The sequence below is a fragment of the Komagataeibacter rhaeticus genome (assembly GCF_011611525.1).
Taxonomy (GTDB): Bacteria; Pseudomonadota; Alphaproteobacteria; order Acetobacterales; family Acetobacteraceae; genus Komagataeibacter; species Komagataeibacter rhaeticus.
Genome location: NZ_CP050139.1, coordinates 3268831 through 3382654, shown reverse-complemented (window position 1 = coordinate 3382654; position 113824 = coordinate 3268831). Strand labels below are relative to the sequence as shown.

Genomic DNA, 113824 nt, shown 5'->3' with positions numbered 1-113824 from the left:
GCGATCCTGGCGGTTCCGGGACCGAGCGGCGAGCGGCGCTATCCGGTCGCGCAGTTCACTGGGGATGGGGTCGTGTCGGGCCTGAAGCCGGTGCTCGCCGCCCTGCCAAGCGAAAGCGCATGGTTCCGTCTGAATTTCCTGGTTACGCCGCTCGCACAACTCGACGGGCAGACACCGATCGAAGCGCTGGGCGCTGGCAAGACCGAAGCGGTTGTGGAAGCCGCGCAGTCCATCGGCGTCCAGGGCGGTTGACCGCGTGCCGAACCAGCCCTGGCCGCCGGGAGACCTCGCCTCCCGGCAACCCCGCTGGCGCATTCTGCCCGCGGGCCATCCCCTGCATCGTTTTCACTCCCGCGCTCATGATCCGATTTATTTCGACCGTTCGCGCTCCGGGCGTCTCAACGCGCCGGACGGCTCTCATGGCGTTCTGTACACGGCGGAACAGCAGGCCGGCGCGTTCGCGGAGACGTTCCTGCGCGCGCCAGGCCGCACGCTGCTGCCGATCAATCTCATCGCCGCCAAGGCCTGCACCATACTGAGCGCCAATCGGGAACTGCGGCTGGTGGAGCTGCATGGCCCCGGACTGGCTGTGCTCGGCGCCACGGCGGAGGTCACATCATCCGGCCTGCCGTACGATCTGCCACACGCCTGGTCGAAAGCCGTTCACGACGCATGGTCCGATGCCGACGGCATCAGCTACCGCGCCCGCCATGACAACGATCAGATCTGTTTCGCCCTTTTCGACCGGACGGAGAGCGCGATTGCGATCGCCTCCCAGAGCGACAATCTCGATGCGGACTGGTTCTATGAACTGATGGAGATCTATGGCGTGGGACTGACGAACTGACCGGCAAGGTTTCAAATCCCGAGTCCCCGCTTCCGTCCGAAAGTCCAGTCCACCGCTCCACCCGGCGACAGGGTGCCGGAAACCTGCCGTCCGAGCTTCTGCTCCAGCGCCGGGCGCCACGGCACGAGCTGGAACCCCAGCCCATCGTCGACCATCGCAAACCGACCCGAGGACAGGTTGACCCGCTGGCGATAAACCCCCGAGACAATCTCGTCTTCCTTCGCGGGCCGGTGTTGCAGACCAGTCTGCGCCGCCAATCTGGCGGCCGCCTGATCGAGATCACGCTGGCGCAGGGTGCCGAGCAGGTCGGGTGCGAACACCACGCGCTCGCCCTGCCGCCGGGCCAGCCCCTCGGAGGCGAGATGATCGATCCGCTGCGCCCTCGCCTCGCGGACCTCGGCCCCGAAGCCCGCATTGGCCAGCGCCGAATCTTTGGCGAGCAACTGGCGATCGAGCCAGGTCGCGCCGGGCGCCGTCACCTGCTCGGCCAGCGTGAAATCCGAGCGCGTGGCGAGCGACAGGCGCTGCGTGCCCTTGGCATCCTCCCAGGTGCGGGTCTCGACGATCGCGCCCGGCTTCGCATCGCCGGTCAGATCCAGATCGGGGAAGCGGAGATGATGCGTGCGCCCGTCGGTGCCGGCGATCACCGCGTAGCCCGAACCCTTCAGTTCGTCGTCTAGCCCGCGCTCGACCAGCCGGCCAACGATCGGATCGGCCAGCTTCTCACCGTGGATCGCGAAACCCGCGATGTCGGGCTCTGTCCCACCGCCGGACATGGCGCGGTGCATGGTTTTGATGATGTCGCCCCGGATGGAAAGATCGCGCAGCGTCGCCTCCAGCCCCGGCTTGAGGGTCCAGCGGGCCACCCCGACCGGTTCGGCAAGACCAAGCCCTTCCAGCTTGCTCGCCCGGCCCACCAGCAGGCGGCGCAGTTCCGGGTCTTCAGCACCCGCGCCCGGTTGCAGATCGACGATGCCGCCGCGCTCGTCGTTGATGTCCTGCAACGCGCGATCGAGACTGGTCCAGCGGTCAGCGCCGATCTCGGTTTCCAGCGCGGTGCGGATTTCCTGTTCACTGCGCGGGCCAAGTTCCAACGTCACCCGTTCGGCGGCGCGGTCGCGCAGGCCCTGGCTGATATAAGCGCGGCTGATGACCAGATCCTTGCCGTCGTCGGCCACGCCGCGCACCAGGATGTGGACATGCGGATTGTCAGTGTTCCAGTGATCCACCCCGACCCAGTCCAGCTTGGTGCCGAGGTCGCGCTCCATGTCCTGCATCAACTCCCGCGCGAAGCCCCGCAGATCCTCCATCCGTGCTGCGTCCTCGGGCGAGACGATGAAGCGAAAATGGTGACGGTCTGTTGATTTTCACTGAGAACTGACCCGGGTAGGGCGGAAATTTTCATCGAGACCCATGAATCATAATCCACTGAAATCACTCAACTCATTTTCGGTCAGACACTTAGTCAATTAAATGTCTGACATGAGGGCAAAATCCGACATTAGTGCTGGCTGACATCGACCCATTCTGCGCCAACAAGTTCCACCAGTTGCTCCGGCGTCAGACATACGGAACTGTTCCGATCACCTGCCGCGGGCCAGACTTCGTCAAACGCACGCAAGGAGATGTCGCAAAACACCCTGATCGGCCGCGGCAACCCAAAGGGGCACACGCCACCTACGGGGTGGCTTGTCAGTTGCAGCACCTCGTCCGCGGGCAGCATGCGAGGCCGGTTGCCAAACGTATCCTTCGTCTTGCGGTTGTCCAGCCGTCCCGTCCCGGCCATGACAACCAGGATCCGCTCATCCCCGACTTTCAGCGCCAGCGTCTTGGCAATCTGCCCTTCCTCCACACCCAGAGCCTGAGCGGCTTCCGCCACTGTCGCCGTACTGTCTGTCAGCACCACCGGTTCGATATCGGGTGCGTTTGCCTCGAAAAATGCCTGCACGGACTCCCGGCTCATCTCTTCCCCTCCACAATGCTGGAAAACTGCTGGTGGTCCGGATGATGACACATCCTGCATTTCAGGGACACAATCACAGACCGGTTCACAACGGCGCCACCTGAAAACTGCCGACATCAATCATGAAACTACCGTCTGCCTCGATCTCGAAATAGCGTTTTACCGCTTCCGGGGCAGTCTGCTGGAGGGAACGAATGGCCACAGTCTGCTCAATCGGGGTTTTCGTACGTGCCACCCAGCTTGCGAAGTCCATATGCAGACGATGGGTCTGAAAAGCCTTCAGAACGAAGCCCGCCTGCCCCAGACAGGCCGTCCATTCAGCAGATGAATAATCCCGTACATGCGAGATATCACGCAGCAGTTCCATCGACTGCAGCCAGCTATCCAGCAGGGCGGAAGATGGAGCCGTCACATCAATGAACAGAGCCATACCTGCAGAAGTCAGGACACGTCGTGCCTCCCGCAGACCTGCCAGAGCATCCGACCAGTGGTGGGTGGTAAAGCGACAGAACACAGCGTCAAAAGTTCCAGCGTCAAATGGCAACTCCTCTGCCGGGGCCTGTACCGTCGCAACATTATTCAAATCCTGCCGTGCCGCCTCGTGCGCCACAGCGTCCAGCATCGAAGCGGTGATGTCGCAGGGAACCACCTCTTCGACATGCGGCGCCAGACGGTAGGTCACGTGCCCTCCTCCACAGCCCAGGTCCAGAACGCGCCGCAGGCCTTTGCCCGCAACAAGACGTTCGATCCTGTCCAGATCACTGCCCTGACTGTGTACTGCGCTGGCAACATAGTCCTGTGCCCGGTCGCCATAATGCCTTGCTGTGTATGAATCCGTCATCTTTTCTCATCTGCCTCTTATGTAATCTGTGACGTCAGATTGCCGGACACAAAAAGAAGGGATAATGTCTCATTTTATACTGGTATAAAAACCACCATCATGAACCTTCCTTCTGAACAGCACCGCTCCCTTGGAGCCTTTCTGCGCGCGCGACGTGACGCCCTGTCTCCACAGGACGTTGGATTGCATGTCCTGCCCGGACGGCGTCGGGCACGGGGGTGGCGGCGGGAAGAAGCAGCCCAGCTCTGTGGTATCAGCACGACGTGGTATACGTGGCTGGAACAGGGTCGGAATGTCTCCTGTTCGGCGACGACACTTGCGCGTATTGCCACGGCTCTGCATCTGTCCCCTGCGGAAAGGCTCTATCTATTCGAACTGGCCCAGTTGAAGGATCCCGATGCCTCACGGCCAGTCACCGCATCCAGTCTTCCCGAACCCGTCCGGACTTTCCCGGCGCAGGTGACCATGCCCTGTTATGTGCTGGATCCCCTGTGGAATGCCTGCGTCGCCAACAAAGCGGCCCGGCGTCTCTTCGTTGGATGGCTGGACAGTGAAGAGCGCAACCTGCTGCGCTACGTCTTTCTCGACCCTACAGCCCGAACCTTTCTGGATGACTGGGAAGGCAGTGCCCGACGGGTTCTTGCCGAATTCCGGGCTGCCAGCATCCGTGGTGACACGCATCTGGTGGAAACACTCGTGCAGGAGCTTCGATCCCGAAGTCCGGATTTTGAACGGCTGTGGCATAATCAGAGTGTATTGCTAAGAGCCTGAATCAGAAAGCGGTTTGATTGATTTTTCGCAGAACTCTGCGGATTCCGCAGAGTTCTGCGAAAAATCAATCAAACCGCTTTCTGATTCAGGCTCTAAGGCAGTTGACCCTTACCGCGCCCTTCACCGGCATGCTGGTGGATGTTCCACCGGAAATCCATGTCGGTGATACGCTGAAACAGCATGATTATATCGGATCAATCATAACAGAAGACCATGCCGCCATTGAAGCATATGTGCATGAAACGGACATCAGCTTCATACAACCCGGGGCAAAGGCCAGTTTTGTGGCCAATAGCCCTGGTGCCAAGCGGATAACAGGGCATGTACGGTCGATTTCGGTTGCATCAGTCCCGGAAATCGATGCGCTGGAACAGGCCTCCCTGTATGGCGGGCATATCAAGGCACATCGGGACGAAACCAGCCACAGGATCGTACCGGAAGAAGCGGTCTACCAGGTTATTATCCTGCCTGATGGGCCGCTGCCACCGGTCAGACAGCGCATAGGGGGAATGGTCCGCATACACGCCACCGCCACCAGTTTTGTGCAGCGGACCTATCGCAAGATTGTCTCGGTCTTTATGGGAGAAGCTGGCCTGTAGCAGCAACACGCAGGATCTAGCAGGCTGTCGGATTGGGCGCTGCCGGAGTGATGAGTGACGGCGACGATGGCGTTTATGCGGCCGTCAGTCGCGTGATCCTGCGGCAATTGTATGCGAGGGCGACGAGCGTCCATTCTGTTGCGACGTTGGGGAGGCCACGGAGATGGAAACGGGTGAAGCCCATAGCGCCCTTGATGATACCGAAGACCGGTTCGACGGTCTGCTTGCGTAAGGCGTAAAGGGCTTTTGCCGGGTTCTGTTGCAGCCTGGCCTTCATTTCCAGGCGCCAGGGCTCGGTGAGCCGTCTTCGCCAGTTTCTTCTGCTTCACCAGCAGTTCGAGGGCGCGGAAGCGTCGTCCGCCAGCAGGGACTTCGTAAGTGCCGGTCTCGGCTCCTTCGCCATTAAGGACGGGGCGGACGTTCACGGGGACTGGCATCCCCACCCGCGATCACGAAGGGATCGAGGCGCAGCCGCTCGCTCTCCTGCCCCTGCTGGCCGCGCTGCGGCATGACGCCGGCCATTCAGAGGGTCGCCTTTTCGGCTGGAGTCAGCGGACGGGTTGGGAAGACATGGCAGGGTGTCTCATCGGTCGTGGAGCGACGGACACCGTTCTCGACCCATCCCTGAAGATCTGGGAGGGCGTAGACGATGCGACCGCCGATCTTCCGATAAGTCGGACCAGTGCCGTAGGTGCGGTGCTTTTCCAGCATGCGGATGGAAATACCGAGGAAACGCGCCGCATCGGGCGTGCGCAGGAAACGGGGCGGCACCCCCGTCTTGGGATCAAGCATGATCGGCCCTCCGGTTGGGTTCGGCTGCTGTCGGTCACGACAGCGGGCCATGGCGAACCGTGGCGGAGGATTGGTAGGATGAAGAGTGCCAGAATCAACAGGGGATGATTCCGGCACCCTATTAAGAGGCGCTTATTGGGAATAAGCTACTGAGGTCGGTGAACAGTATACCATTGTCAAACAGATTGACACAGAACCGGTAGGTCCAAAACGCTTAACTGTCTTTCAGCTTGCGCACTTTTTCGATTATATTTTTGTTAGATAAATACCCCGCCTCATGTCTCAAGCGCGAATTCGAAACAATGTTCTCAAGTAAAGAGAAAGATTATTATCGTAGTTTATTAATCGATACGATTAAAAATTCGCCCCTAAACAAAGGTCAACAGAAGAGTAAAATATATAGATTTGGCACCCGTTATAAAAAAATAACCGGCCACAAATCAATTTGTATGTTTGAGGATTGCTCCCACCAAGCCATCGGATCGCATTCTTTTCAAGAAAGTGGATGCCTGGATGCAATTTCCGAAATTGTTCCAAAAACGGGCAACAGTGTATATGAACCCATATTCAACCCCGATTTAGCAGGCTGTCGGATTGGGCGCTGCCGTAGTGATGAGTGACGACGACGACGGTGTTTATGCGGCCGTCAGTCGCGTGATCCTGCGGCAATTGTATGCGAGGGCGACGAGCGTCCATTCTGTTGCGACGTTGGAGAGGCCACGGAGATGGAAACGGGTGAAGCCCATGGCGCTCTTGATGATACCGAAGACCGGTTCGCCGCCACAAAGCGCATACCGATATCACGATACGTCGCCCGTTCGATCCGACGCGATGAGAACACGCCGTTCGCATAGGCGTAGATCAGCAGCGCCAGCATCAGGCGCGGATGATACTGCGCCTTGCCGCCAGTCCGCGCAGGAACGGAAAATGCCCTCAACGGCATCCGCTCTACCGCCGCCACGATGAAATGCGCCACATCGTCCGACGGCAGCCATGACTTCAGATCCGGCGGCAGAAGATACGGCTGCGATCGATCAAACGGAATGAAGCTGTTCATCCTGAAAGCTTATCCCAGATCACCAGAGGTAGGCACCCCAACCCGACAGTCTGCTAGACAGCGATCAGAGAAAACCAACCTTCGCACGTCGCGCGTTTATGTCCGCTTATCCGGCACAACACCACGATCGATGAGGCGGGGTTTGTCCGCGAGCGCCATGCCGACCGCTATCTCAAACCGCCACAGGAAATGGCCCGCCTGTTCAGCCGTTACCCCGAAGCCGTGGCCCGCACCATGGACATTGTGGGGCGCTGCAGGTTCTCGCTCGACGATCTGGCCTACCGGTATCCCGATGAGGTCTCCGTGCCCGGCCAGACGCCCCAGCAGGCGCTGGAGGCGCTGACCTGGGAGGGCGCCCGTTCCGTCTATCCGGATGGCGTACCGGATGACGTGGCGGAAACGCTCCGCCATGAACTCGGCCTGATCGGGCGGATGAACTACGCACCGTATTTCCTGACCGTGAACAGTATCGTCCGCTATGCACGCAGTCAGGATATTCTCTGCCAGGGCCGTGGTTCGGCGGCCAATTCTGCTGTCTGCTACGTGCTCGGCATTACTGCCATTGATCCCGCCCGCAACTCGCTGCTGTTCGAACGCTTCGTCTCCGAGGAGCGGGGCGAGCCACCGGATATCGACGTCGATTTCGAGCATGCCCGCCGCGAGCAGGTCATCCAGTGGGTCTATGAGCATTACGGCCGTGACCGGGCGGCACTGACGGCGGTGGTCATCCGCTATCGCGCCAAAGGGGCGCTGCGTGACGTTGGCAAGGTGATGGGTCTCCCCGAAGACCTGATACGCAGCCTATCGGGACATATCTGGGGCTGGGGACGCAAGCTGGACGATGAGGCTCTCAATGACACCGGCATTGACCTGTCCGACCGGCGCATCCGCCTGACACTCGACCTGGCACGTTGCCTGATCGGCATGCCCCGCCATCTGTCGCAGCATCCCGGTGGTTTTGTCCTGACGCATGACCGGCTGGATGAGCTGGTGCCTATTGAGCCTGCCTCAATGGAGCAACGCCAGATCATCGAATGGGACAAGGACGATATCGATGTTCTAAAATTCATGAAGGTCGATATTCTGGCGCTCGGCATGCTGACCTGCATGAAAAAGGGGCTGGACCTGCTGGCGGAACATAAGGGCCAGCACTTCACGCTCCAGACCCTCCCGGCCGAGGAAGCGTCTCACCGCGGCGGGGCTTGTGCTGGTGCGTCAGAGGCCCGGATCGGCAGAAGGCGTGGTGTTCATGACGCTGGAGGACGAGACGGCCAACATGAACGTCATCATCTGGCCCGATATGTTCGACACTAACCGACGCGTGGTGCTGGGCGGGCAGATGCTGGCAGTGACAGGCATGATCCAGAAGGAAGGTGACGTCGTCCATCTGGTGGCGAAGGAGATCACCGACCTTTCCGGGCTGCTCGCGGACGTCGGTAATCGCTCCTCTGCAGAGAGCACCCATGCCAGCGATTCCGCCGGTGAGCGTATCGTCTGTGAGTGCTGGTTGTAATCTCCCCAAATGTGCTGGTTGAAAATTCCCCAGTTTAATCTCGATGAAAATTTCCGCCCTACCCGGGTCAGTTCTCAGTGAAAATCAACAGCCTGATCGTTGTCCTGATCCCCGACACGGCGGATGATGCCTGCGGTCTGCATCTGCGCAAGCTGAAGGACGCCTTTGCTGACCGTGCCTATATGGCGCTCACCCTGCTACGCCGTCCCAATGACCCGATGCGGCTGTATGAGCTTGCCAACCTGGCGCATCAGGCACGGGTGCCAACCGTTGTGACCAATGACGTGCTGTTCCATACCCACGACCGGCGCATCCTTCAGGATGTCGTCACCTGCATCCGGCATAACACCACCATCGACGAGGCCGGGTTCGTCCGCGAGCGTCACGCGGACCGCTATCTCAAACCGCCACAGGAAATGGCCCGGCTGTTCAGCCGTTACCCTGAAGCCGCCGCCCGCACCATGGATATCGTGGAGCGCTGCCGCTTCTCGCTCGATGATCTGGCCTACCAGTATCCTGATGAAGTCTCCGTACCTGGCCAGACACCCCAGCAGGCGCTGGAGGCGCTGACCTGGGAGGGCGCCCGTTCCGTCTATCCGGATGGCGTACCGGATGACGTGGCGGAAACGCTCCGCCATGAACTCGGCCTGATCGGGCGCATGGCCTACGCGCCCTATTTCCTGACCGTGAACAGCATTGTCCGCTATGCCCGCTCTCAGGATATTCTCTGTCAGGGACGCGGCTCGGCGGCCAATTCTGCCGTCTGCTACGTGCTCGGCATCACAGCCATCGACCCCGCCCGTAATTCGCTGCTGTTCGAGCGCTTCGTCTCCGAAGAGCGGGGCGAGCCGCCGGACATCGACGTGGATTTCGAGCATGCACGGCGCGAGCAGGTCATCCAGTGGGTGTATGAGCATTACGGACGTGACCGCGCGGCCCTGACAGCCGTGGTGATCCGCTATCGCGCCAAAGGGGCTTTGCGGGATGTTGGCAAGGTCATGGGCCTGCCGGAAGACCTGATCCGCACGCTCTCGGGCCAGACTCATGGTTGGGGCCACAGGCTGGACGATGACGCCCTGACTGATAGTGGCATTGATCTGTCAGACCGCCGTATCCGCCTGACGCTTGATCTGGCCCGCTGCCTGATCGGCGTACCCCGTCATCTGTCACAGCATCCCGGGGGATTTGTGCTGACGCATGACCGGCTGGATGAGCTTGTGCCCATTGAGCCTGCGTCGATGGAGCAGCGCCAGATCATCGAATGGGACAAGGATGATATCGACGTCCTGAAATTCATGAAGGTCGATATTCTGGCCCTTGGCATGCTGACCTGCATGAAGAAAGGTCTGGACCTGCTGGCGGCGCACAAAGGCCAACACTTTACGCTCCAGGCCCTCCCGGCCGAGGATCCGCGCACCTACGCCATGATCCGCAAGGCCGACACGATCGGCGTGTTCCAAATTGAATCCCGCGCGCAGATGTCCATGCTGCCGCGCCTGAAGCCGCGTGTGTTCTATGATCTCGTCATTGAGGTCGCGATCGTGCGTCCCGGCCCTATACAGGAGGATATGGTCCATCCCTATCTCCGCAGGCGCGAAGGGATCGAACCGGAAAACTATCCGACACCTGAACTGGAAAAGGTTCTGAAAAAGACGCTCGGTATCCCGTTGTTTCAGGAACAGGCGATGCAGGTCGCCATGATCTGTGCAGGGTTTACCGCCGCCGAGGCCGATCAGTTGCGTCGCGCGATGGCGACTTTCAAGAATACCGGTACCGTCTCGCAGTTTCAGACACGCCTGATCGAAGGCATGCGCGCCAATGGGTATGATGAGGAATTCGCCGAGCGGATCTATCAGCAACTGGAAGGCTTCGGTTCTTACGGATTTCCCGAGAGCCACGCGGCCAGTTTCGCCATTCTGGCCTACTCGTCGTCATGGATGAAATGCACCCATCCGGATGTGTTTCTGACCTCACTCCTGAACAGCCAGCCGATGGGGTTCTATGCGCCGGCACAACTGGTCCGCGATGCGCGGGAACACGGCGTGGAGGTCAGGCCTGTCTGCGTGAATGCTTCACGCTGGGACAGCACACTGGAAGGGCCGGAAACACCGGAGGGTCGCTTCGCCGTGCGGCTGGGCATCAGTCTGGTCAAGGGCCTGGCCAATGACGATGCGGCCCGGATTGTTGCCGCACGAGCCTCCCGTCCCTTTACATCCATTGATGATCTGTGGCGTCGGGCTGGCGTGAAGTCGGCAGCCCTGACCCATCTGGCCGAAGCGGACGCGTTCCGCCCTTCGCTCGGGCTGACACGGCGCGAGGCGCTCTGGGCGATCAAAGCTCTGCGCGATGAACCCCTGCCCCTGTTTGCGGCTGCGGAAGTAACGCGTGAAGCGGAGGAGCCGGATGTGTTGCTGCAGCCCATGCGGGATGGCGCCGAGGTAGTGCGGGACTATAACCGGCTTGGCCTGACCCTGCGGGACCATCCCCTCGCATTTCTTCGCAGGGATCTGCGAGAACGGGACATCGTCACCTGTCGGCAGGCGCTGGCGGCAAAGGATGGGAAGCGTCTCACCGTGGCAGGGCTGGTGCTGGTTCGGCAGCGACCAGGGTCTGCCGAAGGCGTGGTGTTCATGACGCTGGAGGACGAGACAGCCAACATGAACGTCATCATCTGGCCGGATATGTTCGATGCAAACCGGCGCGTGGTGCTTGGTGGGCAGATGCTGGCGGTGACGGGCATGCTCCAGAAGGAAGGTGACGTCGTGCATCTGGTAGCAAAAGAGATCACCGACCTTTCCGGGTTGCTCGCAGACATCGGTAATCGCTCCTCTGCTGAGAGCACCCATGACAGCGATTCCGCCGGTGAGCGCATCGTCGTCAGATCGCGTAATTTCCACTGATCGATAAGGCTGCCGACAAAGATCACGCCATCGTGAAACGCCCCGATTTCAGTCCTATCTACGCTGGAGTTTCACTCCCATTTGCATCCTATACGCATCCTGCGCGCGGAGCAGAAACGCAAAAGGCCGCCCATGAGGCGGCCTAAGTATTTGATATTAAACGGGATTCATGGTTGCGGGGGCAGGATTTGAACCTGCGGCCTTCAGGTTATGAGCCTGACGAGCAAATGATCTCGCAGTGAAAGTGGCCATTGACGTGAAACTCCTCATGTGAGGGGCCGGGAAGGGCGCGGGACAGCGTGACCGCGCGCGCCGCCAGCCCTGCCAGCATCGTTTCATTTCCATGACAATCCTGTATGCTGCATGGCGCAACAGGACCATAAGGGCTTCCTTACCATGACGTCTGCTTCTGATACCTTTATTGAAGCGCTGCCCAAGGCCGAGCTTCACGTCCATCTGGAAGGCACGCTTGAACCGGGGCTGAAAATCGTCCTGGCCCGCCGTCATGGCCACCCGCTGCAAAACCGGACGGAAGAGGAAATCCGTTCCGGTTACAGCTTCCATGACCTGCCATCCTTCCTTGCCCTTTATTACGAAGGCATGGAACTGCTCAATACGGAGCAGGATTTCTATGACCTGTGCTATGCCTACCTGAAGAAGGTTGCCTCGCAGAACGTTCTCTATACGGAAATGTTTTTCGACCCCCAGCTTCATACCCGTCGCGGCGTTCCCTTCAGGACAGTCATCACCGGCCTGGGCCGCGCACGCAGGGATGCGGAAAAGGATTTTGGCATCCATTCGCAGCTTGTCATGTGCTTCATCCGGGAAATGAGTGCTGAATCAGCGGATGAAACCTTTACACAGGCACTGCCCTATCTGTCCGAAATTGTTGGTGTCGGGCTGGATTCCGATGAAAAGGGCAATCCGCCCGCCAAATTCGCGCATGTCTTCCAGCGTGCCCGCGATGCTGGCCTGCATGTGACGATGCACTGTGACATCGATCAGGAAAACACGCATGAACATATCCGCCAGGCGCTGGAGGATCTGGGCAGCGAGCGGCTTGACCATGGCCTGAACGTGCTTGAAAAGCCGGAACTGCTGAAGCAGGCGCGGGAACGACGCATCCCGTTTACGGTCTGTCCGTTCCCCAACATGGCGATCCGCCCCGGCAGTAACGAAAAGGACATCCGTGCCCTGCTGGATGCCGGGCTGACCATTACGATCAATTCCGATGACCCAGGATACATGCAGAGTGTCTATATAACCGAAGCCATGAAGATGGCGCGTGACGGCGCGCAGCTGACACCGGAGGAACTGCTGGCCATCAGCCGCAATGCCTTCAACGCCGCCTGGATCGGGGAGGGGGAACGCAGCACCTATCTGGACCGGCTGGATGCGTTTGCCCGGCAGCAGGGGCTTATGGTGCCTGCCGCGTAAGGCAGGACCGGCCGGCAGGGCCAGAGGACCGCATGGCCCTGTACCGGATGGCTGCCCTGACGGTCTTCGCCCTTGGCGGGTTCAACCCGCTGTCCCCGCTTTTCGTGGCGCGGTCCCATACTGCCATGCGGTTTACGGCACGACCGGCGTGGTGGGCAGGAACTCCGTCGTAAACGCCTCCTTCCATACAGCCGCGTCAGCGATCTGGCCCGTATCCGCCATCATGCGCGCGGTGGCCTGCCAGCGTGCCGCAGTCATGATGCCAAGTCCGCCCTGCACGGCATCACCGGAAAAGCAGGCATTGCTCCGGCGCAGCGCATCACGCGCACAGGCAACATGTGTTGCGTCCAGCAGGCGGTTTTCGCGCATTATGGCATTATTGCCGGGTGTCGGGTCCCCAAGCAGGTAATCACGGTATCCCTCCATGCTGACCTTCAAAAAGGCACGCAGCCGTCCGGCATCCTGTGTCAGCGTGTCATCACGCGTAACAATCGTGCCCGAATAGGGCGGATAGCCGTAATCCGCCAGGGTAAAGAAGCGGAATGGCACGTTGCGCCGCTGCAGGTCACATGGTTCGGCCGTGAGAATGGCCTGTATGGCAACGGACGGGTCAATGACGAATGGCTGCAGGTTATAGGCGTAAGGCCGCACCTGGTTGTCCGAAAAGCCGAAGCGCTGCTTCATCCACGGCCAGTAGGCCGCCATGGAGGAGGGAGCGAGCAGCAGGGTACGCGTGCGCAGTTCCTCCGGGTGGTTCACATCGGTATGGGCGATCAGTCCCTCAAGGTCCTGCTGGAAGATGGCCGCGACCGCTTTTACCGGCAGCCCCTTCGCACGCTGGAGGATAACCTGCGTATCAAAACCGATAATGGCATCCACCGCACCCGAAAGCAGCATCTGGGGCGCATTGAGCTGCGGTGTGCCGCTGCGGATCTGTACATCCAGGCCTGCACGCCGGTACAGGCCCGTCTCCCGTGCCTGGTAAAACCCGCCCTGATCGGGCTGCGCGTACCAGTTGGTCATCAGCGTGAAGGGCCGGGTGCCCGCGCGCGCCCCGATGCAGGGCATGGCCAGGGCGGCCCCTGCGCCCATGCAGCCTGTCATGACAAGGGCACGACGAGAAATTTTTTGTCCGTACACGATCTTTTTCACCTGCCATGCATGCGCTGCGTTATCGTAACGTATAAATAACAAAAAACATCTTGATAAGGTCATGAATATGCTTGCCACACAGGAACCACGACTGCGGGATTTCTGGTACTGCCTCTTCCCCATGCATGAACTGTCCGATGCACCGCGTGCCTTCCGCCTTCTGGGGCAGGATATTGTGGTCTGGCGCGATGAAGATGGCAGGCCGCATGCGGTCATTGACCGCTGCCCGCATCGCAGCGCCCGCCTGTCTGGCGGAACGGTGGAGGAGGGACGCATTGTCTGCCCCTATCATGGCTGGGCCTTCCGCGGGGATGGGCGGTGCGTCTCGGTGCCGCAGAGTGTAACCAATGCCGGCCCCCAGTTTGGCGTGAAGGCACTGCATTGCACCGAGCGCTACGGACAGGTCTGGGTCTGCCCGGGCGAGCCCGCCTTCGATCTGCCCCATGTTCCCCACTTCGAAAAACCGGGATATCGCCAGATTTTCGAATTTTCGGAAGACTGGGCCTGCTCCGCGCAGCGCATCATAGAAAATGAATTCGATACGGCGCATTTCTCATTCGTGCACAAGGGCAGCTTTGGCGACAGCGATCCCGCCCCGGCCCGCACGGATATTACCGAGACCGAAACCGGTTTTGTGGCGGAACTGCATTTTGCCGTCCGCAATCCCGAGGACATGCGCGATGCATTGCAGATGCACGATGACAATACGGTCCGTAACGTCATCTCCCGCTTCATCATGCCCTTTTACCAGATTGCCGAGATCAATTATCCCAACGGCCTGACCAATGTCCTTGTCACCTGGCTGACACCGGTTGACGATGGCACGACACGCTTCAACCAGTTCGTGATGCGCAACGACCGGGAGGAGGACGTTCCCGCATCACAGGTCCGGGCCTTTGACCGGCGTATCACTAGTGAAGACCGCCAGGTGCTGGAACTGACCGATCCGATGGTTCCGCTTGATACATCGGAAGGGGTGGAGATCCACATGGCCAGTGACAAGCCCGGCCTGATCATGCGCCGCCGCATGCGCGAATTCCTGCATGGCGGGAAAAAGGCATAAAACCCGGACTGCCGGTGGAAAAGATGGGGGCCAACCGGCTGCCGGATGAAAGGCGGGCGGATATTGATGTCCGTTGGCCCTGCCCGCAGTGGCGGCCTGCGCTTTTTTTACGCCCCTGGCGGCACGCGGGGCATGCGGTTCAGGGTATGGCGCTGTATGAGCCGGAAGGGCAGCGGACGGGCCGGTGGCAAAGGATTGCCCGCCATGACGCACAGCAACCGTCGTGCCGCCTGTTCACCCATTGTACCAAAAGGCAGGTGGATGGTTGCCAGCGGTGGATCAACGAACTGGCTCATGACCGTATCGCCGCACCCGACAATGCTGATATCCTGCGGAATGCGCAGGCCGCGCCTGCGACATTCCATGATGGTCCCGATGGCCAGGATATCGCCGGTGCAGGCAATGGCCGTCAGGCCGCGCACCCGGTCCAGCAGGGTACGTGCCGCGCGCCTGCTGGATGCGGCCTGATAATCGGCCGTTTCCATTATGTGGCCCGCTCCATGCGGCAGTCCGTGATGTTCCAGGCGCTGTATTGCCCCACGCAGGCGTTCTGCGATGGGCAGCGTATTTGCCACCGGGCCGGTCAGGATTCCGATGGTGCGATGCCCGCGCATGACAAGCGCGTCGATCACCGTGGCCATTGCCGCGGCATCCTGCATGGCAACGGATAGCGCGCCCGCACAGGCGGCCGGATCATCCTGCGTTGCCAGCACCACCCCGCGTGAGGCCAGCAGGCCAAGGGTTGCGGGCAGGTGATGCGAGCCGGTCAGGATCATGCCATCAACGCCACGTTCGATCATCATGCGCACCTGTTCCAGCTCACGTTCCGGCGCGCGCTGCGAACAGGCGACCAGCAGCCCATAACCTGCATCGCGCAATGTCGCCTCGATCGCCGCGATGGATGGCGCGAACAGGGGGTTGGACAGGGTTGGCACCACCAGCCCGACGGTACGTGTCTTCTGGCGCACCAGCGCGCGCGCCGCATTGTTGGGAATGTAGGAGAACCGCTCCAGCACCGCCTGCACCGCCGCAGCATAGGCAGGTGATACGCCACAGGTACGATTGATCACGCGCGAGGCAGTGGAAACCGATACCCCGGCCAGGCGCGCCACGTCACGCAGCGTGATTTCGGCCCCCGGCGGGGGGACGGGGCTGTCAGCCGGGTCCGTCATGGGGTAGGCTGCGGTGGGGTATCCGCCGTGGCCGGATGGTCCTCGGGGCGGAATTTCTGCACGGTCCGGAAACGGCTTACCAGATAGTCACCGGACAGGATCGGTTCATGACGTGGCGGGTTGCCGGCAGGGCGGCACGTGGGCAGGCAGGTGACAGGGGTAGTGTAATCCAGGTTGAAGAACATCGGGATCGAATACCGTTCCCGCCCGGTGCGGTTGACCACCCGATGCGGGTTGGAGACATACAGGTCATTGGTCCAGCGCTGGAACAGATCACCGATATTGACAACCAGCGTATCCTCCACAAACGGGGCCGCAATCCATTCGCCATCGCGCTTGCGCAGTTCCAGCCCCCCGATCGGGTCCTGCGCCAGCAGGGTGAACATGCCGTAATCGGTATGGGGGGCCACGCCGAAGGCATTGTCCGGCGATATGGCGGGCTGGGGCGGGTAGTGGAAAAGCCGCATCTGGACCATCGGTTTCCTGATATACGGCAGGAAGAAGCCTTCATCCAGACGGAGTGCCGTGGCGATCAGGCGCAGCATCCGCTCTCCCAGCGCGCGCGCCTGGCCAAAATAGGCATCGACCGCCGCACGCAGCCAGGGCAGGTCCTCCGGCCACTGGTTGGGCGCATGCAGCGGCAGCCGGGCTATGACATCAGGATCATCGGGGGGAAGGTCCACGCCAATCTCGTAACTTTCCTTGAGATCGGCAACAAAACCGGGATGCTGGTTGATCCCCTGCGGCATGAAGCCGCGCCGGTAGACCGGGTGCATGAGATGGGCCATGCGTTCCGCTTCCGGTAGTGCAAAGTACCGTCGCGTTGCCGCAAAGACGTCCCTGAGCACCTGCGGGTCGATGCCATGATTGGCAATGTAGAAAAAACCGGTTTCACGACAGGCTTCATCCAGCTTTGCCGCCAGGGCCTCCAGCGGCTGGCCATGGGTCAGCGGTGCAAGGTCCAGCACGGGCACTTCCTCGCGGCTGGCGGCGCGTACGGCGTTGATCATGGGAACATATCCTGATGCAGGGAAGGGAAAGGCACCATCACAGTCCGGGCAGCGGATCGGCCTGGTCCGCCGCCCAGAACAGCACACGGCGGCGGACCAGACCGACAGCCAGGTGCAGGCATATGCCGATAAGGCAGAGGACCAGCAGGATCGAGAAGACCCCCGCCATGTCGAAGGAAAAATTCATCTGCAGGATCAGGTACCCCAGCCCGGCGCGCGCGCCGACGAACTCCCCGACAATGGCACCGATAACCGACAGCACCGCCGCGACATCAAGCCCGGCGAAGATATAGGGAAGTGCCTGCGGAAACCGTGCCATGCAAAAGATCTGCCATTGTGTGGCAGTGCAGGCGCGCAGCATTTCCATCTGTTCACGCGGGGTTGCCTGCAGCCCCACGATGGTATTCGACAGGGCGGGAAAGAACGCGATCGTAGCCGTGATGACAATTTTCGACGACAGCCCGTACCCCAGCCAGATGACCAGGATCGGTGCGATGGCAACCTTCGGTACGGTCTGGGCCGCGACCAGATAGGGGTAGAACACTTGTTCGAGAAAACGCGACTGCCCGATCAGCACACCCAGCCCGATGCCCACGATGGCCCCGATGCCGAACCCGGCCAGGATTTCCTCGCAGGTTACAAGAAAGTGGGGCCACAGGATACCCGACCGGATCTCCAGCCACAGGGCCTGCACCACCGCGCTGGGTGCGGGCAGGACGATTGCGGGAACATGCAATGCGCGCACCGCGCCTTCCCAGGCGGCCAGCAAAACCAGCAATACAACGGGCGAAAGGGCGCGGGGACTGGAGAAGACAGTGGTCCGGGCACGCGGCGTGGCCATCAGTCAATTTCTCCACGGCTGTTGAAATGGCTCCGGATACGGCGGACATGGGCCCCGAACGCGGGGGTGGAGAACATGTCCAGCCGCCGCGGGCGGGGCAGGTCGATAGGGTAGTTCGCAACAATGCGCCCCGGTCGCGCGGCCATGACCACGACCTGATCAGCCAGGAACACGGCTTCGGGAATACTGTGCGTGATCAGCAGGACGGTGGCATCCTTTTCGTGCCATATGCGCAGCAGTTCGAGATTCATGGTCTCGCGTGTCATGGCGTCCAGCGCGCCGAAGGGTTCGTCCATCAGCAGCAGGGACGGATTATGGACCAGCGCGCGGCACAGCCCGACGCGCTGCTGCATGCCCCCTGACAGTTCGCCGGGATAACGGTGAGCGAAGCCGGTCAGCCCGACCATGTCCAGAAGATCACGGGCACGCGCGCGCGCATCATCGGCGGGCAGTTTCTGTACCTCGGCCGGAACCATGACATTGGACAGGATATTGCGCCACGGCAGCAGCACCGGGGACTGGAAGACAACCCCGACGTCCCGGCTGGGGCCATCAAGGCGCCTGCCGGCAATCTCGATCGTGCCTGGCCCGGCTGGCATGACCCCGGCAAGGATGCGCAGGAGCGTACTCTTGCCACAGCCGCTGGGTCCGACCACACAGGTGAACTGACCCCTGCCGATCGACAGGTCTATACCGTCCAGCGCCTGTACGGGCAGGCCATCCGCCCCCGCGTAGGTCTTGCCCAGCCCGGCAATGTGGACCAGCGGGTGGCCGGCAGCGCATGGCCCCGTCATGGAATCGTGCATCGTGCGGCCTGCTCGCGTATGGCGGCGGCATCGAAATCATTGACGCGCCGCATGTAGTCAGGAATCCGGACCATGTAATCGGTAGCCGGAATGGTGCCCGGAATCAGCCCCGCATCATGAAGCAGGGTCTGCAGTCTTTCGAAGCCCGCCGGTTGTGCCTCCCCCCAGTTCTGGCCGCCATTCAGCACGAATGCATTGTGCTGGCTGGCAAGTTCCGCAGTAAGCGAATGCAGGCCCCAGCGCAGCTGCGTTTCATCATCAAGATTGGTTCCACGCGCCTCCGGATGGTCGTGCCAGAACCACCGCAGGGCGCAGGTTGGATTGGCCTCGGCAAAGACGGTGGCCATTGCCATGCCGCGTGCGATCGCAACAACCATGTCAGGGTCGGCGGCAACCGTATCCTTCATAACGGATAGCGAGAAATCGGGATATGTCGGCCAGTCCGGTGGCGTGATGTGGCGCAGCTTCAGCCCCACGTTGTCAAACTGCGCCATGGGGGCCGCCCAGTAGAGCAGGGCATCCACCTGTCCATGCCCCAGCGCCTGGACGGGTGGCGCACCCAGTCCCAGCGGGATAAGCGATACATCCGTGGCGGGATTGAGACCATTCTGCCGCAGGTAACTGTTCAGCAGCAGGATGCCCCCCGTGGCCAGGCTGAACACGCCGATTGTCTTGCCCTTCAGGTCCATGGCCGTCCGGATCGGGGAATCCGCCGGGACGGCAATGGACCAGTCCGTCGCGGCATTTTCCATCGCCACACGCACGCCCAGGCCATGCGTGGTATCCGCCTGCACGATGACGCTGGCATTGACCTGCGCAAACTGCGCGTTGCCCGATACCATCTGCTGCAACGCCTGCTGGGATGCGCCCACGGGCTCGACCTGCACGTCGTATCCGGCGGATTTCCAGTAGCCCAGGCTCTGGGGCAGGGTCAGCATCGGGTAGTCGGCGTTCAGCACCGCCGTGCCAACCGCAATCGTGACATGACGCGGGCTGGCGGCACAGGCGGGCGCGACCGTGGCAAAGGGCAGGAACACGGCAGTCAGATAATGCAGGAGACGCGATAACGGGGGCATAAGGGACTCCGGACCGGATACCGTCGAACGGGACTGTCGGAATTTTGTCTCTTTTCGTTCCAGTAAAGTAATCATATAAGTATGAGAACGCTTTCAGCAACCCGAAAAATGACCTGCGGCACGGATCTACATAAAAACGCAACGGCGATGGAAAACCGCGCTCCATAGTTTCCGTCAGTCCCGCCGCCTGGAGAACCCATGACGATGATCGATGTCTCCCGACTGCCAAAAGCCGAGTTGCATGTGCATCTCGAGGGTTCGCTCGAACCTGAAATGTTGCTGGAACTGGCCGCGCGCAATGGCGTGGACATCCCGTTCCACTCCGAGGAGGAGGCACGCGCGGCCTGCCATTTTACCGATCTCCAGTCTTTCCTGAACCTTTATTATGCCGGGCTGCGGGTGCTGCGCACGCCGCGCGACTTTGCCGAAGTGACCCATGCCTATCTTACACGCGCGCATGCCGACCGCGTGCGGCATGCCGAAATCTATTTCAGCCCCCAGGGGCATCTGCGTCGCGGCATCGCGTTTGCCGACATGATGGAAGGCGTGATCGAAGGCATGACCGCCGCCCGCGCCGACATGGGCATCAGTTCCGGCCTCATACTCGGCCTGCAACGCCAGTATGCGGAAGACGAAGGCTTTGAAGTCCTGGACCTTGCCTGGCCATACCGGCAGCATGTGCTTGCCCTGGGGCTGGGTGGCCCCGAAGTTGGCAATCCACCCGAAAAATTCACGCGCGTCTTTGCCGAAGCCCGCCGCCGGGGGTGGCATACCGTGGCGCATGCGGGTGAAGAAGGGGATGCGGGCTACGTGCGCCAGGCCATGGACCTGCTGCATGTCGATCGCATCGACCATGGCGTACGATGTGCGGAAGACCCGGCCCTGGTCCGCACCATAGCCGAACGCGGCATTACGCTGACCGTATGCCCGCTATCCAATGTCTGCCTGCGGGTCTTTCCCGACATTGCCGCCCATAATCTGGGCACATTGCTGCGCGCGGGCGTGAAGGTGACGATAAACTCTGATGATCCGCCCTATTTTGGCGGCTACATTGACGACAATTTCAGGGCCTGCCAGACGGGAATCGGCCTGTCCGATGCGGACATCATTACGGTCGCGCGCAATGGATTCACGGGGTCGTTCCTGCCCGCGGAAGAGGTGGCCGTCCATCTCGCGAAACTGGATGGCGCCGTGCGGGAATGGCAGGCAGGGGCGATGGACGCATGACGGGCGGCCCGCTCCGGCTCTATGAACTGCCGCTATCGGGAAACTGCTGGAAAATCCGGCTCTGTCTGGCTGAACGGGGCCTGCCTTATGAACGTGTGACCATAAGGGACCCGGAACGCACCTTCGCCGATGCCGCCTTCCGTCGTCTCTCTCCCCTGGGCCGTGTTCCCGTGCTGGTCTGCCCCGATGGAACGGCCCTGTGGGAATCAGGCGCGATCCTGACATGGCTTGCCGAAAACACGCCGCTGCTGCCCCGCGATGCGACCCGGCGCGCCCAGGTCATGGCATGGCTGTTCTGGGAGCAGGCTGACCTGTCTCCCGCCCTGGCCCTGCCGCGTTTCTTCCGGCGGAATGGAACGGAAAAGGCCAATGCGGAGCGCATGCGTGCGCTACAGGAAAAAGGCCGTGCCTGCCTGGAATTTCTCGATACGTACCTGTCACGACAGGATTATCTGTGCGGCGCGGCCTACACGCTTGCTGACCTGGCATGCCACGTCTATGTCATGCTCTCGCCCGAAGGCGGGCAGGATCTGGCGCCGTTTCCAGCGGTCCGGGCGTGGCTGGAGCGCATTGCCGCGCGACAGGCATGGGAGCCGCTGCTGCCGGCGGGCTGACATGGGCGCCGCCATGGTTGCATCCAGTGTTTTCATCCACTGCGCCGTCATTGCCGCGCACGGCCCCGATGGCAGTCGGGCCCTCACGCAAGGGGCAGTCAGTATGATCGTGCCAGCCCGAAAGGTGTAAGGGCTGCGGCTTCTCCCAGCGAAAAGGACAGTTCCACGCCCCCCGACAGGCTGTACGCAACCCTCGGATCAGGCTGCGTGATGGTGTACACCTGCTGGTCTGGATGGAAGATGAAGGCGGCGAATGGCGCAAGCCTTACCCCGGCAAACAGGTGGGCGCTGTAATCAAGTTCAAGTGTTTCCTCATGCGGAACCATGTGCCCGGTCCGGCCAGATGCCATGATTTCGTCATTCAGATAACCCGTGGCGTTCCTGTTGAGCCGGTGCCCCGTGGCCTTGAACGCCAGGAAATCATATGGGCGGCCTGAAAACGGGCCGTTGCACACAAAACCCAGCAGGAAATAGTCCTTCTGCAACGAGTGACCGGACGTATCGACAACCAGGCCACCAAACACCGTCACCCGCCGCGGGCCGCCACGTTGCCAGACCGTCTGTTCGAACTGGGCGTAGATGCCGCTCTGGCCGGAGTGCATGCGGGCCGGGGCGTGGGTAAAGGCAATCCTGCCGCCATGCACATCATAGCGGTAATCGGCAACCGGGCTGGTATCTTCATAAGCGCCTATGTCATACCGTCCGGGCAGGCGGGTCTTGTGCCCCGTCTCATATCCTGCTTCCACCATGATATGCGCCCCACTCGCGGTATTGAGCGACCAGCCGGAACCCCAGGGAAAGCCACCACTGTAATACTGTTCCGGATTGGACTCTTCGGCACCAAGGCGGAAATAGCTATGACGGGATGGAATGGCCGTTACTTCACCCGCCCAGACCGATACCGGCCAGAAGGGTGCCTCGGAATTACTGGACCATGTAACCGGGTCAAGGTTGGCGCACATACCGAGCTGAAACAGGCAGTACAGGCGTGATGTTGCAAAGAATGACGCAAGCTGCATCCTTCCGGCGCTGAACCGTAACCGGTCGTGGAACAGATGCTGCTCGATTTCCAGCTGCGTCAGGCGTGTCTGGTTGTCCGGCCCGCTGCCATGAAAATAGGATGCGCCGGAACCGGCCATGTCATTGACACCCTGCGGGTTGCCGCCAAAGCGGGAATCCAGCGCAAAACGGATAACCGTTCCAGACAGGCCAGCAATCCGGTCCATGTCCAGATCCGCGCCAAAATAGGCTTCATGAAAAACGATCGTTTCCTTTTTCATTCCCCCCGCAGCATTGCCATACAGGGTATCGTCAAAAAATGCCTTTGGGTAGATCCCCGATTTTATTAGATTCTTACCGATATTGGACACGGTTTCGGGTAAGATTCCCGCATAACTCCCTTCCGCATGGCCGGCCTGGGAAAAAAGCGGTGCCACAAAAGACATTACGATCAGGGCCGGATAGGTGCGCATTATAAAATACTTCTGAAGATACACTATATTCTAACATAATGGCTGCCTATCCAGACCGACCAGTCATTAGATCCGCCTGGAAAGTAGAACCGTTCCGTAACAAAAACAATGATTTTTGCCCAGCTGCAATCCCGCATCCGGGCATATCTGCATTAATGGCCCGGTCCGCGCTGCTGCGCGCAAGGCCATGTTTTGATGCGGTCAGACCAGGGGCAGGGGTTGTGCCCCCGTCCGTGCCGCTGCACCCGGACCAGACGCGCGCATGCAACGCCGGTTCTGGCCAAAAACTTCCCTGTACTTACTGGATATGTTCCAGGCATATGTTCCAGGCATATGTTCCAGGCAGGTTTTCCAGACAGTCTCCAGATGGATTGCGATGCCCTGGTTACCATCGACTAATGCTGGGGCGATCCTGGTCGCGCATACGGATGCCAACCTAACCGCCCGCCTATTCTTTCCATGAAAAGCATGGACCTGATGCCCCGCATCGTCGCATCATACCTTGCAGAAAACCGATCAGAAATCCCAAGTCTGGGTCAGGCTGTTCCGCCGGGCCATAATATATCCAAACAGAAGGTCTTTACTTGAATGTGGGCAGGCTTCATGAAATCAGGGTTCCGTACGTTCAGATACATGGCAGTCTTGCTTGCCACGACAGTGCCGGTGCACGGGGCGCGGGCGCAGGCTGCAAAAATTCCCGTGCGTGTCGTGGTGGTCACGACATTCGAGATTGGCAATGACGAGGGCGACCAGCCGGGAGAATTCCAGCACTGGGTCGAAAAACTGCCGCTGCCGCAGGTCCTGCCATTTCCGGGGCGGTACCGTCGGCTGCGCTATAACCCGGACCTGCACGTACTGGGTGTCGTGACCGGAGAAGGCCCGACACGCATGGCGGCAACGATTACGGCACTGGGTGATGACCCGCGCTTTGATTTGACACACGCCTATTTTCTTCTTGCCGGTATTGGCGGTATCGATCCGAATACAGGATCGGTCGGATCAGCGGTGTGGGCACCCCATGTCGTAAGCGGCGATGTGGGCCATGCCATAGACCCGCGCGAGATACCCGCCGACTGGCCCAACGGTTTTACCCCGATACAGGGCACCCGCCCGGATCCCCAGCCCATGCCGCCAGCGAATTCCTACTGGGGTGACAATCTTTTCACCCTCAGACCGTCACTGGTGCAGTGGGCCTATGCACAGACCAAAAACGTGCATCTGGCCGACACGCCGCAACTGGCCGCCATGCGGGAACGCTACGGCACCTTTCCATCAGCAGGGAAGCCGCCCTCCGTTGCTCTGGGCGACACGATGGCGGCCGGTATTTTCTGGGTAGGGGGCAGGATGAATTCCTGGGCGGAAGGCTGGGTCCATTACTGGACCCAAGGCAAGGGCCGCTTTGTCACGACGGCGGAAGAAGATGCAGGCTTCATGGAAGCCCTGGGTTTTCTTGCCGATGCAGGAAAAGTCGATCTGAACCGCGTTCTCGTGCTGCGCACGGCAAGCAATTTCGACATGCCGCCAACCGGAGAGACGCCGGCCCAGCTCCTTGCGGCGGAAGCTGATGAAAAGGGATTTTCCGGCTTTGATCCCTCGGTCGAGGCCGCTTACACGGTCGGCAGCGTTGTGGTCCGCAAGCTTGCGGATCACTGGAACCTTTATGAAAATCGGGTTCCATAACCGCCAGCCATCCATATACAAGATGAACCGGACGGATGGGGATGTTTCCCATCCGCCCGGTTTTTTAAAAAACGCCTGATCAGGCCATTGTTTCCTGCCGTCAGAAACCGGTGGAAACCGTGACCATGGCGGCAAAGGTACTGGCTACATAATAGGCTGGCGAGTTCTGCGCGACTGTCTGGCCATTGGCCGCCGTTGTCTGATAGGCGTTGGTGGTAATGGCTTCCACACCTGACAGGTAATGGAAATCACCCAGATTGTAGATGTTCAGCTGGATCTGGGGATGCTTGAGGTACCATACATTGTTCATGCGGTAACCAAGTGTCAGATCAAGCTGACCATGGGCGGGCAGTGCTTCCGTGTTCATTTCGTCAGCCCACTGCCTTGCGGTCCAGTGGTAACGCATGCTGCCGAAAATATGGCCATCGTCGTAGTTCAGTGCCGCATTGACCATCCATTCGGGGGCCAGCACCGCTGTCTTGCCTTTTGTATGGATTGTCGAGATGGCGCCATTTTCGGTGACGACCGACACGTCATTGTCTTCCGACGCATGCAGGTAGGATGCGGAAACGTAGGGCGAGAAATGATGCCATGGGCGCGTACTGAATTCCATGTCCGCGCCACGCAGCGTATTGCCGCCACCATTAAGCGTGGTCTGGTAGGCTACTGTATTCGCACCGCTACCCATGTTGATGACCGAATTGAGGTTACGATTGGTAATATTGATGTTGTAGAGCGATACGGCAAAGTTCAGCAGCGAGCCATAGTGGCGGAAGCCCAGTTCTTCCGTAATGGCATATTCGTTCTTGGTATTGTACCCGCCGGGGTAACCCGTTCCATCCCACGGGTTGTTGTAGAAACCCCTGAAATAGGTGGAAGCCGATGGCATCTTGAAATTCGTGGTGCCGGAAATATAGATCTGGTCATGCGGGTTGATCTTGTAGCTGGCCGACACACGGGGTTCCGGCACGGCGGTATTCATGCCGACACGATAGGGAAAGTCGCTACTGGACCCGGCCCCCGGCAGGTTGTTGGTGCCACCACGGTTGACGATGACTTCACGGAAGCCCGCGCTCAGCTTCAGCCTGTCATTGAGATATGAGGCCGAGTCACCGAAATAGATGCCGTTCGTCTGTGTAATGAGGTGATAGTTCACGCCATACAGGATATTCCCGCCCGATGTGCGCAGCTTGCCGCTGCCCCATACGCTGTTGGGCGATCCGTCAGTACCATACTGGGAATATGTCTCGCTTTCATAATCATCATTGTAGTCATACCACCAGCCAAGGGTCAGCTTGTTGTGGCGGTCTGCCCTGAAATCCACCGATGCATTGATACCGGGATGGAATTCGATCTCGGTATAATAGGCCTGCCCGTTGAAATACCCATCGGATACCTGGTTCGCATAGGGAAGGGCGATGGACTGCCCGGGATAGGCCTGGGCCACGGTTTCCGTGCCCGAATAGAAGCTCGATGCCGTTGCGGGAAAGGACGAGCCATAACCGCCGCCGCCCGCGCCGTAATAGAAATAGGGCGAGACATGCAGTTTCCAGCGATCCGACAGCTTGAAATGCATGGGCATGACAAGGATCAGGTTGCTCCATCCCCCTTCCGCGCTTTTCCAGTAGGTGGAAGGGTCGGATTTATCCCCCGTATACTCGCTCAGACCCTTGATACCGCCCTGCTGCCAGTCCGACATGCTGGGATAGGTATATCTGGGCGTATTGTTTTCGTTATAGGCCTCGACAAAGCTGACCGAGTTGCCGTCGCCCCATTCCTTGATGAATTTGGAATCGATATGACGGCGCTGCCCCGCACCGTAGCCACGCCACACATCCCATGTCGCATTGGAATACGAGATATAGCCGCGCAGGCCCGTATTGCCGATATCGCCGGTTTCCAGCCGGATGAATTCACGATTCGTGCGGTGCGAGCCATATGAATAGTCAACCAGGCCACCATAATGATGGGAAGGGTTGATCGTCCTGACGTTCATCGTACCCGCCGTGGCATTGGCCAGCGGTGCGTTGATGTCCGACTGCCCCTGCGAGAGCTGGACTTCCTGGTAGTTTTCGGTATCGCCCCATTCCGTCGTATAGGGGGTATAGGTGTCAACGTCCGCGATGGGGGCCCCTTCATACAGGTACCCGATTTCAGACTGCTGCATGCCACGGACATTGATGGATGTGGCGTTGGACAGGCCGAACGGATCGGACGAGGCGATGTTGGCGCCGGGTGCGAACTGCAGCATCTGTGCCGCGGATGTCGCGGGGGCCAGCTTCGAGATGAAGTCGCGGCTGACCGTGGTCTGGGACTTGGCCTCCGTCTCGCGATGCATCAGGCCGCCGCCCATGGCCCGGCCGGTCACGCCATCGGCGCTTACGCCGCTGCTGGTGACATGGATGGTCTCGGCAACGGGCTTTGCCTCGACACCGTTCGTGGGGGCGGTGCCCGTCGCGGGCCTTGCCCTGGTGGCGGGGGGCGACATGTGGTTTGCGCTACCATGGGTACGCGCGTGCGGGGCTACGGCCGCGGTCTGGGCGCGGGTGGTCACGCTCTGTGCCATGCCGATGGTGGACAGGGCGGTACTGGCCGCCAGAATTTTTGTGATACGCCAGCTGATCAATGGTTTTACCCTTTACTGAGTGTCTGACCGAAAATGAGTTGAGTGATTTCAGTGGATTATGATTCATGGGTTTGCGATAACCTGATGAGATCAAGATGGCCTGGACTGAAATCACCCGCGCGCAGTATCGCCGGGACGACCTGGAGTATGCAAGCGACCTTCGCGATGCGGAGTGGGCGCTGATTGCGCCTTTGATGCCCGAGAAGAAACGACTGGGGAGACCACGACGTACGGATTTGCGCCGGGTCATGGAGGCGATCCTCTATATCGTCACTACGGGTTGCCAGTGGCGACAATTGCCTCGTAACTTTCCCGCTTTCACGACCGTGCAGGGCTATTTCTACCGTTGGATCCGCGAGGGACGATGGGAAGCGATAAACCATATTCTCGTGATCCTGTCGCGTGAGCAGGACGGGCGAGACGCCACGCCTTCGGTAGGCATTATTGACAGCCAGTCGGTTAAAACTGCTGAAAACGGCGGTCCACGCGGTTATGACGCGGGCAAGAAGATCAGGGGCCGCAAGCGGCATATCACGACCGATACGCTGGGTCATGTCGTGGCAGCCGTCGTGCATCCCGCCGACATTCAGGATCGTGATGGCGCGCCGCTGGTAGCGACCAGAATACGCTCATTGTTTCCCTGGCTTCGCCATCTGATCGGTGACGGCGGGTATGCCGGCGAGAAGTTGCGTGGTGCGCTGGCTGAACTCGGCCGATGGACGATCGAGATCGTCAAGCGTAGCGATCGGGCCGAAGGCTTCGTCGTCCTGCCCAAACGCTGGATCGTGGAGCGCAGCTTTGCATGGCTCGGACGCTGCCGTCGCCTCACGAAGGATGTCGAGGCAACAATCTCTTCATCCCACGCGTGGTTGATGATTGCCCATATCCGCAGAGTTCTGCGAAAAATCAATCAAACCGCTTTCTGATTCAGGCTCTAAGGCCGGCCCCATGAAGCAGACATTATGTATATCTCATGCTACAATATCTGAGCCGCTACCATCTGTGAATAGGTGATGTTGTTCGTATCTAGAAGTCTGATCGTATCTGTATAGAGTAGGTGAAATATTGCATCAAAAATTAGAGGGCAACGTTGCGGGATAATTTTCAACAATATAAGTATAAAAAAATGCGTAATGAATCGTTCTCTACAAATGATCTTATTAATAAAATTTATTATTTAAAAAATATTATTGGCACAGATATAACATATGTATCAGGATGTATACTTTCAGTTGATCTTGATGTCCCATTCTGTCTAACAACGTTTCCTAAAGAATGGCTAGATTATTATCATCAGCAGGAATATATCCATGTTGATCCGGTAGTTAGCTATGGCCTTGGTTCTCTGAAGCCTGCATTATTCTCTGATATATCATCACCATATGCGAAATCGAGAGAATTGCGTTTACATGCTGCAGAGCGAGGTATTTTTAGAAGCGGTTTTGTTGTCCCATTGAGAGGCCCCCTCGTAAACCGGGCGATGGTCTGTTTTTCCAGCCTTGAAAGGCCAGAGCAATGGAAATCCACCTGCGTTTCATTACAGGCCCAATTTATTCAGTTAGCGCGTGAGTTACATGAAAATGTTCTTGCCATCGGCCATTTTCCGCAAGCTGAAGTGGCATTAACGGCGCGGCAGAAGCAATGCCTGAAATGGGCATCTCTGGGAAAAACTGCTTCAGAAACAGCAATGATTATCGGTATCACAGAACGGGCTGTACGTGCGCATCTAGTTAGTGCCCGTTCAGTGCTGAATGCTAGTAATATTACTCAGGCGGTCGCTAAAGCGACAGCGTTGCACGTGATTTTTTAAGTTTCAATATGGCAGATCTTACACGTTTGGAAAAATGTGGAACTCACTACGATAACGGCGAAGGCATTTTTTTAACTATATGAGACCGTCGGATTTTCGGATCACATATAGAATCCAGATGAAAGTCGTAGCATGTCCACATCGAATTCGAGCCAGTATGCGTCCCGTTTCCATCAGGGACAAGGATTTTACAGCTTCTCTTTGGGGAATCTCACAGTCACTTCGGTAAGTGATGGCTTCCTTGTATTTGATGATCCTCAGGCTGCACTTGCGCCGAAGGCGGACAGTCAGGAATTTGACACCATTCTACGAAAGAAATTTCTGTCATCTGACACTGCATACACGCATATCAATACGTTACTTATAGAAGGGAATGGGAAGAAGGTTCTCATCGATAATGGATGCGGTGATAGTTTAGGGCCAAGTGCGGGTTTGCTCGTAAAACATCTGGCCAATGCTGGAGTAAAAGCTTCCGAAATAGATATCGTGCTCGTTTCCCATGCGCACCCGGATCATATTTTTGGAACGATAACGCGGACAGGCGAGCATGTTTTTCCTAACGCGCACTATATGATCAGAGAAGTGGTCCCCATTTTTCGGACAGGGCGATAAGCTATCATCTGGCCTGAACGAACCCATGAATCATAATCCACTGAAATCACTCAACTCATTTTCGGTCAGACACTTAGAAATTTTGGTTCGCATGATGCTACGAGGACATTGGGTTCGTCTTAGCCGGGACGATACGCGTGGAAAACGCATTCTTGACCGTGAAGACTGGACAAAAATCCGATCCATACTCGAACAATACAACTTCCTGGAAATCAAAAATTTAGGTGCTGGAGGAAAGCCATCAGAATTTGTTCATTTAAGAAAAGCCACCGAATTTCTTTCATTATCGGAAATTGATCCAGAGGTCCGCACCGTAATAGATGCAATTAATTCATATGACCTTTAGAAAATTGATAATATTTATGTATTATAATTTTTCTCTTATTATCATGTAGGGCATGCTAACTCGGTCGCATGTTGCTATGGTTCTTTTTTAGAAATGCGGGCCTTATAATTTATTTAAGGCCCATTTCGCGAAATTGAATATATAGATTATGATATATAAAATAAATACTTAGGTCATATTGCAATGCGACCTGAAGCAGCGATTTAGCATTACATTACAAGTTTTAGGAAAATCATGTAATAAATATTGCTTTTCGTAATAATTTGCGTTGCTTTTTTATGAGATTGAACATCCACTCGGTGCCGATTCGACCCCAGTAGCGCCGCCAGTTTGCTTTCTACGGAACACTGCAGCCTTTGCGTGACGGAATGAACAATTTCATTAATTCTTCGCCAACATGATGTATCTAGTTTTGGAATGTCTGAAAGAAAAGCGGTCATATCGCAGGATCAAACAGGTAAGAACGCTGGAAGGCGCAGGATCCATGGCGAAACATGAACACTGGGTCAATTGTGCCCCGCCTATGACTACGGTGCAAGGTGACCGCTCCGGCCCTCATGCGTGGGGCTGATCTGCTCCATGGAGGTCAAAACTACGTGCTGTCGAAACATGGCAATGAACCATGCTGGCCCGGCACGGGACGGGGTCAACGGGGGAGGTCACTCCCCCTTGTCAGGCAGGGAATGAGGACAGGGAGCGCAGCGAAATGTGCTCCATTCCCGATGCCTGGCTCTATCCCACTCTATCCCAATCCCATGCCTGTTTCCCGTTTTCGGAATCATGCACCGAAAGGTGGTATGATGGGCTGTCATCATGGGGAGTGATGACAATGACCGGCACCCGAAAAACATATAACGCCCATATCCGCCTGACGCGACAGGAGCATGAGCGGATTGCTGCCGCCAGCGGTGGGAACATGTCCCGCTGGTTCCGTGCTGTCGCCCTTGACGCCATGGCGAATGGTGGCCCGCATCTTCATGCCGACATGCTGGATATCCGCAACCAGTTGGCCGCGCTTGGCAACAATCTGAACCAGTTGGCCCGACGGGTGAACGCAGGGGAGGCGGTAACAGGGCTTCAGGAGGCTACGGATGAAGTCAGGGCCACGGCGCTCCGGGTAACAAAGGTGCTCCGGAAAGTCCGTTGACATGATCATCAAGTCAACGCGCATCCGGGCGACCGCACGCAGCATGACCCAAATTGTGCGTCATCTTTTGGATAAGCCCGATGAAAACGAAGTCATCCATCTGATCCGGGGATCACGGGCGGATGTAAGAATGGCGTTCGATGACGCCCGTGATTTCGGACGGAAGAACGCGGCGGCTCACTTCATCCTTGCCAGTCAGGAAAAGCTGTCTCCCCGGCAGGTCCGGGATGCCATTGCGATGATTGGCAAGGAATTCGGCTTTTCACGTGACGATGTGAAGCTGTGTGTCCGCCACCAAAAAAGCCGCCATGATGGGGAAAGCTGGAACCAGCATTTTCATCTTCTGGTGCAGATGGTGAATCCCGAGAATGGCCGCGTCATGGACATGTCGCACAGTTACGCGCGACAGGAAAAAATCGAACGCATTTTCGAGGTGAAGAATGGACTGCGCCTGCTGAAAGGACGACACAACCGGGCCGTTCTGCAAGCCATTACCGACCCGACGATCCGGGACCGTCTGGCTGGACTGGCCCAAGGTGGTCTGGATGGACATGCCTATACCGCGACGGCCAAGGAAACCGGCAAACGACTCGGTGTGGACAGGGCTGCGATCCGGCAGGAAGTCCGGACACTTTGGTCTCAGTCAGATGGCTTGAAAGCCTTTCGCACCGCCATCGAGGAGCGGGGATGGCGGATCGGACCGGGGACACGAAAATCAGACGTCATCATCCTGACGGACGGTGAAGGCCGGATGCTGGGCTCCCTGTGCAGGCTACTGGGAATGAAAAAAGCGGAACTGGCATGGCGTATGTTGCCCGATGGCATCACCCCCGAAGCGTCCGACCCATCTTTCCGGCAACAACTGCCCGAGAAGGTGACGCGATCATCAGGAAATAATCGGGCTGAAACGCCCGGCAGGCAGGGGAAAACCACCCCGGTTAGCCCACCATCAAAAGGGCATTGGCTTGACCCGGTCCGTGAGCAGATCATTTCCACCATGACTCTGAACCTGCAAGGCAAGTCAGAGGAATTCCGGCGTGCGGAAATTGCGACGGCAGAACGCGCAAAGGCCCAAGCGGAGGCGATCATCCAGCAACTGGCAGACCAGAAGAAATTTTACAGGGATTTCTGCCGTATGATTGATGATCTGCTGGTATCGAAGCAGGCGGTCCTGCCACCAGCGCCACAGATCAGGGCCATCGACGAGATTGCAGCGGAATGCCAATCTAAAATCACCAGCGCATACACGGCATACCGGAAGGCGGATGAGTGGGGCTTCCTGAACCCATGGCGGATTCTACGCCGGCGGCAGTTGGATGCAGCGCTGAAGGCGTCGGGCTTTGACGCTCATGATATGAATGCCGCTACCGTCATCCGTGAAGGCCTGCCAGCGGCGATGACGCAAGTGGCGCAAGCCATACAGAGTAAGGAACGCAAGAAGCATCGGGAATGGGAACGGCATCCCGATGTCCAGGCGTATGAGGCTTTCAGGACTGATCTTCGCCAGCTTCAAAACAGGCTTCATGACGTTCCCGACCGCCGCCTTATGGAAATGGCGCTGAAAGACCCATCCGCCGCCATACAGGAAATGAAACGGCTGGGAAACGCCGTGAAGTTGGCAGACAGGCCACAACCGGAGCATGAGCAACAGAAACCCGCTAACCCGGTACTACAATCATCATCTCGACGGAAACAGCCACAAAAGGAGGGAAGCGGAATACCGGGATTGGGAGACTGAAACGCCGAGACATATGGCCTTCTACATCAGCCACAAGATCGCCCTTGATTTCCCCAAATTCATTCTCCAAAATGCTTCTACAAACCCGGAGTAAGGGTTACGGAGAAATAGCGGTTTTCCGGTGTTTTCTTGGCGTATATACGTGGGTTCTTATGATTCGAATCCCACTCTCTCCGCCAAGATATTCCATTTAAAATTGTCAAAAAGATTTCCATTGCCTCGAGAGCATGATGTCATGCTCTTCATGATGCCATAGGGTCAGCACGCCAGCCTCTGCCAACGGCCCTTCCGACTGCCATCTCGCACCGCAGGTAGGGAAGAGCTGTAAATGCTGTTTCAAAATTCCCCACATGTGCTGTCGGAAAATTCCCCAGCACTCTCAGGACCACAGGGAGCCGTCCACACCATCAGTTCTCAGTGAAAATCAACAGTTGTTGTGTCAGAAGGATAATTCATCTTCGCAATGTTCGCTTACGCCTACACATTGGTCATGCGGAGTGCTGGACTGTGTTTCGCAAAGCGGACATCATTGCTTGAAAGTCTTATCTCCGGATCCAGCGGCAATATTCATTCAGCTTCGTTTCTTAGCTGGTCGCCTCGCCTATGATAGGCAGAGTCTTTAGATGGTTGTCGATGACCTTGACTATATGACGGGACATCGGAAGATGCGCCTTCTCGGATGACCATCGATCCATGAAGAGACCGACAGTTTCACGTGCCGTGTCGAGGACCAGCTTTCTCGGCAGCGCGGCCTTGCCGGCGAGGTGAAGAAGCTCCTCTTTCGTGAATTGATCAAACCGTCGCGTACGACTGAAATTCAAGGCCGACTGATCGCCCGGAATGTAGGGAATCGTCGATACGAAGTCATAGGCAGGAGAGAGCTTGGCGGTCCGCTGGTCGGGGTAGATGAGTGACCAATTTTTTAGATGCATATCCCCGTTGCCGATGAGGGTATTGAAAGTCAGGCGACGGATGAACTCGGCAACATCGTTATGATCGGACTCAGCCGCGATCACCGACGCGATGCTGCGGTTGCTTGCCTTTTTGTACTTATCTTCGGAATAGACCCCATAGACCTGAGCAAAGTCCTCGATATGGATGGATGTGCCATCTTCGCAACGATCAAAGCGCTCGATGATAAAAGCCTTGTCTCCAAGCTGGTCGATGCCGTCCGGCAAGTTTTTGATACCGCTAATATCTACCAAGCCGATAGGTGGGACATTGATGCCAACCATGCGAGCAAGCGTCATCATCGAAAATTCGTTTTCAGGGACGCCATGATACTCTCTTGAGGGAAGCTTGACGATCCAACCGCCCCCGATCCCACTTGCTGGAATGGTCAGGCCACCGGCAGCGTCGATGACGGCTGAAAATTTCAACTGAACCCCAGCAAGCGAAAACCGGAGCGCGTTTTCATGGGTGTTTGAGCCCTTAACCTCGACTTGATCATCGAGATCATCAAACAAAGGCCGTGCTTCATCTTCAGCGACCTCGACCGTCACAGCCCCGGGCAGGTCGCGGCCGAGGGCTTGGATCAGGAAGAACTCACGCATCTCATTGACGCCCGCCTTTTCTGCCAGATAGCTGCGGAGACGACCTTCAGGAAGCAGGTTCGAGAAGAACGGCATGAGCTTCACCTTGATCGGCCTGAAGTCGTTCCGCAACTCCCCATACTGGTCTTTGAAGGACAAACCGAGCGTTTCTCTGTCCGCGTTACCAATATAGGCGTCATTGAACGTAAATATAGATCGTTCATCGCCAAGATGCGTGAGTGTCCCGATCGGTTTGCCATGGAGTTTGACGGTCAGGAAGGAAACATCAAGCATCATCGTCCTCCTCATCAAGAGAGTAGGCCGGACGTGATAGGGTATCTCCGCTATCGGGTAGCGGATCATGTGAAGCCTTGTTGCGGATCGTTCGCATTATTTTGAGGCTTTCATTGAGTGAGACCATCTCTTTTCCTGGACGACCGATCTGCTCAATTATGTGACGCAGTTTTTTCATTTCCTCGAGGTCGAGCATCGATACTCGGAACCGGTGCAAGTCGGAGATAGACTTCTGAAGTCGCTGAAGTCCTTCGAGGTCTGGCATGCTCATTTGGATGCCGCGCATTGTCTCACTGATTCGCTGCATCTCCTTTTGGATTGCAACGACGTCTTTGCGGTTGGAGCTGATCGCATCGCGGCTTAGGGAACGCACGACGGCCACAGCCTTGCGTGGAACAAGAGCAAGCTCCAGATCAAGGGCATGAGCGAGCGCGGCCAAGCTTGAGAGGCGTAGGTCGACAGTTCCTGCTTCGATCCGGGAAATCTGCGCTTGAGGCACCCCAGCCAACTCGCTCAACTCGCGTTGGCTTAACCCCTTGGTTTTGCGCGCTGCTTGCAATCGCTCTGCTATGCCTGTTATGTCGTAGCTCATATCAATGTTCTTTTCTGCATCAATTCACATGTATGATGCAGTTTTATATATCAAAATTTTGGGTACCTTTCAAGATTGATATATATATATTTCGATATCAAATAATAATTTTATGTATATTTTGAGGTGGCCCCGTCCGTTCGGACAGTTTTGTGGGCTTGATAAGCTATACCCGATTGATGTCATGCCGGCATTTGGGGGCGAACTGGAAATCGTCGCTCGATTCCCCGATCATGCGGTGAAGATCCGCAATTTCTCCGAATTGAACGCGAAGCGGGGGCGTTTGAGACTTACGCCAGTCCCGCCGATTACCGCTATGACATACGTAAACGCCCGAACACGGGATTTGTGATGTTCCGACCGTGAGTTTTTCGATGCCTCATACCCTGTTTTTTTGCGGAAATGGGGGGTGGCGGCATGGTAAAAGATACGAAACGCAAACTCGGCGGTATCGTCCCGGCCAACGATAACGGGCCGGTCGATCCTGCCGCGAAAGCGCGGTGCGATGAACTGATGTTTGCCCTGGCGAGCGCAATGGGCCGCCAGATCGCCCGCGAAGAGTTCGCCCGTCGGAAATTGGGGCGGGCGGCCAACGACAATTGCCCTCTTCCCGGCCATCGCCCGGACGGGAAGGACAGGCCGGAAAGGGGAGAGTGAATGACCCGCGTAGCTCTTTATGCCCACCATTCGTCCGACAACCAGAGTGCGGCCTCCATCGAGGACCAGTTGCGCCTGCGCGATGAAATGGCCGTCCGTGAAGGCTGGCCCGTCGTGCAGACCTATCGGTGTTGATTTTCACTGAGAACTGATGGCGTGGACGGCTCCCTGTGGTCCTGAGAGGATGCTGAGGAGTTGAATGTCAGTGAAGGAAACCATCATGCGTTCCGTAATGCTGATCACATCAAACCGGCTGATCGTGAACATCATGAAGCAGGTCGACGAACTCCTTGATTACGCCAATGACGTTTCACAACCTGACAGACATTCAGCTGCCCCTATCGCTGTCTTTAATTATTCACCGATCAGCGACCAGAAACCCAGCTTGCGCTTATGCTGCGCTTTCAAGCGGGTCATAAAGGCTTCATGGGTTTCCATGCCGTTTGTCGCTGTCAGCATTTGTGCAAGCAGCCGACAGGAGGCGAGATCCTTCGCCGCATAGGAATAATAGCGGGAAAGCGCCTTATTCAGCACGGCCTCGACCAGCAGGCGGTAAAGAAGGGTCGCCTCATTGGGATACGATTCAGACAGACGATCCGCAGCCGGACGTAGTGTTCCGTAATCACGCCCGTCCAGTTCTGCCGTATGCTCCCGCACGAGACGGGCAGCAGCGTCGAGCGCTGGCCATTTAAGAAGAGTGGAAAGGGCTACGCCCCTGACCGGGAAATTACGGATGTGATTGAGTGCCTGTTCTTCAGCATCAATCGCATCGTAATCGCTGAGATGGCGTTGGTATGCCTGCCAGTGCGGCAGACTCAGGCGTTCCTGAAAGACTTTCCATCGCAGGGACTGGGCCTGGTCGCGGTCGCCCACGGCTTCGCACGCTTCGATCCGAAGATCGTCATTTTCCCAGCGGAACCGGGGCGTCTCCTCAGTCTCCCGGTCGAGCCATTCGAGCGCCTCATGGGCACGCTCCTTGTCCAGCAGGCGACGTGCAACATCGCCGATAGAAGAGGACTGACGTTCACTCAGGTTGACTGCTTCGATATAGGCATCGACGTCACCTATTGCATCGGCCAGATCCTTCAGATGACCGAGGGTCTGCATGCGCGCAAAGTCGGTACGATAGTCTCCCTTCGCATTTGAGGCGGGAAGGTCGTGCAGTCGTGCAAGCAGCGTGTTTCTGAGTATGGCCGCGCCCGGCTTCCCCAGTGCTTCACCGCACGAGACAAGCAGGCGGTCACAGGTGCCATACCCGTCGTTATCGAGAAGTGTGAGCATATCCCTGACAGTGACAGCCGGATCCCGACCAGCCTGTCGTCCCCAGAGGGAGCCAAGATCGGAGACCGCTTCGCGAAACACATCTGACAGGTAACCGGAACTGTCATCAGAGCGCTCATAGACGGAAGGAGCAAGTTCCACGAGAAGACGCATGGCGGAAATGGCCTGCCCGACATCCGTCGTTGCAACATCGTTGAGAATGGATTGCCGTAAGGCATCGAGCTCGGTCGTAAGGGGTTTGATCCGGTCCCAGGGCAGGAATCCACGGGAACGCTGGATCGTTCGCAGCCTCTTTTCGATCTCCTTGCCGAGTTTGTCTTTCGCATGAGTGGCTGTCAGCGCCATGCGCAGCTTCCGGGTGAGCACGGCATCCTGTTCCGACAGTTCGACCAGAAGGTCTGCAAGCCGATCCGCACCAAGGGCTTTCAGATTGTTTTTCGTGACGGTCGTGCCAACTTTCGCGGATGCGGCGGATTTGCGGGTGGCAGGTTTTGTAGAAGGAGTGCGGACCATGAATGCAGATTATGACAGCGACACAGGGGACGCAATCAAAAGCCGTTGTCAGGAAAAAGAGGAAAAAAGCTAGGGCCTGTTAGGGCTTGATCCAGTCTGCTGCGGCAGCGATGTGGATGACCGCGAGGAACGACGTTGCTGTTTTTTCGTATCTGGTTGCGACAGCACCCCACTCCTTGAGGCGAGCCCAGAGGTTCTCGACAAAATGTCGACACCGATAGGCCCATTCTGGGCAGGCGACCGACCCATCGCGTCGTTTCGCAGGAATGGCGGGCCGGGCTCCCATGTCCCATATCCGTTCACGAAAGGCGTTAGACGCGTAGCCCTTGTCCGCCACTACCCACAGGGGAATGGAGGGGAGGTTGTCGAGCATGGCTGGTGCCTGGGGCAGTTCATGAGCCTGTCCGGGGCCAGCGCAAAACCGAAGGCTTTTCCATGTCCGTCAGCGATCACGCAGACTTTCGTGCCATAGCCGTCGCGAGAGCGGCCAAGTGCTTCACGATGGTCCCGTTCTTCGAAAGAGGCCTCTTTTTTGGGCTCCCGCCGCCTTGTGGTGAGCCCTGATGTTCGTACCATCCAGAAAAGTCATTCCGAACGCCACTCCCTGTTGTTCCTGAACCAGTTCGAGCAAGCGTTCCCATACGCCGAGTTTCGACCAGCGGATGAAAAGCTGCGCCGCCCGCCACCATGGACCCAGTTCAGCGGGGATGCTCCGCCATTTCGCGCCATTCTCATGGCGCCAGAAAATTGCTGCTATCGTACGCCGCAGATCATGGGGTGGCGTCTTGCCCCTTGGGCGAACCGCCTCAACCAGAGGTTCCCAGATCGCCCATGTCTCGTCCGTAAAGGCGCCTGTTCTGTCTCCTTCTTCCATCCCTACAATATGGGAAGAAATTCAAGATCTAACAGGCCCTAACGCTTGGCGAGGCTCATGCGCTGGCTGTTTTGCCAGAATTCATGGGCGACGATGGGGCCATGTTTCCCAGCCATGAGGCGATGGCCGAGAAGTCTGGGGCCTGTCGTCGAACCGTTATCAATGCCCTGAACCGAGCGTATGCCCTGGGCATTGTGAAGCACACGCCGCGCTACGTGTATGACCAGGCCCTGGGAAAGCGCGTCAGGACATCAAACGCCTACGAGATCGTCCTTTCTGCGCTTCATCAGGTGGCACAGGCCGCGCGTTTCCTCATGCGGAGCGTCAGGAACCACCTAAGTGCAAGACCTGCACACGAACGTCCCTTGTCTTCTCATCAACCTCGAGACATGAAAACCGGGAACTCTTCATTTTGGGTGGATACAAAATGGGGAGCACGTCAACCCGCGACCATTCGGGTCGAAGGGTGAGGTGGACCCGTCCGCTCGGACAGTTTTGTGGGCTTGATAAGCTATACCCGGAACCTGTCCGGTAATATGGATTATCGGACAGATTGTTAATGCCCGTTTTCCCGACGTCAGAGCGCAGTACTCCGACGCCTCAAAGCGGATGTAGCTACAAGGTGTATGAGGATTGGTTTCGGTCAAATCCAGAGCGGTTCACGGCGCCTTGTCCTTTTACTCGCCCTGTCAGGCTTCAGTCAGTCTGAAAGGCCGATCTCACGCCCTCAACAAAGCTTTCCCATTCTTCATCTGTGACTTGTCGGATGACTTCAGGTCCTGAGAATTCTTTCCGTAGGCCTTTGCCGACGATAAAGTTGTTGGACTGCAAGCTCCGAATGATGCGGTCGGCATCCTTGTCCGGCATGTCCAGCACGGCCTTGATTAGCCCGCGTGCCCTATGGTGACGTCGGAGATAGTCAGCCTCCTCCTGCATGTGCTCGTTCATTGTGAGTTTGATAACGTGCCCAAGATAGTCGACATGCGGCGCAAGATCCGGATAGCGCCAAGCTGGCCGAGTAGCTTCATCGCCAGTAAACACGAGGTTGGACTGAATGCCGTCCGGATAGGTTTTATTTTCCGACGCGAAAGACACATGCGGGCGTGCGACCCTCATCAGGGGGATTGAGACGCGCTCAAGGATCGCATCGTAGTGACGCCTGCTCGTCTTGTCGTCCATAATGGCAACGGACACCGGAATGATGACACCATCCGGGATAGCGTTATCCCGGCAGAGAATGTCATTGATGAGGTAGCGGTGTGTCCGACCGTTCCCGTCTGCCAAGGGGTGAATGTAGACGAAGCCGAAGGAGGCGACTGCAGCACGTAGGATGGGTGACTGCCCTTGGGTTTTTTCGAGGAAGACCGCTAGTCCATCAAGCATGTTCTTCAGGTCTTCCGGTGGTGGCGCCACATAATGCACGACCTCCCCACGTATCGTGTTCTCGCCTACAAAAACTGGTGATTTTCTGGGACCGAAACTGCTGATGAACGTCTTCGAGCCGATAATATCCTTCTGTAGTTCAATGAGCGCCGGACCGAGAAGCGGGATTGCACTCTTGCCGGTTCTGGTTGCCAGCACATGGCTGAAGAGGGAAATCTTGTCGGTCTGGTCAGCCTCGCCCTCGATAGCAAAGCTTGCCTTGCTCTCACGATTGGTGAGCCAGACTGCCGCCCGCGCGAGCATGTCATCGCCGAAATCCTCCTGCAGGCGGGTATATCTGGCGGCGATGTCGAAACCTGCGGCAAGTTCCAGCGGCCGGCTTTTTCTGATGGAGGGACAAAAATACCTTGTCCCTGGCATGTTATCCCGCACATGCCACTTTTTAATATTGATGGCTTGGTTCTGGTTTGCGGTAACAACCAGCTTGTCATTCAACGCGGAGACATAGTTGCCACCGACCGCCGTTTCGGTTTCTAGTTCTAGTCCCGTCAGAAACTCATAAAGGAAGGCGGCGCGGCGCGCGTATTGCCCCGTCGGTTCCCGCTCTATCCAGACTCGCACGAAGTCAGGACCTGACGCCTCGAATACCCGCGCCAGCAGTTCGAGGTTGGTTGGCTCATAACGCAGGTGGAACTGAAGATGTCCGGCCGGGGTCTCAACGGGTCGCATGCTTTCCGGATAAACTTCGTAGCTCTCAAAGCCATGATGGCGGCTCTCCCGGCGCGAACCGACCGTGCTAGTCACGGGAAAGCCGCAGCAGGGATCGATACCAAAGTTATCGCCGAGCCATCGCCCGCCAAGCAGCGTGGACCTTTCTACGTCCGTCATTAGAAACACGCCTCATTCGAAAAAACCGATTACGATTGCGCATATTCGATTAGAAATCAGCAATATTGCAAGAAAAGACTTACGCCGTAGGCGAACGGTTCTCCAGAAAAGCCGGGCTAAGGCAGGCTGACAAGATCCGACGCTAAACGGCGCCGAGATTGGCGAAAACAGCTGCTTTTCAACACAATTCGTCGGAAAGCGGACTGGCAGTTCCCCTAAAGTTGTCGGCTCTATTGGATTGAGAGTGATAACGTCTCAAGGGGTGGCAGACCCATGACCTGTTACACTATGGGTAATAGTGTAACAGGCCGGGCCTGAATCGGGCCGGCCGGCCCCGCGATTGCAGCGGTTTTCCTGTCCGGGGCGGGTGACATGTGTTACACTTTTCGGGATATCATGCCCAGACCTGCCCCGAAGGCCCCTGTCCGGCCGCCTTGCCAGCTGTCGCTGTTCCCCGAAACGGCGGCGCTGGTGCGCGTGGATCCGGCCGCCAACTGCTGGCGCTTCTACCATCTGTCGTTGCAGCCTGACCTGTTCGGCGGTACCGCCCTGGTGCGGCAGTGGGGGCGGATCGGGACGGCTGGCCGGCAGGTCTGCGAGCTGCATGACGATGCCGGGCAGGCGCTCGACGCCCTCGTCCGCCAGCTTCGGGCCAAGCGCCGGCGGGGCTATCGCGACAGGACAGCCGGATGAGCGGCCCCCGAAAACCGGGACAGCGGGCGACCCCGGCAGGCGCCTCTGGCGGGATGCAGCTTTTCGACCGCGACGGGAGCCGCAAATACCTCACGGTCGCCGAGCGGGCGCGCTTCCTGCGCGCGGCCGAGCAGGCGCCGCGCGAGGCCCGCACGCTGTGCATGACCCTGGCCTGGTCGGGCTGCCGCCTGTCCGAGGCCATCGCCCTGACGGCGGACCGGGTGGACCTTGCCGGCGGCGTGCTGGTGTTCGCCACGCTCAAGAAGCGCCAGGACGGGATCTATCGCGCCGTGCCGGTGCCTCCCTCCCTGCTCGAGGCCCTGGACCTGGTGCATGGCATCCGCGAGGCCCAGCGTAGGCGAGGGCGTGGATCGGCCGCCCGGCTGTGGCCCTGGTCCCGCATGACCGGCTGGCGGGCGGTGCACGCGGTCATGGACGCCGCCGGCCTGTCCGGCCCGGCCGCGTCCCCCAAGGGCCTGCGCCATGCCTTCGGCGTTGCCGCCGTCTCCAGCGGCATTCCCCTCAACATGGTGCAGAAATGGCTCGGTCACGCCCAGCTCTCCACCACCGCCATCTACGCCGATGCCGTCGGCGCCGAGGAACAGGATATCGCACGGAAAATGTGGGGGTAATGCATTTTGTGAAGATGAAATCGGATTGCACAGATATATATAGGCGCTTATCATGATAAGCGTATAAGACCTTATATGGAGATATGATATGTCTACTGATATGACTCGTTGGACGGTTTCAGTCTCCCGCGAAACCGACATCACCGTACGTAGTTTCCTGGCGCAGCGCGGCATGAAGAAAGGCGACTTGTCTCGCTTCATCGAGGAGGCGGTGCGCTGGCGTGTGTTCGACAGGACAATGGCAGAAGCCCGGAGTGGGTTCGCAGATATGGAGCCGGACGCCCTAGAGGACCTGATCGGCGAGGCCGTGACCGCTACGCGGGCAATGGACAGGGCCAGCTAAGGCGTGCGTCTAGTCATCGATACCAATCTTCTCATCAGTGCCTTGCTTTCTGAAAAATCCCTGCCAGCGCATCTGCTCGGGCTATGGCGGGCAGGACAATTCGATCTGCTGACGTCTACCGAGCAGCTAGATGAATTGCGGCGCGTGACACGGTATCCCAAGATCCGTTCCCGTCTGCCGCCCACCCTCGCCGGCCGTCTGGTCAATGAAGTCCGGGATCTGGCTGTTCTCATTGTCAATCTTCCTGCTGTGGCAGTCTCTCCGGATCCGGATGACGATTATCTTTTGGCGATGGCATCTGCTGGAAAAGCCGATTTTCTGTTAACGGGCGACAAGCGCGATATTCTGGACCTGCGGGTCTATGATGGTGTGAAGATCATCACAGTAAGAGCATTTCTGGTCATGCAGGGGATCATGCCGTGAGTGTGGCTGATGGTTCTGTCCCAGCAGAAGCCGAGTGCATTAGGATGCGATATAAATTCTAAGCGAATATGAAACTAAGCGACTATGCGATTAAAGTTGTTTGCTACTAAACGAATAAGCTATATAAAAAGCATAGTCGCTTAGTAGGAGGCATCATGCAGACTTGGGCCGTGATTGCGCAGAAAGGTGGGCAGTCGAAAACGACGATTGCAACGGCTTTTGCTGTCGAAGCCGCCAGTGAAGGCGCAGCGGTTGTGATTCTTGATGCTGACGATCGGCAAGGATCAGCTCTCTATTGGTCTGAGAGACGAGAGGCTGATGACGTAATGGTGAAAGATAGCAGTGTCGCAGGATTGCCTTTGCATGTTTCGCGAGGACGTAAGAGTGGAAAGCTGGATCTCATCATCATTGATACGCCAGCAAACTCAAAAGACATTGCTATGTTGGCGGCAGAACAAGCTGACTTTGTAGTGATCCCAGTCGCTCCGCGTGGGTTGGATGTTCATTCTGTGCTGCAAACCATAAAGCAGGTTCAGCAAGCAGGAACACCTTTTGCTGTGATCCTCACCCAGGTTCCTTACCAAGGTTCAGAAGGGAAAGATGCTCGAGCGGGCTTCATCGCTAAAGGCGTCACTATGTTCGATACAGAACTTCATTTTCGTAAGGATTTTTATAGAGCAACACCGATTGGGAAAACCGCTGCCGAATTGGATCCAGATGGTAAGGCCGCAGCTGAACTACGCTCTGCTTATGCTGAGGCTAAGCGACTAAGCGGTTATGCGAATAAACCATTAAGCGAGATAGTATGATGGTGAAACCCAAGAAAGCATCGGCATTAGCCGGCATTTTTGAGGAAGAAAGTGCCCCTATATCTCCGACGGTTGTAGCGGAAAATGTGCCTAAAGAGGCTACTATCCGATCACCTCTTGATGGGAACGCACCTTCGCCACGCAAGAAAAATAGTCATCCTGGCAAAAAACCGGTTTTGATCCATATCCCAGAGGATATGCACCGTACACTCCGTCAACTGAGTGTAGAGGAAGGTGGAGAACCTTTGACGGTCATTACCGAGCGTTTATTGCGCCAATATCTGGTGCAGCGAGGGCATACTAGGTTTGCACCATGAGTAAACGGCGTGATCCGAACCCCGAGTTCGACTTTTTTATTCCGTTAATGAATGATCTTCCGTTGAAAGATCAGCGGGAAGTGATGGAGCGGCCATTTTTCTCACTTCAGAAACGTAAACGTCTTAAGCCAATTGAATATCGCAGTCCAAATGGCGAAGCATGGGTGAAAGTTGAAGCCATGCCAGCTTATGGCATGGCGACAATATGGGATGCCGACATTCTTGTGTGGGCTGCTTCCGTATTAAATCGGATGAAAGAGCAGGGGATCAATGATCTTCCGCGAACGCTTACAACAACAACCTATGATTTGTTGCGCGGCATTCGACGGGGAACAGGGGGACGTGCTTATCAGGAATTGCAAGCTGCTCTTTCGCGTCTAGAAACAACATCCATCCGTACATCATTACGGGCACCTAAGCGCCGTAATGAGGCTCAGTTTGGATGGCTGGATGGATGGACGCTGGAAGTAGATCCAGACACAGATCAGCCGCGTGGAATGACGATCACTCTATCAAACTGGGTTTATGAAGGCATTGTAAGTGAGCGATCCTTGCTGACAATGCATCAGGATTATTTTCTTTTATCTGGTGGATTAGAGCGGGCCCTCTATCGGATCGCACGTAAACATGCTGGTCAGCAGAGAGGTGGGTGGATATGCCGTGTCGAGGTGCTGCATGAAAAAACAGGTAGCGATGCGCAGCCTAAAGAATTTAATCGTATGCTACGGAAGATCATCGAAGCAGACCAACTTCCTGATTACACCATGTCGTTGACTCAGACTGTTGAAGGCACACCGGCAGTGATGTTTCAGTTGCGAGGTATTGAGGCAGCGACTGAGCTGCATAGGAAGCTCGAAAAAGAAAGAGAGCGCGTAGAAGCAGATCGTCGGCGTGCTGAAGAGGTGGATGGGTTGATGGATCGTTTGTCACGAGGGCGGCCTCGTTAAACTATCGTGGTTTCACCCACCCAATGAGCTCTCTCTGTAGTCAAAATGAGAGTTACTACGACTCGAAACCACTCAAGCTATAGGGAATGCTGCGTTTTCCTGTGGATAAGTATGGTCAACTGTCGTGGTTTCACCCACCCAAGCATCGTGGTTTCACCCACCCAAGCATCGTGGTTTCACCCACCCAAACACGTGGTTTCACCCACCGCCCATAACCGTAACAGACTGTTATCAATCGTGTTTTCATAGGCTTTTTAGTGCTTAACTCTTTTAACTATATATTTTAACAAAATTCTTAACAAAAAAGCACCGCCTCTTGGGGGCTACGCCCCCGCCGGCTCGCGGCCTACGGCCGCCCCGATCGCGCTATGCGCGATCTCCCACCCGGCATCCCCCTGCTCGCCCTTTCAGGGCTGCGCTAAACGGACACGCCTACGGCGCGAAATCATAATCTGACGATGCATTCCCGCATCGTCTCTCCACCAAGACCTTCCTCCCCCGCGTCGGCGCCTTTGGCGCCCTACGGGGCTCCCGCTCCGCGCTCGCCCGACGCCTGCAACACCAAAAGAACCGGGCAAGACCACAATCTGCTCAAGACGCGCCGGCGTTCAGGCGATCATTCAGCGGCTCACGTGTCACACCATGCCCGCCAGACGCCACAGGATGGCCTTACCGGCGTTATTGTGCGGTGTGGTGGCGATAAGGGAATTGCGCGCTGTGCGGCCTCCCAGGGCGCTCTGCGGGCCTTGTCGAGGATTGATGGGCTGGCCATTCCCTGTTCGTCCGTTCAGGACTCCTTTTCCCGACTTTCTGGCAGGGAATACGGGTTTCCTGTATATTCCAGATAATCCGTCATATCTGGATCATGCTCCATGAAAGCGTTTCCAGCGAGCGCCGTGACCCGCAATGAATGCCAGCGATCTTTTCAAAGCGGTCGCCGTTGCACCTGTAGTCATCACCAGGCATCACAAGCCACGTTTCGTCATCATGTCCGTGGAGCATTATGAGGCCCTGCTCAGAAAGCAGCAGGGCATCGAAGATGTTCCGGAGAAAGGGTCATCGTCATGAAGGACAGTCCCGGAACACTGCCACAAAAGCGGCCCTGGCAGCTGCTCGTGGTCGGGGACGGGGGAACCCTGCTGACACAGCAGGATATCGAAGCCCTGACCCGCATCCTCGATCTCCTGCCGCATGTCGCCGGCCTCGACATCACCACCTCGGCCGGCTCCGCGCGCGTATCCCGGGATGTCCCAGGCAATTACATCCAGCAGGCAGACCAGATCCTGGCCGGGATGTTTACGCGCAATCCCGATGTGACGGGCATAACCTTTCCGGCCCCGCATGGCAGGGCCGCTCATACGGCGACACCCGATGATCCGCATGTGCTCCCTTATGACAGGGCGCTCACCGCAATCATGGATGCACGCCAGCGCGGAGAGATCACAGCCGATGAAATGATCGCCCAGACCCGCCAGGCAGGTGCCTGAGCATCCGCACCAGTGGTGCAATGGTGTATGAAGAACCTATGTCAGGTCGGGTCCAATGCAGTCCCGAATGCGGTGTCAGTCAGGTATCAGAACGGGGCCGAGACAGTGCCAAGAGAGGGTATGCAGTGACTAGACAGAAGGAGATCGACCACCATGAGCAGCAAAAACAGGTCCATGCCCTCGCTGCACAGTGACGAAGCGGTCGAGGATTTCGTCGCAACAGCCGATCTGGCCCGGTATGACCTGTCCGGTTTTAAGCCTATGCGCTTTGAGATCGAACAGAGGTGGTCCCCATTTTTCGGACAGGGCGATAAGCTATCATCTGGCCTGAACGAGGACGGGTTTTATGGGCAAGGTTACGCGGAAACGGTATGCGGCAGAGTTCAAGTCACGGGTTGCGCTGGAGGCGATCCGTGGGGAACTGACGCTGGCGGAACTGGCTTCGAAACATGGCGTGCATCAGACGATGATCGCCCAATGGAAGCGCCAGGCGATCGAAGGCATGGCAAGCCTTTTTTCTGGTAAGTCAGTAACGGAACCTTCAGTCAGCCCTGCTGATGTAGAGAAACTGCATGCCAAGATCGGCCAGTTGCTGGTGGAACGGGATTTTTTGCGGGATGCCTCTGCTCGGTTGGGCGTGATCAGAGGCGGCAGATGATTGACCCGAAGAGAGCATGCCTGCCGATAATCCGGCAATGCACGCTGCTGCAACTCAACCGGTCGGGCGTCTACTATCGGCCTGTGCCACAGAGCGAAGCCAATCTGGAGCTGATGCGGCTGATCGACGCCCAGTTCCTGGAAACGCCGTATTATGGCTCACGGCAGATGACATGGCATCTGCGCCGCCTGGGACATGAAGTGGGCCGCAAGCGGGTCCGGCGGCTCATGGCGATCATGGGCCTGCGGGCGATCTACCAGAAGCCGCGCACGACCGTGCCCCATCCGGAACATCGGAAATATCCATATCTGCTACGGGATCTGGTCATCAATCGGCCTGACCAGGTCTGGTGTTCCGATATCACATATATTCCCATGAAACGGGGATTTCTCTATCTTGTGGCGATCATGGACTGGTTCACGCGCAAGGTCCTGTCCTGGCGTCTGTCGAACACGATGGACGTGGAGTTCTGTATCGAGGCGCTACAGGATGCCCTCATGCGCTATGGCGCCCCGGACATTTTCAATACTGACCAGGGGTCGCAATTTACGACACCCCGTTTCACCGGGATACTGGAAGAGCGTCAGATCCGCATCAGCATGGATGGGCGCGGTCGCTGGCTGGACAACGTGTTCATCGAGCGTCTGTGGCGGTCGCTGAAATACGAATGCGTCTACCTGTACGCGTTCGAGACCGGATCAGAGCTGAGGGCCGGGCTTGGCAGATGGATCGCCCATTATAACGAAAGGCGTCCGCATACGGCGCTGGCTGGACGTACGCCCGATGAGGCGTATCATGACGTGCCGACGCCATCTGGTCCGGGGTTAACCCCGGACCAGATGGCCAACAGCAACGCCGTCAGAAGGGCGGCATAACAACAACCGGGTATAGCTTATCAAGCCCGCAAAACTGTCCGAACGGACGGGACCACCTCAAACCCAAGGCGGCCACCCTCAACATGCGCCTGCCGGCGTCCCTGCTGGACGCCGTAAAAGCTAAGGGGAAGCCTTAAAGGATATCCCACATCATATGGTTTCTGTTGAACAGGGATCATGTCGTGTGTATGATGTGTAAATGAAGAGTGCCGATCTGATCCGGGAGCTGGAAAAAGCAGGCTGGAAGCTGGATCGCGTGCGCGGTTCACACAACGTCTTCAAACATCCGTCGCGACCAGGGATCGTGGTCGTCCCTCATCCCAAAAAGGATCTGGGCACCGGTCTGGTTGCCGCAATCCGCAAACAGGCGGGTCTCTAGGAGGATCACCATGCGCTATCCGGTTGTTATCGAACGGGGCAGCGAGGCAACGGCATTTGGTGTTGTCTTTCCTGACCTTCCCGGCTGCTTTTCGGCAGGCGACACGCTCGATGAAGCCATTTCCAATGCCGAAGAGGCCGCTGCGGCATGGATCGATGCCACGCTGGATGCCGGAGAGGCTGTGCCTTCTCCCAGCACGCTCGACGCCATCCAGAACAACCCGGATTATGAGGGCTGGACAGTGGGCTTTGTCACCATTGATCCGGCCGTCCTCGATGACCGGGTGGAACGGGCGAACATCTCCCTTCCCCGGCGCGTGCTGGAGCGGTTGGATGCCCTTGCCAGATCATCCCATGAGAGCCGTTCCGGCATGATCGCGGCCATGACCCTGCAGGCACGGCTTAAGCCGGTGGTCAGAAGCAAATGAACAACCAGAACAGGGGAGATCGGGTGATGTAGGTACGCCCGGAAATCACTCCGCGCGTCATGGAGGGGAAGCTCCCATGTCTCGCACCTATCATCACAGCCGAAAACACGGCCGGGACCATCGCTGGGCCAACCGGCCGGATCGCTGTGGCTATGGAGGTTCACGTGATGCCTCTGAATCTCCAAACTGGTACAGCCATCTGCATGATATCCGTCCTGGCCGTCATCATGACAGGTATATTGCCCGCCTGGTCATCAAGGGCAATCTCGATCCTCTCGAGGCGGTCTTTCCGTATACCGGAACCCGGCGGCCCCACGAATATTACTGGTAATCCTCAGCGCGGGAATGAGAGGTCGTTCCCGCGTTCTGTTTCCGTCTGGATTTTCAGGCCAGTTTGGACCTGCGCTGCCGTTTTCAGCTTGGTGCGGGATTTCGTCTCTTCCCTCAAATACCCCAATCCGACCTGATGATTGCAAAATACGCAGTCAATGACTACAATGCTGTCATTGCCTAATGGAGGTTCCCGTGGCCGTGATGACCATCCGCAATATCGATGACAGTCTCAAACAGCGGCTTCGTCTGCGCGCAGCGCAGCATGGGCGTTCCATGGAGGAAGAGGTGCGCGATATCCTGCGCTCGGCTCTTTCCGCTGAAGTCTCTCAGGGGGTAGATGCCGGTCAGGCCATCCACCAGCGTTTTGCCAGGCTGGGCGGGGTAGATCTGCCTGCGGTATCCCGTGAGGCCATCAGGGACGTGGATTTCGGGGCGTGATCGTTCTCGACACCAACATCCTCTCCGAACTGATGCGCTCCGGGCCTGACGGGGCGGTGCTGACCTGGATGTCCCGTCAGTCCATGATGACCCTCTTCATCACGGCCATTACCCAGGCCGAGATCCTGTATGGGCTGGCGCTGCTGCCGGAAGGACGACGGCGGGATCTGCTGATCGCGGCCGCCCGTGCCATGTTCGAAGAGGATTTCTCCGGCCGTATCCTGCCTTTCGACGGAGAGGCGGCCCGTGTTTATGCCGATATCGCCTCCCGACGCCGGCAGGCCGGAGAACCCATCAGTCAGTTTGATGCACAGATCGCGGCCATCACGCAGTCCCGTGGTGCATCCCTTGCGACACGGAATACACGCGATTTCCTCAACTGCGGTATTACCCTCATCAATCCGTGGGACGAGGCGTAGGGAGGGCGTCAATGGCGGCTTGAATCCGGGCCAGATCGGCGTCCAGAAGAGCAAGAACCTGCTCGGCCGGGACTGCGGGTTTCGTGCTGTTGCGTGCCTTGCGGATTGCAGCCCTTTTGGCTGCCCGTTCGTCGGAAAGGTCCGTCATGGTCATATTTTCATCGCCTGATGTTCTGCGGTAACAGGTGCTGTTGTGGCGACAGGCCGTCAGTGGGAAGCTCATCCTACACCATATGGTGTCCGCCTTTCATGTAAGGATATCAGAGCAGGATCTGCTTGAATTATAGGTTCAATGAACCTATAATTTAGCATGAGGCCACGGTGGACAGTCGAAGACCTGTCGTTCGAAATGGACGATGACCAGAGCAGTGATCCGATCGCAACCCTGGTTATTCAGGCTCCCGGTGTCGTTCTGATGGTCATGGCTGAAATCAGTGTTGATCGGCCCCAGAGATTCATGAAGCTGTCCAGGGCCCACATCCACGGCGCAACAGCCAATGAGGTTGGGTTCGCCAATCTGAAAACGATCGCACAGGCCGTTCTTGAAGGAATGGATCTCGATGAAATCATCATTGAAGGCGGAATTCGCACGACTGGGGCCTGTCCGGGCCATATCCCGCGTCCGTTCCGGTTCACGCGCCAGATTCGCCCTGACCCTGACGCGTGAGGGGTGGCCTGATCTCAATTCCATTACCGCCACGATGGCGCTGTCCAGGCGTGGCCTGACGATGCTGGCCGCCAAGAAGACGGTGGAAGACCTTATCAGGCAATCCTCGGAACAGGCGGAAGGACATGCAATCGTTCTGCTGCCCATGACTGACACGATCGAGGCGGTTATCTCCGACCTTGCAAAGGCCGGGATCAGGGCGATCCATGTTGATCACAAGGCCGATGTGGATGTGGCCCTGATCCGTCGGCGTCTGAAACTCAGTCGCCGACAGTTCGCGCTCTGGTATGGTCTGGAAGAGGAAACCATCAAAGGGTGGGAAAGCGGGGAACGTACGCCGGATACCGCTGCAAAAAGTTATCTGCGCGCCATTTCCAATCGGCCGGAAGCCGTGCGTGAAGCCTACGCCCAGACGGAATAAATTCCGACAGATCTGGCCTGTCTGGACCTTCAGGCCAGTTTTGGCCTGCGTCCGCGTTTCTTCTCTGGCAGGCGCGTGACCGGAACTTCAGCGTCCGGTACGTCCGAAGGTTCCGGTGTCGCCCTGATGGTCCGCCCCAGTCCGATTTCCTGTGCCAGAGTAGCCCGTTGTGCCGAATAGGATGGGGCGGTCATCGGGTAGCTTTCCGGCAGGCCCCATTTTGCCCGATATTGCTGGGGCGTCATGCCGTAGGCGGACTGGAGATGACGCTTGAGCATCTTCAGCTTCTTCCCGTCCTCCAGGCAGACGATGTAATCCGGGAACACGGATTTTTTCACGGACACGGCCGGTACCAGATCCGGTGTTCCGGTCGTCGCCTGTCCCAGACTTCCGAGCGCCTGAAACACCGTGGCGATGAGGCCGGGCAGGGTATCCGCCGGAACCGTGTGACTGCTGACATAGGCTGTGACAATCCGGGTCGTAAGCTCGCGCACTGTGTCAGCTCCGGATGATCGTGTCTCGTGGTCGGTCATGGTCACGTCTGCCTGTTGTCCTGTCCTGTTTCCGGTGCCTGTCGAAGGCATGAAGCCCCGCACGTCTCCAGCGTGCTGTCAGGTCAACCAAAGCAGTATCATCGCCGCCCTGAAGCCGCCCTGCAATATCGGGCTGACGACACGAAAGTGCCTTTTACGTACGTTTAGGTAGAACGCGTTGAGAACGTCGGTATGTAAATGCTGTTTCAAAATTCCCCACATGTGCTGTCGGAAAATTCCCCAGCACGTCGGGAAAACGGGCATTAACAATCTGTCCGATAATCCATATTACCGGACAGGTTTGAAGGCTGGAGGAATTTTTCATCCACGTCACCTGTGGCCGCCCACACAATCTGGCAGAACCTTACGCAAGGGCCTTCTTCTGGCAAACATGATTAATGTTTTAACTCAAACCTTAATTATGCTAGGAAAATCTAGTCTCTGAAAAAGGTTGGACAGGATGAAGCGTGAGGATCTGGCCGGCGGGATCCGGGACTGTCTGCAGCGGCTGCCCGCCCCCTATGCCCAGCATTACGGGGTCGTGCCCCCGCCGCCGCCTGAAGCGGGCGTTATGCTGGGCGATGCCGCTGCTTGCCATGGGCAGGCTTTGTCCGCCCTGGGTGAAATCGCCGCCCTCGCCCGCACCCTGCCTGATCCGTACCTGATCAGTCGCGTCCTGAGCCGTCAGGAAGCCCTCAGCAGTTCCGCCCTGGAAGGCACGCACAGCACCCTCAATGAGCTGCTGGTGGTCGATGAAGACGACCAGGACGCTTCCCATGCCACCCGGCAGGTCCGCGACTATGCGCGAACCTTGGAACAGTTCCTGCCACAGGCCTCTAGCGAAGGCCCGGCCCTCTTCCGCCTGCCCACCGTGCTGGCGCTCCATCAGGCTGTCATGCAGCATGACCCGGCCTATCGCGGGACACCGGGCACCCTGCGCCGGGACGTGGTCTGGATCGGCGGGACAGGGCATATCGCCTATTCGACCTATAACCCGCCCCCGCCAGACCAGGTGGCAGCCTGTCTGGAGGCCACGCTGAACTACATGCAGGCCGACGGGATGCAGCAGATGACCCAGTCCCTCATCACCCGGATGGCCATCGCCCATACCCATTTCGAGGCCGTGCATCCGTTCAGCGATGGCAATGGCCGGGTTGGCCGCCTGCTGCTGCCGCTGATGATGGCCGCTGACGGCCAGGTTCCCCTGTATCTTTCCCCTTATATCGAGGCCCACAGACAGGACTATTACGCGGCGCTCAAACGGGCCCAGCAGCGGCTCGACTGGCCGCCCCTGATCGGGTTCCTGTCAGACGCCATCATCCGGACCGTTACCGAAGTGCAGGTCACCCGGCAGACAACCCAGGCCCTGAAGGCCACATGGCGGCAGCGCCGGGCTTTCCGCAAGGGCTCGGCCGCGCTGCGCGCACTGGACCTGCTGACCGATTATCCCGTCCTGACGGCCAGTCGCCTTGGCCATCTGCTGGACATCACACCCCCGGCCGCCCAAACCGCCCTCGCCCAGCTCTGCCAGGTCGGGATCCTGACCGAACGCACCGGCTATGCCCGCAACCGGATCTATGCTGCCGAAGAGGTGCTCACGATCCTCAATCGCCCCTTCGGAGAAGAACCGGCACTGCCAGACCCATCATCATAAAAGGGCCTCGCTGCACAAGATCCGTTTTGACAGCTTCAATAGAAATGGCTGGAAGTCTGTCCCATTCAGGCTTCCCGACAAAAACAGAGGTGGTCCCCATTTTTCGGACAGGGCGATAAGCTATCATCTGGCCTGAACGAGGACGGGTTTTATGGGCAAGGTTACGCGGAAACGGTATGCGGCGGAGTTCAAATCACGGGTTGCCCTGGAGGCGATCCGTGGCGAACTGACGCTGGCGGAGTTGGCGTCGAAACATGGCGTGCATCAGACGATGATCGCCCAATGGAAGCGCCAGGCGATCGAAGGCATGGCAAGCCTTTTTTCTGGTAAGTCAGTAACGGAACCTTCAGTCAGCCCTGCTGATGTAGAGAAACTGCATGCCAAGATCGGCCAGTTGCTGGTGGAACGGGATTTTTTGCGGGATGCCTCTGCTCGGTTGGGCGTGATCAGAGGCGGCAGATGATTGACCCGAAGCGAGCGCGTCTGCCGATAATCCGGCAAAATGCACGCTGCTGCAACTCAACCGGTCGGGCGTCTACTATCGGCCTGTGCCACGGAGCGAGGCCAATCTGGAGCTGATGCGGCTGATCGACGGCCAGTTCCTGGAAACGCCGTATTATGGCTCACGGCAGATGACATGGCATCTGCGCCGCCTGGGACATGAAGTGGGCCGCAAGCGGGTCCGGCGGCTCATGGCGATCATGGGCCTGCGGGCGATCTACCAGAAGCCGCGCACGACCGTGCCCCATCCGGAGCATCGGAAATATCCATATCTGCTGCGGGATCTGGTCATCAATCGGCCTGACCAGGCCTGGTGTTCCGATATCACATATATTCCCATGAAACGGGGATTTCTCTATCTCGTGGCGATCATGGACTGGTTCACGCGCAAGGTCCTGTCCTGGCGTCTGTCGAACACGATGGACGTGGAGTTCTGTATCGAGGCGCTACAGGATGCCCTCATGCGCTATGGCGCCCCGGACATTTTCAATACTGACCAGGGGTCGCAATTTACGACACCCCGTTTCACCGGGATACTGGAAGAGCGTCAGATCCGCATCAGTATGGACGGGCGTGGGCGATGGCTGGACAACGTGTTCATCGAGCGTCTGTGGCGGTCGCTGAAATATGAATGCGTCTACCTGCACGCGTTCGAGACCGGATCAGAGCTGAGGGCCGGGCTTGGCAGATGGATCGCCCATTATAACGAAAGGCGTCCGCATACGGCGCTGGCTGGACGTACGCCCGATGAGGCGTATCATGACGTGCCGACGCCATCTGGTCCGGGGTTAACCCCGGACCAGATGGCCAACAGCAACGCCGTCAGAATGGCGGCATGACATCAATCGGGTATAGCTTATTCAACCCCCAAAACTGTCCGAACAAACGGGGCCACCTCTAACAATCCATCTACCAAGAGAAAAATTACGAATTATAATGAGAGCAGAGCATGTGCGCGCCAATAAAAGAGTGATTGGGCCAGATGATCTCTGTCATGAGAGGCTTATTGCGACACTCACGTCTGTCACCCCGACGCTGGATGTGGTGCTCTGTGCTCCGATCACCTCAGCCAATCCGTCTGTCTCTACATTGATGGATATTGCGGCGCAGACATGATGCTGGCTCAGGAGATGATCCAGTCACTCAGCAAGTGTAAGGGCCGTGCCTTTGTGAAAGGCGATATGACTGGTTTTAAGGCTTTCTATTTCATATTGAGGGTGTTCTGCCGTCGCGTGATGCTGATAGCCGTTGACCAGAAAGGGCGCCGTATGAATGGCTTTGATCCGTCCACTGACGTATCCCGCTTCCGAGTTCCAAGATACGATGTCTCCGATCTGGAAAGTTTGTGACGGCATGGAAAACTCCGTATCCAATGTGAACCTCGCAGGGGAGGCAAGATCATCTTCTTGTCATCCATTCTACACCATTGGGCATTCCACGCTTGCGCTATCTGATTTTATCGCGCTTTTGCGTCATTATGGCGTGACACTGATCGCGGATGTGAGGGCTTTTCCGTATTCCCGGCGTAATCGAGACTATGATGGCACCAGTCTCCAGCCGGAACTGGCGGCACAGGGGATCGGATATAGTCATTTTCCAGAGCTTGGTGGACGACGGCCACGGTCGAAGACGATGCCTGCGGAGACCAACGCATTCTGGCGTGTCCAGAGTTTTCATAATTATGCGGATTATGCGCTTGGAGAAGATTTTCACCGAGGTCTTGCCCGGCTTATCGAGGCGGGACAGCAGGCAACTGTTGCGATCATGTGCGCGGAGGTGCTCTGGTGGCGCTGTCACAGGCGCATCGTTACTGACTATCTTCTGGCCCACGGGGTGACAGTCTTTCATATTCTGTCCATGACGGATGCCGTTCCCGCGCACCTTACTGAATCTGCGATTATTGATAGTAGCCGTCATATTACTTACCCACAAATAAACACTTCCAGAGGCTGAAGGTAAAATGTAGGCATAAAAACAAACGATCTCGAAAAATTGGTAATCCCCCCATTTTTAGTGGGGCATTGAATGAGAATTCAGGCAGCTGTTTTTAGTTTCTGGGCGGGGGTTAGCCCGCTGTTCCCCATGTTGGGTCTGTCATGGTTATATGTCCAGAGCCATTGTGTTGCGACCTCCTGCACGTCCTGAATGCTTTCATGTTAAGCGGCATGGAAAAGTGACCCCTTCGGAAGGGGGACAGGCAGCTAAAAACGACCCCTTTCTGAGAAACGGGTTCACGATGGCCTTCATGCTGAATGGAGGCCCGGTTTGGGATGCTTGTTGTGGAAACAATTGGAAAGATCCGTCGCGCGCATTTTGTCGAAGGAAAGGCGATCAAGGCGATCTGCCGGGACCTTGGGATATCGCGGCAGACGGTACGCAAGGTGATCCGGTCGGGACAGACGTCTTTTGATTATCACCGAGAACGACAGCCTCTTCCCCGGATTGGTCCATGGGAGGGAAGATTGTGCGCTCTTCTTGAGGAGAACGTGGCGCGTCCGGCCCGCGAACGGCTGAGCCTCATCCGTCTGTTCGAACTGCTGCGTGAGGAAGGATATGAAGGAAGCTATGATGCCGTAAGGCGATATGGCCGACGGTGGGAAGACCGCCATGAGACGGGGCGGCGGGCCGCCTATGTTCCGCTGAGCTTTGCACCTGGAGAGGCTTACCAGTTTGACTGGAGCCATGAGGTTGTCGTTCTGGGTGGTGTGGCGGTAAAGGTGAAGGTCGCGCATATGCGCCTGTGCCACAGCCGGATGATGTTCATTCGTGCCTATCCGCGCGAGGCGCAGGAAATGGTGTTTGACGCGCATGACCGGGGCTTTGCGTTCTTCAGGGGTGCATGCCAGCGGGGCATTTACGATAATATGAAGACTGCGGTGGAAACGGTTTTTGTTGGCCGGGCGCGGGACTATAACCGGCGTTTTTTACAGATGTGCGCCCATTATCTGGCTGAACCACAGGCCTGCACGCCGGCGGCAGGATGGGAGAAAGGCCAGGTTGAAAGCCAGGTGAAATATGCGCGTGGACGGGTGTTCTCCCCGCGTCTGAAGTTCCGTGACTACGAGGAACTCAATGGATGGCTTGTGGATCGATGCATCCAGCTGGCCAGAACGCATGCCCATCCGGATGTCCCGGAGAAAACGGTGTGGGAGATGTTCCTGGCCGAGCGCGCGGCTCTGGTTGTGAGTGCTGGTTGTAATCTCCCCAAATGTGCTGGTTGAAAATTCCCCAGTATCGGCCCGATCACTGCCAGCGCGATCGTCGCGGCCGTTCCGGATGCCTCGACTTCCGGTCAGGCCGTCAATTCGCTGCGTGGCTCGGTCTGACGCCCAAAAGTCACAGCAGTGGTGGCAAGGAACGACAGGTTGGCATCAGCAAACAGGGGGATAGCTATCTCAGACGCCTGCTCGTGCTGGGCGCCACGGCGGTGATCCGTCTTGCACGCAAGGAAAATGCCAGTCGTCAATGGGCTGCAAAGTTGCTCGAGAAGAAGGCGGCGCGTGTCGTATCTGTCGCTCTCGCCAACAAGACTGCCAGGATTGTCTGGGCATTCCTCACAACGGGCAATGCATACAACGCCAGGAGCGCCTGAAAGAATTCAGAGATTCGCCCTCGTCGAACACCAGAAGCGACGAAGGTGAATGTGCGGAGTGGTGAGATATGATGGCGAACCGGTCAGGCCGGGGAGAGGATAAACCCGACGGGACCAAGCGCAGCAAAAGCGCGCAGAGGTGATCAGGGATCCAATCCGCGGACTTCATCAGGGCCAGCAGCCCCCGGGCTGCGCAAACAGGCCGGACACATGGCTGCACCCGACCACCAAAATCATACTTTCCACTTGCATCGTCAGGGCCGTCCACACATGGCTCCATGCGTTGCAGACGGTGACGATTTCATCCTCGCACATTTCGTGCGGGGGCCGTCCACAACATCACCTCTGCTTAATGCGTGCCCATACCGGAACCTTCGGCCTTCAGGCCGGTGAGCAGGTCAGGCTCGATCACGGATTGCAGCCGCAGCGCATGCGCTTGCTGTCGCGCTCCAAGGATCGGGGAATGGATATGGGGATCTAAAACAGGAGACGTACAGCAAACTGTACGTTATAGTGGTCATGGAGGACCGATCATGACCTGTGTTTCCTATACCGACCTGCGCCAGAATCTGGCACATTATCTGGACGAAGCCGTGAACAGCCGCGCGCCGATTGTCGTGACCCGCAAGACCGGGAAAGGCAGTGTCGTGCTGATGTCGGAAGAAGAATTCTCTGGCTGGCAGGAAACCGTGCATCTTCTGAGCAGCCCACGCAACGCGGAAAGGCTGTTGCGGAGCATTCGTGACATCGAGCATGGGGCGGCGACCGAGCGTGATCTTCTGGAGCCGCAGGATGAACCGTCGGCGTGAAGGTCATTTTTCATGAAGATGGCTGGGAGGATTATCTTTCCTGGTTCCAGTCAGATCATGCTGTTCTTGGGAAGGTTAATGCCCTGATCGAGGATGTAAGGCGGCATCCGTTTCAGGGGATAGGGAAGCCAGAACCACTGAAGGGGCAGCTTTCCGGGTGGTGGTCCCGACGGATTACGGGGGAACATCGTCTGGTCTACCGGGTTCAGGGCCGCGCGGGAGAGGATCAGCGGATCGAGGTTGCCCAGTGCCGGTTTCATTACTGAAGGAGAGGCGTCATGAGCGAGACGGATCCGGCAGCCCGTGCGTTTGAGGATCTGTGCGCCGAAATGACGATGCGCCGGCGCAGCGTGGAAGCGCTGCCCCAGGCATGGCGGGATAACCGGCCACGTGACTATACGCCGGACCTGGCCAGACTGGTCAAAGCCCTGAACGAAGTGGGCGCGCGCATGAAGGTGATCGAGGCCAGTCCGACGCTGAAGATGACGCCACAGACCTATGGGTAGGGGGTACGCCAGGCAGGGCTTTCTGTCAGTCAGGACATGCAGGCCGCCTTTTATACCGCGATCCGAGCGGTTCAGGTGGAGCGGCAGCAACCGACCGATATTAATGGCACTGGCTCAGATCGGACAGGCACGTACCTAGGACCAGTCAGAACTGGTGGGTGCTGCAGGTCGGGGTGGCCTGTCTGGTTTGTCGGGATCGTGCCCTGACCCATCTCCTGCCATCATCACTGGGGACGCGCGTGGCCTCCTTTATCGTGGGTGGACAGGATCGATGGGAGTCTGGTGCGTTGATGATGGAAGCCGACAATCCCGAAAGCCTGCGGCTAAAAAAGGGGATTCAGGTCGCCTGATCGGCCGCACCAAAGGCGGCATGAACACGAAGCTGCATGCGATCACCGATCGGAGCGGATGACCGCTGAGCTTTTTCATGACTGCGGGACAAATCAGCGATTATACCGGTGCCGCTGCCCTGCTGGACAGTCTTCCTGCAGCACAATGAATGCTGGGAGATCGCGGGTATGACGCCGACGGGTTCAGGGACGCCCTGGAAGCGAAAGGTATAAAACCCTGCATTCCAGGACGGAAATCTCGCGGCAAACCTGACATTCTCCTTTCAAGGACATTCCGACATTTAGTAGGCATTTTGGAATTTTTCATCCACTTCCGACAAGATAACTTATCGGAAGTAACATTTTGCGTGGCCGGATTTTTCCAGGCGGGGCGGGGAGGGAGAAGAAAGTCCGGAAAACCGCGCCTTTCAGGACAAACCGGGCGCTTTTTCGTTCTCTGAAACTCGTTAACATGATACGACGTATTATATGAAGTGCAAACGCCTTAATATGGTCGGAGTCAGGCGGCGCAGTTGCCCGCTGAGGATGGGCAGGCTGCCTGGTTCCACCGTCCGTCCGGCGTCGGCCTGCAGGGAGTGCGGGGCGGATAACCGGGGATCCACTCAGAATGGCTGAGACCGGCCGACCGCTGCAGGCGGCGCGGCCGCCGACCGGCCTGTCGCCTGCCACGGCACGGGCCTACGCAGCCTCCTGGCGCGCTTTCGTCGGGACCCAGGCCGTCGACGGCTGCTTTCCGGTCGGCCTTGTCGCGGTGGCGGCATGGCTGGAGGCCCGGGCCAAGGGCGGACGGCCGCGGCAGAGCCTGGTGGTGGATCGGGCAGCGCTGACGGCGTGGTGTGCCGCCAATGGCGAGGGGCTCGATGTCGCCCTGCCCGCTACGCGGGTGCGCCGGACCGGGGCCGGGGTCGATGCGGCGTCCCTGCTGGCCGCCGTGCGACGCTGCGGGCCCGACCTGCCCGGGCTGCGCGACCGGGCTTTGCTGCTGCTGGCGGTCACGCTGGACATCGGCGCCGAGGCGTTGGCCCGGCTGACCGTTGAAGACATCACCGACACGACGGACGGCATGACCGTCGCCCTGCTGCGGCCCCGGTCCGGACGCCACCAGCTGCGCCGATTGCGGCGGCGCCGGGATCCGGCCGTCTGTCCGGTGCGGAACTGGGCGGCCTGGCGCGATGCTGCGCAACTGCGCTGGGGGGCAGCCTTCCGGGGGATCGATGCGCATGGCACGATTGGGGATTCATTGTCGGTGCCGGGGATCCGGTTTGTGCTGGACCGGGCTCTGGGCCGCCCGGATCGCCCGGCCTACCGGGTGCGTCGGACAAAATCCGGGTCCCCGCCAGAGTCCTCAGTCCGGACGGCGGCGCGCCGACGCACGACAATGCCCGCCCCGGACTGGGTCCGGACGACGCTCACGGTAAGTGGTCCGGTGGACGCGGTGGCCCGGTTCCGGGCGGCGGCCCAGGGTCCGGGGATCATTCCCTGGCAGGTGGATTTCGACTACGAACAGGCCCGCCTGCTGGCGCCGATGGCGAGGAAGGGGGCACAGGCGGTGACGCTGGCCCGGCTGCTGCGCCAGGCGTCCGAGCGCCTGCATCGGATTGCCCTGCAGCATCAGGCGGCGGGCACGCCGTCATGCGCGTTTGACCTGCACCGGCTGGTGCCGGTTCCGGGTCCCATTCTGGAAGCCGGGGCGGACTCCCGCGTGGCGGCGGCATGGCTGCAGGCGCAGTGGGGCACGCTGCTGCCGTTGCGCCGGGTGGAGGTCGAAGGGATGCGCGACCAGCGCATCCGCCGCAGTGCCCGGCTGGTCTACCGCTTCTGGTCGGCGGAATGGACGCCGTGGCAGGCGCTGGCCCGGGTGCGGACGGACTGGCCAGAGCTGGTGTTCGACATCCGGCCGCAATACGCGCGGGCTGATGCCGGGAAGACCGCCAATGCTACTTGACGAGGAAGACTGGGGTGATCCGCCGCGCCGGCGGCCGCGCCCGGCGGTGCCCGAGTTCCATGTCGAGGGGTTTGACGGGCCGCTGGACCTGCTGCTGGATCTGGCGGAACGCCAGCGTCTGGATCTGGGCGTGCTGTCCATTGCAGATCTGGCGGCCCAGTTTGTCGCTGAGGCGGAGCGGTTGGCCTGCACGACGCCGCTCATGCAGCGTGCGGACTGGGTGATCTGGATCGCCCGGCTGGTCTTCCTGCGCTCGCGGCTGCTGTTTGCCACCCAGGCAGAAAAACAGCTTGCCGAAAATGAAGCGCGCCGGACCGTCGGCCAGATTGAAGGGCTGTTGCAGATGCGCGCAGCGGCAGACTGGCTGGAAGCGAAGCCACAGCTTGGCGTGTCGGTTTTTACGCGGGGCGGAACAGACGTGGATCGTAGTGATTCTGTACGGCAAGGGACGTATTTCAGTCTGATGGAAGCCTGTCTCAGTGTACTGGAGCGGGAACTGGCGCAGATTGAGTTCTCGGTTCCGATCTATCGGATTGATGTGCCTGCCTACTGGCGTGTGACCGATGCATTGGCCTTTATCCGAGCGAAAATGAGAAACGGAGCTTTCCGAAGCATATGGGACTGTGTTCCTGCGACGCCGTTTGCTGAGCCTGAGGGATTAATCGCTCGTCGAGCGGCTGTAGCTGCGACATTTGTGGCTGGGCTGGAATTGGTGCGGCAGGGAGACGCATCGATCGATACGGTCGTATTTCCCATGGCATGATGTTAGCGATTGCAGACTCTTTGGAATGAGCGGGACAACGCCACGATGGAATGGTGTGCACGGCAGCCGAAGGCAGCACAAGCGCAGCGATATGCCGCTCTGCAACGTAGCGGAAGCCTTTTCCCTGTTCTAGAGAATTTCCTGGCTTTCGTTGCATCCTGTGACCTCAAAGAGGTCCGCATCTGGGGCAATGGTGCCGCATTGACAATATGTTGCTGTCCGAACTGTACCGCCGCCTCAAGCTGCGCGTGTCGTGGCAGTTCTTCAATGACCGTTGCTTCCGACTATTCACTCTCTGATGGCCACCTGAAAGAGATCGAGAATATCTTCGAGTGCGAAGATTCCATTAAGATTCATCCTGGCAGCTTCCGATAGTTTTGGAATGGCACGTTCGAAGATTGCCAGATTGATCTCCTCATTCAATCGGGAGGGATAGAGAATACCGTCAGGTTTGGCAGGATGGTTATGGAGTGCGAGTGACCATTGGCGCGCGGGACGCTGGTCCGACCCGCCGACTACATCGCTGGGAATGCCCATCCTTAAGGGATTTTCGCTCCGCAGATCGACAACCCGCAAATCAGTGACCACCACGATCTCCGCATAATCACGGTCGGTGATTTCCTGCTCGGCGAGCAGAAGCTCTCCGATTACGCCATCACGACTGTCGCGCAGGATGGCTTCCACGAAACAAACCTTCAGGGTGCTGCCGACATAAAGAACCCCAAACCGCTCAGGTGGCGGCAGATCCCTAGGATCGCTGAACCGGCTCTCGTTCTTGCCGAAACCCAGAGTGTCCGAAAACCGCCGCAACAGGATGCGCCCATAACGGGTACCGGCTGGTACTGTTGTCACAACGAGGTCAGCTTGGTCGAAGTTGCTGGGGGGTAGGCTTGCGGACGACATTTACGCGAAGGTGCCCTCGGCGATACTGGCCGCGACCGAGAGGACGCGTTTATCTTCTCCTTTCTCTAAGGCCGCGATTGCAGTCCGTCCTTCGAGTTCAGGGTGCCTTTGGGTGAGGAACCGGTAAATGGTCCACGGACTGTCGCCAAGCGCGGTAAACAGGTTCGGGATGATAGCGAACGGACGACCGTCGCGATCGAGTTGCCAGGCCGGGTAACGATAACCGCGTGTCGGGCCTTCGAGGCCGATCAGCTGGCGAGCGTGCCGACGGGCATTCACCGTGACACGGGTTGTTCCCATGCGCCGCGCCAGTTCTTCCGCCGTCACCATATCCTCATGGGCAAGAATGCTGGCGGCCAGCGCCTCGCCACGCGCCTTCGCGCGCGCCAGACCGCTACCGGCCGTGCGCTCCGCCGCCTGTGTGCCTGCAATGTCCTGATTCTCTGGAGGATGCACAATCCGGACTGTACCTTCGGGCGTGACTTCGACTGAAAAGCGGACGCCACGTCCTGTTTTCCGGGTCTCCGCCAGCGCGTGGCCGAGATTTTCGATCACAGAGCGTGCTGTTCCCACCTGTCTGGCGACAGATGTCAGCACAGTGCGTCCGACAGGAATGGAAACGGGTTGCACGCCGCGTGCGCTGAGAACCACAGCGCCGCTACGCGTTTTCGCCGCAAGGCGGCGCGATTTTGTGGTGAAAGAGGATGCAGTTGCTCGGGGCATGGCGTATCTCCTGCCGTATTCTTCTCATTTTCGATAAATCTGTCAAGTCCGATAAGTTCGTAAAGGTATGGCGTTTAACGTCATGCTTTCATGACCTGTTAGCAGCCTGTCAGTTGTCCAGAATTTCCAGGGCTGGAAGGTTCTTCACAATCTTCATGGTTTCCAGGCTGATCGTGATGACACGCAGGAACAGGTCCAGTGGATAGCGGGGGTCGTTCATGGTTTCGATAGCCCAGTCATTGGCGTCGTTGACGATACCGCTGGCCTTGTCGGTCTTCACGCATTGACGTTCCACTACCCAGTCGAGCGCAGGCTTGCCGTTCACCACGTATTCATAGGCTTCGAGAGGGATACCTGTGACAGTAATGCGGTCATTGTAATGCAGGATGGTTTTATCCTTGCCCTTGCCGTATTTCATCTGTGTCACTCGATAATCGGCGGGTGTCAGGGGCTTGTTTCCCGCATCGATCTGCACGCCCTTGTAGATGGGTTGGCTGTCGAAATTTACGTGTATTTCGCCTAACCTGCGACCAGCTTCAGAGAAGGCTTTGAAGGCTTCGTATGTCTTCACACGGGGGATGCGTGGCAGTTCCTTCCGCAGAGTATCCGCATAGCGTTCCTGGTAATCCGGGGAATGCAGAAGGCCATAGACATAATAAAATAGGTCTTTCTTGGTGATGACCTGACCCGGATAAGCATTCTGGAAATGCTTCAATCCTTCATCCGTAATTGCATCACGACGAACGATTCGTGATTGAGAAGGTTTCTGCCCAAAGAAGTCGCCTTGCATATCGCTCATCGTTCTTTCTCCTGTTCGTAGAGGAACATCGGAAAGCATTGAGTGCCGTCGATATCCACCATATGCAGACTCGGGAGGGCATTGCACATCAGGGCGCTGAAGGCATTTTTCTGCCCCCCGCTCGACAGGCAAATCACCAGATTTTTTTCTTGCTCCTCTATCAATGTAGTGTATAATTTTTCTGTTCTGTTCTGTTCTGTTCTGTTCTGTTCTGTTCTGTTCTGTTCTGTTCTGTTCTGTTCTGTTCTGTTTCAGAGTATCAATTTCATAAATGAATTGAGGGAATGCCTGATAACCTCCCATGGCTGGAGCGAGATTCAAGTCAATGGCGTGATTGGTCACAAATGCTGAAAAACCTTTATCCCCGCCTAAGCCCGGAACGCATATGATCAGATTATCCGCTTTCGCATCAGGAAAAAGTCGAGGCATCTGATTTATATAATTGTTTATATTCTTGTCAAAGTAGAGATACTGTCTCTGAAATGGACGATAGAGAGATAGAACTATCCGCTTGCCATCAAATGATAACGGCACATTTTTTGTAAAGTCCTGACGCAAGGAACGTGACCAGCTAATTCTCGTCGGGTCTGACGTAACAAAACCGTCCAGTTGTTTTTCCCGCTCTTTGCGGTCTAACGACGGGAAAGCATCATTAAATCGCTGAAGTTCTCCCTCATAGGTAGAAATCATTGTTTTAATATTGCTTTCCAAAGCAGAACGGGAAGAGTTAAAACACCATGCATCGCGTGCGGTTTCAACTCCACGGGAAAATAGACAGAACAGCATAGGTCCTGCGTTCTTCTCTTTACTTCCAATAGCAATAAATTTCCTGAAGCTGTCATCCCGTTGCCGTAGCCAGTCTCCATGTTCGTCAGGCGTGATGATCTGCCACAGACCTTCGCCGGTCAGACTGTTGACGCTGGCCAGTTCCTGAATACGTTTCAGCTTCTGCTCACGAGTCAGATAATCCCCAATATCATAAAACAGGATACGGCCCTGTTTCTTCGCATTTGGATTCTTGACCATGAGGGAAATGGCAATCGGCGCCCGGCTTCCAGCATCGAATATTTTTCCGCCTTCCTTGCGTGATGTTTCCCCTGATGTCCGCTGGTTGCCCCGCAGATGAAACACATGGATGGAGGAAAATTCTTCGGCCAGACACTGGCGCAAGCCATTTGCCGTATTGGCATCCAGAAAGCCTGCGTTGGTCACGAAACCGATGACGCCACAATCCCCAATGCGGTCAGATGACCAGCGGATGGCGCGGATATAACTGTCATACAGGGCGCGCTTGTTCGTGGCCGTGGAACGTTCTGCATAGGTTTCCGCAATGCGGGCATCCAAGGTGGGATAGGCCACGTTCTGGTTGTTGTCGTTCCCGCTTTCCTGCCCCACTGAATAGGGCGGGTTTCCCATGATGACACGGATATCCAGCTTCTTCTGTTTACGGATACGCCGATTGTTGTCCTCCAGGGTTGAACTCACCAGATCATGCGGTTCGTTCAGCCTGAAGGTGTCAGTCAGACAGATACCCTCGAAGGGTTCATAGTTCCCGTCCATCAGGTCGGAAAACGTGGCCTCGATATTGATGGAAGCGATATAATAAGCCAGCAGGACGATTTCGTTAGCGTGGAGTTCCTGTCGGTATTTATGGAGCATCTGCTCCTTCGTAATCAACCCGCTCTGCAATAACCGGGTGATGAATGTACCCGTGCCCGTAAAGGGGTCCATGATATGGACACCCTTGCTTCCAAGGGTCTGACCGAACTCGCTTTCCAGCACGTCGTTGATGGAACGGATGATGAAATCCACCACCTCAATAGGCGTGTAGACAATACCCAGGCGGTCCTTCAGGCGTGGGAAGGCTTTTTGGAAAAAGCCGTCATACAGTTCCTTGATAACCTTCTGGCGACCATAGGACGTATCAATGCCCGAAGCCCGTTCACGCACGCTGGCATAGAAAGCCTCCAGCCTGTCCGTTTCCTTATGCAGGCTGTGCTTGTCCAGAGCATCCAGAACCGTCTGCATGGCTCTGGACATGGGGTTGTCGCCAATGAAGCTATGGCCAGCGAACAGGGCTTCGAACACGGGGCGGGTGATGAGATGCTGTGCCAGCATCTCGATGACTTCGTCCTCGCTGATGCTGTCGTTCAGTTCCGTTCGCAGGTCTGACGTGAATTCCTTGAACGAGGTCCGGGCTTCCACGTTGTTGGGATTCTCCAGAATGGTTTTGATGCGGGTGATGTGGGTCTGGGCAATCCGGGCGATATCATCGGCCCAGTCTTCCCAGTGATGACGGTTGCCGACCTTCTTGACGATTTTGGCATAGATAGCCCGTTCAATTTCCCCAACTTCAAATTGCAGGGTTTCCTGCCTGTCGTCGTTAGGGAATGAAGCCTTCTTTCCAATTTTGTAGGACGAATGGGCTTTCTGGGCTGTGCCTGTTGTCAGGGCCTTTGTCTTGGCCGTGATCTTCTTCGTGACCGCGATGACTTCCATGCGGGATGTGTCAGGTCTGGCCTGAAGATCCATCTTATTGACCATGTGATCAAAACGGTCATCGTGAGAACGCAGGGCCTGAAGCACCTGCCAGACCACCTGATAGGTCTTGTTGTTATCCAGAGCCTGGTCTGGCTCAACCCCAGCCGGGATAACTACGGGCAGTACGACATAGCCCCGCTTCTTGCCTGGTGCGACCCGCATCACACGGCCCACGGACTGGACCACATCCACCTGTGAATTCCTGGGGGTCAGGAACAGGACTGCATCCAGCGCCGGCACGTCCACCCCTTCCGACAAGCAACGGACATTGGACAGAACCCGACATATGCCTTCCGGGGTCTCGTCCTTCAGCCAGGCGAGTTTGCCTTCCTTTTCGCTGGCGTTCATCCCGCCATCGACGTGTTCGGCTTCGCATACCAGACGGGCTTCAGGTTCAATGTCTTCCTGTTCCTGATATTCCTCCACGACCTGCTGGAACATATCGGCAATCTGGATGGAACTGACCTTGGATGTCCTTCCCTTGTAGTCGGGAGAAATGACCTGGCAGAAGGCGACGGCCCGCTTCATCGGTTCGGGGATAGTTGTCCCTTCACGAGGCAATCCGCCCGTCGCCAGCGCCTTCCAGCATCCAACAATTTTGGAGGCATCGGAGACGGTCAGGCCGTTATCGGGGTCATCCAGAAGCTTCTGGACACTACGGCTGACGGTTCCCTCGTCAACCGCCAGCACGATGACCTTGTAGTCCACCAGCAGTTTGCGCCGAACGGCCTCGGAGAAGGTGATGACATGGAACTCTGGCCCGTAGATGGCCTCATTGTTCATGCCATAGACAATGGCCCCTTCCTTTTCGGCCTTTTCCCGCGCCACATCGCCGTAAATACGCGGGGTGGCAGTCATGTAGAGTCGGTGCCTGCCAGCCAGATAATCCTGGTTATGGACGCGGACGAAGGTGCTATCGTTTTCCTCACCCCCGAAAGTGACCCCTGTTGTCCTGTGCGCTTCATCGCAGACGATCAGATCGAACTCGGGGAAGTCATGCTCTTTCTGGGCACGGCTGATGACATCGATGGAATGATAGGTCGCAAACACGACCGTCATATGCGCGTCGTCATGCCGTTTGGTGTGTTCGGTCGCCAGACGGCCGGGACTGGTGGTTGCCGGGTAGCGGATTTCGTGGATGTTGACCTTAATCTCGTCGTCGTTCTTCGCCTTCTTTTTTCCCACGTCACTGTCGGAACAGACCGCGAAGCTGTGGAGCGGCACCTGACTTTCCTGGGTCCATTCGGTCAGGGTCTGGGACAGCAGGGACAGGCTGGGGACGAGGAACAGGACACGACCACCGGCCCCGACCTGCTGCTCCGCGATTTTCAGGCTGGTGAAAGTCTTGCCCGTCCCACAGGCCATGATCAGACGGCCACGGTTATGACTCTTGAATCCTGCCAGAACCCGGCTGATGGCGGTTTTCTGATGCTCGCGGGCTTTCTTCTGTGCCCGCAGGATAGGAGCAATCTTGGGCTGATATTGCGACCAGTCAATCAGGCTGGTTTCCAAGATGGGGTGGACGGCCCCCATGCGGCATCAATGTGCCATGCTGGGGTCGGAATGACCATTCAGAGGAGACCGCCCGGATGAAAATTACCATGATCGGCCTGGATATCGCCAAGTCCGTTTTTCAGGCGCACGGCACAGATGCAAACGGAAAATGTCTTCTCAAGCGAAAGCTCGGGCGCAGCGAGGTTGCCTCATTCTTCGGGAAACTCGAGCGGTGTCAGGTCGTGCTCGAAGCTTGCGGCACATCGCATCATTGGGCGCGCGTCATCCGCGATGCGGGTCATGACGTGAAACTTATTCCGCCGGACATGGTCAAGCCGTTCGTCAAACGTGGCAAGAAAAACGACGCTGTTGACGCCGCAGCCATCTGTCTTGCGGCACTCCATCCCGACACGCGCTTCGTCCCGATCAAAAACGAAGAACAGCAAAGTCTGCTCTCGTTACACTCAACGCGCACACTATTGGTCAAACAGCAGACGATGCTGGTCAATGCGTTGCGCGCGCTCGCAGCGGAATTCGGCTTGATCGTGCCGTTGGGAAACAGTCGCCTGCCCGATCTTCTGGCGAAAATCGAGACATCACCCGGTTTGCCCGACGTCATGAAGCAGACCGTCATTTTGCTCTTCGAACAATATGGAAAGTTGAGTGAAAGCATCGGATGCCTGGAAAGGCGAATCCAGGCGCACGCCAGGCAGGACGAAGATGCCCGTCGTCTTTTGACAATACCCGGCATCGGCCCGATGACCGCGTCCTTGATCGTGGCATCTGTCACGGATATCGACACTTTCGAAAGTGCGCGGCACTTCGCGGCCTGGCTTGGACTTGTGCCGCGCCAGCACTCGTCCGGCGGAAAGGTCCGGCTGGGCAGGATTACGAAAACGGGCAACCGGGAAATAAGGAAGCTGCTCGTTCTGGGGGCGACATCCATGTCCTTCCGCGCGCAGAAATGGACAGGCGCCGCAGGGGCATGGCTTTGCAAGCTTCTGGAGCGTCGCCCAACACGTCTTGCAACCGTCGCACTTGCCAACAAACTGGCCCGGATCGTCTGGGCTCTGCTGTCGCGCAAAGAGATCTATCGTCCGGCCGGCCGCAATGTCGCTGTAATCTGACATGCGCTGCCAAGACGATGGATGCCGGGGTTCGCCCCGGTAGATCCGGCAGAATGCACTGACCAGCGTGATGGGAAGACTGTAATTCAGGAACAGTTCAGGCGATACCGTTGTATGACATGTGCCATCGAGCACGTTTTCAAGATTGGTGCCTGACACGCAAGCGCACACCCATAATGGCCAGCGAAGAACGTCGCACAAATAGGCCGGACATAAGGGCGCACCTGACCGGATCCCCGCATCCTGCGAGCAGCGATGCATTCCACCGAGAAAACAAGATTTAGGGAAACGCAGAGAGATAACAAATGTGATCCATTGCATCGAACCGGCCGTCCACATAGGTCATACAGATCAATCTTGCTGACGGGCGGATGCTGGTTCGCAAGCGATGCCTCGGCATTGTCGGTCCAGTGGTTGGTCGTGGCGACAATGATACGTCGGGCAAAATGCTTTTTTCCCGAGGCGGTGAAAAAGCTGTCGATATCCTGCTTGCTGATACGGTGAGACGGGGCATAGAATTTGCACTGGATGGCATGGTATTCACCGGTGCCCCGCGTTCTGGCGACCAGATCGATGCCCGTGTCTTTCGCGACATAGCCTTCTTGGGTTGCCCAGTCCTTGTATGTCCATACCTGGTCATACAGGTCCGCGTAGCTCGGCTCTGTTCGCAGGTAGCAGACAATCAGTTCCTCGAAGTAGGTGCCTTTCTCGCGCTCTGTGACGGACAGATTTCTATAGGTATCAAGCAGTTGGGAAAGCGCGGACATAATCGGGCAAGCCTTTGGACGGTCTGAAAATCACGTCTGACCAGATTAACCCTTGCCATAGGGATGGGGAATAGGGCCTGCTGACAAAAGGTTTTTTCAGACTGACGTGGACATGATTCAACGCTGGTATTTGCGGAAATCTATGAATGCGTGGCGATCTGACGGACGAAGAAGGGGCGATCATTGGCGGCCTGCTGCCGCCTGAACGTGAGCGTTGGTCACGACCGGCACAGGATAACCATCTGTTTCTCAATGAAATGCTTTATGTCCTGCGTGTCGGTTGCCCATGGCGGAACATGCATGAGCGTTACGGAAAATAGAACTCCGTCTATGTCTGGTTTCGGCGGTGGGCTGAGTAAGGCGTCTGGCGCAAAAGGCGACATTTAATAATTACTTCCCACAGGAGCATTCGCGACCGTCAGGGCATTGTCGGGCAGAGGGCGCTGCAGTTGCAGCGCTTCGTCCAGAGGGGCATTCATCCAGAGATCCAATTCTCCCGGCCGGGTCAGGATGACCGGCATGGCTTTCGGATGAATGGTGCCGACTTCCCGATTGGCTGTGGTGGTCAGGAAGCCGAACAGGTCATCCGTTGTCTCGCCATCCGCCAGTTTTCGTACTGACGTCCACTGGCACCAGATCCCTGCAAAGAAAGCCAACGGCTCCCCATCGCTGCGGACAAACCAGACGGGCCTGCTGGTCCCATCTGGCAGGCGCTCCGGTTCGGAAAAGGCCGTGAGCGGCACCAGGCAGCGATGCGCCACACCTTCCCAGCGCTTCCACCAGGTCGAGGTCGGGTTGCGGATATTGGTCACACCCCGATCGACCCTGTGGCCTTTCAGGTAGTTCGGCGGCGTGGGCATGCCCCAACACGCCATGACCAGTTCACGCCCGTCCTGCGCGTTCCGCACGATGGGCGCCAGGGTGTTGGGCCAGATCTCGGGCAGGGGCCGGAGATTGCCGGTGCGGTCGGTCATGACCCGGGCCGCCTCCCGGATCGCCTGCTGGCTGCCGGTCATCGCATAGAGGTTGCACATCACGCCGTCCTTTCGCGAGTCCGGATATGGGTGTCCTGCCGGATGGTATCCACCCTGCACGAAGGGGGTGGCCGGACTGTTCCTGATAAACCCCTGCAATCCAGACAGTTTTCATCGAGCCTGGATCGGACGGCAGGCCTGTGCCCGCGCCCGGATCGCAACCGCTTTTCCAGGATGGGTTGACATTCGTCACCATGCCAGAACAAATAACGAACACGATCACTGATTCCGTGTCAGAAACACCCGAATGGACTGTCCGACCCCATGCCCGCACCCAAACCCCGTCCCGCGCTGGAGGCGCTGAGAGCACAGGTCAGCCGCCTCGAAGGCCAGGGCCGACGCAGGCGGGGCGTGCTGCCCTTCGGCATGCCCGAGATTGACGGTCGTCTGCCAGATGGCGGCCTGGCGCTGGGCGCGCTGCATGAGGTGGCAGGCGGCGGCCATGACGCCCTGAATGCAGCAGCGTCCGGCCTGTTTTCCGCCGGGATCGCAGCGCGGACACGGGGCAAGGTGCTGTGGATCGCCACCCGTCAGGACCTGTATGCCCCGGCATTGCAGCAGGTCGGGCTGTCGGCGCGACGGACCATTTATGTCGCGGCCAGTTCGGACGTCGATGTCCTGGCCTGTTTCGAGGAGGCATTGCGCCATCAGGGACTGGGGGCGGTCGTGGCCGAGGTGGCCCGCCTGTCCATGACCGCCTCACGCCGCCTGCAGTTGGCGGCCGAGACATCCGGCGCGCTGGGCATCGCCATACGACGCTGGCGGCGGCATACGGATGCCGCCGATTTCGGCCAGCCCACGGCGTCGGTCACCCGGTGGCGGGTCTCGGTCCTGCCATCCGTGCCGCTGCCGGTCCCCGGCGTCGGCCGGTCCCGCTGGCTGTTGGAACTGATCCGTGCCCGCGCGGGCGAATGCGCTGATTTCGAAGTGGAGGCCTGTGATGCCAAAGGGAGACTGGCACCGTGTCGTCTCGCTCTACCTGCCGCTCTGGCCGACAGACCGGATCAGGAAGCGGCTGGGCACCGACGCGCCCGCGCCTGACTGCCCATTGGTGCTGGCCGGACGGGAAGGGCGGCGACGGGTCGTGCTGTCGGTTGATCTCGCCGCCCGCAGGCTGGGCCTTCGCCCCGGCACGCCTGTCGCGAAAGCGCAGGCGCTCCATCCCGATCAGCTCATCATGGATGCCGACCCGGACGGTGACCGGGCTGGGCTGGAGCGGCTGGCGCTGTGGTTCCAGCATCGCATCGCCCCCATCGTGGCACCCGATCCGCCAGACGGCATCGTGCTGGATACGACCGGTGCCGATCACCTGCATGGGGGTGAGGCCGTCATGCTGGAGAACATGGTCACGCGCCTGAAGGAGGCCGGGATCACGGCCCGGGCCGCGATTGCCGATACATGGGGTGCCGCCCATGCGCTGGCGCGTTATGGCCGGGAACGCATCACCCTCGTGCCGCCTGGTGAGACGGCGGCAGCGATCACTGATCTACCCATCGAAGCCCTACGCCTGCCAGCGGATATCATTGATGGCCTCCATGGGCTGGGCGTGTCACGCATCGGTCCTCTGGCCGGCATGCCGCGCGCGCCGCTGACCCTGCGCTTCGGCCCGGATGTCGTCCGCAGGCTGGACCAGGCTTTCGGGCGGCAGGCGGAAGCCATTGTCCCGGTCCGGCTGCAGGCACCGGTGCAGGTCAGCCGGAATTTTGCCGAACCGATCAGCGCAGCCGAGACCATAGCCCGCTACATCACCAAACTCGTGCCGCCTCTGTGCGCCGGGCTGGAGCAACGCGAACAGGGCGTGCGCCGCCTCGACCTGCTGCTGCACCGGGTGGACAGCCGAACCGAGGCCGTCCGTGTGGCTACGGCCATGCCGGTGCGGGACGTCAGACGCCTGACCCGTCTGCTCTGTGACAGGATCGAGACCATCGATCCGGGCTTCGGGATCGAGCGCATGGTGCTGACGGCTTCGCTGGCCGAGCCGATCCTGCACCGCCAGGGTGTATCGGCCCTGATCGAGGAAGAAGAGGCCGACGTCTCCGACCTGATCGATACCCTGGCCAACCGTGTCGGCACGCAGGCCCTGTATCGCTTCGCCCCGGTGGAAAGCGACGTGCCCGAGCGGGCCGTCTGCCGCGTGCCCGCCCTTGCGCCCGAAGATACACGGGAGTGGCCGGATCACTGGCCGCGCCCCACGCGCCTGCTGCCCCGTCCCGAGCCGATCCAGACCATGGCCGTGCTGCCCGACCATCCACCGGTCTTCTTCATCTGGCGCGGCATCCGCCACCGGATCAGATGCGCCGATGGCCCTGAGCGCGTGTTTGGCGAATGGTGGAAAGGGGATGGCGAACTCACCACCGTGCGCGATTACTTCCGGGTGGAGGATACCAGCGGCGAGACATTCTGGGTTTACCGGACCGGGGATGGCGAACATGGCGAGACCGGTTCGCAGGGCTGGTTCCTGCACGGTCTCTTTGAATGAGCGTGGCATACGCCGAACTGCAGGTCACGACGTACTTCTCGTTCCTGCGCGGCGCATCCTCACCAATTGAACTGTTCGAGCAGGCGAAGGCCCTTGGCATTGAAGCGCTGGGCATCTGCGACCGCAATTCCCTGGCGGGCATGGTGCAGGCCCATGTCGCGGCCAAAGAGACCGGCATCCGCCTGGTCGTGGGCTGCCGTCTCGACCTTGCCGATTTCGCGCCCGTGCTGGTCTACCCGACGGACCGGGCCGCCTATGCCCGGTTGTGCCGACTGCTGAGCCTTGGCAAGGCCCGGGCCGGGAAGGGGAAATGCCATCTGCTCTGGGAGGATCTGGTGGCATGGGGCGAGGGGCTCCTTGTCATCCTGCTCCCGGATACGGCGGATGATGCCTGCGCCCTGCATCTGCGCAAGCTGCAGGAGGCCTTTGCCGACCGGGCCTCCATGGCGCTGACCCTGCGGCGCCGGCCCAATGACCAGATGCGGCTGTATGAACTGGCGAACCTCGCCCATCAGGCGCGGGTGCCAATGATCGTGACCAATGACGTGCTGTTCCACACCCATGACCGGCGCATCCTGCAGGATGTGGTGACCTGTATCCGCAACCACACCACCATCGACGAGGCCGGGTTCGCGCGTGAGCGCCATGCGGACCGCTACCTCAAGCCGCCTGCGGAAATGGCCCGGCTGTTCAGCCGGTATCCCGAGGCGATCGACCGGACCCGTGAGATCGTAGCCCGTTGCCGCTTCAGCCTTGATGACCTGGCCTACCAGTATCCCGACGAGGTGTCCGTTCCGGGCCAGTCACCGCAGCAGGCGCTGGAAGCCCTGACCTGGGAAGGGGCGGCAGCGGCCTATCCCGAAGGCATTCCGCCCGATGAATCATAATCCACTGAAATCACTCAACTCATTTTCGGTCAGACACTAAGAAATGAAGGGCAGATTCTTATTTTTGTGACCGATAAGCCGACCTTCCACTCCCCCCCCAAAGGCGACATTTAATAACTGCCTACCGGGGGAGCATGTACCATCTTTAGGGCGTTGTCGGGCAGAGGACGTTGCAGTTGTAGCGCATCGTTCAAGGGCGCTTTCATCCACAGATCCAGTTCTTCCTGCCGGGTCAGGATGACCGGCATGGCTTTCGGATGAATGGTGCCGACCTCCCGATTGGCCGTGGTGGTCAGGAAGCCGAACAGGTCATCCGTCGTCTCGCCATCCGCCAGTTTCCGCACTGACGTCCACTGGCACCAGATCCCTGCAAAGAAAGCCAGAGGCTCCCCATCACTCCGGGCAAACCAGACGGGCCTGCTGGTCCCATCCGGCAGGCGCTCCGGTTCGGAAAAGGCCGTGAGCGGCACCAGGCAGCGATGCGCCACACCTTCCCAGCGCTTCCACCAGGTCGAGGTCAGATTGCGGATATTGGTCACGCCCCGATCGACCCTGTGGCCTTTCAGGTAGCCTGGCGGCGTGGGCATGCCCCAGCGCGCCATGACCAGTTCACGCCCATCCGGCGCGTTCCGCACGATGGGCGCCATGGTGTTGGGCCAGATCTCGGGCAGGGGCCGGAGATTGCCGGTGCGGTCAGTCATGACCCTGGCCGCCTCCCGGATCGCCTGCTGGCTGCTGGTCATCGCATAGAGGTTGCACATCACGCCGTCCTTTCGCGAGTCCGGATATGGGTGCCCTGCCGGATGGTATCCACCCTGCGGGATGGGGATGGCCGGACTGTTCCTGATAAACCCCTGCAATCCAGACAGTTTTCATCGCGCCTGGCTAGAGCGGCAGGCCTGTGCCCGCGTCCGGATCACAGCCGTTTTTCCAGAATGGGTTGACATTCGTCACCGCACCAGAACAAATAACGAACACAATCACTGATTCCGTGCCAGAAACACCCGAATGGACTGTCCGACCCCATGCCTGCACCCGAACCCCGTCCTGCGCTGGAGGCGCTGAGAGCACAGGTCAGCCGCCTCGAAGGCCAGGGCCGGCGCAGACGGGGCGTGCTGCCCTTCGGCATGCCCGAGATTGACGGTCGCCTGCCGGATGGTGGCCTGGCGCTAGGCGCGCTGCATGAGGTGGCAGGCGGCGGCCATGATGCCCTGAATGCAGCGGCATCCGGGCTGTTTTCCGCCGGGATCGCAGCGCGGACACGGGGCAAGGTGCTGTGGATCGCCACCCGTCAGGACCTGTACGCCCCGGCACTGCAGCAGGTCGGATTGTCGGCGCGACGGACCATTTACGTCGCGGCCAGTTCGGACGTCGATGTCCTGGCCTGTTTCGAGGAAGCACTGCGCCATCAGGGTCTGGGCGCGGTCGTGGCCGAGGTGGCCCGCCTGTCCATGACCGCCTCACGCCGCCTGCAGCTGGCGGCCGAGACATCCGGCGCACTGGGCATCGCCATACGGCGCTGGCGACGACAGACGGATGCGGCCGATTTCGGCCAGCCCACGGCGTCGGTCACGCGGTGGCGGGTCTCGGTCCTGCCATCCGTGCCGCTGCCAGTACCCGGCGTCGGCCGGTCCCGCTGGCTGCTGGAACTCATCCGTGCCCGCGCGGGCGAATGTGCCGATTTCGAAGTGGAGGCCTGTGATGCCAAAGGGAGACTGGCACCGTGTCGTCTCGCTCTACCTGCCGCTCTGGCCGACAGACCGGATCAGGAAGCGGCTGGGGACCGACGCGCCCGCGCCTGACTGCCCATTGGTGCTGGCCGGACGGGAAGGGCGGCGACGGGTCGTGCTGTCGGTTGATCTCGCCGCCCGCAGGCTGGGCCTGCGTCCCGGCATGCCTGTCGCGAAAGCGCAGGCGCTCCATCCCGATCTGCTCATCATGGATGCCGACCCGGACGGTGACCGGGCAGGGCTGGAGCGGCTGGCGCTGTGGTTCCAGCACCGCATCGCCCCCATCGTGGCCCCCGATCCACCGGACGGCATCGTGCTGGATACGACCGGTGCCGATCACCTGCATGGGGGCGAGGCCGTCATGCTGGAGAACATGGTCACGCGCCTGAAGGAGTCCGGGATCACGGCCCGGGCCGCAATTGCCGATACATGGGGTGCCGCTCATGCGCTGGCGCGCTATGGCCGGGGACCCATCACCCTCGTGCCGCCCGGTGAAACGGCGGCAGCGATCACCGACCTGCCCATCGAAGCCCTGCGCATGCCAGCCGACCTCATCGATGGTCTCCATGGACTGGGCATATCACGCATCGGCCCGCTGGCCAGCATGCCGCGTGCGCCGCTGGCCCTGCGCTTCGGCCCGGATGTCGCCCGCAGGCTGGACCAGGCTTTCGGGCGGCAGGCGGAAGCCATTGTCCCGGTCCGGCTGCAGGCACCGGTGCAGGTCAGCCAGAACTTTGCCGAACCGATCAGCGCCGCCGAGACCATAGCCCGCTACATCACCAAACTCGTGCCGCCCCTGTGCGCAGGGCTGGAGGAACGCGAGCAGGGCGTGCGCCGCCTCGACCTGCTGCTGCACCGGGTGGACAGCCGCACCGAGGCCGTCCGCGTGGCCACGGCCATGCCGGTGCGGGACGTCAGACGCCTGACCCGTCTGCTCTGTGACAGGATCGAGACCATCGATCCGGGCTTCGGGATCGAGCGCATGGTGCTGACGGCTTCGCTGGCCGAGCCGATCCTGCATCGCCAGGGTGTATCCGCCCTGATCGAGGAAGAAGAGGCCGACGTCTCCGACCTGATCGATACCCTGGCCAACCGCGTCGGCTCGCAGGCCCTGTATCGCTTCGCCCCGGTGGAAAGCGACGTGCCGGAACGGGCTGTCTGCCGCGTGCCCGCCCTCGCACCCGAGGACGGAAAGGAGTGGCCGGATCACTGGCCGCGCCCCACGCGCCTGCTGCCTCGTCCCGAGCCGATCCAGACCATGGCGGTGCTGCCCGACCATCCACCGGTCTTCTTCATCTGGCGTGGCATCCGCCGCCGGATCAGATGCGCTGATGGCCCCGAGCGGGTCTTTGGCGAATGGTGGAAGGGCGATGCCGAACTGACCACCGTGCGCGATTACTTCCGGGTGGAGGATACCAGCGGCGAGACATTCTGGGTTTACCGGACCGGGGATGGCGAACATGGCGAGACCGGTTCGCAGGGCTGGTTCCTGCACGGTCTCTTTGAATGAGCGTGCCATACGCCGAACTGCAGGTGACGAGTTACTTCTCGTTCCTGCGCGGTGCATCCTCACCGATTGAACTGTTCGAGCAGGCAAAAACCCTTGGCATTAAAGCGCTGGGCATCTGCGACCGCAATTCCCTGGCGGGCATGGTGCAGGCCCATGTCGCGGCCAAAGAGACCGGCATCCGCCTGGTCGTGGGCTGCCGTCTCGATCTGGCCGATTTTCTGCCCGTGCTGGTCTATCCGACGGATCGGGCCGCCTATGGCCGACTATGCCGACTGCTGAGCCTTGGCAAGGCGCGGGCCGGGAAGGGGAAGTGTCATCTGCTCTGGGAGGATCTGGTGGCATGGGGCGAGGGCCTCCTTGTGATCCTGCTTCCGGATACGGCGGATGATGCCTGCGCCCTGCATCTGCGCAAGCTGAAGGACGCCTTTGCCGACCGGGCCTATATGGCGCTGACCCTGCGGCGCCGACCCAATGACCAGATGCGGCTGTATGAACTGGCGAACCTGGCCCATCAGGCGCGGGTAGCAACGGTCGTGACCAATGACGTGCTGTTCCACACCCATGACCGACGCATCCTGCAGGATGTGGTGACCTGCATCCGCAACCACACCACCATCGATGAAGCTGGGTTCGCGCGGGAGCGCCATGCGGACCGCTACCTCAAGCTGCCTGCAGAAATGGCCCGACTGTTCAGCCGCCATCCCGAAGCGGTGGCCCGGACCGTGGAGATTGTGGAACGCTGCCGCTTCAGTCTTGATGACCTGGCCTACCAGTATCCCGATGAGGTCTCCGTCCCGGGCCAGACGCCGCAGCAGGCGCTCGAAGCCCTGACCTGGGAAGGGGCGGCAGCGGCCTATCCCGAAGGCATTCCGCCCGAGGTCAGGAACATCCTCACCCATGAACTCGCCCTGATCGGGCGCATGGACTATGCACCGTATTTCCTCACCGTCCACAGCATCGTCCGCCATGCCCGCTCGCAGGGCATCCTGTGCCAGGGGCGGGGATCGGCGGCCAATTCCGCTGTCTGCTACGTGCTGGGCATTACCGCCATCGATCCGGCACGGACGTCGCTGCTGTTTGAACGCTTCGTCTCCGAAGAGCGCCGCGAGCCACCCGATATCGACGTGGATTTCGAGCATGCGCGCCGGGAGCAGGTCATCCAGTGGATTTATGGTCATTATGGCCGCAACCACGCCGCTCTCACGGCGGTGGTTACGCGTTACCGTGCGAAGGGGGCGCTGCGCGATGTCGGCAAGGTCATGGGCCTGCCCGAAGACCTGATCCGCACCCTGTCCGGCCAGATCTGGGGCTGGGGGCGGAAGCTGGATGAGGGCGCGCTGAATGAGACAGGGATCGACCTGTCCGACCGGCGCATCCGGCTGACGCTGGATCTGGCGCGCTGCCTGATCGGCGTGCCACGCCACCTGTCGCAACATCCCGGCGGGTTTGTCCTGACCCGTGACCGGCTGGATGAACTGGTGCCGATCGAACCGGCGGCCATGGACGCTCGCCAGATCATCGAATGGGACAAGGACGATATCGACGTCCTGAAATTCATGAAGGTCGATGTGCTGGCGCTGGGCATGCTGACCTGCATGAAGAAGGGGCTGGACCTTCTGGCCGAACACAAGGGGCAGCATTACACGCTGCAGACCATCCCGGCCGAGGATCCGCGCACCTATGCCATGATCCGAAAGGCCGACACGATCGGGGTGTTCCAGATCGAGAGCCGGGCCCAGATGTCCATGCTGCCGCGTCTCAGGCCCCGGGTGTTCTATGATCTGGTGATCGAGGTCGCCATTGTCCGGCCCGGTCCCATCCAGGGCGACATGGTGCATCCCTATCTGCGCCGGCGGGCCGGGCAGGAGAAAGAAATCTACCCGACGCCGGAACTCGAAAAGGTGCTCAGGAAGACGCTGGGCATTCCGCTGTTTCAGGAACAGGTGATGCAGGTGGCCATGGTCTGTGCCGGGTTTTCGGCATCCGAGGCCGACCAGCTGCGCCGCGCCATGGCGACGTTCAAGAATACCGGTACGGTCTCGCGCTTCCGTACACGGCTGATCGAGGGCATGACGGCGCGGGGTTATCCCGAGACCTTTGCCGAACGCATCTTCCAGCAGCTTGAGGGGTTTGGCAGTTACGGCTTTCCCGAAAGCCATGCCGCCAGCTTCGCCATTCTGGCCTATTCGTCATCCTGGATGAAATGCACCCATCCGGATGTGTTTCTAGCCGCCCTCCTGAATAGCCAGCCGATGGGCTTCTACGCTCCGGCCCAACTTGTGCGCGACGCCCGCGAGCACGGGGTTGAGATCCGGCCGATCTGCATCAACGCCTCGCGCTGGGACAGCACGCTCGAAGGCCCGGAGCGGGATGACGGGCTGTTTGCCGTCCGCCTGGGCATGAATCTGGTAAAAGGGCTGGCCAATGACGATGCGGCCCGGATCGTAGCGGCGCGGGGCGACCGTCCCTTTGCCTCGGTCGACGATCTGTGGCGCAGGGCAGGGGTGAAGGGAGCGGCCCTGACCCATCTGGCAGAGGCGGACGCCTTCCAGCCGGGACTGGGCCTGGCGCGGCGCGAGGCGCTATGGGCCATCAAGGCATTACGTGACGAACCTCTGCCGCTGTTTGCCGCAGCCGCCGTCATGCGTGAAGCGGAAGAACTTGATGTGCTGCTCCAGCCCATGCGGGACGGGGCCGAGGTCGCGCGCGATTACAACCGCACGGGCCTAACCCTGCGGAATCATCCCGTGGCTTTCCTGCGCGATGATCTTAGCGAGCGCGGGATGGTGACGTGCCAGCAGGGTCTGGAGGCCCGGGACAGGAGCAGCCTGTCGGTGGCTGGGCTCGTGCTGGTTCGTCAGCGGCCCGGTTCAGCCGAGGGTGTGGTGTTCATGACGCTGGAGGATGAAACGGCAGCGATCAACGTGATCATCTGGCCTGATATGTTCGAGCGTTTCCGCCGTGTGGTCCTGTCTGGCCAGATGCTGGGAGTCGTGGGGCGGCTACAGAAGGAAGGCGAGGTGGTACATCTCGTGACACGTGAGATTGTGGATCTCTCCCACCTGCTGGCCGATGTCGGAAACCGCTCTCTGCAGGTATCCCGAGACATCGATCAGGGACGTGCTTCTGAAAATATCATTGTAAAAGCGCGAAATTTCCATTGAATACCGAAATGAAATGCCAGCTTCGGTACGTGAAATTTGTTTCGATCCTTTTTTCCCTCGAGATGTGGATCTTGCCGCGAAGGTGATCATTTTCGTTAATCAGATCGAGGAGGACACAGCGGACCGTCCAGTTTCCTGATTGCAATCGTAATCCGCTCAGCGCCGCGACACACGTTCTCAACGTGGTGGCCGTACAGCCCGGATTCATCGACTAAATACTATCTCTTCATGAATGAGATTCGGCAAATAACACAGAAATATCGATATATTAACAGTAAAATGTAAATAATAGGATTATTTATAATAAATATTATAAAATAAATTACTGTATTGTGATATGCTCATATATTAGTTCCATGGAATATGTGTTTTTCCTGAGAGCCTGAATCAGAAAGCGGTTTGATTGATTTTTCGCAGAACTCTGCGGATATGGGCAATCATCAACCACGCGTGGGATGAAGAGATTGTTGCCTCGACATCCTTCGTGAGGCGACGGCAGCGTCCGAGCCATGCAAAGCTGCGCTCCACGATCCAGCGCATTGGCCAGATACTTCTTCACTGTCTTGCGATCGAGCCCTGTCTGGCGCGCGATGGCGCTGATGCTGAGCCCCTGTCTTTTGAGTTCCTGGATCAAAACGACCTCCCTGAGTCCTATCACCTGCTCGCCCTTCCTTTGGCATCAGCAGGGATAAATGTGCCGCGTGATCGTCATGGGGGCATGCCCCCATGACGATCACGCACAGTCCTCAAACTGGGGAATTTTCAACCAGCACATTTGGGGAGATTACAACCAGCACTCACAACAGGTGGCAGAGGAGCGCCGGACCCTTGCCTCCCAATTTTCCCGCGTGGGCAATACCCAACGTTTTGCCCTGCGCTCCGACATTATGGCGGCCCGCCATGAATCGTTCATTTCACGCGTTCAGGCAGCCTTGCAGGGGTTCGATATTTCCTGCGAATTCCTCGGTCCACATCAGGCATTGCAGGTCGCGCGCGAAGCGACCTATCGTGAAACGGCGGGCTCCGCCTGGAAACCGACCCTGCTGGGTGACCGGGTCATGCCACGGCTTCCCGACGATCTGGATGACCCGCAGCCACATCCGCAGGGCCTGCTCTGGCCGGCGATCCGGGACCAGATCTTCAATGCCGACGCCGAAACGAAAGGCGGGCAGCTCGTGACCGTGGGGGATTATACATACGCCCCGGTCGACATGACGATTGGCCCAGAGGATCCGCGCCCGTTCTCCGAACTGTCCAGCGTGCTCGGCCGCAAGAGACTGCCATGGCGCAGCGCCATGATTCTGGAGGGCGGTGGCCGCGCCGCCTTCGGCTTCAAGGAAGCCGGAGCCGGGTTTCTGGCGATGTTCCCCGGAAATAGCGACATTCGACGAGCGTTTGCCGCACTCAAGCTGGAGCGCCAGAAAAACAACCATAATTCCGTGCGGATGCGCATGACCGCCACAACCTGGGCTCCGGTTGGAGCAGAGGCGAAGCTGCGACGGCAGGCGTCGGACCTCTCCCAGGCGATTGATGCGTGGGGCAACAGCAAGACAACGCGGATTTCGGGCGATCCGCTGGAAGCGGCCATGGGTTCTGTCCCTGCCCTGGCGCTCGGTTCGACTGCGACCTCATCGCTCGCTCTTGTCGGTGACGCGTTCTCCATGATGCCGTGGGCACGCAGTGCGTCACCGTGGCAGAGGGGATCCATTCTCTTCCGCAAACCCGATGGTTCAATCTGGCCTTATGATCCGACCGGGGGCGGGCTACGCCCATCCGTCGTAGACATTATCGTAGCCCCACCTGGCGGCGGAAAATCCGTTCTGGCCAATACCATTCTGCTGGGCTTGATCCTCAGCAGCGCCGCGATCAGCAGCCACGGCACGAAGCTCCCCTATATCGGCAAGCTCGATATAGGGCCGTCCTCGCGCGGACTGATCGAGATGCTACGCAACGCGCTTGGCCCCGAACGCCAGCACGAGGCGGTTTACGTCAAGATGCAGGCAATCCCGGGCTTCGAGGTCAATGTCTTCGATACCCAGGTCGGGCTGGAATATCCCCTGCCACTCGAGCGCGTCTTCCTGCAGAATTTCATCTCGCTCCTTGCCACGCCGCTGGATGGCAGGCCGTGGGAGGGCATGGACCATCTGGTAGAGGACGTGATTGATGAAGCCTACCGCCTCTGTACCGGGGTGCAGGGGGGCACGCCTAAAATCTACACGCCAGGGATCGAGCCGGATGTCGATGCCGCAATAACATCGCTGGGCATAAGCCTGCCCCACCATGCGGGAGAGGACGATCCGACATGGTGGCGGGATGTCGTCGATGGCTTTGTCAATCTCAGGGAATACCGCCTTGCAGGTTTTGCCCAGCGCCATGCAGTACCGGTCCTGCAGGATCTGCTGATTGCGGCCCGCAGCCCGGAAATCGAAAAACGCTATTCCAAGATCACCCTGGAAACTGGTGAAAGCCTGATCGACACGTTTGATCGCTACATCATGAACGTGATCAAGAATTTTCCCATGCTGGCGTCCCCGACAAGGCTGGATATGGGGGACGCGCGCGTGATCGTCCTCGATCTTGCCGAGGTGGCACCATCCGGTTCTCCCGCGGCCAACCGCCAGACAGCGCTCATGTATATGCTTGGCCGCCACATCCTGGCCCGGAATTTCTTTCTCCATCCCGATTATGCGGATGACCCGCATATGCCCCCATCCATGCGAGACTATCATCTCGCCCGTTTCACGGAGATGTACGAAACGACGAAGCGTGTCGATTTCGATGAGTGGCACCGCACCGAACCCGCGCCCCAGGTAGACAAGCAGGCTGTCCGCGACGGCCGCGAGGGGCGCAAGCACAACGTCCAGCTCGCCTTCATTTCACAGAACCATACCGATTTCAGCGAGGACCTCTACAAGATATCAACCGCCCGATGGGTCCTCAAATGCGGTGATCAGGAGACGGCAGACAGCCTTATCCGACGCTTCAAGCTGTCTGATGCCAGCGCCTATGTCATCCGCAACGCGCTGCCGGGTCCGGGAAAGAATGGTGCGCCGTTCTTCGTGGACATGTCGGCCGGAGAAGCAAAATATGAACAGCTTCTGGTGAACGTCCTGGGGCCAATCGAACTCTGGTCTTTCTCGACGACGCCTGGAGACACGGCGCTCCGTTCGCGCCTTTACAAACGGATCCACTTTGCCCGGGCCCTGCGAATGCTTGCCACCGTATTTCCCTCGGGAACAGCAAACAGCGAGATCGAACGCAGAAAAAGCGAACGCATGAATGTTTTTGGTCTCGCGACCGATGAAGCATTTGCCGGCGTTCTGGACGAACTGGCGGACGAGATCGTAGGCGGCAGAGGCGTGGCTGCAGGACTGTACGAGACCCTGCGCGCCATTGATGAACAATCGGAACTCGAATTTACCACTGGGTAGAAAGTGACCGATATTCTCCTGACGTCCTCACAGCCTGATCATTGCGGACACAATGATGTTGACCATGCTGTTCGATCAATAGCGCGGCGGCGTCTGGCAGGATAGATTCTACAAATTTATGCGTCGTATATGGCATACTAAACGATATTATCGGTCATATCTGATTATCAGATCGTTAGCGCGATCCCGATCTGATCGTTTATGAAGGCGGCCTCATAATGACGCGCCATCGCCCCGGAAACACCAACCTCTCGCAGAACAGGTCTCCACTCATCCGAAATTCGCTGCGCTGTCACGCGGATCATCTGCCGGGCCTCAGCCGGGGTAATTTCGAAGAATTCACACGCCTCCAGTGCCAGATGAATGGACCGATCATGCGGACCGCCCTCCAGTATCGCCGTTTCCAGATGCGGGTTACGGTCGGGTGCTGGATTCACATCGAAAACGGGGGATAACCGCCAGTGTCCAGCGTCCACATAGAGAAATCCATGATTTTTCAGATGATCGTCCTTATTTGACACGAGAATGGTATAAACCAGACGCAGGAAGAGTTCGCGGAACTCTGCCTGGGGATCGGCGGCATAGGTCCGGATAAAATCGACAATCTCCGTATAGGAACCAAGTTCCGTTCCGGTTTTCCCCAGAGCAGTCCTCGCCGAAATATAAGGAATCCGGCCAGGCCCACGCCGATCAAACCGCTGGATCAGAGCCACAGGAAACGGCGTTTCAGCCAGTTCCAGCCTGACCTCTGGCGTCCGGATTCCGCATGCCCTTGCAAGACGAAGCGTGGCAACTTCAATACGTTCTATTGGCCACTGGTCGTGAACCGAGGTAAATTTTGCAAGCCAGAGCACATCGCCGTCCCGAACATTGGCCTTCGGTCGCGCCCCACCCGCACCAGCAAGCGCCTGCATATCCCTTGCGGATACGTCCTTGCCCTGTTCATATGCCCGCGCAATAGCCGTAATAGCGGCAAGATCGACCAGACGCGGTATGGTGTCATCGGCGCCGCGACGAATGATTTCTCCGTTATCATCGGCGAAACGAAGCGCACCCTGCCGACATACGTCATCCGACAGTGTGAGATATTCAAACTCGGAAAGCCCATTGCCGTAGGCACGCTCGAGAAGCCTGCGCCCCCAACTGTCGGGCGCGGCATCAGCAAAGACACCCGCGAGGGCATCGCGCACGTTCCCTGGCTGGCCAGCCGCATGAAACGGCCCAGAGCCAAGGGGAAAGGTTGGCTGGATGGCAAAGGCCCGAGAATTCTCGACCCAGGCCGGATCATAGGTGAAGGTCGAAAACTGCCGCGGACCTACCTGCGTGAAACGCAGTTGACCCACGGGAGTCAGGCTGTCGCCAAGAACGACATGGGCGCTGAAATCAGGCATCAGAACGAAGCACCGTCCAGATCGATAACATCCGTTCTCCCATGCGCGGCCTTATCCTTGTCCTGGCGCCTGCGTAACGTGGTCGCGGAAGTTCGGCCTCGACGAGGCTGACGTTCAGCAGCCAACGCCAGTCCCAGATCGTCCTTGCGGATATCAATCAGGTCGGCCAGCCGGTCCAGAAGACCAAGCACGACAAGCACGTCGGCCAGAGTGCCGATCCCAACACCGGGATCTCCCTTTTCCAGGCGCGCGACAGAACTTGCTGACGTGCCGGTACGAACGGCCAGATCGGCTATCGCCATGCCGCGCCGAAGGCGCGCGCCACGAAGGTCATGGCCAAGTTGTTCAAGAGCCAAGCGAGATTTGGGTGAGCCCATGACTATAATTCATATTTGACATACAACACGCCTTATACCGTCATATGTGACCTTCTGCGAACTCTGGCACCCGCCTTTTACGGCACCGTTCCTACCAGCAGTCGGCTCCTCGCGTAGAAAACTGTGTCCGCACTCCCCACCATAGTGCAGGTGCGTATAAAAAAGAGCGCAGATCCGCCACCCTGCTCCCGGCGCAGCATCGGTCTTCAAGGCACCAAATTTGCCTTCAATGCTGCCCCAGGCCCCGTTCGTTCCCATATTGCCCGAAGCCCTTACGCGTGCCTCAATCGACTTCGAACTCGCCACCTCACAAGTGGTGTTAGGCCTCGCCTGCTGCATCACCCGTCGCGGAACGATCACCGCCACGCACCATCATTGACTAGGTAGGATATCTATATATATATCTATCCATCATATCCCAGGAGGGAATCATGGTCGCAGTCCAAAATCGAGAAATCACGAACACCGGCATTAAGCCGATAACTGGCTCTGTTCGTGAAATTCGCGACAGTCTGCAGGATACAGACAACAATCAATTCGTTGTGTTTCAACTTGCACATGCCAATAAAAGCACCGCATCGGCATTTGCAGAGGCCGTTCGGCTTATTGCTCCCCTGATCATTGATCGGCTTGCCATTCATAAAACAGCGACCCTCAAGAAGCTTGTTGATGCACTTGTTCCGGCTGCGTCTCCTCCCGAGCACCTCATTACTGAGGCACGCATGAACGCAGATGCTCGGCAAACGGTTCTTGAGAGCGCAGAGTGGATCAGCGCTGTTCAACTATCTGAAATTGCAGGTTTCAAAGGCCAAAATGCCAGCGCCCAGCCAAACAAGTGGAAACGCGAAGGAAAAGTTTTTGCTTTGCGACATGACGGGAATGATCTGTATCCGGCGTATGCACTCGACCGCGACATGCAATACCGCCCAATCAAGGGACTTGTCCCAATTCTAAAGGTGTTCAAAGGTAAACTGGATGCATGGGACATTGCAATCTGGTTTGCGTCAGCAAACAGCTTTCTTGGCGGCACGGCTCCTAAGGATTTACTTAAAAGTGCGCCAGAGCGCGTCTTAGCGGCTGCAGAAGACGAAATCGCAGGTGTGCTCCATGGTTAAACCGAGGCGGCCAACTCAGCCAAAGTCTCGTAGCACCGCACATTCCGGCACAACGAAGATATCCACATCTCGCGCAAAACCGAAGACGACAGAGTCACCGTCGACCCCGCCTGTCGCCGTCACAGCAACGTCCCGCACAATCCCGCGTCCCCCTCCAGACCTTAATGCTCTCGTAAAAAAAACGATTTGGTCGGCAGACAAGACAATCCACCGCATCCATCCTGAGACTTACGGAGCAAATACGTTCAATCCTGGTCCCCGAGGAAACGCCCGATTTAGCCCGATCATTGATGCAAATGGTATATCCATTCCGACCATTTATGGCGGCACGACGTTAGAATGTGCAGCCATGGAGACCGTCTTCCATGATGTTCCCCATGAGCCAGGACTGAAGACCGTTGCAAAGCGAAAGCTAAAGAACCATCAATATTCACAACTTCAGTCCTCGACTGACCTCACGCTTGCAGATCTTAGCAGCACAGCCTTGCGCAAGCTCGGTATTCCACGTGTTGATCTCATTGAAACTGATAAGGATATATATCCTCAAACGCGCAAGTGGGCCGAAGCCATTCACGCTCAGTGCCCAGACGTTCAAGGTTTAGAGTGGGTGTCGCGTCAGGACGACCGTGCGCGCGCTATCATCCTATTTGGAGATCGCTTGCCACCAGATCCATTGAGCAGCATTGCACCTTCGGTCGATATCGTGGAAAATGAAGACACTTATGCGGCTCTAGTCGAGTTAGCCGAGACCATCGGTGTCCAGATCACTGGGAAGTAATATCATTCTTTTGCCGATTCAGCTCCAGTCTCTATGGCATCAAAAATACCCATCTCGGCCAATGCACCAGCCGCCCGCCGAAAACTCCGGACCGGATATGGACGCCCAGGTTTAGGATAAGCCTCCGTGTACGCAATAGCAGATTCAATCTGTTCCTCGGTCAGGGTCGGATAGTCCGCTTTGATCTCCTTGATTGTCTGTCCCTGTGCGAGGGCAGCAACACGATAAGCAGATATACCCGTTCCCTTGATAACAGGATCAGCCCCATCCTCCTCCAATATATTTTTCTTGGCGTCGAGGAGTTTCTTGTATTTGGATAGAAAATTACGCTGAATTTCGGTAATATTGGCTTTAAAAGGACCAAAGCTTACGGTTCTGGCTTTCGCTTCATTTTTTTTGAAGGCCTGATACAACTTCCGGCGCCCCGTCGGAGTTAGATCCGCATGCATCTGCTTTTCAAGCGCCAGAAACAACAACTCCGAGAGCCCGATCTTTCGTACCCGCCTACGCCCCTTCCCCACACCGTGAACCGGCATGTCCTCTTCCGGCTCGCTGATCTTCTCTACTTCCCCACGATCAATCGCCCGGTTGATGTCCTTTTCCGACATCCCGATCAGAAACTGCGCTTCGCGTAGGGTAACGGGCTGGATTTCTATCATGTGCGCCCCCAATGAATCCCATAATAGGGAATAATTAGGATGTATCAAGTCTTACGAAGCGCCTGCCATGGCCCTGCGGGTCAATTTGACGAAAGCAAATTCCAAAGAAGACCCAAATCTGCTCTCAAAACCTGCATGAAATAAAAAGCAACGCAGCCAATTTTTGCTGCAGCAGTCGCAAGATGATCTTCGAAGCTTCTTCCGTTATCCGGAGAAGCTCATGAAACATTCTCTGCTCATTTTTCTTTTGCCCATGGCGCTCAACGCCTGTGCGCAGAGCCTGTCGTCACCTTCTCCCATTGCGACGACCGGCATGGCCAATCCTGAACTGGCCTTGCAGCGGTCAATAGCAGAGACCACGACTGATCTTCGTGAACTTGGCAGCATCCGCCCGTCTCCGGTCGTGGCATCTGCCAACCAACCCCTGCTCCCCGATGACCTGACCCGCCGGATCTGGTTCGTGTGGGACGGCCCGCTGGGCAAGGCCGTCGCAAAACTCGGTCAGGAAATCGGTTACAGCGTGACTGTCACCGGCCATCCCCGAGCAATGCGCGTCGCGACCAACAGCGTTGCCGCCGTGGTGGATATCCTTCGGACATTGGGCGATCAGGCCGGAGATCAGGCCATGGTCTCGGTAGACCCGCTTCACCACGCGATAACGGTGGCCTGGCATGCGTAAGATGGCGCTCTTTCTATCTTCGGCCATCGTCGTGACGGCCGCAGGCAGCCCGACCCATGCGGCTTCTGTCTCCACGGGGAAGGTTGTCATTGAGGAGGGGCAGCACGTCCGGCTACCGACATCGTCTCCATCCCCGCCATCGGCCCGCAGCGGCACATTGGTCCCGGAGCCACAGCCGCCCCAGCCGGGTGCGGATCAGGTGGACGGGGCTGACCCCGCCCTTGCCAATCCCATCAATAAACCGGTGACAGGAGCCTCGACGCTCGACGAGGTGGTCGGCGGCGAAGCGCCACCCTCTCTTGAGGCCCTTGAGAATACCCGCCCCAATGACGAGCCAGGCGGTGACCTGAAACCCGGTCGAAGCGCCCAGCTTCGGGAAGCCGCGCATATTTACGGCGCGCAGGGCGGTCTGGCCGCCCGGGCATTCGCCATCAACGAGATGCTGCGGCGCCACGAGGAGACACTCGACGCCACTTATGATTTCCGGTCGATCGTACTTCCGATCGGGAGCGGCCAGACCCTCATGCAGCCCCCCATCGTCACCGAAGCACAGATGGCCTTTGCGCTCAATGACACCGGCCAGGTGGCGCACGAGACAGAATGTGTTTTCGAGATCACCCGGGAGGCACAACTGACATCCGCGCCCCCGGACTGGCGCACGTATCTCGTCCGGACATGGGGCAAACCGCATCACCGGGTAGCGGCGGCCCTGCCTCGCACAAAGGCGGAAGTGTCACACTGGAACCAGTGGGTGGCCGAAGGCTGGGCAGACGGAGAGAAGCAGGCAACCGAGATCTTCCTCTCCGATCTGTCGCGCCTGCAGCGCGACATTACCGGCATGGCCCGCTACCGGGTGCTGCTGAACGCCGGGCGCGTCGAAGAACCGCGCGTCGTGTTCGAGCACCAGGATGCCGTGGGAGGAGGAGACACCCTCCACCTCAATGACCGCACGATCCGGATCGCGAGCCAGCCGGGGCTTCAGGGCCACGTCCGGCGCGGAAGCGATTACGGTTATCCGGAGCATTGCCGATGAATATCACCATCCCCGTCACGACCGACGAACGCTGGCCGGATGAAGGCAGGAAAGCGTTTGCCTGGGTCGAGGAGCGACGGCGTAACGCGCCAGGGCTGGACTCCCTCCTTCGCTGGGCGCATGGCCTCGGCGCCTCGCGCATCGACATCAAGACCGGCCATCCGGTCACGATCAAGGTGCACGGCGTGATCCGCTACGCCACATGCAAAGCGACGGACTCCCTTGCGCTGGCGGATATCGTCGGCCATGTCTATGCCTCTGACGGGATGGCCATGCTTGGTGTCGGCCATATCCTCGATACGGCCTACAGCGTGGCACTGGACCGCAAGGTCAATCTGCGTTTCCGGATCAATCTTTCACCCATTTCGGTCAAGCGTGGCAGTGGCGTCCACATCGTCATGCGTCCGATCCCCGCCCGGCCCGCAAGCCTTGACCAGCAGATGGTCGAGCAGGAAATCCGGGACACGAACAGGCTCAAAAGCGGCATGGTCCTGTTTGGTGGGGCAACCGGTTCCGGAAAGACCACGTTGCAATTCGGGCTCGCCATCGAAAAACTGATGGACCCGACCGTATACTGCGACATGGCAACCGGCGAGGAGCCCATCGAGTTCCTGCTGGACGACCTGCGTCCGCCTTCAGGATCGCGGATCAGCCAGACGGAGATCCGCCCCCCTACCCTGACTTTTCCCACCTTCACCCGCAGCCTGACACGCCGCGAGATGAGCGATGGCATCATCACGGAATGTCGGGACGGCGAGACCATGAATGCAGCCATCAATATCGCCATGATGGGCGGTATCCTGGGCACGACGCTGCATGCAGACAGCGTCTCCCTCATGATCCAGCGCGCGATCGCGCTCTGTCCCCCCTCGGAACGTGACAACCTGGTCTCGGCCCTCGCTCAGGCGCTCCGGTTCTGCATCAACCAGCGCCTTGTGCCCCGCAAGGGCGGCGGGCGTGTTGCGATCCGCGAATTCCTCACCTTCGATCGTGATCTGCGCCGCAAGCTGACCCGGACCGAGCCGACAGACTGGCCGGACGTCGTGGCCGACGCGGTCGAGGCGCAGGGCCAGTCTTTCGGAAAGGCTATCCGCAAACTGCTTGATGCCGATCTGATCACCGAAGACACCGCACTGGCGGAAGAAAGGAGAGACGCGTGATGTGGCGTGCAACGGCCTATCCTGTCCGGGTTTTCATTCTCGATGCCCGCAGCTGTTTTCCCATTCTCATCTCCGTAACACACTGGAGCCTCACCACCCTGCTGATCGGGGTCTTCGGCGTGGTGTTTTTCGGCACGATCTCGTTTTTCGGGCTGACGCTGCCGGCCGCGATACGCTCCATGCGACGCTTCCTCATCGGGCCGGTCCGCACCGCCCTGCCGACATGGCAAAGGAGGCGGTTCTCATGAGCGCGATCGACCTGGCAGCGATCAGTGCGGCGCAGACACGGCTTCTGGCCGAAATCGGCAAGCCGATTGAACTGCTGGACCGTGGCACCGGAAAAAGGGTGGTCGTATCACCAGCTGACGCGGCACACCCTGAAGCCTATCTGCCGGTTTTCCTGATCAGTGCCGAAGCCCTGTGGCTGGAACTGACGGGAACGGGCTTTGCCCTTGATGTCAGCAGGACGCCCGACAGCGCGCTCGGCTATGCCGTACGCAAGGTACGCGCCGGTTCATTTACGGTCGTGATGTTATGTCTGATCGATGTCACGATGAGGCTTGCGGAGATGGACGACGCGCTGGTCCTCAATCATCTGATCGACTTCTGGGGCGAAGCCCATGGCCGGATCGCTGATGTCGCGCCAACCTTGCAGGGGGCGACATGATCCTCCGCCTCGCTCTGGCGGCACTCGGGGCGTTTCCCCTTTTTGTCGCCAGCACGACCGCCCGCGCCACGAGCATCGAAGAAAATGGCCGCCAGATTGCAGCCTGTCTGGAGGCTTCGGCAAAAATCTCCGGCGTGCCCCGCGGCGTGCTGCTCGTCCTCCTCTATGTCGAGGCCGGCCGCCCCGGAATGGTCAGCCCGAACGGTAACGGCACGGCGGATCTCGGACCGATGCAGGTCAACACGACATGGGTTGATCGCATCGCGAGGCGATGGCACAGCACGCCCGCGCAAACATATGCGGCGCTGCGCGACAGTTCGTGCGCCAATATCGAGGCAGGCGCCTGGATCCTTGGTCAGGCGATGCACGAAGCACACGGCGACCTCTGGCAGGCCGTGGCATTCTATCACTCTCATACCCCACGCCATGGCAATGCCTATCTCCGGCGTTTCTACGACATCGCCCTCACGATGATGGCCAGAAACCGCAGGGATGATCGCTCATGAGCACAAACCGCGTCCCATGGTCATCCAGCGATGACTATCTGCTCTTTTCCTCGATCATCATCATCGTCGGGGTCCTGCTGTTCAGCTACATGGCCTGGAGCCTGTGGCATACGCAGATCACAGCCGTCTATCTGTGGGCCATGCTGGGGCAGATCAACCTGCTGCATACGTCTAATCCCGACCTGATGCGCCTGCAGGTCCAGTTGCAGGCCGCGCAATATCGACCGGATCTGGTGCGGGCGATCCAGCTTTATTATGGCCTTGCAATCCTGGGCAACGCCCTGAAATGGCCGGTGGCCATCGTGATTGCCCTCCTGGGCGGGTTATGCATGTGGCGTGCTGCCCCCGGCCGATTTGCGAAAGCGCTCGATCTGGAAGGTCTGATCGCGGTCCAGGCAGAAATGTTTCCCACACTGAAAGGCTTCGTCCGACGCCGACTGGACAGGCTTGTAACGCCCACGGATGGTATCCCCCTGCCCGCGGACCCGGCCCTGACACGTGCCGAATGGGGCGCGCGCTTCGCTGTCGATGCACAGGGCCGCTACAGTGAAACCGGCGCGCTCGAGGCGTTCACGCGCCAGTTGGGCCGCCACTGGTCCAGCATCAACGCCGCATCCCCTGTCGAACAGGTGCTTCTCGTTGCCTTTGCGATGCACTACCTCCAGAGGCGCCGAGAAGCCCTCGCCCTGCTTGGTGAACTCTCTGCCGGTCTGGCCGACGCCGGCCTTGATGGTCCGCATGGTCCGCTGGCGCCGCTCACGGTGCCAGAGTCCGTTATGCGCAGCGCCCGCTCTGCCCTGCAGGACAAGGAAATCACAAACTGTATCGATACGGTCTGCGAGCGCAGCGGATGGAGCGTGACCGCGCTCATGACCCTGCTGCACGAGGCCCGGCGTCAGGCGGGCGTACTGGCACCCTCCTCATTCGCCATCGTGAAGCTTATCGACCGATCATTGTGGTACGCGCTGCACTCACTCGGCTTTCCTGCTGAAATCCCGGCCGAAGACCTTCATCCCAATCCCCGCATCGAGGCCGCCGGCGCGCGTGCGCACTGGAGCGAAGAGCGGCGCTACCAGCGTCCGATCTACATCCCTGCGGTTGAAAACGCACTCGCCATCCTGCGCCCGATGCCCGAAGCATAAGGATCTTCCCATGACCCGTATCATCCTCCACGCTGATGGCCGGGCGCCCATCACCATTGAACTCGACGGGACAGGCTTACAGCCGCTCCATTTCCATCTTGGATCTGATTTCGGGCATACGGAGACGAACGATGCGGCAGCCACTTTACCAGAAGCGGCAGCAGCACGGCGCTGGCGCCTGAAAAAGGCGTTGCCCGCGCTCATCGCCGGGGGGCTGGCCGCCATCCTGATCATCGGCACACGTCAGGCCATGGTTTCCGACCGCGCCGTTCCCGACACGGGGCCCACTGGCATGCTACGGCCGCCTGCAATTCTACCCCCACTCTCCGGCGCGCCCATGACGGACGAAGGCGCGCCAGGGGTCCGCTCAACCTATGTGCCGGGCGCGCGCATGCCGGTCGATGGAAATGTGGTCGGCAATCCCGACGGTCACCCGGCGAGCGCGGAAATCGATGCCGCACGACGCATCATGGCGCAGCGGCCTGTCATCACTTATCCGCAACCCCCAGGTAGCGCGCAGACAGCGCCGACGGCGCCGGTTTCCCCCACGGCACCAACCGCTCCCGTGGCGCCCACGATCGACACGGGAAAATCTCCTTTCGGGCTGGAAGACTGAAGCATGGTGAAGCGCGAGATCGGCGGGCCGCAGGTCCACCAGCAACTGAAACACGGCTCCACCTATCGCGACACGCGTCCCTTCACGGTCCGGATCGCCGAAGAGCTGCAATCCAGCAGTTCCGGGTTCGCCCTCATGATTCTGGCAGGGCTCAGCGTGCTGGCTCCCGCGATCGTCGGGATCATCTTTCCCCTCGCCCTCTGCCTGACGCTCTGGGTCATGACCCGCCAGCCCGTGCTGCCTTTTCATCTGCCCAGGTATTCCGGCCTGAAGGACAAACACGATCTTGATCCCAAAACCCGTCGGCCGCGGGCGGCGGCAGGCATCATATATCTTGGAACGGACGGACTGACCGGCCAGCAACTCTGGCTTTCATCCGACGCGGGGCGCCAGCACGCCGCCGTGCCCGGCACAACGGGTGCAGGCAAAACGACATCCGCCATCTCCCTGCTGGCCAATCCTCTCGCGCATGGATCCGGGTTCATCCTGATCGACGGCAAGGGTGACAACACGGTCCACGGCGATGTGCTGGCGCTTGCCCGCCGCTTCGGGCTGGACGACCAGGTGCTCAATCTCAATTTTCTGACCGCAAGCGGCATTCGCCAGTCCAATACGTTCAATCCGTTTGCAACCGGCAATGCCGACGCCATCCGTGAAATGCTGGTCAGCCAGCTTGGTGAGCCGTCGAGCAACGACGCCAACGGCGTCTTTCGGGACCGTGCTGTCGGCCTTGCCGGCACGATCGCTCCAGTGCTGACCTGGATGCGCGACACGCACGGCGTGCCGATCAACATCGAGACCATGCGCTACGCCATGGAACTGCGCTGGATCGGCACGCTGGCCCGGCATCGTGTGTTCCTGATCCGCAATCCCGGCTCCGATCACCCCATCGAGATCAGCGTTCCCGAAATTCCTGATGATATCCTCTATCCGGCCCAGGCCTATCTGGGCGAACTGCCGGGATATGATTCCTCTCTGGCGTGGAATGAGCAGAAGGAAAACAAACCGAGCGAGCAGCATGGCTACGCCAAGATGTATTTCACCCGGGTCTTCACACAGCTTGGCGTCAGTCTCGGACACATATTCCGTGCCCAGATCCCTGATATCGACATGCGCGATGTGGTGCTGAACCGCCGCATTCTCGTCGTCACGCTGCCCGCGCTGGAGAATTCATCGGATACGCTGGCCGGACTGGGCAAGATCGTGGTCGCGGCCGGTCGCGGCGTCATGGCCCAGCTTCTTGGCGCCCGCCTTGACGGCCCCGCCGAGCAGGTCTTCAAGCTCAAGGCAGGCAGCGGCGACGCGCCGTTCCATTTTTTCTACGACGAACTCTCCGCCTACGTCACGGACGGCATGGACCGGCAGCTGGCCATGGGACGCGGCCTGAACTGCATGTTCTGGCTGGGGTTTCAGGATCTTCCGGGTCTTACGACACGCATCGGCGACAAAGCCTTTACCCTGCTCGGCAACGCCAACCTCACCCACGCCATGCGCCTGCAGGATGCCATGCGCACGCGCGAGTGGATCGAAAAGCAGTCCGATCGGATCGAGGTCAGTCAAGCCACGCATTTCGAAGGCAACTCGGCTGGCAGTTACCGGGAAGGACGGGGTGCCGAAGTCCGGGAAGTCGCCCGTATTCCCTGGGCAGACCTTCAGTCACTCATCGAGGGCGAGGCCATAACGATGTATGCCGGCCGCATCGTCCATTCGAAGACGTTCTTTGCCGCCGTCAATGGGCGGTCAGGCGCGATCCGCATGGCCCAGCCGGTCATGCTTGCAGCGCCGCTGGACCTGAATCGGGTGCCCCCGGACCAGCAGTTGCTTGCCCTCCTCGCGACAATCGAAGGCGGTCTGTTTCAGTCTGAACTGACCACCGTACACGACGAGCCGGATGTTCGCGCACTCGAGGAAGCAGTCGACCGCCTCGGTTCAGGTTCTCAAGACATCCTGCGCAATTTTGCACAGATTGGTGCAGCAGTCGCCGCCGCACCACGCCGGGTTGCGACCGCCAATGACGATGAAGAGAATGAGCATGCAGCCGGAACAGACATGCTGACACCATTTTCCTATATGCTGCGTGACGCTGCCTCCATCCCGAAACCCGGTTTTCGGACACCGCCCCGCACCATACCTCCCATCGACGGTCACCTGCTTGGACGCCTGGAGGCTATTGAACGCCGCGTGGACCGGCAGCCCGGTGTAGCCCGGCGTCAGGCACTGCTTCTATTGGGTGTCAGGGACGCTATGACAAAAGGCGCACCGAAGGAGGGCGCGGCCAGCACCGGAATGACCGAAAAGGAAATCCTCGCCCAGATCAGGATATTGCGAGAAAAAACCTCGGCATGACGGGCACGATCATCATCCTTCCCGGCGGGGAAAGGTTCCAGCTCGAATGGCGCCGGACCGACCCGGAGCGCTGGGGACGCCGCCTGAAGGCAAAATATGATGAGAGCTGGAGCGCGGAGCGTTCTGACAAGGCGCGATGCCTGTGCCAGCATCGCGGGGCCTCACTGCCTCTACAGATCCGTTACCGGGCGGACAGTCACAGTTATCACCTCGCCGTATGGCCAAATGAAGGGCCACTTCATGAAAAGACATGCCCCTTCTACAAGCCTGATCCGGAGAAAAGTGGGCGCGCCAGCTATGTAAATAGCGTAATTCGCGAGGGTGAGGATGGGGATGTCGCTGTGACCCTGTCGATCGGCCTGCGCCGCAAGGGACCACCCCGGCCAGTCGATGACACGCCGCTGCCTGCTTCAGATCGGCCCGGACAGGCGCGACAGCGCCGGATGACGCCTCTCGGGCTGCTCCATCTCCTGTGGGAGCGGGCGGGGCTGACCGAATGGCGGCCGCAATTTGCCAGACACCGCACACCGACAGCGGCCCTGGGTCGGATCGCCTCTGCCGGAACCCGGATCCGGGCGCAGGGCCGACTGATCTCCGATCTTCTCTGCCCTGTTGCCCCAGGGCATGAAAAGTTCGGACGGCGTTTCCATGCCATTGTCAGGACAGAAGGAAAGGAAAACCATCTGTTCCTGATCGGGTTCGTGGAGGCTCTGGAACCAGATCCCAGGGGCAATTTCACCATGACCCTGAGCGGCCAGCGCAACGGTTACCGCTGCTTTCTGACAGTGCCTGCGGCCGAGAGGAACCGTCTTGCCCGGTCGCACCAGCTGGCGGCAGCCACGCTCGCCCTGCCCGAAGCGGCGCGGCAGGCACATGTTGTAGCGCTGCTCTATGTGACGGCACGAAACATCGGAACGCACAATAGCCGGTGGAGGGGCTGGATCCAGGCGGAAGTCAGGACCGGTGCCCTGATGACCGTCTCTCGCAGCATGCTTCCTTTCGAAAGCAGCCATGAACTGGCGGTAGCCGATGCCCTCGTGGCAGCGGGACGCGCATTCGAAAAACCACTACGTTTCGACGCAGAACGGGATCTCGTTTTTCCCGACTTCATCTTGCAGGACACCGCGCGGAGTGACGGATATCCAATGGAAGTTTTCGGTCGCACGGACGAGGCCTACACTACCAGACGAGCCGAAAAAGAAAACTACTACGACGCGACCTTCGGAGCAGGTGGATGGTGGTCATGGGATGCGACAACAGGGAGCCGGATGCCGCCTTTTCCATCAGGCAGGCTGAGATAAAACAGGGTGACTTCTTCACTTGGCTGCCTTATATGTAGCACCATGAAGCTGAACTCCCATCAGGTTGCTCTGGCAGCAATAAGAAAGCAGACCCTTGCGAACACGAAGAGCAAGCGGACAGCCCATGCGGCTTTGCTGCGAATGGGGATTATCGATAGCAAAGGCGCGGTTACCAAAGAGTACACGCGTGACCCACGCATTGAGGGCATGCTTAAAGCGTAACTGCGTTGACAGCTCTTCATACATCTTTTGTACTCGGTTATCATGGTTGTTCTGAAGAGGTCGGCCGGAAACTGATTAACGGAGAAAGCGCACCAACTCCGTCGGAGACCGACTACGATTGGCTTGGACCGGGTTTCTATGTCTGGGAGTCCGACCCGTTACGTGCGCAAGAATGGGCATATCAGAAACAGCGCAGGGATTCCGGTTTCAAACCGTTCGTTATTGGTCTGGTCGTAGATCTGGGCAACTGTCTTGATTTAACGACACGCGAAGACCTGGAGATGCTCAAGACCGCCTATGAAGGCCTGCGAGAGACATTAAGCACGGATGATATACCGATGCCGGTGAACCGTGATTCCCGGCACGACGTAAATAGTGATAAACTTTTTCGTAACCTCGACTGCGCTGTTATCAGGTATCTTCACGATTCTATTGAAGCCCCAGAGTCTCATCTCGCACCTTATGATACGGTGCGCGGCCTTTTCCAGGAAGGCGGCGAACTCTATCCCGGTAGCGCCTTCCGGGAAAAGACACACACGCAGATCGCAATCCGCAATCTGGATTGTATAAAAGGAATCTTTCGTCTGCCGGACTCTAGCGTCGGGATATAAGGTAGACAGCCGTCTGTTCATCATCATGACTGAATCAAAAGAACAGCCACGCCGCCTCGTCTGACGGCGCGCTCCGCTTTTGGTGGATGGCCTTCTTTCTGCCCCGACGCTTCTCCTGCGACCTCTCTGGCAATGCCGGTTCCGTTGCCCATATCATCAAATTCTGTCGCAGCAGACGTTATGTCTCGCCCCAATCCGATTTCTCGTGCAAGTTCCGATCTGCGCACTGTGTAATTGGGAGCGACCATAGGATAATGAGACGGAAGTCCCCACTTCCGCCGATATTCTTCAAGCGTCACGCCATAGGATGTTGATTTTCACTGAGAACTGATGGTGTGGACGGCTCGCAGTGGTCCTGGGAGGATGCTGAAGAGTTGACTGTTGATTTTCACTGAGAACTGACCCGGGTTTTTCATCAGGAATTGACCCAGCCAAATCTCGATGAAAATTTCCGCCCTACCCGGGTCAGTTCTCAGTGAAAATCAACACGCTTTCGCTACTTCGTCTGCATCAAGATACCTGATCGCACTCCTCGCACTTTCGTAATCAAGAGCGCGCGCCACGTCGTCAGCCACAAACCATGTGAACCCGTCGATGAAAACGGAGCGGACCAGCTTTCCGCCAAAAGCACAAGGCACGCCGTCAAGGACACTCTGGGGAGCCGCGTCCGTAAAATTCGCGTGGATCGTGTTGTCTGATTTGACGCACATGGCTGATTCCCCCGGATGATGGTTGCAAGCATCATCTGGCCCCATCATGCGACCCACCATAACCAACTGCTCGGAAGGGGCAGGCCTTACAGGCCCACCCTTTGCCGCGTGTCCTTCTCTGGCGGCGAAGCCGCCCGCACCAACGGTGCAATGGTGTATGAGGCTCCTTAAATCAGAGGGAGCGACAGGGGAGCGAGAAAGGAGCGACAAGGGAGCGGAAAGGGAGCGCTGTAGTGGCAATGAAGCCGAAAATCCCCACATAACCTCTGAACGCTGGAAACAGGGATACTGACCGTGGCCAATATCGATGTCCAAAAGCGCCTACGCGAACACGCAGTTGCCATGACCACCCAGGCAGCGACCCGTTCCGTCCTGCTCTGGCTAACCGAGCATCATGACGCCGTTGCCGCCATCAGACCGCCTGGTGGCTCATGGAAGCCCGTCATCGCCGTGATGCGCGAGAGCGGCCTCGATATCTCCGCAGACCACTCCGGCCTCAGGAAGGTAAGGAAGCTCTGGGTACAGGTCAGGAACGCCCGAAAAGGACATGCTGAGGAACAGACCGCCTCGGTAGAAGTCGATCCCCCCGTCCACACCACCCATCCGAGCCGGTTGCCGCAGGACTGGAAGCCCGACCTTGTCGATGATGGCCAGAGAAACCTCTCTCACTTTCCCGATGCAGCAGCTGTACCCGCACCACGAGTGTCCGCCGAAAAAAACGCGCAGGTCGCATCATTGCCCGCGACAGTGCCAGGGTGCTCGGGCAGCGAGACAACCAGGGAGAAGAACTTTCCCATTGGTCGCGCCCGGGCCGAGGCCATCAAGCGGGATCTTCTTGCGCGACTGAAGCGGAAGGAGCCCGGTTTTCATCGGGAGTAAGGCATGGCATCCGCCACGATCACAGACGCCGCAGACCCAACGGATCTGGTGACACGCCCAACCCTGCTCGTAGCCATCGGGCGCCAGCGGGTGGGAAAGACGACATTCCTCAAATCACTGGCCGAGATCACGGCCCAGCAGGGAGGCAGACCGGAGATCTGGAACACGGATTCCATGAACCGCTCGCATACGCTTTCATCGCTTGGTCCGCAGGTTCTGGAAGCGGACAGCATGTCCCCGACCGGGCAGGCTGCCTGGCTCGAAGGGCAGATCGAGAAACTGGTTGAATCCCGCCATGATGCGATCCTCGACATCGGGGGAGGATGGACTGCGATGCACGAACTGATCCGCTCATCTCCCCTTGTCGCGGCGCTGGACGAGCTCGGGGTCTCGCTTGTGACGATCTTCATGATCGGTATGGAGAATGCGGACATCGACTATCTGCAGGACCTTCAGGAGCAGCATGGCTTCCTGCCGCCCCGCACGGCTATTGTCATAAATGAGGGCCTGCTTCCCGTCGGTATCGACACACCTCAGGCGGTAAGCCAGATCCTCGAAAACGAAGCGGTGCTCAACGCTCTGGACCGAGGCGCCGCGCACGGTGTGTTCCCCGCGATCAACGGGCTGAAGAAAATCGCGGATCGTGGGCAGTCGTTCATGGATTTTGCTGCGAACAAGCCGGTTCCCGGACAGCCGAAAAGCTCGGTCTTCGACAGGCTGAGGGTCAATCGCTGGCTCAAACGGGACGTGCCCCTCTTCCTGCGCGACCTCGGAGCGGACTATCTGCCCCGGATGCCAAAGGGACTGCCCGACGTGGTGATGGAGAATGTCTGATGGCAGCCCAGGGCGACATCGAGGCGGCAGACCGTGAATTCGCGATCCGAATGGAGAACCTGCGCCGGGTCGCCGCCCAGTGGGTCGAGCGTCCGATCGCGCCCGAAGTCGAAGTCCTTTCGGCGCTGGTCGCAGCGATAGACCAGATCGGCACCCTCTGCATTGAAGCCAGGCGCGCCTCCATCCGCTCCGTTGCCGAGAGCAGGCTGGTGGCGGAACAGCAGCGCGAAACCCTGGCGCAGGACACGATCGCCATCCGCAGCCACCTCAGGGACGGCATTGAAGCGGTGCACACGCTGCGCACCATCAACGAAAAACTGGTCGAGAAGAAACTCCTCGCGATCACCGCGGATATGACGAAAGGATTAAGGGGGGCCATCGAGAGCCAGGCCACGGCCATGACCAGACGGTACAACCTGCAGACGGCCTTTCGCATCCTGGGATACAGTTCCATCGTCCTGATAGCGGGATTTGCGCTCGGACGGATGCCCTGAGCCTGTCCACAACGGACACGCTCAGGGCCAGAACTGAAACGCCGTACGAAGTACTGACACAGGTCGCATGATGCTGGCCGATCCTGTCCGCCTCACAACAGGAGGCCAAGGTGATCCGGCTCCCCTTTCCATGCCGCCGCACGACGCAAGCGACCGTGATCCTTGTAACGTGCGGCCTCGTCGCGCCGCCGATCGGGCACGCACAAACCGTAAACGTGCCGGGCGGGCTCCCGACACATGTCAACGCAACCTATCAGGAACCGGGGCTCGGTGGCTGGACCCCGGACACGACGGGCACAGCCCAGGCCACCAGCGGAAGCGGCGCCGTCACCCAGACAACGACAGCAGGCACGTCCGACAGCGATGCGCTCGAAACCCTATACCAGCAGTCATGGGGCTATGCGGCAGCCCAGAACGCCGAGGCGCTGGGCGTCAATCCATCGGCGCTTGCCGCGACCTGCGTGGTGGAATCCGGCTGCCAGAACCTCTACACGGCCGGAAACGGCAGTACGATCACCGGCGCGTTCCAGATGAGCAACGGGACCTACAGCCAGACCCTTGGAGAGGCACTGGCCGCAGACCCATCGCTGGCCTCATCCATCACCAGCGGCACGGCGGGCCAGCAGGACCCGGCGACACAGGCGGTGGCTGCAGCGCAGTATCTCAAGGATGCCGCAACCAGCCTGCAGCAGAGTGGCATCAGTAACCCGACGGCCCTTGATGCCCGGGCCTATTATAACTTTGGCCCAAGCGCGGGTGCAGAAATCGCGACGGCCGACGACAGCAGCCTCATGTCGTCCTACATATCGAGCACGGCAATGTCGGGGAACAATATCAGTTCAACCACCACGGTCGGCCAATGGCGCGCGGCGGTCGCAGCAAAAATGGGCAGTGCTGCGTCCAGTTCGATCCTGACCGGCTGACGAGGAGTCCAGCATGAGGTTTTCCCACCGGGCCGCGATCCTTGCGGCCCTCACCTGCAGCATCAGCCATCCGGCCTTCGCGCTGCACAGAACCCCGGTCCGTGCGCTCGACGGGTACAGATGCATGGCCCTTGATGCGCCGGCACGGGTCATGATGGATTTCAGGCATCCGATCCCGCTGCAGAGCGAACCACGGGACGGTGCCCCGAGCATTGCTCCTGCGCTGGCGGTACTCCCGATCGCCACGGACGCACCGCCCACGAACGGCTACGTCCGGAGCATGAATCTCGCATTGCGTCCCGGCTGGGTCTCGACAAGATGGCTGAAACCCTACGACGCGGTCCATCCCGGCATGACCTGCACGCCCTATGTCATGAATGACGGCAAGCTTGGCTTCGTGTTCGGCAGGGCGACACAGTAGGTTTGTCATCTCCACAGTCCGGCATGCTGCATGGCCTACATTGTTTTCCCCGGGAGCGGATCAGGGAAGACCGCTGCCCGCCGGGAGGGCCGCGAGGTGCCCGGGTCAAGCCTGAGGGCATGCCCCTGAGGTGGACCGGGTTGCCCGGAGCGCGGGGCACCGCCCTGCGTTCCGGGCGGCCCTGTTCACTGAAAGGGGCGTGTCCTCACCGCGCGAAGCGCGGCGCGCAGCGGGCTTGAGGCGGGCGCCTCGCGGCGACATGCTGGTTTCAGGGCATTTTTTTACAAGCACGATGGCGACGCCGGACACCAGAAGCAGGAACCCGGTTTCCGGGCTCCTGCGGCGTGGTCTCTCAAGGCGTTGGATCGTCGGGCCACCAGGGGTCGGGGGCGTCCGCGATCTCGCGCGCTTTCGCTTCGGCTGCGGCGATGGCTGCGGCCCTTGCGGCCGTGGTCGCCTCCCGCCATGCGTCGATGCCGTGGTCGGCAATAAAGTCATGGGCGCCGTCATCTTCGGGGTGCGGCATTTCCGGGCCGTGATAAAAAGGATTGCGATGCCAGACGTCCCGGTCTGTCAGGACCCAGGCGTGGTGGGGCGCAGCACGCGAAAGCGCAAGGGCTTCGTCGCGGTCTGCCATGGATTCATATTCGCTCATGCGGGTCGATCCTTGCGGAAAGGTACTTTGCCGTGGGTGGCCGGACCCGCCGTGGGTCCGACCGGGTCGGTCAGAAGCCGAGGGCGTCCATCTCGGCAGCTGCGGCCCGCTGGTCGATGGTGCGGGCGTTGCTGGCCGTGTAGGGCTTCCACGGGGTGCCGATCATGTCCTCGTAGGCCGCAAGGGCCCCGCGGGCGGACGCGACCAGAGCGGCGGCCTTGATCCCCTGCTCGGCTGCGAAGCGGCGGGCGTTGGCCGCCCTGTTTTCCAGCCCGTCGACGCCCATCCGGTCCTCTTCGCGATACTCGTTGAACTGTGAGGACAGTTCGCGGGCCTGCGCGCGCTTGGCGTCATAGAACTGGGCGGCCCCGAAGGCGGACGCGACAGCGGCACCCGCCATGCGCTGGAGGTGCATTTCCAGCCCCTTGTCGTTCTGCTCGCCGTTCCATGTGGTCACGACCAGCACGGGCGAGAGGCTGCGGGCGATGACGGTGAAAGCCTGCCGGGCCGTTTCCGCGAGGGCGTCGGCGTCGAAGTCCTCAAGGCCGAAATGGGAAACGATCTTGGTGATCTGGTCGGGAACGGGGATCAGGGCTTCGGCGGCCTCGATGGTGATGACAGGCGCGCGCCGGGCCGCTTCCTCGAAACGGCGGGCAGCGGGGGCCTTCTGGCCCGATTTTGCCTTGCTGGCGGCTTTCTTCTCTTGCGCGGAAGCAAGGGCGGCGGTCATTGTGTTGGTAGCGTTGGACATGAAACCTAACCTTTCTGTCTGGCGTCAGCCCTGTCCGGTGTTCGAGCACCGGGCGGGGCGTCTGTGGCGGGAACCATTTCCCTCTCCACAAATAAAGAATAGTACAGACAGAATATAAATGCAATAAAAAAGACAATATATTAGAAGTAAATATTAGTTTACTATTGTTTTTATTACGTTTATTTCCTTATGCCCAATTTTATTAATCACAGTGTTATTATGTATTACATAAGTATTGATCCTGCAGAACCCCAGGGCGAGCGGTCGAACCGTTGCGCGAAAGCGTGGAGACCCCGCAGGGGGCTCCAGTGAGGTTAGCGGCGCAGCCGCTTAGCGAACCAGAGTGAGAGAACCCCGAAGGGGCCGCCCCTGATTTTCTTTTTTTTCCTGCTGAACTGAGATGTTTCCCGGACCAGGTCTTTCGGGAAAGGAAACTGTCTCCAGATGCCCTGGGCTTACGCCGCGTTTTGCGGGCATGCGCTGCAGGGACACAGATCCAGTTCATCTGTGACCCGCGACATGACTTCAGATACTCTTGATGAAACCGGAAGGCGTGCCTTTGGCAGGATCGACAAACACCACGTCATCCGGTGCCCGGCGCGGTGTGTCGATGGCAAGAAAAATGACAGGATCACGCAGGATACGCGGCACCGCATGTACCGCACGCCGCGGAAAGACCAGCAGGTGCCCGGGGACAAACGGCGCTTCCTCAGCCGGGTCATCAATCCAGAATGTCCCTTCTCCGGAAAGCACATGGAGGACTTCATCACACTGGGTATGATAATGCGGCGGCACGTCCCGATAGATCCGGAACACCCTGATACTGGCTTCCGGCCTGTCGGTCAGATAGGTATCCAGCAGCATCGTATCCGCGGTTTGCGGGAACGCTGCCACAATCCTGTTGAGATCGAACCGTCCACCGGTACGGTTCAGGGTCATCAGGTGCTCTTCATCAGTCATGAGGCCTGTTCTCCGCCCATGTTCCACACCATGTCTCGACGAGCGCTTTCATGATCTTCTCCATTTCAGCCAGGAAAACCTTCGAGCACGATCTTGCCCTTTGCCTGACCGCTCTCGATCAGGGCATGGGCCTGCCGCAGGTTCGCCGCCGTGATCAGGCCGAGGTTCCTGCCGAGCGTGGTGCGGATACGCCCGTCATCCACAAGGCGTGAGACTTTGTTGAGAATCTCGCCTTGCCTGCCCATGTCGGCTGTGCCGAACAGCGGACGGGTGAACATCAGCTCCCAATGCAGCGACAGGCTTTTCTTCTTCAGCGGCAGGGCGTCGAGCGCGGCCGGGTCATCAATCAGGCCGAAATGCCCCTGGGGCGCGATCAGCGCGACAATCTCTGGCATATGCCGATCCGTCTGCGTCGTGGAAAAGACGAAGCCGGGTGCACCGGTCGGAAGGGCCGCGACCTGCGCGGCAAGCGGCCTGCTGTGGTCCACCACATGATCTGCCCCGAGGGACGTCACCCAGTCGCGCGTTTCTGGCCGGGAGGCGGTGGCGATGACCGTGACATCGGTCAGGACCCGGGCCAGCTGGATGGCGATGGAGCTGACCCCGCCCGCACCCCCGATAATCAGCACGGCCGGCTTCACGCCAGGGACTGGCCGACGGATATCCAGGCGATCGAACAGCATCTCCCAGGCGGTGATCGCTGTCAGCGGCAGGGCCGCGGCTTCAGCCCAGTTCAGGGAACGGGGCTTACGGCCGACAATCCGCTCGTCGACCAGGTGGAATTCGGCATCGGTTCCCGGGCGATCGAGCGCGCCTGCGTAGAAAACCTCATCCCCGATGGCAAAATCCGTGACTTCAGGTCCGGTGCCGACAACGATCCCGGCGGCGTCCCAACCCAGAACCCGCCACTGACCCGCGTCCGGCGTGGCGCTGCGACGGACTTTTGTATCGACCGGATTGACCGACACAGCCCTGATTTCCACCAGGAGATCCCGCCCTGAAGGGACCGGCTTCGGCAGATCGATATCCTGAAGGGACGCGGGATTATCGATCGGGAAAGGCGTCTGGTAACCGACGGCGCGCATGATGTCTGCTCCTGTGTTGATGAAGGAGAACAGTGAGCATTATGCTGGGTTCGGACAAGAACGCACTTTTAACGCCCATAGTATCGGAAATGATACCGTCATGGCCCGTATCCGGCATAAATCACTTGATTGCAGTCCCGGCTGTGCCGTTGAAGCGACGCTTCAGCTGATCGACGGGAAATGGAAAGGGGTGATCCTCTACCACCTGCTTGAGGGAACCCTGCGCTTTAACGAAATCCGCAGGCGCCTGCCCAATATCACCCAGCGCATGCTGACGGCGCAGCTTCGCGAACTGGAACAGGACGGGTTTGTGCTGAGGACAGTCTACGCCGAGGTGCCCCCGAAGGTGGAATACAGCCTGACGCCGCGGGGACGGACCCTGGAGCCGGTCATCATGGCTCTCAAGAAATGGGGGGACGAGAATACCGGGTTCAGGCGGGATCCTGAATCCCCTGCGAAACTGGACGAGCCTGCCGCCGATTGTCCGGTCTCCTGCGTTCAGGCTGGCGGTTGAGCAGGCACTGTTGGTGATCCGCATCCACGTTGCGGACATGCACCCGGACTCTCACCCGGAACATACGCGGTTCCCGGTATTTCTCCTGCCCCAGTCGCATGACAGACATATATACGGCACACGCTATCGGGCCATGGAACCACAGGGGGAGACTGCGTGGTAAGACTTCGACGTCATCGCGTGAAGCCTCCCGGCAGCTGCCGCCTGACGGCCCATGAGGCGCAGGTCTGGCGGTCCTTTCGCGCCGCCATCCAGGGCGAGAAAGGAGAGAGCGCCGTAGCCCACGTGCTCGACCGGAGCGGCCTGGCCGTGCTGCACGACGCCATACTGCCGGCGGGTGACGGCAGGACGACCCAGATTGACCACCTGTTCCTCAGCCCGCGGGGCATCCATGTCGTGGAGACAAAGCGGTATGGCGGCGAACTGACCGGACACCCGGAAGATGAACGGTGGCGACAGCGTTTTGCTGGCGAGGCGCCCGACGCCCCGCCCCGGCTGATTTACAGCCCGGTGATGCAGAATGCCGCCCATTGCCGGGCCGTCTACGCGCTGGCCCGCCTCGTGGACCCGACCATCCAGGTCTTCAGCCACGTCGTGATGACGGGAACTGCGGTCCTGTCACCGGCGCTTGTCGCCTGCACCCTTTCCCTTTCCGAGTTGGAAACCCTGCTGCACGATCTTGAGCGCAACGTGCCGCAGGGCACACTGATTAACGCATGGCGGCGCATCGGGCTGGTCTGCCATGCCAGCGGGCATCAGTAAGCGGCCTCCCTGTCGAGAAAATCGAGCAGTTCCGCGATTTCCCCGGTTGAAAGCATGCGCCCGCGACAGGCCTCGCTATCGCGGGGAAAATCGAGCGGCTCACCACCATGGTCACGGTTGCCGGCACTGATCCAGAGTACCCGCTCCGGCTCCTCGGGATCATAATCGAGGCGAACCCCAAGGCCATCTCCAAGGTCGATGAAATCGGAGAACAGGTCGTCCTCACACCGAAGCGGAAGCGTGCCGATTTCCACACCGATCCATCTGTCGGGAAATCTGGCCCGGAGAAGGTCGGCGAGCTGGCGCGTATGCAGCCTGAGATCCGTCGGATCCCGGACGGGCGGCGGTGGCTCCAAGGGCTGCAGGAAACCCGCCTCGTCATCATCCCAGTCATCGGGATCAATCGGCGGCACCGGCTTTTTCGCCATAAAGCAGACGTCCCTCGACCAAAAGAAAAGCAATTTAAGACCGAATCGTCGGACGGAACCAGCCTGTTTGGTGCAATGCCCCGGCCGCGCGAACGCATGTCGCCGCTGCCGGAGCATGCATTGTCCGCATTCACAAGCCAAGCGCATTCAGTTCCTGATCAACCTGCCTCCAATGACCGTCAGACTGACGTGGTTCGTTCCTGCCGTGATTCCAGCTGCTGATCCGGTTCTCAAGTGGAATTTCGTCAATGAACCGGCTCGGACACGAAGAGCCGCCCTGGCGATAATCACAGAACGTGATCGTGGCCTGCTCCATAGCCCGGGTCAGCGCCACATAGGCAAGGCGACGCTCCTCTTCGGAATTGCGCGACATCGCACCGGGGAAAATCGCCTCTTCCCACGCAGGAAGAAAGACGTGACGGAATTCCAGTCCTTTCGACCGGTGCATGGTCATGAGCTGAACGCGATCACGCCCTTTTTCTCCAGGTGCTCCGCCTGCCAGTGCCGCATGTTCGAGGAGGTGTTCCACGCGCCGGAAACCCTGGGCCAGTTCGATCAGTTCCGCGAGGTTTTCGCGCTGGGTTGCCGCTTCATCCGAATCATCAGCCCGCAGCATGTCCAGATACCCTGTTGCCTCGAGCAGGCCGGTAAGGCGCTCCCCAAGGCTTTCCCCTTCCCGACATCCGATCTGTCTGAGAATCTGGACGAATCCCTGCAGCGCCACGGCACATCTCGGGGACAGACGGGTCCGTGTGGCCGCCGCGCATAGCGACTGACCACCCGCCGAAGCCTCTATCTCGATTTTCCCCAGGCCCCTGGCACCAAGGCCCCGCGGGGGCCGGTTGGCCATCCGCCGAAAGGCTTCGTCCGACCTGCGCTCATCGGGCCATGCGCAAAGCGTCAGCAGGGCCAGAGCGTCCTTGACAGCGGTACGCCGATAGAAACCCACATCCCCGATGATCTCGTAGGGAACACGAGCGTGGAGCAATGCTTCCTCCAGCGTTCGGGAGAGCCGGTTCTGGCGGTAAATGATAGCCATGTCATGCCAGGCGACGCCGGTCGCTGCGCGACGGCCAATCTCCCGGACGATCGCCGCAGCTTCCTCGGTGGCGTAGGAGAACCCCAGAACCTCGATCGGGAGGCCCTCGCCCCGACGTGTAAACAGTGTCTTTTCGATCCGCGACGGGTCAAATGAAATCACCGCATTCGACGCATCAAGAATATTGCTGGTGGAACGGAAGTTCTCCTCGAGCTTGAACGTCTTCACAGCAGGAAACTCACGCGGGAAGTTCCGCAGGAAGCCGACTTTCGCCCCCCGCCAGGAATTTATGTGGAATACAATTTCACAACCTCAAAAAAGCAATTTTAAGGTTTCTTTAGGCGGGATATATGACCTGTACCTGACGTACCCACCAGCCAGTCTCTCAGTTTTGACCAACGTAGCCTTCCGCCCTGATTTCGCACAGCTATGGCCAGAGCCTTCTTCTGTCCCACAAGCACGACCAGCTTCCGGCCCCGTGTCACGCCGGTATAGAGCAGGTTCCGCGCCAGCATGGCGTAATGCTGCGTCACCAGCGGAATCACCACCGCCGGGTATTCCGAGCCCTGGCTCTTGTGGATGGTGGTGGCGTAGGCCGGCACCAGTTCGTCCAACTCGCCGAAGCCATAAACGACATCCCGTCCATCGAATGAGACCGTCAGTTCGCCCTCTTCCACATCGATCCTGCCGATAACGCCGAGGTCTCCATTGAAGACATCCCGGTCATAATCGTTGGCGATCTGCATCACCTTGTCGCCCGGACCATAGGTCCAGCCGAACCGCTCGACCTTCACCTCGTCCGGCGGGTTCAGCGCCTGCTGCAATTCGATATTCAGCGACCGCGCCCCAAGGCCACCCCGGTTCATCGGGCAAAGCACCTGCACGTCGCGAACCGGGTCCAGCCCGAACCGCGCCGGGATGCGATCCCTCACCACGGCCAGCAACTTGCGCAGCCCGACCTCGGGCTCGGCCGCCTCCACGAAGTAGAAATCCGATCCCTCTTCCGCGCTCAGTTCGGGCATCCTGCCCTCGTTGATCCGATGCGCATTGGTGATGATCCGGCTCTGTGCCGCCTGGCGGAACACCTCGGTCAGGCGCACCACAGGGACAGCATCGGAGCCGATGATGTCGGCCAGCACCTGCCCCGGTCCGACAGAAGGCAACTGGTCCACGTCGCCGACGATCAGCAGAGCCGCGCTGTCAGGTAACGCGCGCAGCAGGGAGCGCATCAGCAGCACGTCGACCATGCTGGCCTCGTCCACGACCAGCAGGTCGCAGGTCAGCGGGTTGGTATCGTCCCGCTTGAAGGTGCCATTGCCCGGATCCGTCTCCAGCAGTCTATGGATGGTCTTGCCTTCCAGCCCCGTGCTTTCCGACAGGCGCTTCGCCGCCCGGCCGGTCGGCGCGCAAAGTTGCACGTCTGTGCCCTTGGCAGTCACGATCTTCAGAATGGCGTTGACCAGCGTGGTCTTGCCCACGCCAGGACCACCCGTGATCACCAGCACCTTGCTACGCAGTGCAAGGCGCACCGCTTCCTGCTGGCTGGGCGCCATGGCAAGTCCGGTCTTGCCTTCCACCCAAGTCATGGCCTTTTCAGCATCGATCTCCGGCCAGGGCGGCCGACCCACGGCGCAGGCGCGCAATCGCTCGGCGATGCTCTGCTCCGCACGATACAGGCCGGCAAGGAAGATGCAACTCGTCTCTCCCACGCTATCAGCGACCACGTCTCCCGCTTCCAGCTCCAGCGCGAGGGCTGTTTCGATCAGAGGGGCGGCGACCTCCAGCAGTTCGGCGGTGCTGGTCAGGAGTTCACCGACCGGGAGGCCGCAATGCCCTTCATCCATCGCCTCACCAAGGGCATAGGAGATCCCGGCCCTCACCCGGATCATGGCATCAGGCGCGATCCCCATCTTCCGGGCGATCTGGTCGGCGGTCTTGAACCCGATGCCCCGGATGTCCTTCGCCAACCGATAGGGGTTCTCGCTGATCAGTCTGACCGCATCCTGCCCGTAGGTCTTGAAGATCCGTACCGCCAGCGACGTGCCGACGCCGTTGCTGTGCAGGAACAGCATGATCTCGCGGATCACCTTCTGGTCTGCCCAGCCACCGACAATCCGTTCGGCCCGCTTGGGACCAATGCCTGTCACTTCCCGCAGGCGATGCGGTTCCTGCTCGATCAGGTCGAACACGGCCTCGCCGAACGCTTTCACCAGTTTTTTGGCATAGACGGGACCAATGCCCCGGATCATGCCCGAGCCGAGATAGCGCTCTATGCCTTCGACCGTGGTCGGCGGACTGGCCTTGAGGAACTCCGCCTTGAACTGCAAGCCGTGGGTGTGGTCGTTGAACCAGCGCCCCGACATCTGCACGAACTCACCCGCCGAGATCATGGCGGCATGGCCGACAACAGTGACCAGATCGCGCTGCCCCCGCACCTTCACCCGCAGGACGCAGAAGCCGTTCTCGGCGTTGTGGAACGTCACCCGCTCCACGAGGCCGGCCAGCGCTTCCGTTTGGCATTGTTCTCCAACCACGGCACTGGTCATTCTGATTCTGTGAACGGAGAAGACACTTGGGAACCGCATGTTGCCGAAATTTCGCCAGGCGTTCGGCCATCCAGCGCTGGCTTATCTCGAAGCTTGTTTAACATTCCCTCCAATGCTTCAACGTCTCCGGACACGGCATCCCGTTCCTCTGGGCTTAACCAGACCTCTTCCAGTAAACGATTGGCTGCTTGCTGAGCGGCCAGGACAACGCCCTTGGCGCTTGGCTTCGGAATATTGAAATAACAGCGTGCGCATGCCATGCGATGCGGACAAGTGCTCCAAAACGCATTGCTACAGTAAGAATCACCTAAATCGTAATACTTCCAAGGTGCTCCATCCTTCGTTGCGCCTGCCGCAATAACCTCCTTATCAATAACAATTTCGATCATCCGCGCCGCCTGATCCGCCTTGGCAAACGCACTCGCCAATTGCGTAGGTTTCGACCGAACATAGCTCATCGTCGATTGAACGGACGTATGGCCGCACCATTTTGCCAAATCGAATATTGTCATTCTGAGGTGGACCCGTCCGTTCGGACAGTTTTGTGGGCTTGATAAGCTATACCCGGACCATACTCTTCTGCCATCTGTGCAAACATCTCGCGCGCCAGGGAGGGAAGGATACCCGTCGCCACCCTGGCAGAGCCGTTCGGGCATGCGCGCAGGCCTGCATATATCTGGACAAAGCCTGCAGCCCGTGATGCCGTCTGCCCGGGTGAGCCCAAAGGATTCACGCTGGTTCACAAGGACAGCCCCGGTGATGAACCTGAACGTGGTCCAGCGGGCTTGCCCACAGGTTCAGACGGCGCAGGCAATGACGGAGCCGAAACCTGCGGCGGCCGCTCCGTGCCGTACGCCTCGGCCTGACCCAGCCATGACGGAGAGACCGTCTCCGGCTGCGCTTTCGCCCCTGAACCCAGAACTTCGGACAGGCGGCACAAGGGCGCAACGGGAACAGAACCTGCCTGCATTCCTTCCGTGCGGGTCCTCAGTACCGCATTCCAGTCCTCTCCCGGCCCCTTCGGAGATATCCGTCCCGACCAGAGACCGACGTCCTGTGCCATCGCAGCGAATTTCCCGGCATAACGATCCCCCTGCAGGTCGTTATCAACGGCAACAACCAGTCGCGCTTCAGGCTGGACGGCGACCTGCATCATGACCCGTTTCAGGTTCGCTTCGCTCTCTGGGCTCATGCCGCCACCTGTCGAGGTATAGAGCGTTCCTTTCTGGAAGCGATCGAGTGCTGCAAAGGACAATGCGTCAATGGCCGCCTCGGTGACGACAAGGCGCGTCACGGGTGCTTCTCCCCCGTCGGCCCGGAAACCGAAGAGACGCTTGCCAACCCCGCCCGTCGAAAACCCCTTGTAATCCGGCCCCCGCATTTCCATGCCGGTGAACTGCCCGTCCGCATCCCGGTGGCCGAACCAGGCAGTTCCGTGCGGGCCTTCCTTCAGCGCCCCCTGCTGTCCGGCAATCGCGACAATATGGTCGGGCAACCCACGGATCTCCGTCAGATAGCGCCATGCAACCGTCCCCTGCCCGGGTGCGGTGCGACGGTTCCACAGTTCAGCGGGATCGCGCCGCG

At 59.0% G+C, this 113824-nt stretch carries 106 protein-coding genes and 18 pseudogenes (2 of these 124 running past the window's edge); 79 read left to right on the top strand and 45 right to left on the bottom strand.

What is annotated here, in order from left to right:
- Positions 1-252 carry the 3' end of a hypothetical protein gene (locus GWK63_RS15625; protein ID WP_019086936.1) on the top strand. It extends 381 nt beyond the left edge of the window, so only the last 252 of its 633 coding nucleotides appear in the window; its start codon lies beyond the left edge, outside the window; the stop codon is at positions 250-252.
- Between the two features lie 4 nt (positions 253-256).
- A complete protein-coding gene (locus GWK63_RS15620; protein WP_019086935.1) occupies positions 257-847 on the top strand; it encodes an RES family NAD+ phosphorylase in 591 nt (196 codons plus the stop codon).
- An 11-nt stretch (positions 848-858) separates the two neighbouring features.
- Here GWK63_RS15620 and GWK63_RS15615 read toward each other — a convergent pair.
- The 3 genes and pseudogenes from GWK63_RS15615 to GWK63_RS15605 form a co-directional block, all read right to left on the bottom strand.
- Positions 859-2205 (bottom strand): annotated as a pseudogene (locus GWK63_RS15615) (relaxase/mobilization nuclease domain-containing protein); the annotation flags it as partial.
- Positions 2206-2348: 143 nt separating this feature from the next.
- Complete coding sequence (locus GWK63_RS15610; protein WP_039999851.1) at positions 2349-2810, bottom strand: YbaK/EbsC family protein; 462 nt, start codon at positions 2808-2810, stop codon at positions 2349-2351.
- A gap of 85 nt (positions 2811-2895) precedes the next feature.
- The gene (locus tag GWK63_RS15605) at positions 2896-3651 is read right to left on the bottom strand and encodes a class I SAM-dependent methyltransferase (RefSeq protein ID WP_007400099.1); all 756 of its coding nucleotides are present in this window, start codon (positions 3649-3651) and stop codon (positions 2896-2898) included.
- A 99-nt stretch (positions 3652-3750) separates the two neighbouring features.
- On the opposite strand from GWK63_RS15605, the gene GWK63_RS15600 reads away from it, so the two are divergent.
- Both GWK63_RS15600 and GWK63_RS15595 read left to right on the top strand, forming a co-directional pair.
- Positions 3751-4422, top strand: a complete 672-nt coding sequence (locus GWK63_RS15600; protein WP_223846578.1) for a helix-turn-helix transcriptional regulator — start codon at positions 3751-3753, stop codon at positions 4420-4422.
- Between the two features lie 17 nt (positions 4423-4439).
- Positions 4440-5021, top strand: a complete 582-nt coding sequence (locus GWK63_RS15595; protein ID WP_223846577.1) for an HlyD family efflux transporter periplasmic adaptor subunit — start codon at positions 4440-4442, stop codon at positions 5019-5021.
- 73 nt (positions 5022-5094) lie between these two features.
- On the opposite strand, the pseudogene GWK63_RS15590 reads toward GWK63_RS15595, so the two are convergent.
- From GWK63_RS15590 to GWK63_RS15575, 5 genes and pseudogenes are all read right to left on the bottom strand, one after another.
- Positions 5095-5328 (bottom strand): annotated as a pseudogene (locus tag GWK63_RS15590) (transposase); the annotation flags it as partial.
- Positions 5321-5446, bottom strand: a pseudogene (locus tag GWK63_RS17615) (DUF3363 domain-containing protein); the annotation flags it as partial. The pseudogenes GWK63_RS15590 and GWK63_RS17615, both read right to left, overlap by 8 nt.
- 97 nt (positions 5447-5543) lie before the next feature.
- Positions 5544-5813 (bottom strand): helix-turn-helix transcriptional regulator, encoded by a 270-nt coding sequence (locus GWK63_RS15585; protein WP_039998689.1) that lies wholly within the window; start codon positions 5811-5813, stop codon positions 5544-5546.
- 635 nt (positions 5814-6448) lie between these two features.
- Positions 6449-6589, bottom strand: a pseudogene (locus GWK63_RS17560) (transposase); the annotation flags it as partial.
- Positions 6586-6870, bottom strand: a pseudogene (locus GWK63_RS15575) (transposase); the annotation flags it as partial. The pseudogenes GWK63_RS15575 and GWK63_RS17560, both read right to left, overlap by 4 nt.
- A gap of 108 nt (positions 6871-6978) precedes the next feature.
- Between GWK63_RS15575 and dnaE2 the strand changes: the two are divergent.
- From dnaE2 to add, 4 genes and pseudogenes are all read left to right on the top strand, one after another.
- Positions 6979-8052: pseudogene (gene dnaE2, locus GWK63_RS15570) on the top strand (error-prone DNA polymerase); the annotation flags it as partial.
- A gap of 67 nt (positions 8053-8119) precedes the next feature.
- Positions 8120-8383, top strand: a complete 264-nt coding sequence (locus GWK63_RS17555; RefSeq protein ID WP_408885802.1) for a hypothetical protein — start codon at positions 8120-8122, stop codon at positions 8381-8383.
- A 77-nt stretch (positions 8384-8460) separates the two neighbouring features.
- Complete coding sequence (locus GWK63_RS15565) at positions 8461-11283, top strand: error-prone DNA polymerase (RefSeq protein ID WP_240919156.1); 2823 nt, start codon at positions 8461-8463, stop codon at positions 11281-11283.
- Between the two features lie 396 nt (positions 11284-11679).
- Entirely contained in the window at positions 11680-12720 is a 1041-nt protein-coding gene (gene add, locus GWK63_RS15560) for an adenosine deaminase (RefSeq protein ID WP_039999004.1), read from the top strand.
- 132 nt (positions 12721-12852) lie between these two features.
- Here the strand turns inward: add and GWK63_RS15555 are convergent, their stop codons facing one another.
- Entirely contained in the window at positions 12853-13812 is a 960-nt protein-coding gene (locus GWK63_RS15555) for an ABC transporter substrate-binding protein (RefSeq protein ID WP_050800676.1), read from the bottom strand.
- A 121-nt stretch (positions 13813-13933) separates the two neighbouring features.
- On the opposite strand from GWK63_RS15555, the gene GWK63_RS15550 reads away from it, so the two are divergent.
- On the top strand, positions 13934-14935 hold the full coding sequence (locus tag GWK63_RS15550; RefSeq protein WP_007398604.1) for an aromatic ring-hydroxylating dioxygenase subunit alpha: 1002 nt from the start codon (positions 13934-13936) through the stop codon (positions 14933-14935).
- Between the two features lie 107 nt (positions 14936-15042).
- Here the strand turns inward: GWK63_RS15550 and GWK63_RS15545 are convergent, their stop codons facing one another.
- From GWK63_RS15545 to GWK63_RS15525, 5 genes are read right to left on the bottom strand one after another with little or no spacing between them, the layout of a single operon-like run.
- Complete coding sequence (locus GWK63_RS15545) at positions 15043-16107, bottom strand: LacI family DNA-binding transcriptional regulator (RefSeq protein ID WP_039998959.1); 1065 nt, start codon at positions 16105-16107, stop codon at positions 15043-15045.
- Complete coding sequence (locus GWK63_RS15540) at positions 16104-17117, bottom strand: isopenicillin N synthase family dioxygenase (RefSeq protein WP_007398606.1); 1014 nt, start codon at positions 17115-17117, stop codon at positions 16104-16106. Before GWK63_RS15540 ends, GWK63_RS15545 begins: the two co-directional genes overlap by 4 nt.
- Positions 17118-17154: 37 nt before the next feature.
- Positions 17155-17958 carry an ABC transporter permease gene (locus GWK63_RS15535; protein ID WP_007398607.1) on the bottom strand — a complete coding sequence of 268 codons (804 nt, stop codon included), beginning with the start codon at positions 17956-17958 and terminating at the stop codon, positions 17155-17157.
- Positions 17958-18764, bottom strand: a complete 807-nt coding sequence (locus tag GWK63_RS15530; RefSeq protein WP_202795782.1) for an ABC transporter ATP-binding protein — start codon at positions 18762-18764, stop codon at positions 17958-17960. Before GWK63_RS15530 ends, GWK63_RS15535 begins: the two co-directional genes overlap by 1 nt.
- Positions 18749-19840, bottom strand: a complete 1092-nt coding sequence (locus GWK63_RS15525) for an ABC transporter substrate-binding protein (RefSeq protein ID WP_007398609.1) — start codon at positions 19838-19840, stop codon at positions 18749-18751. The genes GWK63_RS15530 and GWK63_RS15525 overlap by 16 nt, the downstream gene beginning before the upstream one ends.
- 198 nt (positions 19841-20038) lie before the next feature.
- On the opposite strand from GWK63_RS15525, the gene GWK63_RS15520 reads away from it, so the two are divergent.
- On the top strand, positions 20039-21067 hold the full coding sequence (locus GWK63_RS15520; protein ID WP_007398611.1) for an adenosine deaminase: 1029 nt from the start codon (positions 20039-20041) through the stop codon (positions 21065-21067).
- Entirely contained in the window at positions 21064-21681 is a 618-nt protein-coding gene (locus GWK63_RS15515; protein WP_007398612.1) for a glutathione S-transferase family protein, read from the top strand. Before GWK63_RS15520 ends, GWK63_RS15515 begins: the two co-directional genes overlap by 4 nt.
- Before the next feature lie 98 nt (positions 21682-21779).
- On the opposite strand, the gene GWK63_RS15510 is transcribed toward GWK63_RS15515, so the two are convergent.
- Complete coding sequence (locus GWK63_RS15510; RefSeq protein ID WP_157772006.1) at positions 21780-22961, bottom strand: carbohydrate porin; 1182 nt, start codon at positions 22959-22961, stop codon at positions 21780-21782.
- Between the two features lie 825 nt (positions 22962-23786).
- Here GWK63_RS15510 and GWK63_RS15505 point away from each other — a divergent pair.
- Positions 23787-24833, top strand: coding sequence for a purine nucleoside permease (locus GWK63_RS15505; RefSeq protein ID WP_099963222.1), 1047 nt, complete (start codon positions 23787-23789; stop codon positions 24831-24833).
- 100 nt (positions 24834-24933) lie between these two features.
- On the opposite strand, the gene GWK63_RS15500 is transcribed toward GWK63_RS15505, so the two are convergent.
- Positions 24934-27459 (bottom strand): TonB-dependent receptor, encoded by a 2526-nt coding sequence (locus GWK63_RS15500; protein WP_166498169.1) that lies wholly within the window; start codon positions 27457-27459, stop codon positions 24934-24936.
- A gap of 95 nt (positions 27460-27554) precedes the next feature.
- On the opposite strand from GWK63_RS15500, the gene GWK63_RS15495 reads away from it, so the two are divergent.
- The 6 genes from GWK63_RS15495 (at position 27555) to GWK63_RS15470 (ending at position 33112) form a co-directional block, all read left to right on the top strand.
- Positions 27555-28385 carry an IS5-like element IS1032 family transposase gene (locus tag GWK63_RS15495; protein WP_039998273.1) on the top strand — a complete coding sequence of 277 codons (831 nt, stop codon included), beginning with the start codon at positions 27555-27557 and terminating at the stop codon, positions 28383-28385.
- 200 nt (positions 28386-28585) lie between these two features.
- On the top strand, positions 28586-29269 hold the full coding sequence (locus tag GWK63_RS15490) for a helix-turn-helix transcriptional regulator (RefSeq protein ID WP_083824501.1): 684 nt from the start codon (positions 28586-28588) through the stop codon (positions 29267-29269).
- Between the two features lie 132 nt (positions 29270-29401).
- On the top strand, positions 29402-29881 hold the full coding sequence (locus GWK63_RS15485) for an MBL fold metallo-hydrolase (protein WP_112209689.1): 480 nt from the start codon (positions 29402-29404) through the stop codon (positions 29879-29881).
- A gap of 25 nt (positions 29882-29906) precedes the next feature.
- Entirely contained in the window at positions 29907-30227 is a 321-nt protein-coding gene (locus tag GWK63_RS15480) for a hypothetical protein (RefSeq protein WP_146750195.1), read from the top strand.
- A gap of 829 nt (positions 30228-31056) precedes the next feature.
- Positions 31057-31374 (top strand): plasmid mobilization protein, encoded by a 318-nt coding sequence (locus GWK63_RS15475; RefSeq protein ID WP_039998494.1) that lies wholly within the window; start codon positions 31057-31059, stop codon positions 31372-31374.
- A gap of 1 nt (position 31375) precedes the next feature.
- The gene (locus GWK63_RS15470; protein ID WP_112209677.1) at positions 31376-33112 is read left to right on the top strand and encodes a relaxase/mobilization nuclease domain-containing protein; all 1737 of its coding nucleotides are present in this window, start codon (positions 31376-31378) and stop codon (positions 33110-33112) included.
- 584 nt (positions 33113-33696) lie between these two features.
- On the opposite strand, the gene GWK63_RS15465 is transcribed toward GWK63_RS15470, so the two are convergent.
- Together GWK63_RS15465 and GWK63_RS15460 are read right to left on the bottom strand one after the other, a co-directional pair.
- The gene (locus GWK63_RS15465) at positions 33697-34941 is read right to left on the bottom strand and encodes a type II toxin-antitoxin system HipA family toxin (protein WP_007396161.1); all 1245 of its coding nucleotides are present in this window, start codon (positions 34939-34941) and stop codon (positions 33697-33699) included.
- Entirely contained in the window at positions 34931-35530 is a 600-nt protein-coding gene (locus tag GWK63_RS15460) for a helix-turn-helix domain-containing protein (RefSeq protein WP_019087483.1), read from the bottom strand. Before GWK63_RS15460 ends, GWK63_RS15465 begins: the two co-directional genes overlap by 11 nt.
- 417 nt (positions 35531-35947) lie before the next feature.
- On the opposite strand from GWK63_RS15460, the gene GWK63_RS15450 reads away from it, so the two are divergent.
- The 3 genes and pseudogenes from GWK63_RS15450 to GWK63_RS17610 all read left to right on the top strand — a co-directional run.
- Entirely contained in the window at positions 35948-36187 is a 240-nt protein-coding gene (locus tag GWK63_RS15450) for a hypothetical protein (protein WP_034933542.1), read from the top strand.
- Positions 36188-36322 carry a resolvase gene (locus GWK63_RS15445; RefSeq protein ID WP_007396158.1) on the top strand — a complete coding sequence of 45 codons (135 nt, stop codon included), beginning with the start codon at positions 36188-36190 and terminating at the stop codon, positions 36320-36322. It begins immediately after the preceding gene.
- Between the two features lie 81 nt (positions 36323-36403).
- Positions 36404-36509: pseudogene (locus GWK63_RS17610) on the top strand (IS481 family transposase); the annotation flags it as partial.
- A 32-nt stretch (positions 36510-36541) separates the two neighbouring features.
- On the opposite strand, the gene GWK63_RS15440 reads toward GWK63_RS17610, so the two are convergent.
- From GWK63_RS15440 to GWK63_RS15430, 3 genes and pseudogenes are all read right to left on the bottom strand, one after another.
- A complete protein-coding gene (locus GWK63_RS15440) occupies positions 36542-37981 on the bottom strand; it encodes a DUF6880 family protein (protein WP_007396156.1) in 1440 nt (479 codons plus the stop codon).
- 79 nt (positions 37982-38060) lie between these two features.
- A pseudogene (locus GWK63_RS15435) lies at positions 38061-38855 on the bottom strand (IS5 family transposase).
- Positions 38856-39551: 696 nt separating this feature from the next.
- Entirely contained in the window at positions 39552-41126 is a 1575-nt protein-coding gene (locus GWK63_RS15430) for a Fic family protein (RefSeq protein WP_007396290.1), read from the bottom strand.
- 372 nt (positions 41127-41498) lie between these two features.
- Here GWK63_RS15430 and GWK63_RS15425 point away from each other — a divergent pair, with 372 nt between their 5' ends.
- The 18 genes from GWK63_RS15425 (at position 41499) to GWK63_RS15345 (ending at position 51394) form a co-directional block, all read left to right on the top strand.
- Entirely contained in the window at positions 41499-41819 is a 321-nt protein-coding gene (locus GWK63_RS15425) for a WGR domain-containing protein (protein ID WP_172459677.1), read from the top strand.
- Positions 41820-41872: 53 nt separating this feature from the next.
- Positions 41873-42451 carry a tyrosine-type recombinase/integrase gene (locus GWK63_RS15420; RefSeq protein ID WP_240919155.1) on the top strand — a complete coding sequence of 193 codons (579 nt, stop codon included), beginning with the start codon at positions 41873-41875 and terminating at the stop codon, positions 42449-42451.
- An 88-nt stretch (positions 42452-42539) separates the two neighbouring features.
- Complete coding sequence (locus GWK63_RS15415) at positions 42540-42794, top strand: ribbon-helix-helix domain-containing protein (protein ID WP_039998284.1); 255 nt, start codon at positions 42540-42542, stop codon at positions 42792-42794.
- Positions 42795-42797: 3 nt separating this feature from the next.
- Entirely contained in the window at positions 42798-43217 is a 420-nt protein-coding gene (locus tag GWK63_RS15410) for a putative toxin-antitoxin system toxin component, PIN family (RefSeq protein WP_007396268.1), read from the top strand.
- Between the two features lie 155 nt (positions 43218-43372).
- On the top strand, positions 43373-44026 hold the full coding sequence (locus GWK63_RS15405; protein ID WP_062247395.1) for a ParA family protein: 654 nt from the start codon (positions 43373-43375) through the stop codon (positions 44024-44026).
- The gene (locus tag GWK63_RS15400; protein WP_202795770.1) at positions 44023-44343 is read left to right on the top strand and encodes a hypothetical protein; all 321 of its coding nucleotides are present in this window, start codon (positions 44023-44025) and stop codon (positions 44341-44343) included. The genes GWK63_RS15405 and GWK63_RS15400 overlap by 4 nt, the downstream gene beginning before the upstream one ends.
- Positions 44340-45290: a replication initiator protein A gene (locus GWK63_RS15395; RefSeq protein WP_112209711.1), complete on the top strand. Its 951-nt coding sequence runs from the start codon at positions 44340-44342 to the stop codon at positions 45288-45290. Before GWK63_RS15400 ends, GWK63_RS15395 begins: the two co-directional genes overlap by 4 nt.
- Positions 45291-46196: 906 nt before the next feature.
- Positions 46197-46358 (top strand): type II toxin-antitoxin system Phd/YefM family antitoxin, encoded by a 162-nt coding sequence (locus GWK63_RS15390; protein ID WP_223846575.1) that lies wholly within the window; start codon positions 46197-46199, stop codon positions 46356-46358.
- Complete coding sequence (locus GWK63_RS15385; protein WP_112209712.1) at positions 46355-46777, top strand: hypothetical protein; 423 nt, start codon at positions 46355-46357, stop codon at positions 46775-46777. The genes GWK63_RS15390 and GWK63_RS15385 overlap by 4 nt, the downstream gene beginning before the upstream one ends.
- A gap of 153 nt (positions 46778-46930) precedes the next feature.
- The gene (locus GWK63_RS17310; protein ID WP_223846574.1) at positions 46931-47302 is read left to right on the top strand and encodes a CopG family antitoxin; all 372 of its coding nucleotides are present in this window, start codon (positions 46931-46933) and stop codon (positions 47300-47302) included.
- A protein-coding gene (locus GWK63_RS15380) for an IS3 family transposase (protein WP_223846714.1) occupies positions 47187-48310 on the top strand; the annotation gives its coding sequence in 2 pieces (ribosomal slippage) (positions 47187-47394 and positions 47394-48310; 1125 coding nt in all). The genes GWK63_RS17310 and GWK63_RS15380 overlap by 116 nt, the downstream gene beginning before the upstream one ends.
- A 199-nt stretch (positions 48311-48509) precedes the next feature.
- Positions 48510-48689, top strand: a complete 180-nt coding sequence (locus GWK63_RS15375) for a type II toxin-antitoxin system HicA family toxin (protein WP_019087453.1) — start codon at positions 48510-48512, stop codon at positions 48687-48689.
- A gap of 10 nt (positions 48690-48699) precedes the next feature.
- The gene (locus GWK63_RS15370) at positions 48700-49116 is read left to right on the top strand and encodes a type II toxin-antitoxin system HicB family antitoxin (protein ID WP_061275760.1); all 417 of its coding nucleotides are present in this window, start codon (positions 48700-48702) and stop codon (positions 49114-49116) included.
- Between the two features lie 76 nt (positions 49117-49192).
- Positions 49193-49447, top strand: a complete 255-nt coding sequence (locus GWK63_RS15365; protein ID WP_112209706.1) for a hypothetical protein — start codon at positions 49193-49195, stop codon at positions 49445-49447.
- Between the two features lie 182 nt (positions 49448-49629).
- Positions 49630-49887, top strand: coding sequence for a FitA-like ribbon-helix-helix domain-containing protein (locus GWK63_RS15360; protein ID WP_112209707.1), 258 nt, complete (start codon positions 49630-49632; stop codon positions 49885-49887).
- Positions 49884-50306 carry a type II toxin-antitoxin system VapC family toxin gene (locus tag GWK63_RS15355; protein WP_112209708.1) on the top strand — a complete coding sequence of 141 codons (423 nt, stop codon included), beginning with the start codon at positions 49884-49886 and terminating at the stop codon, positions 50304-50306. The genes GWK63_RS15360 and GWK63_RS15355 overlap by 4 nt, the downstream gene beginning before the upstream one ends.
- Before the next feature lie 349 nt (positions 50307-50655).
- On the top strand, positions 50656-50973 hold the full coding sequence (locus tag GWK63_RS15350; RefSeq protein ID WP_158551941.1) for a hypothetical protein: 318 nt from the start codon (positions 50656-50658) through the stop codon (positions 50971-50973).
- Between the two features lie 61 nt (positions 50974-51034).
- Complete coding sequence (locus GWK63_RS15345) at positions 51035-51394, top strand: helix-turn-helix domain-containing protein (RefSeq protein WP_223846573.1); 360 nt, start codon at positions 51035-51037, stop codon at positions 51392-51394.
- A 29-nt stretch (positions 51395-51423) separates the two neighbouring features.
- Here GWK63_RS15345 and GWK63_RS15340 read toward each other — a convergent pair whose 3' ends face one another.
- Positions 51424-51927, bottom strand: coding sequence for a MucR family transcriptional regulator (locus GWK63_RS15340; protein ID WP_112209709.1), 504 nt, complete (start codon positions 51925-51927; stop codon positions 51424-51426).
- A 460-nt stretch (positions 51928-52387) separates the two neighbouring features.
- On the opposite strand from GWK63_RS15340, the gene GWK63_RS15335 reads away from it, so the two are divergent.
- Positions 52388-53581, top strand: coding sequence for a Fic family protein (locus tag GWK63_RS15335; RefSeq protein WP_025439978.1), 1194 nt, complete (start codon positions 52388-52390; stop codon positions 53579-53581).
- Between the two features lie 151 nt (positions 53582-53732).
- Positions 53733-54921, top strand: a pseudogene (locus GWK63_RS15330) (IS3 family transposase).
- A gap of 300 nt (positions 54922-55221) precedes the next feature.
- Here the strand turns inward: GWK63_RS15330 and GWK63_RS15320 are convergent.
- Positions 55222-55437 (bottom strand): hypervirulence associated TUDOR domain-containing protein, encoded by a 216-nt coding sequence (locus GWK63_RS15320; protein WP_061507197.1) that lies wholly within the window; start codon positions 55435-55437, stop codon positions 55222-55224.
- Between GWK63_RS15320 and GWK63_RS15315 the strand changes: the two genes are divergently transcribed.
- A complete protein-coding gene (locus GWK63_RS15315) occupies positions 55436-56035 on the top strand; it encodes a DUF488 domain-containing protein (RefSeq protein ID WP_035366892.1) in 600 nt (199 codons plus the stop codon). The genes GWK63_RS15320 and GWK63_RS15315 overlap by 2 nt on opposite strands.
- Positions 56036-56115: 80 nt before the next feature.
- Here GWK63_RS15315 and GWK63_RS15310 read toward each other — a convergent pair.
- Positions 56116-56235: pseudogene (locus GWK63_RS15310) on the bottom strand (IS3 family transposase); the annotation flags it as partial.
- Positions 56236-56352: 117 nt separating this feature from the next.
- Between GWK63_RS15310 and istA the strand changes: the two are divergent.
- From istA to GWK63_RS15270, 8 genes and pseudogenes are all read left to right on the top strand, one after another.
- A pseudogene (gene istA, locus GWK63_RS15305) lies at positions 56353-57276 on the top strand (IS21 family transposase); the annotation flags it as partial.
- A 33-nt stretch (positions 57277-57309) separates the two neighbouring features.
- Positions 57310-57674: pseudogene (locus GWK63_RS15300) on the top strand (transposase); the annotation flags it as partial.
- A gap of 533 nt (positions 57675-58207) precedes the next feature.
- On the top strand, positions 58208-58483 hold the full coding sequence (locus tag GWK63_RS15295; protein WP_061276673.1) for a type II toxin-antitoxin system Phd/YefM family antitoxin: 276 nt from the start codon (positions 58208-58210) through the stop codon (positions 58481-58483).
- Positions 58480-58749, top strand: coding sequence for a Txe/YoeB family addiction module toxin (locus GWK63_RS15290; protein ID WP_081749560.1), 270 nt, complete (start codon positions 58480-58482; stop codon positions 58747-58749). Before GWK63_RS15295 ends, GWK63_RS15290 begins: the two co-directional genes overlap by 4 nt.
- A 12-nt stretch (positions 58750-58761) precedes the next feature.
- Positions 58762-59312 (top strand): annotated as a pseudogene (locus GWK63_RS17550) (DUF6118 family protein); the annotation flags it as partial.
- Positions 59313-59314: 2 nt separating this feature from the next.
- Positions 59315-59587 (top strand): annotated as a pseudogene (locus GWK63_RS15280) (transposase); the annotation flags it as partial.
- Between the two features lie 359 nt (positions 59588-59946).
- The gene (locus tag GWK63_RS15275; protein ID WP_172459691.1) at positions 59947-61284 is read left to right on the top strand and encodes a site-specific integrase; all 1338 of its coding nucleotides are present in this window, start codon (positions 59947-59949) and stop codon (positions 61282-61284) included.
- A complete protein-coding gene (locus tag GWK63_RS15270; protein ID WP_034931780.1) occupies positions 61274-62047 on the top strand; it encodes a segregation and condensation protein A in 774 nt (257 codons plus the stop codon). The genes GWK63_RS15275 and GWK63_RS15270 overlap by 11 nt, the downstream gene beginning before the upstream one ends.
- 288 nt (positions 62048-62335) lie before the next feature.
- On the opposite strand, the gene GWK63_RS15265 is transcribed toward GWK63_RS15270, so the two are convergent.
- The 3 genes from GWK63_RS15265 to GWK63_RS15255 all read right to left on the bottom strand — a co-directional run bounded on the left by GWK63_RS15265 (position 62336) and on the right by GWK63_RS15255 (position 68525).
- Complete coding sequence (locus GWK63_RS15265) at positions 62336-62950, bottom strand: RES family NAD+ phosphorylase (protein ID WP_039998314.1); 615 nt, start codon at positions 62948-62950, stop codon at positions 62336-62338.
- On the bottom strand, positions 62951-63505 hold the full coding sequence (locus GWK63_RS15260; protein WP_007396369.1) for a hypothetical protein: 555 nt from the start codon (positions 63503-63505) through the stop codon (positions 62951-62953).
- A gap of 277 nt (positions 63506-63782) precedes the next feature.
- Entirely contained in the window at positions 63783-68525 is a 4743-nt protein-coding gene (locus tag GWK63_RS15255; protein WP_166498166.1) for a DEAD/DEAH box helicase, read from the bottom strand.
- Between the two features lie 77 nt (positions 68526-68602).
- On the opposite strand from GWK63_RS15255, the gene GWK63_RS15250 reads away from it, so the two are divergent.
- Complete coding sequence (locus tag GWK63_RS15250; protein ID WP_039998313.1) at positions 68603-69634, top strand: IS110 family RNA-guided transposase; 1032 nt, start codon at positions 68603-68605, stop codon at positions 69632-69634.
- Positions 69635-69720: 86 nt separating this feature from the next.
- On the opposite strand, the gene GWK63_RS17080 is transcribed toward GWK63_RS15250, so the two are convergent.
- Positions 69721-70401, bottom strand: coding sequence for a restriction endonuclease (locus GWK63_RS17080; protein WP_007396362.1), 681 nt, complete (start codon positions 70399-70401; stop codon positions 69721-69723).
- Positions 70402-70547: 146 nt separating this feature from the next.
- Between GWK63_RS17080 and GWK63_RS15235 the strand changes: the two genes are divergently transcribed.
- On the top strand, positions 70548-70721 hold the full coding sequence (locus GWK63_RS15235; RefSeq protein ID WP_007396361.1) for an IS5/IS1182 family transposase: 174 nt from the start codon (positions 70548-70550) through the stop codon (positions 70719-70721).
- Between the two features lie 63 nt (positions 70722-70784).
- Here the strand turns inward: GWK63_RS15235 and GWK63_RS15230 are convergent, their stop codons facing one another.
- On the bottom strand, positions 70785-71435 hold the full coding sequence (locus GWK63_RS15230) for an SOS response-associated peptidase (protein WP_034931775.1): 651 nt from the start codon (positions 71433-71435) through the stop codon (positions 70785-70787).
- A gap of 264 nt (positions 71436-71699) precedes the next feature.
- Between GWK63_RS15230 and GWK63_RS15225 the strand changes: the two genes are divergently transcribed.
- From GWK63_RS15225 to GWK63_RS15215, 3 genes and pseudogenes are all read left to right on the top strand, one after another.
- The gene (locus tag GWK63_RS15225; RefSeq protein WP_007396358.1) at positions 71700-72476 is read left to right on the top strand and encodes an ImuA family protein; all 777 of its coding nucleotides are present in this window, start codon (positions 71700-71702) and stop codon (positions 72474-72476) included.
- Positions 72376-73914, top strand: a complete 1539-nt coding sequence (locus GWK63_RS15220) for a DUF6504 family protein (protein WP_225063286.1) — start codon at positions 72376-72378, stop codon at positions 73912-73914. The genes GWK63_RS15225 and GWK63_RS15220 overlap by 101 nt, the downstream gene beginning before the upstream one ends.
- A pseudogene (locus tag GWK63_RS15215) lies at positions 73911-74792 on the top strand (PHP domain-containing protein); the annotation flags it as partial. The gene GWK63_RS15220 and the pseudogene GWK63_RS15215, both read left to right, overlap by 4 nt.
- A 119-nt stretch (positions 74793-74911) precedes the next feature.
- Here GWK63_RS15215 and GWK63_RS15210 read toward each other — a convergent pair.
- Complete coding sequence (locus tag GWK63_RS15210) at positions 74912-75562, bottom strand: SOS response-associated peptidase (RefSeq protein ID WP_112210249.1); 651 nt, start codon at positions 75560-75562, stop codon at positions 74912-74914.
- A gap of 264 nt (positions 75563-75826) precedes the next feature.
- Here GWK63_RS15210 and GWK63_RS15205 point away from each other — a divergent pair, with 264 nt between their 5' ends.
- From GWK63_RS15205 to GWK63_RS15195, 3 genes are read left to right on the top strand one after another with little or no spacing between them, the layout of a single operon-like run.
- Positions 75827-76603: an ImuA family protein gene (locus tag GWK63_RS15205; protein WP_166498165.1), complete on the top strand. Its 777-nt coding sequence runs from the start codon at positions 75827-75829 to the stop codon at positions 76601-76603.
- On the top strand, positions 76503-78041 hold the full coding sequence (locus GWK63_RS15200; protein WP_223846570.1) for a Y-family DNA polymerase: 1539 nt from the start codon (positions 76503-76505) through the stop codon (positions 78039-78041). Before GWK63_RS15205 ends, GWK63_RS15200 begins: the two co-directional genes overlap by 101 nt.
- Positions 78038-81205: an error-prone DNA polymerase gene (locus tag GWK63_RS15195; protein WP_166498164.1), complete on the top strand. Its 3168-nt coding sequence runs from the start codon at positions 78038-78040 to the stop codon at positions 81203-81205. The genes GWK63_RS15200 and GWK63_RS15195 overlap by 4 nt, the downstream gene beginning before the upstream one ends.
- Positions 81206-81592: 387 nt before the next feature.
- Here GWK63_RS15195 and GWK63_RS15190 read toward each other — a convergent pair.
- Both GWK63_RS15190 and GWK63_RS15185 read right to left on the bottom strand, forming a co-directional pair.
- Positions 81593-81754 (bottom strand): annotated as a pseudogene (locus GWK63_RS15190) (transposase); the annotation flags it as partial.
- A pseudogene (locus GWK63_RS15185) lies at positions 81726-81863 on the bottom strand (helix-turn-helix domain-containing protein); the annotation flags it as partial. The pseudogenes GWK63_RS15190 and GWK63_RS15185, both read right to left, overlap by 29 nt.
- 34 nt (positions 81864-81897) lie before the next feature.
- Between GWK63_RS15185 and GWK63_RS15180 the strand changes: the two are divergent.
- Positions 81898-84636, top strand: coding sequence for an ATP-binding protein (locus GWK63_RS15180; RefSeq protein WP_166498163.1), 2739 nt, complete (start codon positions 81898-81900; stop codon positions 84634-84636).
- A 167-nt stretch (positions 84637-84803) separates the two neighbouring features.
- On the opposite strand, the gene GWK63_RS15175 is transcribed toward GWK63_RS15180, so the two are convergent.
- Both GWK63_RS15175 and GWK63_RS15170 read right to left on the bottom strand, forming a co-directional pair.
- Positions 84804-86027, bottom strand: a complete 1224-nt coding sequence (locus GWK63_RS15175; RefSeq protein WP_007396190.1) for a type II toxin-antitoxin system HipA family toxin — start codon at positions 86025-86027, stop codon at positions 84804-84806.
- A complete protein-coding gene (locus GWK63_RS15170; RefSeq protein ID WP_039998257.1) occupies positions 86027-86404 on the bottom strand; it encodes a helix-turn-helix domain-containing protein in 378 nt (125 codons plus the stop codon). The genes GWK63_RS15175 and GWK63_RS15170 overlap by 1 nt, the downstream gene beginning before the upstream one ends.
- A 431-nt stretch (positions 86405-86835) precedes the next feature.
- Between GWK63_RS15170 and GWK63_RS15165 the strand changes: the two genes are divergently transcribed.
- Positions 86836-87519: a hypothetical protein gene (locus GWK63_RS15165; RefSeq protein ID WP_007396187.1), complete on the top strand. Its 684-nt coding sequence runs from the start codon at positions 86836-86838 to the stop codon at positions 87517-87519.
- Positions 87512-88297 (top strand): RES family NAD+ phosphorylase, encoded by a 786-nt coding sequence (locus GWK63_RS15160; RefSeq protein ID WP_223846567.1) that lies wholly within the window; start codon positions 87512-87514, stop codon positions 88295-88297. The genes GWK63_RS15165 and GWK63_RS15160 overlap by 8 nt, the downstream gene beginning before the upstream one ends.
- Positions 88298-88299: 2 nt before the next feature.
- On the opposite strand, the gene GWK63_RS15155 is transcribed toward GWK63_RS15160, so the two are convergent.
- Positions 88300-88956 (bottom strand): DUF433 domain-containing protein, encoded by a 657-nt coding sequence (locus GWK63_RS15155; RefSeq protein ID WP_039998255.1) that lies wholly within the window; start codon positions 88954-88956, stop codon positions 88300-88302.
- Between the two features lie 220 nt (positions 88957-89176).
- Between GWK63_RS15155 and GWK63_RS15150 the strand changes: the two genes are divergently transcribed.
- The 11 genes from GWK63_RS15150 (at position 89177) to GWK63_RS15095 (ending at position 99239) form a co-directional block, all read left to right on the top strand.
- Positions 89177-89635, top strand: a complete 459-nt coding sequence (locus GWK63_RS15150) for a DotD/TraH family lipoprotein (RefSeq protein ID WP_157998275.1) — start codon at positions 89177-89179, stop codon at positions 89633-89635.
- Complete coding sequence (locus GWK63_RS15145; protein ID WP_112210245.1) at positions 89628-90668, top strand: type IV secretory system conjugative DNA transfer family protein; 1041 nt, start codon at positions 89628-89630, stop codon at positions 90666-90668. The genes GWK63_RS15150 and GWK63_RS15145 overlap by 8 nt, the downstream gene beginning before the upstream one ends.
- Positions 90665-91828, top strand: a complete 1164-nt coding sequence (locus tag GWK63_RS15140; RefSeq protein ID WP_007396180.1) for a type IV pilus twitching motility protein PilT — start codon at positions 90665-90667, stop codon at positions 91826-91828. Before GWK63_RS15145 ends, GWK63_RS15140 begins: the two co-directional genes overlap by 4 nt.
- Positions 91828-92076, top strand: coding sequence for an IcmT/TraK family protein (gene icmT, locus GWK63_RS15135; protein ID WP_010511855.1), 249 nt, complete (start codon positions 91828-91830; stop codon positions 92074-92076). Before GWK63_RS15140 ends, icmT begins: the two co-directional genes overlap by 1 nt.
- The gene (locus tag GWK63_RS15130) at positions 92073-92495 is read left to right on the top strand and encodes a hypothetical protein (protein ID WP_039998253.1); all 423 of its coding nucleotides are present in this window, start codon (positions 92073-92075) and stop codon (positions 92493-92495) included. The genes icmT and GWK63_RS15130 overlap by 4 nt, the downstream gene beginning before the upstream one ends.
- Positions 92492-93001, top strand: coding sequence for a lytic transglycosylase domain-containing protein (locus GWK63_RS15125; protein WP_007396178.1), 510 nt, complete (start codon positions 92492-92494; stop codon positions 92999-93001). Before GWK63_RS15130 ends, GWK63_RS15125 begins: the two co-directional genes overlap by 4 nt.
- A complete protein-coding gene (locus GWK63_RS15120; RefSeq protein WP_112210244.1) occupies positions 92998-94143 on the top strand; it encodes a secretion/conjugation apparatus DotM-related subunit in 1146 nt (381 codons plus the stop codon). The genes GWK63_RS15125 and GWK63_RS15120 overlap by 4 nt, the downstream gene beginning before the upstream one ends.
- A 10-nt stretch (positions 94144-94153) precedes the next feature.
- Complete coding sequence (locus GWK63_RS15115) at positions 94154-94759, top strand: hypothetical protein (protein ID WP_112210243.1); 606 nt, start codon at positions 94154-94156, stop codon at positions 94757-94759.
- A 3-nt stretch (positions 94760-94762) separates the two neighbouring features.
- On the top strand, positions 94763-97105 hold the full coding sequence (locus GWK63_RS15110) for a type IV secretory system conjugative DNA transfer family protein (RefSeq protein ID WP_112210241.1): 2343 nt from the start codon (positions 94763-94765) through the stop codon (positions 97103-97105).
- On the top strand, positions 97102-98406 hold the full coding sequence (locus GWK63_RS15105) for a DUF1173 family protein (RefSeq protein WP_112210239.1): 1305 nt from the start codon (positions 97102-97104) through the stop codon (positions 98404-98406). The genes GWK63_RS15110 and GWK63_RS15105 overlap by 4 nt, the downstream gene beginning before the upstream one ends.
- A 227-nt stretch (positions 98407-98633) precedes the next feature.
- Positions 98634-99239 (top strand): hypothetical protein, encoded by a 606-nt coding sequence (locus GWK63_RS15095; RefSeq protein WP_081749555.1) that lies wholly within the window; start codon positions 98634-98636, stop codon positions 99237-99239.
- A gap of 34 nt (positions 99240-99273) precedes the next feature.
- Here the strand turns inward: GWK63_RS15095 and GWK63_RS15090 are convergent.
- Positions 99274-99547, bottom strand: a pseudogene (locus tag GWK63_RS15090) (MucR family transcriptional regulator); the annotation flags it as partial.
- A 696-nt stretch (positions 99548-100243) separates the two neighbouring features.
- Here GWK63_RS15090 and GWK63_RS15080 point away from each other — a divergent pair.
- The 5 genes from GWK63_RS15080 (at position 100244) to GWK63_RS15060 (ending at position 103500) form a co-directional block, all read left to right on the top strand.
- On the top strand, positions 100244-100828 hold the full coding sequence (locus GWK63_RS15080; RefSeq protein WP_223846566.1) for a hypothetical protein: 585 nt from the start codon (positions 100244-100246) through the stop codon (positions 100826-100828).
- 3 nt (positions 100829-100831) lie between these two features.
- Positions 100832-101662, top strand: a complete 831-nt coding sequence (locus GWK63_RS15075) for an FAD-binding oxidoreductase (RefSeq protein ID WP_112210235.1) — start codon at positions 100832-100834, stop codon at positions 101660-101662.
- On the top strand, positions 101662-102156 hold the full coding sequence (locus GWK63_RS15070) for a hypothetical protein (RefSeq protein WP_078524628.1): 495 nt from the start codon (positions 101662-101664) through the stop codon (positions 102154-102156). The genes GWK63_RS15075 and GWK63_RS15070 overlap by 1 nt, the downstream gene beginning before the upstream one ends.
- Positions 102157-102266: 110 nt before the next feature.
- Positions 102267-103079 (top strand): hypothetical protein, encoded by an 813-nt coding sequence (locus GWK63_RS15065; RefSeq protein WP_112210232.1) that lies wholly within the window; start codon positions 102267-102269, stop codon positions 103077-103079.
- Between the two features lie 13 nt (positions 103080-103092).
- The gene (locus GWK63_RS15060; RefSeq protein ID WP_112210230.1) at positions 103093-103500 is read left to right on the top strand and encodes a hypothetical protein; all 408 of its coding nucleotides are present in this window, start codon (positions 103093-103095) and stop codon (positions 103498-103500) included.
- Positions 103501-103852: 352 nt separating this feature from the next.
- Here GWK63_RS15060 and GWK63_RS15055 read toward each other — a convergent pair whose 3' ends face one another.
- The 4 genes from GWK63_RS15055 to GWK63_RS15040 all read right to left on the bottom strand — a co-directional run bounded on the left by GWK63_RS15055 (position 103853) and on the right by GWK63_RS15040 (position 106951).
- Positions 103853-104155, bottom strand: coding sequence for a hypothetical protein (locus tag GWK63_RS15055; RefSeq protein WP_102325775.1), 303 nt, complete (start codon positions 104153-104155; stop codon positions 103853-103855).
- A 70-nt stretch (positions 104156-104225) separates the two neighbouring features.
- Positions 104226-104906, bottom strand: a complete 681-nt coding sequence (locus GWK63_RS15050; RefSeq protein WP_010511735.1) for a hypothetical protein — start codon at positions 104904-104906, stop codon at positions 104226-104228.
- Positions 104907-105431: 525 nt separating this feature from the next.
- Positions 105432-105866, bottom strand: coding sequence for a cupin domain-containing protein (locus tag GWK63_RS15045; RefSeq protein WP_112210228.1), 435 nt, complete (start codon positions 105864-105866; stop codon positions 105432-105434).
- Positions 105867-105931: 65 nt separating this feature from the next.
- Positions 105932-106951 carry a zinc-binding alcohol dehydrogenase family protein gene (locus GWK63_RS15040; RefSeq protein WP_112210226.1) on the bottom strand — a complete coding sequence of 340 codons (1020 nt, stop codon included), beginning with the start codon at positions 106949-106951 and terminating at the stop codon, positions 105932-105934.
- A gap of 100 nt (positions 106952-107051) precedes the next feature.
- Between GWK63_RS15040 and GWK63_RS15035 the strand changes: the two genes are divergently transcribed.
- Together GWK63_RS15035 and GWK63_RS15030 are read left to right on the top strand one after the other, a co-directional pair.
- Positions 107052-107465 carry a winged helix-turn-helix transcriptional regulator gene (locus GWK63_RS15035; RefSeq protein ID WP_171791124.1) on the top strand — a complete coding sequence of 138 codons (414 nt, stop codon included), beginning with the start codon at positions 107052-107054 and terminating at the stop codon, positions 107463-107465.
- A gap of 156 nt (positions 107466-107621) precedes the next feature.
- Positions 107622-108227, top strand: a complete 606-nt coding sequence (locus tag GWK63_RS15030; RefSeq protein ID WP_223846565.1) for a nuclease-related domain-containing protein — start codon at positions 107622-107624, stop codon at positions 108225-108227.
- On the opposite strand, the gene GWK63_RS15025 is transcribed toward GWK63_RS15030, so the two are convergent.
- From GWK63_RS15025 to GWK63_RS15005, 5 genes are all read right to left on the bottom strand, one after another.
- Positions 108221-108655 (bottom strand): hypothetical protein, encoded by a 435-nt coding sequence (locus GWK63_RS15025; protein ID WP_112210258.1) that lies wholly within the window; start codon positions 108653-108655, stop codon positions 108221-108223. The genes GWK63_RS15030 and GWK63_RS15025 overlap by 7 nt on opposite strands.
- 130 nt (positions 108656-108785) lie before the next feature.
- Complete coding sequence (locus tag GWK63_RS15020) at positions 108786-109922, bottom strand: ATP-dependent helicase (protein WP_223846564.1); 1137 nt, start codon at positions 109920-109922, stop codon at positions 108786-108788.
- A gap of 98 nt (positions 109923-110020) precedes the next feature.
- Positions 110021-112240, bottom strand: coding sequence for an SF1B family DNA helicase RecD2 (gene recD2, locus GWK63_RS15015; RefSeq protein ID WP_112210222.1), 2220 nt, complete (start codon positions 112238-112240; stop codon positions 110021-110023).
- Positions 112237-112752 carry a hypothetical protein gene (locus GWK63_RS15010; protein ID WP_223846563.1) on the bottom strand — a complete coding sequence of 172 codons (516 nt, stop codon included), beginning with the start codon at positions 112750-112752 and terminating at the stop codon, positions 112237-112239. The genes recD2 and GWK63_RS15010 overlap by 4 nt, the downstream gene beginning before the upstream one ends.
- Positions 112753-112979: 227 nt before the next feature.
- A protein-coding gene (locus tag GWK63_RS15005; RefSeq protein ID WP_112210221.1) for a DUF3991 and TOPRIM domain-containing protein crosses the window boundary here: on the bottom strand, positions 112980-113824 show its 3' portion. 355 nt of this gene lie beyond the right edge of the window; only the last 845 of its 1200 coding nucleotides appear in the window; its start codon lies beyond the right edge, outside the window — the gene reads right to left on this strand; the stop codon is at positions 112980-112982.

Coding starts and splice junctions, on each gene's coding strand:
- GWK63_RS15610 (WP_039999851.1), bottom strand. CDS start 2,810: ATGAGCCGGGAGTCCGTGCAGGCATTTTTCGAGGCAAACGCACCCGAT.
- GWK63_RS15605 (WP_007400099.1), bottom strand. CDS start 3,651: ATGACGGATTCATACACAGCAAGGCATTATGGCGACCGGGCACAGGAC.
- GWK63_RS15600 (WP_223846578.1), top strand. CDS start 3,751: ATGAACCTTCCTTCTGAACAGCACCGCTCCCTTGGAGCCTTTCTGCGC.
- GWK63_RS15585 (WP_039998689.1), bottom strand. CDS start 5,813: ATGCTTGATCCCAAGACGGGGGTGCCGCCCCGTTTCCTGCGCACGCCC.
- GWK63_RS17555 (WP_408885802.1), top strand. CDS start 8,120: ATGACGCTGGAGGACGAGACGGCCAACATGAACGTCATCATCTGGCCC.
- add (WP_039999004.1), top strand. CDS start 11,680: ATGACGTCTGCTTCTGATACCTTTATTGAAGCGCTGCCCAAGGCCGAG.
- GWK63_RS15555 (WP_050800676.1), bottom strand. CDS start 13,812: ATGGGCGCAGGGGCCGCCCTGGCCATGCCCTGCATCGGGGCGCGCGCG.
- GWK63_RS15550 (WP_007398604.1), top strand. CDS start 13,934: ATGAATATGCTTGCCACACAGGAACCACGACTGCGGGATTTCTGGTAC.
- GWK63_RS15545 (WP_039998959.1), bottom strand. CDS start 16,107: ATGACGGACCCGGCTGACAGCCCCGTCCCCCCGCCGGGGGCCGAAATC.
- GWK63_RS15540 (WP_007398606.1), bottom strand. CDS start 17,117: ATGATCAACGCCGTACGCGCCGCCAGCCGCGAGGAAGTGCCCGTGCTG.
- GWK63_RS15535 (WP_007398607.1), bottom strand. CDS start 17,958: ATGGCCACGCCGCGTGCCCGGACCACTGTCTTCTCCAGTCCCCGCGCC.
- GWK63_RS15530 (WP_202795782.1), bottom strand. CDS start 18,764: ATGCACGATTCCATGACGGGGCCATGCGCTGCCGGCCACCCGCTGGTC.
- GWK63_RS15525 (WP_007398609.1), bottom strand. CDS start 19,840: ATGCCCCCGTTATCGCGTCTCCTGCATTATCTGACTGCCGTGTTCCTG.
- GWK63_RS15520 (WP_007398611.1), top strand. CDS start 20,039: ATGACGATGATCGATGTCTCCCGACTGCCAAAAGCCGAGTTGCATGTG.
- GWK63_RS15515 (WP_007398612.1), top strand. CDS start 21,064: ATGACGGGCGGCCCGCTCCGGCTCTATGAACTGCCGCTATCGGGAAAC.
- GWK63_RS15510 (WP_157772006.1), bottom strand. CDS start 22,961: ATGAAAAAGGAAACGATCGTTTTTCATGAAGCCTATTTTGGCGCGGAT.
- GWK63_RS15505 (WP_099963222.1), top strand. CDS start 23,787: ATGGCAGTCTTGCTTGCCACGACAGTGCCGGTGCACGGGGCGCGGGCG.
- GWK63_RS15495 (WP_039998273.1), top strand. CDS start 27,555: ATGGCCTGGACTGAAATCACCCGCGCGCAGTATCGCCGGGACGACCTG.
- GWK63_RS15490 (WP_083824501.1), top strand. CDS start 28,586: ATGCGTAATGAATCGTTCTCTACAAATGATCTTATTAATAAAATTTAT.
- GWK63_RS15485 (WP_112209689.1), top strand. CDS start 29,402: ATGTCCACATCGAATTCGAGCCAGTATGCGTCCCGTTTCCATCAGGGA.
- GWK63_RS15480 (WP_146750195.1), top strand. CDS start 29,907: ATGAATCATAATCCACTGAAATCACTCAACTCATTTTCGGTCAGACAC.
- GWK63_RS15475 (WP_039998494.1), top strand. CDS start 31,057: ATGACCGGCACCCGAAAAACATATAACGCCCATATCCGCCTGACGCGA.
- GWK63_RS15470 (WP_112209677.1), top strand. CDS start 31,376: ATGATCATCAAGTCAACGCGCATCCGGGCGACCGCACGCAGCATGACC.
- GWK63_RS15465 (WP_007396161.1), bottom strand. CDS start 34,941: ATGATGCTTGATGTTTCCTTCCTGACCGTCAAACTCCATGGCAAACCG.
- GWK63_RS15460 (WP_019087483.1), bottom strand. CDS start 35,530: ATGAGCTACGACATAACAGGCATAGCAGAGCGATTGCAAGCAGCGCGC.
- GWK63_RS15450 (WP_034933542.1), top strand. CDS start 35,948: ATGGTAAAAGATACGAAACGCAAACTCGGCGGTATCGTCCCGGCCAAC.
- GWK63_RS15445 (WP_007396158.1), top strand. CDS start 36,188: ATGACCCGCGTAGCTCTTTATGCCCACCATTCGTCCGACAACCAGAGT.
- GWK63_RS15440 (WP_007396156.1), bottom strand. CDS start 37,981: ATGGTCCGCACTCCTTCTACAAAACCTGCCACCCGCAAATCCGCCGCA.
- GWK63_RS15430 (WP_007396290.1), bottom strand. CDS start 41,126: ATGACGGACGTAGAAAGGTCCACGCTGCTTGGCGGGCGATGGCTCGGC.
- GWK63_RS15425 (WP_172459677.1), top strand. CDS start 41,499: ATGTGTTACACTTTTCGGGATATCATGCCCAGACCTGCCCCGAAGGCC.
- GWK63_RS15420 (WP_240919155.1), top strand. CDS start 41,873: ATGCAGCTTTTCGACCGCGACGGGAGCCGCAAATACCTCACGGTCGCC.
- GWK63_RS15415 (WP_039998284.1), top strand. CDS start 42,540: ATGTCTACTGATATGACTCGTTGGACGGTTTCAGTCTCCCGCGAAACC.
- GWK63_RS15405 (WP_062247395.1), top strand. CDS start 43,373: ATGCAGACTTGGGCCGTGATTGCGCAGAAAGGTGGGCAGTCGAAAACG.
- GWK63_RS15400 (WP_202795770.1), top strand. CDS start 44,023: ATGATGGTGAAACCCAAGAAAGCATCGGCATTAGCCGGCATTTTTGAG.
- GWK63_RS15395 (WP_112209711.1), top strand. CDS start 44,340: ATGAGTAAACGGCGTGATCCGAACCCCGAGTTCGACTTTTTTATTCCG.
- GWK63_RS15390 (WP_223846575.1), top strand. CDS start 46,197: ATGAATGCCAGCGATCTTTTCAAAGCGGTCGCCGTTGCACCTGTAGTC.
- GWK63_RS15385 (WP_112209712.1), top strand. CDS start 46,355: ATGAAGGACAGTCCCGGAACACTGCCACAAAAGCGGCCCTGGCAGCTG.
- GWK63_RS17310 (WP_223846574.1), top strand. CDS start 46,931: ATGAGCAGCAAAAACAGGTCCATGCCCTCGCTGCACAGTGACGAAGCG.
- GWK63_RS15375 (WP_019087453.1), top strand. CDS start 48,510: ATGAAGAGTGCCGATCTGATCCGGGAGCTGGAAAAAGCAGGCTGGAAG.
- GWK63_RS15370 (WP_061275760.1), top strand. CDS start 48,700: ATGCGCTATCCGGTTGTTATCGAACGGGGCAGCGAGGCAACGGCATTT.
- GWK63_RS15365 (WP_112209706.1), top strand. CDS start 49,193: ATGTCTCGCACCTATCATCACAGCCGAAAACACGGCCGGGACCATCGC.
- GWK63_RS15360 (WP_112209707.1), top strand. CDS start 49,630: ATGGAGGTTCCCGTGGCCGTGATGACCATCCGCAATATCGATGACAGT.
- GWK63_RS15350 (WP_158551941.1), top strand. CDS start 50,656: ATGGACGATGACCAGAGCAGTGATCCGATCGCAACCCTGGTTATTCAG.
- GWK63_RS15345 (WP_223846573.1), top strand. CDS start 51,035: ATGCTGGCCGCCAAGAAGACGGTGGAAGACCTTATCAGGCAATCCTCG.
- GWK63_RS15340 (WP_112209709.1), bottom strand. CDS start 51,927: ATGACCGACCACGAGACACGATCATCCGGAGCTGACACAGTGCGCGAG.
- GWK63_RS15335 (WP_025439978.1), top strand. CDS start 52,388: ATGAAGCGTGAGGATCTGGCCGGCGGGATCCGGGACTGTCTGCAGCGG.
- GWK63_RS15315 (WP_035366892.1), top strand. CDS start 55,436: ATGGAAAACTCCGTATCCAATGTGAACCTCGCAGGGGAGGCAAGATCA.
- GWK63_RS15320 (WP_061507197.1), bottom strand. CDS start 55,437: ATGCCGTCACAAACTTTCCAGATCGGAGACATCGTATCTTGGAACTCG.
- GWK63_RS15295 (WP_061276673.1), top strand. CDS start 58,208: ATGACCTGTGTTTCCTATACCGACCTGCGCCAGAATCTGGCACATTAT.
- GWK63_RS15275 (WP_172459691.1), top strand. CDS start 59,947: ATGGCTGAGACCGGCCGACCGCTGCAGGCGGCGCGGCCGCCGACCGGC.
- GWK63_RS15270 (WP_034931780.1), top strand. CDS start 61,274: ATGCTACTTGACGAGGAAGACTGGGGTGATCCGCCGCGCCGGCGGCCG.
- GWK63_RS15265 (WP_039998314.1), bottom strand. CDS start 62,950: ATGTCGTCCGCAAGCCTACCCCCCAGCAACTTCGACCAAGCTGACCTC.
- GWK63_RS15250 (WP_039998313.1), top strand. CDS start 68,603: ATGAAAATTACCATGATCGGCCTGGATATCGCCAAGTCCGTTTTTCAG.
- GWK63_RS17080 (WP_007396362.1), bottom strand. CDS start 70,401: ATGTCCGCGCTTTCCCAACTGCTTGATACCTATAGAAATCTGTCCGTC.
- GWK63_RS15235 (WP_007396361.1), top strand. CDS start 70,548: ATGCGTGGCGATCTGACGGACGAAGAAGGGGCGATCATTGGCGGCCTG.
- GWK63_RS15230 (WP_034931775.1), bottom strand. CDS start 71,435: ATGTGCAACCTCTATGCGATGACCGGCAGCCAGCAGGCGATCCGGGAG.
- GWK63_RS15225 (WP_007396358.1), top strand. CDS start 71,700: ATGCCCGCACCCAAACCCCGTCCCGCGCTGGAGGCGCTGAGAGCACAG.
- GWK63_RS15220 (WP_225063286.1), top strand. CDS start 72,376: ATGCCAAAGGGAGACTGGCACCGTGTCGTCTCGCTCTACCTGCCGCTC.
- GWK63_RS15210 (WP_112210249.1), bottom strand. CDS start 75,562: ATGTGCAACCTCTATGCGATGACCAGCAGCCAGCAGGCGATCCGGGAG.
- GWK63_RS15205 (WP_166498165.1), top strand. CDS start 75,827: ATGCCTGCACCCGAACCCCGTCCTGCGCTGGAGGCGCTGAGAGCACAG.
- GWK63_RS15200 (WP_223846570.1), top strand. CDS start 76,503: ATGCCAAAGGGAGACTGGCACCGTGTCGTCTCGCTCTACCTGCCGCTC.
- GWK63_RS15195 (WP_166498164.1), top strand. CDS start 78,038: ATGAGCGTGCCATACGCCGAACTGCAGGTGACGAGTTACTTCTCGTTC.
- GWK63_RS15180 (WP_166498163.1), top strand. CDS start 81,898: ATGTGCCGCGTGATCGTCATGGGGGCATGCCCCCATGACGATCACGCA.
- GWK63_RS15175 (WP_007396190.1), bottom strand. CDS start 86,027: ATGCCTGATTTCAGCGCCCATGTCGTTCTTGGCGACAGCCTGACTCCC.
- GWK63_RS15170 (WP_039998257.1), bottom strand. CDS start 86,404: ATGGGCTCACCCAAATCTCGCTTGGCTCTTGAACAACTTGGCCATGAC.
- GWK63_RS15165 (WP_007396187.1), top strand. CDS start 86,836: ATGGTCGCAGTCCAAAATCGAGAAATCACGAACACCGGCATTAAGCCG.
- GWK63_RS15160 (WP_223846567.1), top strand. CDS start 87,512: ATGGTTAAACCGAGGCGGCCAACTCAGCCAAAGTCTCGTAGCACCGCA.
- GWK63_RS15155 (WP_039998255.1), bottom strand. CDS start 88,956: ATGATAGAAATCCAGCCCGTTACCCTACGCGAAGCGCAGTTTCTGATC.
- GWK63_RS15150 (WP_157998275.1), top strand. CDS start 89,177: ATGAAACATTCTCTGCTCATTTTTCTTTTGCCCATGGCGCTCAACGCC.
- GWK63_RS15145 (WP_112210245.1), top strand. CDS start 89,628: ATGCGTAAGATGGCGCTCTTTCTATCTTCGGCCATCGTCGTGACGGCC.
- GWK63_RS15140 (WP_007396180.1), top strand. CDS start 90,665: ATGAATATCACCATCCCCGTCACGACCGACGAACGCTGGCCGGATGAA.
- icmT (WP_010511855.1), top strand. CDS start 91,828: ATGTGGCGTGCAACGGCCTATCCTGTCCGGGTTTTCATTCTCGATGCC.
- GWK63_RS15130 (WP_039998253.1), top strand. CDS start 92,073: ATGAGCGCGATCGACCTGGCAGCGATCAGTGCGGCGCAGACACGGCTT.
- GWK63_RS15125 (WP_007396178.1), top strand. CDS start 92,492: ATGATCCTCCGCCTCGCTCTGGCGGCACTCGGGGCGTTTCCCCTTTTT.
- GWK63_RS15120 (WP_112210244.1), top strand. CDS start 92,998: ATGAGCACAAACCGCGTCCCATGGTCATCCAGCGATGACTATCTGCTC.
- GWK63_RS15115 (WP_112210243.1), top strand. CDS start 94,154: ATGACCCGTATCATCCTCCACGCTGATGGCCGGGCGCCCATCACCATT.
- GWK63_RS15110 (WP_112210241.1), top strand. CDS start 94,763: ATGGTGAAGCGCGAGATCGGCGGGCCGCAGGTCCACCAGCAACTGAAA.
- GWK63_RS15105 (WP_112210239.1), top strand. CDS start 97,102: ATGACGGGCACGATCATCATCCTTCCCGGCGGGGAAAGGTTCCAGCTC.
- GWK63_RS15075 (WP_112210235.1), top strand. CDS start 100,832: ATGGCATCCGCCACGATCACAGACGCCGCAGACCCAACGGATCTGGTG.
- GWK63_RS15070 (WP_078524628.1), top strand. CDS start 101,662: ATGGCAGCCCAGGGCGACATCGAGGCGGCAGACCGTGAATTCGCGATC.
- GWK63_RS15060 (WP_112210230.1), top strand. CDS start 103,093: ATGAGGTTTTCCCACCGGGCCGCGATCCTTGCGGCCCTCACCTGCAGC.
- GWK63_RS15055 (WP_102325775.1), bottom strand. CDS start 104,155: ATGAGCGAATATGAATCCATGGCAGACCGCGACGAAGCCCTTGCGCTT.
- GWK63_RS15050 (WP_010511735.1), bottom strand. CDS start 104,906: ATGTCCAACGCTACCAACACAATGACCGCCGCCCTTGCTTCCGCGCAA.
- GWK63_RS15045 (WP_112210228.1), bottom strand. CDS start 105,866: ATGACTGATGAAGAGCACCTGATGACCCTGAACCGTACCGGTGGACGG.
- GWK63_RS15040 (WP_112210226.1), bottom strand. CDS start 106,951: ATGCGCGCCGTCGGTTACCAGACGCCTTTCCCGATCGATAATCCCGCG.
- GWK63_RS15035 (WP_171791124.1), top strand. CDS start 107,052: ATGGCCCGTATCCGGCATAAATCACTTGATTGCAGTCCCGGCTGTGCC.
- GWK63_RS15025 (WP_112210258.1), bottom strand. CDS start 108,655: ATGGCGAAAAAGCCGGTGCCGCCGATTGATCCCGATGACTGGGATGAT.
- recD2 (WP_112210222.1), bottom strand. CDS start 112,240: ATGACCAGTGCCGTGGTTGGAGAACAATGCCAAACGGAAGCGCTGGCC.
- GWK63_RS15010 (WP_223846563.1), bottom strand. CDS start 112,752: ATGACAATATTCGATTTGGCAAAATGGTGCGGCCATACGTCCGTTCAA.